The sequence below is a fragment of the Flavobacterium aquidurense genome (assembly GCF_002217195.1).
Taxonomy (GTDB): domain Bacteria; phylum Bacteroidota; class Bacteroidia; order Flavobacteriales; family Flavobacteriaceae; genus Flavobacterium; species Flavobacterium frigidimaris.
On record NZ_MUGR01000001.1, the window covers coordinates 97,402 to 212,744 of the forward strand.

Consider the following 115,343-nt stretch of genomic DNA (forward strand, 5'->3'; position numbering starts at 1 on the left):
TGATGTCTATTCCTATTGCTCCATGGTCATCAAAAATGTATAAATCAGATGTTAAAGCAATGCAATATAATGTACAGGCAATGGAGAAAGAGAAATCCGCCATGCTGCAGGAAACCCAGGGTATGTTATATGGTATGCAATATGAAATACTGACCATGCAAAAAAGAATCCAGGGACTCGAAACAAAAATAATCCCTTCAATGCAAAAATCGCTGGATGTAAACTTTCTGAACTATCAGGAAAACAAACTGCAAATTCCTGTAGTAATTGACTCCTGGGAAGCTTTAAATATGCTGCAGAATAACTTATTAGATGAAAAATTAAAACTATATCAAATGATTGTCGATTATGAAAAAGAACTCTATCGCTAAGTTAGTCGGATTGTTATTCGTTTCGATATTAGTATTGACAGCCTGTAACAAGAAAACAGAGCATAACAGTAAGCCCGCACATCAGCATAGTACAAATCAGGAATATACTTGTCCAATGCATCCCGAAGTTATTCAGGATAAGCCCGGCAGCTGCCCAATATGCGGGATGGAATTGGTTGCAAGACACACTCCTGGAACGGAAACAGCTATAGACAGCAGCCTGAAACACCTTTTAAAACCAGTTAACGAACAAGTTGTTTCAAACATATCTGTCATAAAACCTGACGAGGGTACTAAAATATTCTCTATGCAGGTACAGGGAATTATTACCTACGATACCCGCGAGCAGACCAGTATCTCCAGCAGGGTAAGCGGAAGGATTGAGCGTCTGCTGATTAAGTACAATTATCAGCCCGTAAAAAAAGGACAGTTAATCATGGAAATCTATTCCCCTGATCTGGCTGCCGCGCAAAGAGAGTTGTTATTTATTTATCAATCTGACCCAAACAATCCGATGCTTCAAAAAGCAAAAGACAGACTCTCTCTGCTGGGTATGCAACAGGGGCAAATTCAACAGGTATTAAAAACAGGTAAAATCTCCTATCGCATTCCTGTTTACAGTAATGCCACCGGGTACATCTTAGACAACACGGGAGCGGCAAATGCTTCTGCAACAGCTCCTGCGGCTTCGCCTCAAAGCGCACCGTCAGATGATGGTATGGGCGCAATGGGTTCAAGTAGCAGTGCAGCATCAAATAGCAGCGCATCTGCCCCTGCTTCCTCTGCTATTATGCTAAGAGAAGGACAATATGTTGGTGCAGGACAATCTCTTTTTACAATATATACCAACAAAAACCTTATCGCTGAGTTTGCTTTTGATCCATCGGTATCATCCCAGATTAAAAAAGGACAAAAGTTGGTGTTTTATGAACCCTCAGATAAGCAAACCGTGTATACTGGTACTATCGGACTCATTCAACCCGTCTTTAAAGAGGGAAGCAACTTTACCATAGCCCGAATTTATTTGCAGGATAATAAATTTCAGACCGGAAAATTAGTAACTGCAGCCATTCCTATTGTCAGTAAAGGCTGGTGGCTTCCACAAAGCGCCGTTCTTAATTTAGGAAATAAATCCATCGTTTTCAAAAAAGAGCAGGACGTGTTTGTTCCCAGAGAAGTTAAAACGAAAAATAATGGTGATGGAATGGTGCTAATAGACCAAGACATCAATAATTGGAATATCGCCAGTAATGCGGCTTATATGATAGACAGTGAGAGTTTTATCAAGACAGCTTCAGAAAATAAATTAAAAAATTAAGCCATGAACAATAAACTAATAATTCGTACTATTTTGCTCATTGCAATGGTTTTTCCACTTCTATTTACAGCATGTGCCCAAAAAGAAGAAAAAAAAACCAGTCAGGAAAAAGCTCAAACCTATACCTGCCCCATGCATCCGCAAATTGTAAAAGATGGCCCCGGCTCATGCCCGATCTGTGGAATGGATTTAGTGCCTTTCGAAAAAAACAACGCACAGGACTTTCTAACCTTGGGACCCAGCCAGCAGGCACTAGCTAATCTGACTACAATAACTGCTGGGGAAAATGAATTTTCAAATTCTTCTCATCTTAACGGACGTTTGGTTACTGACCCTGAGCAAACTATTTACATTTCAAGTCGTGTGGCAGGAAGGATTGAAGAGTTGTATGTAAAAGAAACTGGTGTTCCCGTTCGAAAAGGCCAGCCTTTGTACAAAATATATTCAGAGCAGCTTTCAGCCCTGCAGCAGGAGTACCTTCTAGCTACGGCACAGGCTGCAAGCTTTACTGAGGATAAACGATTTGCCCAAATAAAAAATGCTGCAAAACAAAAACTATTATTATATGGACAATCTGAAGCACAGCTTAATGAATTATTAAAAAAACAAAAAGCTTCTCCTTATGTTGTTTATTATGCCCCGGATTCAGGAATAGTTGCAGAACTTTCCATAACAGAAGGCCAATATGTAGCAGAAGGAGGCTCTATTATGAAACTGGAAGATTATACCCGTTTATGGGTCGAAGCTGATGTCTATCCCGCAGATGCTGGTAAAGTTAAAATAGGCCAAAAAGTAAAAGTTATAGTCTCGGGTTATGAAGATCAGCCCCAAACAATGACAGTAGATTTTATAAATCCTGCCCTGCAGACAAGCAAACAGCTCATACAGCTGCGAGGTGCTATTGCCAATCCAAACAAGCAATGGCAGGCAGGTCAACAGGCAATTGTTTTACTGCCTTCATCAGAACAAAAAATGAAATTAACCATACCTGTAGATGCCGTAATAAGAGACGGCAGCGGTACACATGTGTGGATTGAAATTGAAAAAGGCAAATATCAGCCTAGAATGGTGGCTATTGGTTCTGAAACCTTCGATGAAGTCGAAATTACCAGTGGCTTAACAAAAGGTGATATTGTGGTTGCAACTGGCGCCTATCTCTTGTACAGTGAATTTATATTAAAAAAAGGCAAAAACCCAATGTCAGGAATGAAAATGTAATAATTAATCAAGCAAATAATGAAAGAATTAATCAAATCAGGAATCTCCATATTATCAATCTTGTTGCTTATTGCCTGTGGTAATAATGAAAACAAAAAGAAAGAGATTCCACAGAATAAGAAAACGTCAGTCGCAATTACTAAGGAATCCGAAGTAAAGATAAATGATGATCTTTTAAACGCAATTTACAGCCAGTATACTCATTTAACAGTTGCCCTTACTCAAGGTAATATCGCAGAGGCAAAACTGGCAGCTAATGCGATTGAGGCGGGAGCGCAAAAAATCAGCGCCAACAGTAATCTTGTTACAAGTGCTGGGGCAATCGTTTCAGCTCCGGATATTGAAAAGCAGCGAGTAGCTTATTCTCAACTAAGTAATGAAATGGTTGGCTTGCTGAAGAAAGCAGGAATGGCTGACGCTGAGCTGTATGTTCACTATTGTCCAATGGCTTTTGATAATAAAGGGGCAGTATGGATTAGTACTACCAAAGAAGTGCGTAACCCTTACTTTGGAGAAAAAATGCTTAAATGTGGTGAGGTGAAAGAAACAATTAAATAATCAGAATCTAAGATTGAAGACGGTTTGTAATTATTTTTTAGTGTTAAACAATTGGTTGAAACAGCTGATGAGAAACAAGCCATTTGAAACAAGTTTAAAATACATATTAGCTTCAAAAAAAAACACTAACTTTCTATATACTAAACAAATAACACATCGTATCTAAAAAAACAACCTTATGACACATACCTATACAATATCAGGAATGACTTGCGATGGATGCCGCACCAAAGTAGAAAAAACATTAAATGCAGTCGAAGGAATAAAGGCAAATGTCACATTAGATCCACCGATGGCAACCATTACGATGGAAAAACATATTGCCACCGAAGAACTTCAAGCCGCATTAACTGCCGTTGGAAAGTACACCATTGAAATGACTCATGCTACTCATTCCCACGAAAAAACAGCTGAGAAATCATGCTGTAGTACTGCTAATGATCATCAACACAACAAGGATCATAAAAAAATAGCGGTACCTCATAATCATGCCGGTGGAAAATACTATTGCCCAATGCATTGTGAAGGTGATAAAATGTATGATAAAGCCGGAGATTGTCCTGTGTGCGGAATGGATTTGATACAAGAGCCAGCAGCTATTCAAGTACAGCAATATACCTGTCCGATGCATTCGGAAGTTATTACCAATGCGCCTGGTTCATGCCCAATTTGTGGAATGGACTTAGTGCCTATGGAGCCAACGGATACAGAGGAGAACAAAGTATATAAGGAGTTGCTGCAAAAAATGAAAATAGCAATACTCTTTACGGTGCCTATCTTTTTTATTGCTATGATAGAGATGATGCATGACAATCCATTATTGAAAATAATGGACGTTCAAAAATGGAATTGGGTTCAGCTGATTTTCTCACTCCCCGTGATGTTTTATGCCGGTTGGATGTTTTTCGTTCGCGGATGGAAATCAATTGTAACTTGGAATTTAAATATGTTTACCCTTATCGCAATTGGTACTGGGGTAGCATTTTTGTTTAGTATTGTTGGAATGTTTTTTCCGGATGTATTTCCGGAGGAGTTTAAATCGGAACACGGAACAATTCATCTTTATTTTGAAGCGGCAACGGTAATTCTTACACTGGTATTACTAGGACAATTGCTTGAAGCAAGAGCGCACAGTCAAACCAGTGGTGCCATAAAAGAATTATTGAAATTAGCACCTACCGAAGCTACTTTGGTTCTTGAAGGAGTCGATAAAATAATCTCAATCCATGATATCAAAAAAGGTGATTTATTACGGGTAAAACCCGGAGACAAAATTCCTGTGGATGGGAAGATAACCGATGGTGAAAGCACAATAGACGAATCGATGATTACCGGCGAACCAATTCCTGTGGATAAAAAAATGGGAGATGCGGTATCATCAGGAACCATCAATGGAAACAGATCATTTGTTATGATTGCCGAAAAAGTAGGTTCGGAAACTTTGCTTTCGCAAATTATACAAATGGTCAATAATGCAAGCCGTTCCAGAGCACCAATACAGAAACTAGCAGATAGTATCGCCAAATATTTTGTGCCGATTGTTGTTGTTATCTCTGTTCTTACTTTTTTCATTTGGGCAAAATTTGGCCCGGAACCGGCAATGGTTTACGGATTTATCAACGCCATTGCCGTATTGATAATTGCTTGTCCATGTGCACTGGGTTTAGCAACACCGATGTCTGTAATGGTAGGGGTTGGTAAAGGAGCACAATCGGGAATTCTCATAAAAAATGCCGAAGCCTTAGAAAATATGAACAAAGTAAATGTTCTGATTACTGATAAAACGGGGACAATTACCGAAGGAAAACCTTCTGTAGAGAAAATTGTTGCTTTCGAGTATTCAGAAGAGGAACTGTTACAATTTATTGCTTCTTTAAATCAATATAGCGAACACCCTTTGGCACAGGCCGTAGTGAAATTTGCAAAAGCGAAAAATGTCTCTTTGACAAAAGTCAATGATTTTGAAAACATCGCAGGTAAAGGAGTGATTGGAACTGCTATTGGTAAGAAGACGGCATTAGGCAATAAAAAATTAATGGAGCAAGCAGGGGCAATTGTTTCTGCTGTCATAGAAGAGAAAATTATTGCCGAGCAAAAATTAGGAAAGACGGTTTCTTACATCGCTGTAGATAAAAACGTGGTGGGATTTGTAACGATAACCGATGCCATAAAAGAAACCAGTGCTGCTGCTATAAAAGAATTAATGCGTCAAGGAGTTGAAGTAATCATGCTTACGGGAGATAATATAAATACTGCCAAGGCTGTTGCCGACGAATTGCATTTGACTTCTTTTCAAGCAGGCTGTTTACCAGAGGATAAATTAAAAGTAATCGAGAAATTACAAGCTGAAGGAAAAATTGTTGCTATGGCGGGTGACGGTATAAATGATGCGCCGGCTTTGGCACAATCGGATATCGGAATTGCGATGGGAACAGGAACAGATGTTGCAATAGAAAGTGCCAAGATTACATTGGTAAAAGGAGATTTGCAAGGAATTGTAAAAGCTAAAAACCTGAGCCATGCTGTAATGAGCAATATAAAACAAAATCTCTTCTTTGCTTTTATATACAACGTATTAGGGGTTCCTGTTGCAGCTGGAGTTTTATATCCGTTTTTCGGAATATTACTTTCTCCTATGATTGCTGCCCTGGCAATGAGCTTTAGTTCTGTATCTGTTATTGTCAATGCATTGCGATTAAGAAGTTTAAAACTCTAAAGAATAAATAATTTACTATACAAACAAAGATGACCAATCTAGGACAAATTATTCTGCAGTATAAAATTGATAACGAAAGTGTCTACAATACCTGGTTTATATATAACGATCAACGATTAAAGGCATTTCGCACTATAAGACGCGGTGTTCTGCAAGTCATTGAGGATATTAAAAGCAAAACCTTTCCTAATGATTTCAAAGAAAGCAGCCTAGAATTTGTACTGAGCTGCATTGCTGAACAAAAACAAGTCTTTGCCGGAGTTTCACATCCGTTTTACTGGAAACCCAAATTACGCATTCCAGATATCTATGAAAATCAAAACAATAAATTGGCTTTTGGTCAGTTTCTTGAAAATTGTATCAATGCCAAGTCTGAAGAACAGGTTGTAAAAGAAATCATAAGACTCGATGAATTAAAAATTAAAGGCTTAGGGCCAGCGGTTGCCAGTATTCTATATTTCATACACCCAACCTGGTTCCCACCATTCAACACTGCTATTCTAAATGGTTTTAATTTTCTTTTTAAAGACAAAAAAAAATTGGGAAGCTGGACAGAATATCTTAAAATAAGAGAAGTTTTAATGGAAACTAACAGTTTGCATAAATCTCAGCTCTCAAATGATTTGGGTGCCATCGCTGGATTGTGTTTTGAAATTGGAACTCAGAAAATGCTAATAGGCAATGATGAATATTTAAGCGAAGTAGAACGTGCAAGATTCGAAAAAAACGTACACAAACGTCAGAAAGAAATACTTGACGAAAAACTAGAAGAAAATCTGCATAGTGAAATGCAGTACCATTTATTAAAAATTGGAGTTTCATTGGGTTTCGATGTTACTCCGGCAAGCAATGATAAAAGCAAATCGTTTGATGGGCAGAATTTCTCCTTTATTTCACTTGGAAAATTCCCTGAGCTGCCTACTGACAAGGACACTCAAAATACCATCAAGTTAATTGATGTGTTGTGGTTCGAAAAAGGCACAAACAAAATTATAGGAGCCTTTGAAGTAGAAAAGAGCACTAGTATCTATTCGGGCATACTACGGTTGTCTGACCTATACTTTACTATTTCAAACGGACAGGAAGTTTTTTATATTATAATTCCAAATAATCGGGAAAAGGATTTAGTCCTTCAACTCAATAGACCTGTTATAAAAAACTCTAAAATGAATATTAAGTATATCCTGTTTTCTGAACTAAGAGCCAATTGTGATGCTATATGCAAATTTGGCAGCGACCATTCGATAATGGAAAAAATATCAAAATCAATTTAAAATTAAAAACTATGAAAAAAATAATTCTGCTAAGCTTCATTATTATGCAATCGTTATCAATTTCTGCACAAGAAAAAATTCAAATTAAACTTACCCCTGCAAGTCCCTCTGCATCATTTCAACAAGAAATCGGAAGTTCTACAGTCAAAATATCCTATAGCAGACCCTTAGTAAGAGGGCGAAAAATATTTGGCGAATTAGTGCCTTTTGGTAAACTCTGGCGAACAGGCGCCAGCGATTGTACGACCATAAGTACTAATGAAGATATTGCTTTTGGAAACAATATTTTAAGAGAAGGAACTTATTCTGTATTCTCAATTCCTTCAGAAAATGAGTGGACTATAATTATCAATAGTGATATTACTTTACATGGCGAAACTGGTTATGATGAGAAAAAAGATGTTATGCGTTTTACCGTTCCCACAGAAAAAACGATTGGTTTTTATGAAACTTTTACCATTGAATTAAATGACATCAACAGTAAAGGAGAAGGCTTCCTTAAAATAGAATGGGAAAACACAATGGTTAAAATACCTATGAAAAGCAAAGCTGACAAAGAAATTTTAGCCCTAATTGACAAATATATTATTAAAGAAAAAAGTCAAAATGCTACTTTATTGTTTCAGGCAGCAAATTATTATTCAGCCACGTGCAGAGCAAACAACCAAGCAGTATCGTGGTTAGCTGAAGCTGAAAAATTAGATCCTGAAAATTTTTATTATCCGACTTTAAGACAGAAAATCTCAGTAGAACTCAAGGATTATCCCAATGCCATCGAGGCTGCAAAAAAAGCCCTTGCAATTGCAGAACAGAAAAAAATGAAAGGCACGGAAAAATTAAAAAACCAGCTTGAAGAGTTACAATTATTACTTAAAAGCAAATAAATATTAAGCTATTACAATATCACATTGAAAAATACAAGCGCAGAAAAAATCCCCGCCACTTAAGCTAATGCTGTATTATATTATAGTGCCATTAGATTTGTTTTGGAGGAAAATTTATTAATCTAAATAACTTTTAAAGGAAAAAAATCATGAAAATGGAACACACAACACAGCAGCATTCAAAAGAGAAAAACCCAAAAATGTACAAAAAATTAGCATTTATGATCGTATTGTCATTTATTGCTATGTACATCCTAATGTACTCGATGGTAGATGTTTTTGCTAATGTCATTCCCAATGTAAATCAATTTTACATGGCAGGACTAATGACTATGCCGATGCTCATAATTGAGATTATTGTAATGGGCAGTATGTATATGAATAAAAAGTGGAACATGGCATTACTTGCCATAGGCGGCCTTGCTGCAATTATTTTTTTTTCCTGCATCAGACTGCAAGCGGCTGTTGACGATAAAGAGTTCTTAAAATCAATGATTCCACACCATGCAGCGGCAATCCTCATGGCCAAAGAGGCTTCCCTTCAAGATCCAGAAATAAGTCAGCTTGCACAAGACATTATAAAAGCACAAGAAGCTGAAATTGCGCAGATGAAAGCCAAGTTGGGTGAAATGAAAAAAAAATAACAGAACAATATTCTATAAAAATAGCAATATGAAAAATATACTTACAATACTAGTTTTTATCATGCTTCCTGTCCTAATTTATGCTCAGGATATGAAAACAATGGAAATGGATAAAAAGCCTTCGAAAGAAGAGTCAAATCCCACTACGTATACTTGTCCAATGCATCCCGAAATTCATGAAGCCAAACCAGGAAACTGCCCCAAGTGCGGTATGAAACTAGTTCCGGAAAAGTCAGACAAGCAAACAAAAACAGCAGAAAATAAAGCCACCAAGCAAACTGACCAAGGTAATAAGACACTTCAGGACGGCAATAGTAGTTCTATTTCTCAGAAAAGAGCTGAAGAAAATACTTCGCCACCGCGTGTAGTCCGATATGACCTGTATATAAGAGACACAATTGTAAATTTTACAGGAAAAGCAAAAAGGGCCATTGCCGTTAACGGACAAATACCTATGCCTACTTTGACCTTTACAGAAGGAGATACTGCGGAAATCTATGTTCACAATGAGCTGGATGAAGATACTTCCTTGCATTGGCATGGCTTATTCTTACCCAATCAATATGATGGTGTGCCAAATCTAACTCAAATGCCAATTAAACCCCATACGACGCATCTGTATACTTTTCCCATTATTCAGCATGGCACACACTGGTATCATAGCCATACGGAACTTCAGGAACAGATAGGCATGTACGGTTCGTTCATTATGAATAAAAGGACAGATGATCCGACCTTTCGCAAGGAAATCGATGATTTGCCTTCCGTTCCCATAATACTAAGTGAATGGACAGATATGAAACCTGAAAATGTACATCGATTACTGCACAATGCATCAGACTGGTTTGCTATTAAAAAGGGCACTACACAAAGTTATGCAGAAGCTATAAAACAGGGGTATTTCAGCGACAAAATAAAAAATGAATGGAAGCGAATGAATGCCATGGATGTCAGTGATGTTTATTACGACAAATTTTTAATCAATGGGAAAAATGAAAATCAGCTTTCCCAATTTAAAGCAGGTGATAAGGTCCGATTACGGGTTTCCAATGGAGGTGCATCAACCTACTTTTGGTTAACCTATGCCGGTGGGAAAATTACGGTTGTGGCAAATGATGGGAATGACGTAGAACCCGTTGAGGTTGATCGACTAATTATTGCAGTTTCTGAAACCTATGACATAGTTGTTACTATTCCAGCTGATAAAACAGCTTATGAATTTTTAGCAACACCCGAAGACCGAACAAAATCTACGTCCCTTTACATCGGAAGCGGAATTAAGCAATTAGTAGCTCCTTTGCCAAAACTTAAATATTTCGAAGGAATGAAAATGATGAACGGCATGATGAAAATGAATGGCGATCTGGATGACATGGGAATGAGCATGAGCCTTAATAAGATGGATATGAATGTAGTAATGTATCCTGAGATTACAGGTGAAACAAAGCCTAAAACCAGTACAAAGATGGAAGGAATGAAAATGGATGCTGAGCAATATAATGCCAATGCACTTTCGGATATTACAACACTAAATTATGCAATGCTTAAATCACCTACAAAAACTACGCTTCCCGAAAATGCCCCTGTTAAAGAACTAAAATTTGAACTTACGGGGAATATGAATCGATATGTATGGAGTCTGGACAATAAGGTGGTTTCAGAAGCTGATAAAATATTAATTAAAAAAGGTGAAAATGTACGTATAATTTTGCATAATAATTCTATGATGCGCCATCCAATGCACTTGCATGGACATGATTTCAGGGTTCTTAATGGACAAGGAGAATATGCACCATTAAAAAATGTGATTGATATAATGCCTATGGAAACCGATACTTTGGAATTTAATGCCAATGTTGATGGAGACTGGTTTTTTCACTGCCATATTTTATATCATATGATGAGCGGAATGGGCAGGGTTTTTACTTATGAAAATCAGCCGGCCAATCCTGAAATACCAAACCCAAAACTAGCACAGCGAAAACTTTTTGCCGACGACAGAAAATTCCACTTTATGGCAGAAAATGATTTTGCCACCAATGGAAATGACGGTGAAGCAATGTATCAAAGTACACGCTGGAGCATTGGAACCGAATGGAGGTTAGGATACAATGACATGCATGGTTATGAAACAGAAACACATATTGGTCGATATATTGGAAAAATGCAATGGTTAATGCCTTTTATAGGATTTGACTGGAGATATAGAAGAATGGGAGAAGATATACAAGAAAATAATCTTTTTGGACAAACCAATACTAAGGATAAACGTGCAGTGGTAAGTCTAGGGGTTAACTACATCCTACCTATGTTAATAGTAGCACAAGCTGAAGTTTTTACCGATGGTAAAGTCAGATTACAATTTGAACGTAAAGACATTCCCGTTTCTAAACGGCTTAGAATGAATTTGATGTGGAATACAGACAAGGAATATATGGCAGGACTACGCTATATAATTACCAGATGGGGTTCTTTGTCTTCACACTATGACAGTGATATGGGCTTTGGTGCAGGATTTATTTTAAATTACTAGCTTATAAGTACAATAGTAAATTATTGTAAGACCAAATTCTAGAATTAAGATTAATCGGTTAATATTGAAGGATATCAATTTTTTTAAATTGTCTTTCATTTGAACGGTGTGGAAGTCCATTCAAATTAATGATCGAAATTGAACCAGTATGAAAATCTAATAATACCAATTTTAAATTTAAAATTGGTATTATTAATAACAAATAACTGCAAATGCTGAACATCTTTCTAATTATGGGTTGTTCAGTTTGTATTGTATTTATATAATATCAGCTAACGATAAACCATGTAATTATTGCTTTATACATTGGTTTGATAAAACTAGCATTCGGGTAACAAACAATATTATAAAACCATATGCATCGAATCTTTTTCTTAGCCGATGCCTTCATCTTCATAAAAATAAATCTTTATATTTTTTTTTATTTAAATTTATTATCGTAATATTGCAATATAAATATAAAACGATGGGAGCAACAAAAACAGATCACTTTACAGAAAGCCAGAATGAGCTGGCTGTTTTAGCCAAAGCGCTGGGCCATCCTGCGCGTATTGCTATTATGGAATATTTATTAAAAGTGGATGCCTGCATCTGCGGAGATATCGTAAACGAACTTCCCCTTTCACAGCCGACAGTTTCACAGCATTTGAAAGAATTAAAGAATGCTGGTTTGATTAAAGGAAGCATTGAAGGAAACTCGATCTGCTACTGCATCAATGAACCTGGTCTGGAAAAGATAAAAGGCTTCTTTGAGCACATATCAGATCATTTGGCAAAAAAGCGAAGCGAATGCTGTTAATCTATAAAAATATGGAAATCAGAAAACTTTCAGCCAAACATTGGGATCAGGTAAAAATAATTTACCAAAAAGGGATAGATACCGGCAATGCCACTTTCCAGACCAGCGCCCCTTCATGGGAAGATTGGGACCAGTCCCATCTAGCATCCTGCAGAATTACAATGCAGGAAGATGGTAAAGTGATTGGATGGGCTGCCCTTACCCCTGTTTCTTCACGCTGCGTTTATGCAGGAGTTGCAGAAGTAAGCGTATACGTGGATCCCGCGCATTCAGGAAAAGGAATCGGGCTGACCCTTTTAAATGAACTTGTCCGGCAGAGCGAAGCAGAAGGAATCTGGACGCTTCAGGCAGGGATCTTTCCTGAGAACACGGCAAGTATCCGCATCCATGAAAAAGCAGGTTTCAGGATACTTGGTACAAGGGAGAAAATCGGAAAACAGAATGGTATCTGGAGAGATACTGCGCTTCTTGAAAGAAGAAGCTTCCTTATTATTTAATAAAAAATATAGTCTAGCTAAATATAAAAAATTATGAAACTTTCAGAAATTAAAGAAGTGCTTAAAACAGTGGAAGCTGTAAATTTTGAACTGCCGGACGGCACATTTGTACCGGAATATTTTCACGTAACTGAAGTAGGCTTGGTTACCAAAAACTTCATCGACTGCGGCGGGGTAGTAAGAAAAGAAACTGTTGTAAATTTCCAGCTTTGGGATGCCAACGACTACGAGCACAGGCTTAAACCTCAGAAACTGATCCACATCATTGAGCTTTCAGAAAAAGTATTGGGAATTGAAGACAATGAAATTGAAGTGGAGTACCAGAACACTACTATCGGTAAATACGATTTGGATTTTAACGGTAAAAACTTCACATTGCTTAACAAGCAGACAGCCTGCCTTGCTCAGCAGCAGTGCGGTATTGCGTCTGATAAGCCTAAAGTAAAATTATCTCAGCTAAATACTGATAATGGTGCTTCATGCACTCCGGGCGCAGGATGCTGCTAATCATTAAACAGATAATCAATAAACCATAACGTCCAAAAAACTATGTTATATCCACAAATTGAGAATACCGTTAAATCATTTGATTTTAAACAGATCTCTGAAGATCGCAAAGCAGTCCTGCAGTCCTTAATAGACTTCATTCAGATTAAAGTGGACAGTAAGCTGGAGACCAGACTAAACTTAATCTGCACGCACAATTCCAGAAGAAGCCACTTATCGCAGGTTTGGGCGCAGACTGCGGCCGCCTATTACGGCGTCAAAAACGTTTCATGTTATTCAGGAGGAACCCAGGCTACTGCCCTTTTCCCAATGGCAGCGGAGACTTTGAAGGATTCAGGATTCAACATCAAAACTCTTTCAGAGGGATCAAACCCTGTTTATTCAATAAAATATTCAGCTGACGAACTTCCTGTCATCGGTTTTTCCAAAACCTATGATGATGATTTCAATCCTGAAAGCGGATTCGCCGCCGTAATGACCTGCTCGCAGGCTGACGGCGGGTGCCCGTTTATAGCAGGCGCTGAGAAAAGAATCCCGATTACCTTTGAAGATCCAAAAATCTCTGACGGAACGCCTCAGCAGAAGGAAACTTATCTGGAGCGAAGCCTGCAGATAGGAACTGAAATGTTTTACGTATTCTCACAAATAAAAAAATAAAATGTCAGCAAATAACTGTGCACCAGCCGCCCCACGCAAAAAGTTAAGCTTCCTTGACCGCTTCTTAACCCTTTGGATTTTCCTTGCTATGGCTGTAGGGGTGGCCATAGGATACTTTATTCCATCCAGCGGAGATTTCATTAATTCTTTCTCCAGCGGAACAACAAACATTCCATTGGCAATAGGGCTTATCCTGATGATGTATCCGCCTCTGGCAAAAGTAAAATACGAACAGATGGGGCAGGTTTTCAAAAACACAAAAGTCTTAGGCGCCTCTTTACTGCTGAACTGGATTGTAGGTCCTGTCTTGATGTTTTTATTGGCGCTGCTTTTTTTGAACGGATATCCTGAATACATGATTGGAGTCATCCTGATAGGTCTGGCGCGCTGTATCGCAATGGTTGTGGTATGGAACGATCTGGCAGATGGAAACCGCGAATATGCAGCAGGACTTATAGCCCTTAACAGTATTTTTCAGGTGCTGCTTTACAGTGTATACGCTTACATCTTTATAACCATTCTCCCTCCCTATTTTGGATATGATGGTTTTGAAGTGAACATCAGTATTGCACAGATTGCCCAGAGCGTCGGTATCTATCTAGGTATTCCATTTGCCTTGGGAATCATAAGCCGTTATTCTTTGATAGCCTTAAAAGGTTCTGAATGTTTTGAAAATAAGTACGTGCCGTTTATCTCGCCAATTACACTTATTTCACTGCTCTTTACGATCATTGTAATGTTCAGCCTGAAAGGGGAACTTATTGTTCAGATCCCTATGGACGCTGTGCGCATTGCTATACCGCTTGTGATTTACTTTACTTTGATGTTTGTCATCAGCTTTTTCACCGGTAAATATTTCGGGGCTGACTATTCAAAGGCAACCTCTATTGCATTTACTGCAACAGGGAATAATTTCGAGCTTGCCATTGCCGTGGCAATCGGGGTATTCGGCATAAACAGCGGACAGGCTTTTGCAGGTGTTATTGGCCCTTTGGTAGAAGTGCCTGCTCTTATAGCACTGGTAAACCTTGCATTCTGGTTCAGAAAAAAGTTTTTTACAAAACAGGCAGCTGCAGAAACTGCTTAAAAGAAATATGAGAATTGCAATAATATCGGATATACATGCGAACTTCCCCGCACTCAAGCAGACTTTAAAAAGTATTGAAGAGCAGAATATTGACGCTGTTTACTGCTTAGGTGATTTAGTAGGCTACAATTTATGCCCCAATGCCGTGATCAACGAGATCCGTAAAAAGCATATTCCTACCCTTGCAGGAAATCACGATGTCAAAGCTGTCGAGATACATAATGACGGTTCAAGTGACATTCAAAGCTACGCATATCAGATTGTGGGTAAAGAGCAGATCAAATATCTTTCTGCTCTTCCTGCCCATATTAAACTTGAATACCAGACGGCCAGCAGACTTATAAAAATTTTGATGGTCCATGGGAGTCCTTACAGCAACAGGGAATATTTGCTTGAGGATAAAAATGAGAAAGATTTTACCGACATCTTTCTTGATTCCAATACGGACATTCTTATCTGCGGACATTCTCATCTGCCGTATCATCGCATATTGGAAAATCCCAATAAAAAAGGCAGTTATTTTCATGCCATTAATGCAGGGTCGGTCGGAAAACCAAAAGATAGAAATCCAGACTGCTGTTATGCGGTGATAACCATTGAAAAAAGCAGTAATCTTTCCAAAAAAGACGGTATAAAAGTAGAATTCATTAGAGTGCCGTATGATATTGAAAAAACAGCCCGCGCTATTGAAGAAAGCCCTCTTCCGGACATTTACGCATTTATGCTTAGAAAAGCATATTAAAATCTTGAAATAAAACCTATTATGGAAAGTTTTAAATTATTTTTAAAAAGCATCGTGCCTCTAAGCGATCAGGAATTTGAAAAGTACAGTCAGTATTTCAAAACAAGGACATTAGCCCGAAACAGTTATTTTGCAGAGATCGGCAAAACCTCTCATGAAGCGGCTTTTATTAAAAAAGGTTTGCTAAGGACATATTACATAAATGAAAAATCCGAAGAAGTGACTTCCTGCTTCTGTGCAGAAAATAATCTGACAGCTTCATATAAAAGCTTTATTTCGCAGCAGCATTCGGAACTTTCCATTCAGGCAGTGGAAGATACGGAACTTATAACAATCAGTTACAATGACCTGCAGAATCTCTATCAAAAGAGCCCTCTCTGGCAGAATATCGGAAGGACAATTGCCGAACGGCAGTATATGGTAATGGAACAGTATGCCAGTGTTTTGTGCAATGAAACTGCAAAGGAAAAATACATGCGCATGCTTAAGGAACAGCCTGCTGTTGTAAACAAGGCTTCAGTAAATGATATTGCAAGCTATCTTGGAATAACACGCAGGACGCTGAGCAGGATCAGAAAAGAAATTAGTCTGTAAATTCGAGGACATTTGTCCTTTTTGCTAATTATACTTTCCAATAGTTTTGCTTTTATAATCAATCAAAAATAAAATGGAAACAGCAATTATCATTTCATCCTTCTTTCTTGTCCTATTTGCGGTCTTGGCCTTATATGACGGCTTTTATCTGCATATTTTCAAATACCAGCTTCACGATCGAGAAGAAAGTAAAACCGAGCACATTACCCATACTTTGAGAGCTGTCTTCTTTCCGGCAATCCTTTATTTTCTGTTCTTGAAACAGGATAATCATACTAGTTTTGTAATAGGCTTGACCATTGTCATTCTGGATATACTGGTTCTCGGTTACGATGCTTTTATAGAAAAAGACAGCAGGCAGTTTATGGGAGGGCTTCCCCGCTGGGAATACATTGTCCATTTATTTGTAAATGGTTTTCATTTTGCGTCAATTGCAGTTTATCTCTCCATCAGGTTTACTTTTCAAAATGGGGAAATTATGATTTACAATATAAATCAATCTCCAGGATTCTTTAATCTGTTAATTGTAAATCTTTTGCCGGGAGCTATCCTAATGGCAATTCTTCATCTTTTCTTATGCATTCCAAAAACGGCCAACTTATGGAATAATTTCAGAAGTAAAATCAATTGTTGTTAATCCATCTTATTGCATAAGCAGAAGATAAATTTTATGAATTTGGAAATAAATACTATTCACAATCAGTTTTATATCATCTTGGGCAGATATATAAAGGCTCGTATAAATGATACCGACGATGCATCCGATGTTTTGCAGGAAGTTTTTATAAAGATAAACGAGAATTTAGGATCACTTACCGACGAAGGCAAACTAAAAAGCTGGATTTTCACAATCACAAGAAATTCCATTATTGATTATTACCGAAAAGATTCCAATCATAAGAAATCAGAGCTGACCGAATGTATGATGCAAAAGATTATGCATGAAACAGATTTTGATACTTCGGAAAGTCTGGACTGCTGTTTAATAAAATTCATTGAGCGGCTGCCGGAAGACTATCGGGACATTATCATGGATAGCGAAATACATGGAATTAAACAGAAAGACTTAACAGAAAAATACAGCCTTGCCTACCCTTCCATCCGTTCTAGAGTGCAAAGAGGCAGATCCAAATTAAAGGAAATGCTTCTGGATTGCTGCAGTATTGAATTAGACCGCCGTGGAAATATTATGAACGTTACCTCTAAAAAATCATGCAGCGGAGGAAAATGCTGATAACACCGAATCATTTTTGAAAACTTCATATATAGAAAATTCAGGCTGTTAAAAAAAAAAAATCAGCAAAGCCTGCATCATTTTTAGATTAGTGCGTCTTAAGTAGTATTAATCATTAAAATTAAAATTATGAAAAACAAAATGTACATTACTCTTGCAGCATTGGTATTGTCTGCTGGAAGTATCTTCGCTTATGCGAACTTATCAAAAACTGATGCAAAGAAAAACTGCACTGAAAAATGTTCTACGCATTGCTGTAGTGACGATTCGGGAACTTGTGCTCCGAAAGATTGCAAAAAGTAATATTTCGCTTTACTGTTTAAAAGACAACTCAAAAAGTTGTCTTTTTTTATGGGCAGGAATCATTCAAAATTTTAATTCAATTATTTTGTATTTTAGCATTTGCTTAAATAAGCAAAAAGTATAAATTTGCATTATGGAAGATATAATTTGTATACGACAGCAAGCAGATATTAAACAAATAATCCGCTGTAAAGACAGAGTATCAGAACTCAATACCTCATTTGACTATTTATCAAGTGGGCTTGAATTGGCTGGCAATAATGTGAGATTAAGAATTCTCTTTTTACTTTATGAAGAAAAACAGCTCTGTGTCTGTGACATAAGTGATATTCTTGAAATGAGTATTTCTGCAATTTCACAGCACTTACGGAAACTAAAAGACAGAAAACTTATTGAAACTAAACGGGAAGCGCAGACCATTTTCTATTCATTGACAAAGGAATATGAAAAAATGCTGAAACCTTTCTTCGAAATTTTAGCACAAAATGAAATTTTAGAAAAAATATGAAAACAGAGAATAAAATGATCGGAGCCGGATTTTTCACAGCATTAGCTGCTTCATTGTGCTGCATTACTCCCATATTAGCATTAGTTGCCGGAACAAGCGGGATTGCTTCTGCTTTTTCATGGCTTGAACCAATGAGGCCTTATTTCATCGGCCTGACTGTTATAATTATTGGTTTATCTTGGTATCAAAAGCTGAAAACTAAAAAGCTGATAGACTGTAACTGCGATAGAGAAGAAAATCCGAAATTCGTTAATTCAAAAATGTTTTTAGGAATAATTACAGTAATTGCAGCCCTCATGCTTTCGTTTCCTTACTACTCAAGCATTTTTTATCCAAATACAGAAAAGAAAGTCTTGGTCGTGAAAAAGACCAGCACTCAAAAAGCTGAGTTTAGAATAAGCGGAATGACTTGTGCCAGCTGTGAAAAACACGTGAATCACGAAGTGAATAAATTGATTGGAATAATAAATTCAAATGTAAATTATACTAATGGTAACGCAATTGTAGAATTTGATAATTCCAAAACTACTATTAATGAAATTGAAAAAGCAATAAATTCAACAGGCTATACAGTAACTAACAAAAAATTAAAATGAAAATCGTTCTACAATCAATAATAACCTGCCCCCTTTGCTCCCACAGTAAAGAAGAAACTATGCCAACTGATGCATGCCAATTTTTTTACGAATGTGAGAACTGCAAACAAACTCTTAAACCAAATCAAGGTGATTGCTGTGTATATTGCAGTTATGGAACTGTGCCATGTCCACCAATTCAGCAAGATAAAAAATGTTGCTAAATTGAATAATTTCTAATGGACAATAGATTATCATATACAAATTTTGATTATAAAATTTTAAGAATAATAATTTAAATTTACTGATGACATTTTTTTTCGCTCTCTTCAACTTAAATCTATAAGTTATTATGACAGAAATCACATCTATTACTGAATTAACGATTTTTAACATTTAACCCTTACGATACATACAAACCGCTTATCAACAAACTTTTAAAATAATTATCTTACAAATTCACTTGAAAAATAAGCTAATTTCTTTAAATCGTTCATAAAATGATTTGTAAATTGTGAACTAAACGTCACTTCTTAAAAAAACGTTAATTCCGAGGAATTAGCGTTTTTTTTATGCTTTTAAATTGTATTTAACCAGACTTTTACCTATAAATATATATGGTTTGAATATTTTAAAAGGTGACTTGACAGAATACAAACCACTTTAATCCTTGTTATATAAGACTAGCACAATAATTTTATATTTATATTAACAAAAAAACAGAAAACTTAGCCGAAAGAAAAACAATTACATGAAATTACTAAGTAAAATATTTATAATTTTGACGCGTGAAAATATGGGTAACAATATTATCGTTCATTGTACTGTTTCTTTCGACAGTACCTTGCTCTGCGTTTGCTAAACACTCTGAGTGTAGAGTGGAAAAAAACTGCAAGGGTGAGTCTCATGACTGCGGTGATGAATGCAATGGAAAATGTTCGCCATTTTATTCCTGTGGAACCTGTATTGGTTTTACAATAAACTTTAATTCTTCAATTATTACCGAAAAATTAGAATTCACAATTGAAGAAGCTTCACAGACACTATCATACTATAAATTTGTCGATTCTTCTTTCATCTGCAAAATCTGGCAGCCTCCTAAAATTTCTTAATAAAATACCGCTTTTACCTGCTTAACTTCAATTAAGCGGGCTTATCACCTTTATTAACATTAAGAAATCACAAATGTTTAAATATATTTTATTGATTGTGGCAATAGCATCTATTGGCACTGTACAGGCACAGAATAAAATCACATTCCATATAAAAAATACATCAACCAATGAACCTGTAAAAGGTGCTTCAGCTAAAATTGAAGAAACCAATGAAGTTTTGTCATCAGATAATAATGGTAACATCATTATCGAAAACCTTAAAAATGGAGACTACACATTATCGATCTCAATAGAGGGTTATGCTCCCAATAAAACACTTTTTAAAGTGCCTGCAGCTGTCAATTTTATAGAAATTGCATTGCAAAGTGAAATGGAAGAAGAAGCCGAAGAAATGAAAGAAATAGTGGTAACTTCTACAAGAGGTACAAGAACAATCAGCAATATTCCAACCAGAGTTGAGTTTATAGCAGGAGAAGAACTTGAAGAAAAAGCAAATATGAAACCGGGGGATATCCGTATGATGCTTAATGAAAGTACCGGAATCCAGACCCAGCAGACTTCAGCTACTTCTGGAAATTCTTCAATCAGAATTCAGGGACTAGACGGACGATATACACAAATCTTAAAAGATGGTTTTCCTGTATACTCAGGTGCATCAAGCGGACTGGGATTGCTGCAGACTCCTCCGTTAGATTTAAAACAGGTTGAGATAATTAAAGGTTCTGCCTCTACCCTTTACGGAGGTGGTGCAATTGCAGGTTTGGTTAATCTTGTATCTAAAACCCCTACCGAAGAAAGAGAATTGCGATTTCTAATTAATGGGACTTCCGCTCTTGGTTTGAATATTAATGGTTTTTATTCCCAGCAGTTTGATAAAATTGGATTGACTGTTTTTGCATCTCATGACCGAAACGCTCCTTATGACCCTGCTGATATACAGCTTACTGCGATTCCAAAATTCGAACGCTTTAATTTTAATCCAAAACTTTTTGTCAATTTTAATGAAAACACTAAACTAAATTTTGGCATTAATACAGTTTTTGAAAATCGTATCGGCGGGAATATTGACTATATAAAAGACGAAAATAAATACCCTGACAGTTATTTCGAAAAAAATAAAACGCAGAGAATAAGCACTCAGTTCACCCTTACTCATAAATTTAATGATCAGGAATCTATTACCATTAAAAACAGTTTTAATAATTTCAGCCGCATTATAACTATTCCTGACTATATTTTTGATGGCCTGCAGAACAGTACTTTCTCAGAAATCAGCTATTCTAAAAATGGAGAAATTGCAGAATGGGTTGCTGGTGGAAATTTATATACTGACAAGTTTACTGAAAACAGCCAGACAGCTTTTCCATTAAGAAACTATAATCAGATCACTTATGGTGCTTTTGTTCAGAATACCGTCAAAGCTAAAGAATGGCTGGATATCGAGACTGGTCTTCGAGGTGATTATGTTGTTGATTACGGATTCTCATTATTACCTAGAATCTCAGCTTTATTTAAAATTAATTCCAAACTTACTTCACGACTTGGTGGCGGTTTAGGCTACAAAACACCAACTATTTTTACCGAAGAAAGCGAGCGTATTCAATATCAAAATGTACTCCCTATTAATAGTGATTTCAATAAACTTGAAAAAAGTTACGGACTTAACTTTGATGTGAATTATAAAACTAAAATTACCGAAGATATTTCATTATCATTGAATCAATTATTCTTTTATACAAATGTTGATAATCCACTGATTTTAACTTCGCTTCCTAATGACCTTTACCAATTTGTAAATATTAATGGATATTTAGATACAAAAGGAACAGAAACAAATGTGAAATTAGGCTATAAAGATTTTAAACTATTTGTTGGGTACACTTTTGCTGATGCTTCGATAGACAACAATGGCATAAAATCTCAAAATCCTTTAACTGCTAAACACAGATTAAATAATGTTTTGATGTATGAAGTCGAAGATAAATGGAAAGCTGGTTTAGAAGCTTATTATTACAGTCCTCAAAAGTTAAGTGATGGTACAACTGGAAGGGAATATTGGATTTTCGGCTTCATGGTAGAAAAGCTTTGGGAAAATTTTTCAATTTTTGCCAATTTTGAAAATTTTACTGATACCAGACAGACAAAATTTGGAAGTATCTACACAGGACCAATTTCAAATCCTGTTTTCAAAGATATTTATGCACCGTTAGACGGATTTGTTGTAAATGCAGGTATTAAGATTAAAATATAGTCTTATGAAAAAAAGTATATATAATATAAGAAAAATGGATTGTCCCAGTGAGGAACAATTAATACGAATGAAGCTCGCTGGTTTAGAACAAATCAAACAGCTTGATTTTGACATTGCAAACAGAAGATTAAAGATCTATCATACGGACGACGACACTCTTATAACAAATGCAATTGATACTCTTAATCTGGACAGCACTCTGCTGGCATCAGAACATACATCAGAACATGTAGAGACAAACAGTGACTCACAGCAAAGTAAGTTATTATGGCAGGTTCTCATTGTAAACTTTTCATTCTTTCTAATAGAGATAATTACAGGTTTTATATCCAATTCGATGGGATTGGTTGCCGACAGTTTGGATATGTTCGCCGATAGCATTGTATATGGTTTAGCTCTGTTTGCTGTCGGGAGCACAGCTTCAAGAAAAGGAAGTGTAGCAAAAATAAGTGGTTATTTTCAGATTGGTCTTGCAGTTTTGGGACTTATTGAAGTTTTAAGAAGATTTGTAGACTCAGACCATATTCCTGCATACGGAACTATGATAATAGTTTCATTATTTGCACTTGTAGGTAATTCGTTATGCCTTTACCTGCTTCAAAAATCTAAAAGTAAAGAGGCACATATGGAAGCTAGTATGATTTTTACTTCGAATGATATTGTAATTAATATGGGAGTCATAATTGCTGGTATATTAGTATACTTTACTAATTCAATGGTACCCGATCTTATTATTGGTGTTTGTGTGTTTTTCATAGTCGCTAGAGGAGCATTAAAAATATTACAGTTATGATATTTGGTAATTTAAAAGTATAGAATGTTCTTCAAAATTATTTTTTTTATCGCTGCACCAATAGAGAAACCAAAAAAAATCTGTTTCACACAAATTGTGAGACAGATTTTGATCTTCTTTAACAGCGACGGGCAGTATTTTCCAGCTTAACATTGCTGCATGCATGGAGTATTGGTAATAATCATCGTTCAGGCTTTTGCATTTGTCATAGATTCTTTGGTAGAAGTGCCGGCTCTAATCGCATTACTGATTTAACAGAACAAATTATAAATGCGGATTATCAAACGTAATTATAATATTGTAAATATGAATACTATTATTACTTTTATACACTAATTCTATAGGATATTAGAAGTATGATAGTCAAAATACTTGCGAGTAAAAAAATCTTATTACTTTTTATTAATTTATGTGTATTTCAATTATACGCACAGCAAAAAAATAGCTTATCCCAACAGTTTCTAATGAATATTGAAATCAGACCAAGAGTCGAATATACTTCAAATTATTTTCTTCCTCCCAACGATTCAATTGATCCTTATTTTATTATTACCCAGAGAAACAGAATTTCTATGCAGTATGCTAGAGAAAAATGGCTTATTAAATCCGATTTACAGGAAATTCATCTTTGGGATGAAAACAGCAAAGCTTCCAAAGTTGGAAGCATTAATTTTTATCAATTGTATTTTGAGACTAAGATTAAATCTCTAAATGTACGATTGGGAAGGCAAAGTGTTTTATTAGATAATGGCAGATTATTTTCTGATGCTCCTTGGGCACAGCAAGGGAGAGCCCATGAAGGAATACGGATAATGAAATACTCAAAATATTTCTCTAATGATTTTTTCTTTTTGTTTACCAGAAACTACAGCACTGAATTTGAGTCAGCCTACTCTCCTGTTGCATCAAATAGGTATAAATACCTGTTGGTAAATAGTCTCAATTACAATAACAATCATGGATTTTCATTTAATTCATTGAATGCTGTTGATTTTTTAGAAAACTCAAGTTCAGGGAAATTGTATACTCGTGCAACAGCAGGCGGAAGAATAGAATTTAAAACGAAACAATGGTATTATACTTTAAATTCATATTGGCAGTTTGGACGTAATTCAAAAGGTCAAAAATTATTTGCTTACTATTTTCAACCTGAAGTTAAATTATCTCTATTGAAATCTACTTGGCGTTTAGGTGCAGAAATAATTAGTGGCAGCAGTCCTAATCTATCAGATAATAGTTCGGGAGATTTTGATGTCTTATATGGCGTGACATGGAAGTTCAATGGAAATATGAATGTCTTTACCCGTTTTCCCTCCGACGTTAACGGAAAAGGTTTAGTAAATCCTTATCTATTTACCGTAATTCCCTTAAATAGTAAACTATCTCTTCGTTCTGATTTTCACCTTTTTTATACTCGATACCCGCTTTTAAATAATTTGGGTCAAAAAATGACAAAGTTTCTTGGATATGAAAATGATTTTTCTTTGAAGTACTTACCTGTCAAAGAACTGGAAATTAATTATGCCTTTTCTTTTTATAAATCAACAAACGCAATGCAATATCTGCCAAAAATACAAGATGAAAATAAACTTGCTATTTGGAGCTACTTAATGATTTCATATTCTTTTAACGCGATCAATTTAAAGCATTGTAAAAATTAAATAAAATAATATCCTGTATTAAATCTTACACAATTAAAAAATCTAAAGTTTGTTTTATCTGAAAGGTTGAATTATATCATCAACAAATTTTGATATTCATTTTCTTAAATAAATATTTTATTTTTAATCACTATATTTTATCTGGATATGCAAGTATCTACCCAACAAATAATTATTACAGCTAAAAGATAAAAGCATAAAGTTATTTAACGTTTTTCAATACATACCCTAACGATACATGCAAACCGCTTCAAAACAAAAAATCAAAAAATTATCTTACAAATTCACTTGAAAATAAGCCAATTTCTTTAAATCGTTCATAAAATGGTTTGTAAATTGTTCAGTAAGGGTCACAAAATTAAAATCCCATTTCTTACGAAATGGGATTTTTTTATGCCTTTTCTATTATTTAATAGCCCATTATCGGATCAACACGAAAACCTGTGGACTAGTAAAAATTAAGCATAAGTATTCCACATTCCTAACTACATACTTAAATCCACAAACTATAAAAAGATTCATAGTTTAGTTTCTAACTAGGATATATTCAATGGAGCTATTGATAATCCGATATTCAAAAACTTAAATTAATTAAGGAATTTGTTGGTATATTCAAGTATATACAAGCGTTAAATATTTATGTACCTTAGCAAGGTTAAAAAATACTTCTCAAGCATTTTTTGCATACTGTCATATGAAAGCACTTTTAAAACAAAATATTGCTAAACATATTTCTCTTTCAGAAAATGAAATAGAAGATTTTTGCAATTTATTTGAGCAAAAGTTAATCTGTAAAAAAAACTTCTTACTCAGAGAAGGCGAGATTTGCAAATTTGAAGGCTTCGTTACCAAAGGACTTTTTCGGATTTATCATATTGATAAAAATGGTTTTGAACAAATACTCTATTTTGCTATTGAAAATTGGTGGATTACTGATATTGATAGTTTTACTACTGAAACCCCTTCACAACTTTTCATAGAAGCGCTCGAAGACAGCGAAGTGCTTGTGATTTCTAAAAAAGATAAGGAGTTTGCTTATGCCAACTTACCTAAAATCGAAAAGCTATTTCGGGTAATGACACAAAAAACGCACGTTGCCCTTCAACGAAGAATGATAGATAACCTTAGCAAAACAGCAGAATCCCGTTATATTGAATTTATAGAAAAATACCCGCAGCTCATTCAACGACTTTCTAACATACAAATAGCTGCCTATTTGGGTATTACCAATGTTTTTTTGAGTAATATTCGAAAGAAAATTGCTGTCAAAAAATAAGATTTCCCTTTATTTATTAAACTAGTTTAATGTTTTAAGATCGTATTTCGTTTCATCTTTGCAGTGTTAATTTAAACCAACACAAGAAATGAAATCGAAGATTCACGAACACGGAAAAACAAATATTAAAACCGTGAGTAAACACACTATCTCGACAGTATTTATAACAATTTTAATTTTATTGAATATGGAATCACAAGCACAAAGTTTCAAAACAATTCAAACTAAAGATTTAAAACTTCAGGTTTACAACGCATCAGAAAACAGCTTTGGTGTAGCATCGGTAATTGTATCTGGAAAAACAGACGCAGTTTTGATTGATGCGCAATTTACTTTGGCGGATGCCGAAAAAGTAGCGCAGGAGATTAAAGCAAGCGGTAAAAAATTAACCGCCATTTTTGTTTCTCACGCGGACCCTGATTACTATTTTGGATTGGAGGTATTTAAAAAATATTTCCCGGATGTAGTTGCTTATGCATCGCCTGCTTCTGTAGAAGCAATTAAGGCTACCGCACAAAAAAAATTAGACGTTTGGGGCGAACGATTAGGTAAAGCAATTACATCAAATGTTGTTTTACCGCAGGTTTTAAAAGGAAACAGCATTGAACTGGAAGGTCAGAAATTAGAAATCATTGGTTTGGAAGAATTTCCAAATAAAACTTTTGTATGGATTCCATCTGTCAAAGCAGTTGTAGGCGGAATCAATGTTTTTGGAACTACTTTTCATCTTTGGATGGCGGATGCTCAAACTACAGAAGCCCGTAAAAACTGGATTGCCGTTTTAGATAACATCTCGGCTTTGAAACCTGAAATTATAATTCCGGCTCATGCAAATTCAAATTCTCCATTTGATATCACTGCTGTAAATCACACCAAAAGTTACATTCAATTCTACGAAGAGGCTTTGAAAACCAGTAAAACATCAGAAGCTTTAATTACGGCTTTGAAAACAAAATATCCAACACTTACTTTTGAAACTGCCTTAATGATTGGTGCAAAAGTGAATACTGGAGAAATGAAATGGTAAAATCAATCATTTACAGCCTGATAATACTCTTTGTGTTGTCAGGCTGTTCTTTAAATAAAAAGACAATGACAAATCTTGAAATAGTTAAAAGTACTTACGAAGGAAAAGCTTCGGAAGAAAATGGTCAAAATTTGGCTAAATATGTTGCCGAAGATATTTCGTGGACAGAAGCTAAAGGTTTTCCGTATGCAGGAACTTATATTGGTTTAGAAAATATAACCAAAAATGTCTTTAGCCGATTAGGAAATGAATGGATTGATTACAAATTTACGCCTGAAGATTATGTTGCCCGCGATGATAAAGTTGTTGCATACGGAACTTACACAGGAACTTATAAAATTACAGGCAAATCAATCACAGCAAGAGTCGCTCACATTTGGAAATTGAAAGACAGCAAAATTATCAGTTTCGAACAATTTGTAGATAGCCAAACTGTAAATGATGCTGTCAAATAAAGCCCTGTTTTTAGTTTTAAATATAGTAGCCGTTGATGAATGTCAACGGTTTTTTTTTGATCTGGCTTCTATTTCAAATATTTTTAAAAAAAATCATATAATTTATTAAACGGAATTACATCTACTTTGTTATACAAATCGACGTGAACTACAGATTAGTTTATTTTTTGTTTTCGCTCCCACACATTGGCCTTTTGTACATTCTTCATGCAGAAAACTCCCAGAGATAGTCAAAAATATAATACAATATTTACTATATTAGTACTTTTTAATTTTAACAAACCATCATAAATATGCCCTCCACAAAATTAAAATTAGTGACAATTGTTATTCTTCTGAGTTCATTTTATGCAACCGCTCAAAAAATAATCCTCATCAATAACGCCCAGATTTTTAACGGCAAAGACCAGAAAACAATTACTGGCAATATTTTGATTGTCAATAATCTGATCAGCAAAATTTCCACGGCACCAATCCCAACTGATAAAAGTGCAAATACAACCATTATCGATGGTAAAGGAAAATTTTTGATGCCGGGACTTATTGATGCCCATACCCATATCATGATGGAATCCATGAGCGTCACAGAACTGATGAATAGCGATATACAATACATTACTGCCATTGCTATGAAGTCCGCGGAAAAAGACCTGATGCAGGGCTTTACCACTTTCAGGGACCTTGCCGGTCCAGCAGTCGGCCTGCAAAAAGCAATAGACAGGGGTTTGATTATAGGTCCGCGTATTTATCCCTCCGGTGCGATGATTTCCCAAACCGGAGGCCACGGCGACTTCCTTAGTCCAAACGCTGTTCCAAAAGATATGGCGGCAAACCTTGACTTTACTGAACGTTATAATTTTGGCATAATCGCTGATGGAGCCGATCAGGTATTGAAACGTGTACGTGAGCAGTTGCGCCTTGGTGCTACTCAAATAAAACTGGCCGCCGGCGGTGGTGTTTCTTCAACATATGACCCTTTAGATGTCTCTCAGTTTACAGAAGCAGAAATGAAAGCTGCTGTTGACGCAGCCGAAAACTGGGGTACCTATGTTACCGTACACGCTTACACGCCAAGAGCTATACAAACTGCATTGCGAGCCGGGGTGCGCTGTATAGATCATGCGCAGCTTATTGATGATGAAACAGCAAAAATGCTGGCCGATAAAAAAGCATGGCTAAGTCTACAGCCTTTTATAGACGAAGGTAAGAGCCTTTATGCTGATGGTTCACCTAACCGCATAAAACAGCAAACTATGATGAGCGGTACTGAGAAAGCCTATAATTTTGCGAAAAAATATAACATTAAAACTGCATTTGGAACGGATTGCCTTTTCGAGCCTGAACATTCGGTAAAAAGAGCAGGTGATCTTGTAAAGTTATTGCGTTTCTATACCCCTTATGAAATATTAAAAATGGCTACCTCTACAAATGCGGAATTGCTGACAATGAGCGGCCCACGTAATCCCTATCCCAAAAAGCTGGGTGTTATAGAAGAAGGTGCTTATGCCGATGTTTTATTGGTAGACGGTAATCCGCTTATTAATTTGAATATACTGGAAGACTATGAAAAAACTTTACTTCTGATTATAAAAGATGGAGTTATTTATAAAAATTTACTTACCAAATAGTTTTTTTTTGCAATCGATTACTAAAAGACTAAAGATTGGTTTTGAAATATACTAAAAAAAATCCATCAATCCCTAACAAAACATCCAAACCAAATTCATAGAGACAATGAAAGACAGATACTAAATATAATAAGCCAATTTCTTCAAATCGTCCATAAATTTTATAGAAATTTGTCCCGTCGAGGTCACAACAGCCAAAAGGCGCCAATTGAAGCCAATTGGCGCCTTTTTTTATGTCTTTATTAATTAAAAGCTACTAGTTTTGGAGCTTAAGGTTCAATCTTTCAGGAACGGATAATCTGTGTATCCGTGCTCACTTCCACCGTACATTGTCGCGTGATCAAGCTGATTGAACTCTGCATTCAATTCGAATCTTCTTGGAAGATCAGGATTGGCAAGAAACAAAGAGCCGTAAGCAATTATTTTTGCAATTCCTTTTTCGAGTTCCGCCTCTCCGGTTTCTTTATTGAACCCTGCATTTGCAATTACCAGATGTTTGCTTATACTTCCAAAAGTTTCCACTGCGTTTTTAGGATAGTTTGGATGATTATCCAGGGGTAACATCCCATTCATAAGATGAATATATGACAACGGTAATTCATTCAAAGCCTGTATTAATGGCTTGAATTGTGCCTCAGGATCGCTATTCTCAATATTATTGTAATAGACAGTTGGCGATAGCTTTACACCAACTTTATCGCTTCCGATAGCAGTAACCAATTCCTGCATTACTTCAAGCACGAAGCGGTTCCTGTTCTCTACGCTCCCGCCATACTCATCAGTTCTAAGGTTTGCACTTTCAGATAAAAATTGATTAGGCAGATATCCAAATGCGGCATGCAGTTCAACACCATCAAAACCGGCTTCAATTGCATTTTTGGCAGCCTGACCGTAATCTTTTACGATCTGCCTGATCTCTACTATAGTCAACTCCTGAGGAGTTTCATAATCTTTTATTCCCTGAGATGTGAAATGTTGCTGCCCTTTTATTCCAATCGCCGATGGTGCTACAGGAAGTTTTCCGTCTCTATCCACAGAATGACCGACACGACCGGTATGCCAAAGCTGCGCATAGATTGCTCCTCCGTTATCATGAACTGACTTGGTTACTTTCTTCCAGGCATCAATTTGCTCCTGATTATAGAGGCTTGGTGTCAGTGGACTGCCCAAAGCCTGCTCCGAAATATTTATAGCCTCGGTCAGCAACAGTCCGGCGCTCGCACGCTGTGTGTAATACAATACAGTCAGATCTGATACTACACCTGCCCTGTTAGCTCTGCTGCGAGTCATAGGCGCCATCGCCATTGCATTTTTTAATGTTTGTTTTCCTAATGTTACCTTTTCCAGTAATTTCATAGTATTTTATTTTAATTGTTTGACGTATTGTGTATTTTACATGTTGAAAATATCTTTCTTTAGATCAATCCTTTGTCACGGCAATATTCTCTCACGCTTTGCTCAGGAGTTGGCAGCTCGCCGAAAAGTTCTTTTTGCTTTTGCGGATTTGTGCTTATGTAAATACCTTTATCGATCCACTTTATCATTTCAACCATATCTTTAATGTTGTCATTAAAACGTGCTACTAACGGAAGAACAAATTTCAGTACGAATGCTGGGATAACCGGCTCAGTTTTAATATCTTTTTTAAGAACACTTGAAAAGGCTGCTGCCAATATCTGCTCGTTTACTGGTCTGTCCCAGCCAACATCTATGGAAGTGTTCAATTCTGAATTAGGTAAAGCAACTGCAGCCAAAGCTGTATATCTGGCCAATTGTGGTGTGTAAATAATCCCATAGCTTCCGCTTAGGAAAGTTGGCAGTATTCCTTTTTTGATTTTCTTGATTATAAAATCAGGTGTCTGATCAAGGAACGCACCTGGCCTGAGCGCTATAAAAGGCTGATTTTTCTTTTTAAGATATTGCTCGATCAGGTATTTATTGTGAAAGTGAGGTACCGATCTTGCCTTATCAGATTCGAGAATAGAGATTAACACAAAACGGGGAATGCCTGCTTCCTTGGTTGCATCAACCAAATTTTGATAACCAATTGTATCTGTTGCTGCACTGTCACTTTTTTTTCGACGTGTATAACCTGCTGCACTGGCAACTATTACATCAAAACCATGTTGAGGGGAAAGAGCCTGCCTTAGCGAAGCCGCATCCATCATATCTCCCACAACAAAATTTTTAACTCCCATTTTTGTAAGTTCACTTTTATTACTGCTGGCTCTAACCATAGCAGTAACTTCTGCTCCCTGCTGCAATAGCTCTTTTACAATCTGACTGCCCAGAAATCCTGTTGCCCCGGCAACGATAACTTTTTTTGTATTCATTATTATTTCTTTAAATTATTATTTTACTGTTATTCAACTAAAAGAACAACTTTACCATTCACACCTCCGGCCGCTAAAAAATCCTGTGCTATTGCTGCATACTCGAGTTTAAATGTTTTGGAAACTATCGGTACAAATTTACCTGCCTTTATAAGGTCAATCCCATGCTTTAAATTTTCCGGCGATACATTCGAAGCTACAAAATAGGCTATCACATTATACTGCGCCGCTAGATCCTGTGATGGCTGTGTAGCAATAGTCAACAGCTTACCTCCTGGCTTTAAAACCTGAAAAAGCTTTGCCTGAGCATCACCTCCGGCTGTATCTGCTACCAGATCAATATCTTTAGCAATAGTGGCTATATCATTTAATTTATAATCGATCACTTCGTCAGCACCTAGTTTTTTTGCCAAAGCCACACCTTCACCTGACGCTGTAGCAATAACATAGGCACCAGCAGCTTTTGCCATCTGAACCATGGCACCGCCAACAGCACCGCCACCGCCCTGAATTAAAACTTTTTGACCTTTTTCTAATTTTCCTTCTAGAAACAGAACAGTTTGTGCCGTGCCTATATTGACACCTATTGAAGCTGCTTCTTCAAAAGACAAATCCTTAGGTTTGAGCAAAACGGAATTCTCGTTCGCAGTTAAATATTGCGCATAAGAATGTTTCTTTGTAAGGGCGATCACCTGGTCACCTAACTTAAATTTTGTAACGCCCGCGCCAACTGCAGCAATTATTCCTGAAGCTTCGCCGCCAGGTATAAAGGGCATTTCAACGGGACGGATTTTCTTCATAAATCCCATGCGTATTTTCATGTCTATTGGATTTATGCCTGCCGCCTTAACCTTGATTAAAACGTCATTTTCACTTTGGATCGAAGGAATTGGAACTTCAACCTGTTCGATCACATCTGAACTTCCATAAGTTCTGTACTGGATTGCTTTCATTATTTTAATTATAAATTGAATAATTAGTGTAGTCTTCTTTTTTTAAAGAATACAATGTGCAGCAGTCAAAATGGTCGAATAGATTTTTTTTGATAAGGTCAACAAAGCTTCTTTCTGGTTATGAGTGCCATCACCAAATGCTCTATTAATTTTATGAAGCCTTATTCGAATTAGAGATATAACTTCTTATTTTGCCGTGCTTAATCACATGGACAAATTTAAAAGCTATTTATTGGGTAAAATAATCGAAAAAGACACAATAATAGTCTTATCCGACAATTAAAAACTTATAGAAAAGATTTTTTATGAAGTGTATGAGAACTTTTTAGGCGTGATGCCATACTGCTTCTCGAATAGTCTGCTGAAATGGCTAAGGTTAGAAAATCCTAATTCGTAGCCAACTTCTGAAACGGAATGTTTTGCCTGTTTTAGTAAAAAAGCAGCTTCTTCCATTCTTGCCTTTTGGTAATAATTATAGATTGTATCTCCAAAGGTCTGCTTAAAGAGTTGTTTAAGTTTAGTTTCGCTCATTGAAGCAATAACAGCTAATTCATTCAAAACCGGCGGTGTGCTGAGGTCTTTCAATATTTCGTTGCGAATATTCAGTAGCTTCTCTGCATCATTACTATTGATACTTTTAAAAGTTGTATTCTCTCTAAGTGACAGCTTACTGAAAAGCAGGTACATTAATTCCTGAACCTTAATTTGTACATAGAAATTATTCATAGAGTTATTCATATCAACAGATACAATATTTTTTAGAAGCAATTGCATTTCAGTATCCAGACTTTCGAAAAAAAGAAAGGAAGCATTTTCAGCTGTGATCGTTTTTATTGTACTATTGGGATTTTCAATAGACAGAATTGCACGCAGTCTATCAGCAGCAATAGCAACTACTACATATTGGATACTAATGTTGGCCGGAAAACGGATTTCTGTCCTTAAGTCATTTGTAGATAATAGTATGGAAGCATCATTTTTTTGTAAAAATGGTATGTTTTCCTCATTCTCATATTTTACTTCAAGATCCTGTTTGGTATTATAAAAGAAAAAAGTGCGCACACTGCTGGTCTCCGGGGAAGGATTGCGTTTAATAATTAAATCTTCCTTCAATGTATAACGATGTATCGTTAATTTAAAATCACTTCCAAATCCAATTTTACGCACATAGCCTTCTCCCAATGAATTTGGGATTTCCATGAAATTATCTCTTACAGTACCATTAATATGTTTTGCAAAAAATGTAATAAAATCAAAACCGAAAGCTGTTGTAAATTCGAAGATCATTTCTGTAAAATATATTTAAATCACTAAATTACTTCAAAACTCGAATAAAAAGATTTCATAGATCTGTTTTTTATACAATAAATTGAAAAAATACCGATACTAATGGGACTGACGTGGTAATGAAAATGTTACCGATCTTTCTTAGCTATTGATTTTGCAACCAAATCATAAGAGTTTTTAACCATTAACTTTATTTCATTATCTGAAATATCCTCATTAAACTTAACACTGACCCAATACTTATGGCTCAGATTGAACGGTTTACTAATGGCAGTGTAGTTTTCCTTTAATTCTTCAATTTTCGAACTATCACATTTGATCGTGATACTATCAAATGAATCAATATCTAAAAGACAGAAAATTTTGTTTTTTACATAGAATACAAGAATGGATTTTGAATTCCTAAAAAATCCTGCAAAGGGCATTTTTTCGGATGTCTGTTCAAACGATAGACAATAGTCACGAAATTGTTCAATATTCATCTTAATTTACTATTTTAACTCTATAATAGAATACTTGTGTTTAATATAATTCCTAAGCTATTTCTGCAAAGTCATAAATGAAATCTGTACTATGATCACTATACAATTTCTTTCTCAGGATCAAATACAATAACCATCGGACGCATAAACGCCTAGTGGGAGTGCATTATTTTCCAATTATTTTGCGAAGTTAGTTGAAAAACCTCAGTCGAATTCCATTTGTTTATATCATATTATAATCTGAAACAGATTAGTTTAAATTGGAACGAAAAATTCAAATTATCAATTTCAAATTCTGTAGAAAATTACAATGTAGATCATATAAATAATACTAGAGGCTTTGTGGCAAAATTTTTGAAAAAAGAAATCAATTGAGAAATAAGGTTTGCTGAATTAAGGTTCGAATCTGCATATCTTATATAAAAAATACTAGATGCAAATTCACATCCATCCCCAACAGGACATCCAAACCAAATTCATAGAGACAATGAAAGAAAGATAGACACTAAATATAATAAGCCAATCTCTTCAAATCTTCCATAAAATTTATAGAAATTTGTCCCGTAGAGGTCACTTAAGGAGACAACTATATCATAGTTGTCTCTTTTTTTATACACAAATATGCAGATTTTTCAAGCCTTGACAACCTAAAATTTATTGTTAGATTTTTTCAAAAGGAATTCTTAGTCTATTTGATAAACAGTCTTAAAGTGACTTCATTAAAGATTTAACCGAAGCTAAACGATGATTCGAAGTCCCGTTAAGGATATAGAGTTTTTTTTATCTTTTGGCTTACGCAGTTTTTCGATGTTAAATATAAAATAATTCCAAAATGGACTTAATACATTTTCTGTCACAAAAGCTAAGGCGAATTTCAAATAAATAAACCATCGCGGAACTATCCGTAGAGATTTTTTATCTCTGACATAACAAAGGTACTTTGAGTACTCCCTATACTTTCAACTGATCCCAATTTATTAAACACAAAATCCTGATAATGCTTCATGTCTTTAGCAGAAACTTTCATTAAAAAATCGTAATCACCAGAGATATTGTAACATTCTACAACTTCTTCTATTTTCATAATATCACTAACAAACTGATTGCCAATATTGCGATCGTGCTGTTTAAGTTTGATATTACAGAAAACAATAAACCCTCTGTTTAGTTTTTCTGCATCTAACAAGGCTATATATTTTTTAATATAACCATTGTTTTCCAATCTTTTAATTCGCTCAAAAACAGGCGATGCAGAAAGATTTACCATCTTAGCAAGCTCTTTTACAGTGTATTTAGAATTATCGTGAAGTATATTTAATAATTGAAGATCAATATCGTCTATCTGCTCCATAGAATATTACTTTAACAGGTTTAATTTATTTTTAAATCAGAATAAAATTCTTCAAATATAACCAAAAACAATACAAAAATCTTATTTTGTACAAGTTAAAAAAATAACATACTGCAGCGTTGATCTTCACAGTATAAAAATCTAAAAGGCATTATTTTATAGCAGAACGCTTTATCCTTGGTGCCCTTTATCGAAAAAAGATAAAGGGCCACCTCATAAATAAAATTATACTTCTTTTCGTCGAGCCATACCCTGAGCAATGATACTGGCAGCAATCAATTGCAAGGCATGATAAAGCATGAGCGGCAGCAATACGATGCCGGTGATGGTACTGTGCTGAAAAAGTACTTTTGACATAACGGTGCCATGTACCAATGACTTTTTAGACCCGCAGAATAAGACAGTAATGCGGTCTTCATCTGAAAAACCAAGCAGGCGGCTGAGTAGTCCGACACAAAAGAATACGGCAAAAAACAACGCCATCATCCCTGCAGCGAGTCCGGCAAGTTCAAGAGCGGTGAAGCCTTCAAAAAGATGTTCGGAAAATGACTTGCAAAATGACGTGTAAATAATCGTTAGAATAACTGCCTGATCAAAATATTTGAGCTGTTTCTTGTATTTTTCGGCAATGGCGCCGAAACGGGAATTGAGACTTATGCCAATGATTACAGGCAGTAAGACTTGCAGAATCAACTTTAAGCCGATTTGAGTGACATCAAAATCGCCTGTTGCAGAAGCTATAAACAGCCCAACCCAGAGCGGCGTAACCACTACTCCGATCAAACTAGAAATGCTCGCATTGAAAATGGCTGCAGGAATGTTTCCCTTAGCGATGGAAACCATGACCACCGAAGATGAAACTGTGGACGGTAATGCTGCCAGAAAAAATACACCCAGCCAAAGCAACTCGAAGCCGTTATTGACAAACAACGGTCGAAATGCCAAAACAATGAGCGGAAAAAATAAAAAGGTTGTCAACTGGACGACAATGTGCATTTTCCAATTGAAAAGTCCGGCTTTTAGTTTCTCAACACTTAGCCGTAAGCCATAAAACAAGAAAATCAACGAAACGCCTGCATTGGCAATCTCCTCCAGCGAAACAGGTTCTTTGACCATACCTGGCTTTGGCAAAAAATAAGCCATCAGAATCATGGTGGCTATCATTAACAGGAAACCGTCGAAACCTGCTTTTTTTAATACTTCTAATAATTTCTTCAATGTGTTTTAAATATATTGCTCCGTGGAGGCACGGACTCCATTATTACTGTATTGGGACTAAATCCCAAGTTCTTTGCGTATAATTGCTGCTCCTGCGCTTAAAGCACTTAACTTGCCTCTGGCTACATCTCTAGATAACGGTGCCATACCGCAGTTTGTAGAAGGGTAAAGATTTTCGGCATCTACAAACTCAAGAGCTTTACGCAGGGTAGCAGCGACTTCTTCTGGTGTTTCGATAGTGTTTGTTGCCACATCAATGGCACCTACCATTACTTTTTTACCGCGAACAAGTTCCATTAAATTTAAAGGCACATTAGAGTTATGACATTCTAAAGACACCACATCAATTTTAGATTTTTGAATTTTCGGAAAAATTTCTTCATATTGTCGCCACTCTGAACCTAATGTCTTTTTCCAATCAGTATTTGCCTGTATTCCATAACCATAGCAAATATGAACCGCAGTTTGACAATGTAAACCCTCAATGGCTCTTTCTAATGCTGCCATTCCCCAATCGTTTACTTCATCAAAGAACACATTAAATGCAGGTTCATCAAACTGGATAATATCTACCCCTGCGTCCTGAAGTTCTCTTGCTTCTTCATTGAGTGCTATCGCAAATTCCCACGCCAATTTTTCACGGCTTTTATAATGGTCGTCGTACAAGGTATCTACCATTGTCAGCGGGCCTGGCAATGCCCATTTTATAGGCTTATTAGTCTGTTTACGTAAAAATTTAGCATCTTCAACAAAAACTGCTTTTTGACGTGCAACCTCACCTACCACCACTGGAACACTCGCGTCATAACGGTTACGGATTTTTACTGTTTTACGATTTTCAAAATCCACACCGCTTAAATGCTCGATAAAAGTCGTTACAAAATGCTGGCGTGTCTGCTCGCCGTCACAAATTATATCCAGATCTGCCAATTGCTGTTCCTGCAGGGAAATGCGTAAAGCATCTTGTTTCCCTTCAAGTAGCTGATCCCCTTCTAATTTCCATGGTGACCAAAGTTTTTCGGGTGGTGCAAGCCAGGCAGGTTTGGGTAAACTTCCAACAATAGAGGTGGGTAATAATAATTTCTTCATAATAGTATAATTTTAATGCGTTGTAATCAATTAAAGGGTAAAATTAGCAGACCATTGTTCCAGGAGACTTTTGTAAGGCTTAATAAAATGCTCTTCTGCATATTTACCCTGTTCAACAGCCAGTCGGCTGCGCTCTTCGCGGTCATAAGCCACGCGAGTCAGTGAATAATCTTCGTGTTTAATACTAGGTTGATAGATTTTACCAGCCACTGAATTTGCATTGTAAATTTCAGGGCGATAAATCTTCTGGAAAGTCTCCATTGTGCTTATTGAGCTGATTAGTCCAAGATCAGTATAGTCAGCAAGCAGATCTCCGGAATGATAAAAAGCCATCGGTGCCACACTATTCGGAGGCATGAAAAAACGAACTTTTAAGCCCATTTTAGAGAAATATTCATCAGTGATAGAATACTGATCCTGCAGATACTCAAAACCCAGAACCGGATGCTGATACTCAGTGCGGGTGTAAGTTTTGTTGCTCGATACACTTAGGCAAATAATCGGTGACATCTTAAAGTGTTCTTTATAAGTGGCTGAATTGACAAAACACTTATAAAGTTTTCCGTGCAAATCACCAAAATTTTCAGGAATACAAAAATTAGATTTATTTTTATTGTGCCCGATCAATAAAATACTGAAATCATAATCACGAACATAAGATGAAAAATTATTACCGGCAATACCTTCGATACGCTGGCTAGTCTTGTGGTCAAAAATATTCGTTTTTAAAACTTCAATCAACGGCAGATTGTTAACACCATTCTTATCATCAATACTCATCGTTACTGTGATGATTTCAAGTTCTACAAGGTAGCGATCCCCTTTTGGGTTATCTAAATGAGCCAATGCATTGAATCGATTGTTAATCATATTTAATGCATTACGTAAGTTTTGTTGACGATTAGATCCTCTGGCCAAATTCGCAAAATTGGTTGTCAAACGCGTTTCACTTGAGGGGTGATAGTTTTCATCTAAACAAGTGCTCTTTAGTGTGAATGCAAAATCATTCTGGATTGTATTCTGGGTGTTTACACTATTCTGCTTTTCGTTTATTCCCCTATCTTCTTGTATGTTTGCTTTCATCTGATGATAATGTTTAGTTTTTTTACCCTGCAAATTTGAATATAAAAGATTAAATATTTTTATTTATACATAAATTCAGTTAATTATTCTTTTTGCGTATATTTTTAAAGATTATTAATCTATAAACAAATATAATAATGGATGAAAACAGATAAATATTCTTTAATGACCTAAGATGATTGATTTGGAGTTTCCCAGAGCATTTTAAAAACTCGAAAAAGAAAACAATATCATTTATATTTGCCAAAAATTAAGATAGACATAGCAATGAATTTGATAGAAAATTTAAAATGGCGCTACGCCACAAAAGCTTACAATAACACTAAAGTAACAGAAGAGAAGGTCGATCAGATCTTAGAAGCAATAAATCTTTCAGCATCTTCTTGCGGTCTGCAAGCTTACCGTATTTTTGTTGTAAGCAACCCGGAAATTCAAAAAAAATTAGGTGCTGATTCGTATAATGGACAGATTAGCTCTTGCTCTCATTTGTTGGTTTTTGCTGCATTCACTGACATGTCTTCGACTTACATTGACGATTACATGGCAATGACAGAAAAACAAAGAGGTCTTGATGTTGGTGCCTTATCAGGATTTAGAAATGGACTGCACTCCTATTTCAGCGCTATCAACGCAGAACAAAAAGCAAATTGGGCGGCCAAACAGGCTTATATTGCACTAGGAACTGCACTTATTGCTGCAGCAGAATTGAAAGTGGACGCCACTCCTATCGAAGGATTTAATGCCGCCACTATCGATGCCGTTTTGGGTTTGAAAGAAAAAGGGCTGCATTCTACAGTTATCCTCGCTTTAGGATATCGGGATTCGGAAAAAGACTATATGGCAACTACGAAAAAAGTTCGTTTGCCTTTAGATGAAATGATAACGAAAGTTTATTAATATTATAATAATCGATATATTTTAACATGTTTTAACATTTAAACTTGACAGGGCATACAAACCATTTACATATAAAAAATTAAGACAATTATCTTACAAATCAACTTAAAAGTAAGCCAGTTTCTTCAAATCCTCCATAAAATTTATAGAAATTTGTCTTGTTGCTGTAACAAAACTAAAATCACATTTCTTACGAAATGGGATTTTTTTATTTTTAAAATACAGGGTTTTAATTCAAAAAATGGTTTTATCTATAAGGTTTAAATTAGTTTTTACTCAAGCAATATACCTATAATTTGCTCCCACAATACCAGTAACTGTTCCTCTTTTATAGTATCGGTAAGCGTTCCCGCGTTTGTACACAGGACGACGCTGGTATTTTTAGAAGGAAAATAAAAAGCATAGGCACCGGCACCGGCTCCACTACCCTCGTGGCCGATTGCCTGCAGGCCACCATTGGATTTATAAAAATGCAGCCCTAAGCCATATATGGGTGTACCCTGATAATTAACGGCAGCCTTCATTTCTTCCAGCGATATGGGTGACAGGACCGTTTTGTCATGGAGCAGCTTGTAGTAAAACCCAGCGATATCCTGAACAGAAGCAACAATACCGTCATCACCAATGAAGGTAAGTACTGTACCAAACTGCAATTCGCTCACATCGGTAAAAGCGCCATCTATTTCTAGATAGTTAGCCGTTGTGCCTTGTGGAGCAGCAGTGTTTGCCGAGCCCGCTATATAATAGGTGTTGGAAAGTCCAATGGCATTAATTATTTTGTCGGTAATATACCTTCGATGTCCGTTTGGAGTGACACTATCAATAATAATTGCCAGCAAATGATAATTTATATTACAATAACCAAATGACGCGCCGGGTACAAATTTTGCGGGTTGATCATATAGATAGCTCAATACCTGTTCGCTCGTCATAGGCAGTGGCCCTGCAACAAGATCATTTAAAAACGCTTCGCTATCTAAATAATCGGGAAGGCCCGATGTCATATTAAGCAATTGCCTTACCGTAATGATATTTCCGTTTGGCAGCTTATTACAAATATCAGGAAGATAGGTATTTACTTTGGCATCGAGATTGATTTTGCCCTCCTCTTTCAGTTTCAGTACAGCAACTGCCGTAAAGGTTTTTGAAATACTCTGCATATAGTGAAGAGCAGAAGTAGCCATCGGCTTTTCATTAATTACCGCGTTTCCTGCAACTAGGGTATAATTCTCGGAAGCTGTTTTTACACTAAGGCTTAGGCCGGGGAAGTTGGACAAAGCTGCTTCAAGTTTTTGCTGTGCCAGCACTTTTTTATCAGGTGAGGGTTTGGAATCGTCATTGCTACATGAGGTGATAAAAGTAACAACAGCTAGTAATAAAAACTTTTTCATAAAATGTGATCTTAATTATTTGAATGCAAACTTCAGATAAGAAAAACTAGAAAAGGTTTCAAAAGCTTAATACTGTATAAATTGGTACTTATTTACTGGTATTCTTGTATTCATTTGGTATCTGATCATGAACTTTTTTGAAGTATGGAAACCAACATACAACTTACATAATTTACAGTCTATTGAACTATAAGTTACATGAACCCGATAGCGCGGATTTGTAATCCGTGCCCGCAAAATACATTTAACAGATAAAAAAAAACAGTTTCTATTAATATAGGAACGGGCACAAAAAGAATTCCCGTTCTACAAAGTGTTCGAGCTTGCTGTGCGAAGTCTCCCGACTTCATACCCGTTGATAAATTCCGTTCCCATTTATTTTCATTCTTTTTGTGGATTACTGGAGTGGGTAAAAGTATGGAGACTTCCCGCAGTGATCAGTATATTTTATGAATAAAGAACACTTCTCAGAGCTGGGTATAAAATTCCTATAGATTGGAACTGTATTTTCAGGGTTCGATTTACCAAAAACCAGCATCCTCGCTCTAACCGCTTTTACATGATAGGCATATTATTTATCATGCTTTCTATTTTCAATAAAAGTTAATAAATTCGTTACTGAGCAGGGAGAGAAAAACTTCTTATTTGAATCTGGATCAACTGTCCCATTTGAGACAATTCCAACAAGTAAACCATTTTCATCTACTAATGGAGCCCCGCTAAGTCCTCCGAATTTCTCTGGTACAAGAATATCTTTTAATAAAATGCGATTTGCAATTGTTTTATAATATTCAAATTCATATACCCTTTGAGGTCCATTTTCCATCGTTCTGGTCCAGCCCACAACATATAATTTTTCTCCCTGAATTAAAGGAGTATTTCTTATTTCGAGAGGTATAATACTGGAAGAGTTTTGCTTTATGGAAAAGACTAGCCAGTCATTGTCATAAGTTGACTTGTTTTCCAACAACTCAGACTTGTCTTCATTTAATAATTTATCACAAATTACACTTTCAGACTTATTGTTTAATGGGTATAATATCCAATTTTTAATATCACTCTCCAACGACAGGGTTGTCATACTTTCGGGCTTAATAATCTTAAGTATATGTTTTGCTGTTACAGCAAATGTTTCATTGTTATATTTTATAAGAAAGCCACAACTGAATTTTGGCTGATCATATTTCGCATTTATAAATTCTATCCTGTTCACCAGAGCTATTTCCTTAAATACTTTTTTTGAAGAAAACTCCTGTCCGAAACAACCTGTCGTCAACAAAATAGAAATAGCAAAAAAAAAGTTAAATTTCATAATATCACCAAATTTACAGTACACTATAGGCCAATGCAAAAACTTCCCTTTCATTTATGATCAGTTTCAAATATAGTAAAAACAAGTGTGAAAAAAAATGGAAAAAATCTACACTTAATATACACGTTTAAAAAAATAAAGCAGAGAGCTAACGTCTAAATCAAATTCATTAAACTAATGAAAGACAGACACTAAATTCATCCATAAAAAATGTTAAAATTTGTCCCGTTGGGGTCACAACAGCCAAATGGCGTCAATTGAAGACAATTGACGCCATTTTTATACCTAATCACATAACTAAAATTTACGTTTATGCGATGGGGCTCCCCCTTTCCAATTCCTAACAGAAAATTTAAACCCTGCCTGTACAGCTATTAATGTCGTTATGAGCAGCAGGGTATAATAATAAGTAATTCCCATAACTGAGCAAGAGTCTTCTATTTGCCAATCAATACAATACTGGTTTTAGCATACTGGTTAATTGCAATTTTCACTTCATCAAAATTAGGTGCTGAGAGTTTTGGTCTGTAATTTTTAGAAAATCCAAATCCTTCTGTTGGATAACCAATCATATTTCGATCACATTTTCCGTTATTATTCAGGTCTTGATAAACAGCAATAGCATAATCGCCATCCGGTAGGTTTTTGAACGTGTAGACCACTTTATTTTCTGAAGCTTTTACTTTTCCGGTGGCAATCTGTGACTCATTATCAAGAAAGCCTTTCTCTTTATCGTACAATCCAAAAAAAACAGATCCTTTGCCGGGTTCTACGCCCGATACTTCAACGCTGAAATTATGTTGTGCAAACAGTGCTGAATTAACTGTTACAAGTACTATCAAGCTTATCATTTTAATTTTCATAAGTAATTTTTTTTAGGATTTATAATAGAACCTTTTCCAGCTTCTCTTTCTCTAATTGGTTAAAAAAGTGATTCATTTTTTTTACATTCCCTTTTTTAAACGCCTGGTAGGGTTCTGATTGTGAGAGCAGCCATTTTTTTATAATACTTTTAAAAATGAAGGTGATTTTTTTTTGGAGAGGATGAATGTTCTGGCGGACCATCTCGAAATAATCGTTCAAATTTTGCTGTCTAAAACCCAGAATATTATCTAAATCTTCACCATCTTTTAAAATCCCGCAGTGAAAATTTTTCTCTGCAAACGCCTTTTGTGGAAAATCAGCTTTGCCTAAGCCAAATTCAGCAAACATTTTGTCAAGAAAAGATCCGTAAGTAATAACACAATCCTCTCCCCCTCCCAAGTTGAATATTTGCTTCTCTAGTTTTTTTTGGTTTTCAATTGCTTTAGCAAAAGCTCTACCCGTATCTTTTGGAGTGCAGATTTCCATTGGTGTATTCAGCGGCATATGAAACATCAATTTGGATATCTTATGGTTACCCATAATTGCAGCCAGACGAAAAATACTCCATGATAGTTTGGATTTCCCAATCAACGCCTCACATAACACCTTTGTTTCTCCATACTGATCACCGGGACTGGGCTGCAAAGTATCAGTGATACTTATCTGGGGATTCTTTATCCGGTCACCATAAACTGAAATACTGGAACTAAAAATCAAATAACAATCCGGTGAATTCTGCTCTAAAGCATAAATGAGATTTTCGGTCCCTCTCACATTCACACTGTAAGCCATCTCCGGATCTATATCTGCAAGAGGTGGAATAACCGCTGCCAAATGAATAGCTACATCCTTATTTTGGGCAACTTTTAGCACTTCTTCTCTATTGCTGATGTCGCCATACACAATCTCTGCACGAGATCGAAAGGGAGCGAGTTTTTTTACCGAATTTTGGGTTTTTAAATCAAATACCGTTATTTCATAATCCGTATGCTGAACCAGATGCTGCAAGGTTTCAAATCCTACAGTTCCAGATGCACCGGTCAGCAGTATTTTTTTTCGTGATATCTTATTTTCCATTTTTTTAATTTAACATTTGTCCTTTTCAATCCGCTTAAATTTTGATCAAAAAGCTATATTTGTTATACAATATGTTCAATATGTAACTTTGTGTTCTCTTTGATTACTACGTAAAACTATTACAGAAGAATGTATTTGCTGTTTCAAAAAAGGACGCTACTGTACATTAGCGAACAAAGACTAATGCTTTTGTAGCGTATATAAAATAATTTGTGATGGATTTAAGAAAAGACAGAAGGGTTCAGTATAGTAAAAAAATATTGCGTGAGGCATTATTTATTTTACTGAACGAGAATGAATTAAGCGAAATCACCATAACCGAACTGTGCAAAACAGCCGATGTTAACCGCAATACATTTTATCGGCATTATAATATTCCGCTGGATATACTGCTTGAAATAGAAGATGATGTTTTTGAAAAACTCTCAGCAGTTTTGCGTAAAAGCACCAATATGGATGATGTGATACTGCTCAGCTGCCAGTTACTGGAAAGCGATAAGCAGATGAGTAAAATTGTGTTTACCAAAGCGGATGGAAGCGGAATTCTGTCGCGAATCCTGAGAAGTGTCCGGAGTAATTTTCCAGTTGAAAATCAAATAGAACTTACTGCCGAAGCAAAGCCTTTTGCTGAAATGGCATACCAATTTGGCGAAAAAGGAAGTATTGCTGTCATCAAAAACTGGATCGAAAATGATTTCTCTATTCCTGCTGAAAGTATTGCACAAATGATAAGTTATCTGGTAAATAAACTCAATAAAATATAGCAATTTTTATAAGCCATCAATTCCTAATCGAATCTCAAATAAACAAGTATCATCGATTTTAAAAACGAATTGGTTGATCTTCCTTTAAAGAATAACTGAAGTTACTAACCTGGAATGGAAGCTTTTTTGCTACATTTGGGTTAACAATAAATTAAAGGATTGTTTTGCCAATTCTAAAAGCATAATCACCCAAATCCGTCAGGTTTGTATTTGATAGTATAATAATACTCAAATCCTTATTTAAATAGTGAAACCAAACAGCATTTGCACCTGCGATTCTTCCATAACGCTCCATTCTTTTATATTTTTCAGCACCCCTTATCCATACGCTATAGCCATAATCATCTAGCCCAGGTGTTAAAAGCTCGTCCAGGGTTTCCTTTTTTAGCAGTTTAAAATCAAACAATGCATTATTAAATTTTATAAGATCAGATGTTGTGGAATACATTGCGCCGGCAGCAGAAAAATCTTCTACATAGATTGGTATGTTTGGAATTAAGTGATCAAGACTTTTATCTTTATAATATGGCGTTGCCAGGCCTTTAATTAATTTATAATGCGAAAGCAGGCCTGAATTATGCATCCCTAACGGAACAAGAATTTCCTTGTTTAATATTTCCTCAAATGACTTCTCGTAAATAACTTCTAAAATCCGACCTAAAATCATATACTCTCCATTATTATAATCGAATTTTGTTCCTGGTTCATTAATCAAATCATTTGAACAAAATTTATTTACAATATCTTTTAATGGATAGGGAAAATGATAAAATCCAATGCCATGTTTTAAAAAATTTGCATCTTTGACTGTATCCGTATTTTTCATTCCGGACGTATGATTTAATAACTGGCGAATATTTACTTTATCACCGCCTCTACCTTTGTAATCCGTTAAATAGTCGCGAATTTTACTATTGAGGTTGATTTTTCCTTTCTCAACAAGCTGAAGGATAAGAACAGCTGTAAATGTTTTTGTGATCGAGCAGACCTGATATTTCGTTTCATTAGTGACTTTCGAATTAAATGAACGCTCAGCAACCCCAAAACTTTTGTGATAAATGATTTTATGATTATTCTGAACCAGCACCGTTCCATTAAATTGGTTTTTAACAGCATATTCATCCACCATTTTACTGATATTGCTTTTTTGTGCAAAACAATTGGTGCCTATAAAAAGTATAAAGATTAAATTGAAAACATTTTTCATTATTATTATTATTATTAATTTTATTGAAATTCTTGATGTTTTTTTTGAAAAAATTATCCAAATTAACGTTTAAAACTGCTTTTATATATTGTAATGAAGGACTTTTTTATTACAACCGAAACTAATCGCTCAACTTTACCTGAAAGTAAAAATATTCAATTGTCAAATCAATAAATTGTAAAAATGCGAATGGTATATTTTTTTAAAAAAAACTAGAACAACTTTCTAATGAAGTCAACTTGAGGTTAATCTGTGTACGCAAAGTATATCTAAACAGATCTAAAAAAAGAAAATCTAGTTTTACTACTACCAGGAACAGGTACGGAAAGAATTTATGTGCTATCGCTGCGCATAACTAAGCGATCGGGATGTTCTTATCAGACCACCTCTATTTTATTACTATTTAACATTATCCAGCACATCTACTGGTTTCGGCCCTTGTGGCGTTTGGACCCACTTTGCAAGTCTTACAAAACATTTTATCCCTTTTAGCTCATAGTGGTAATAGGATAATAAAATTTCATTTTTCGTAAGTTTTTCGATTTTAAAAATCCCCTTATCCCATACAAAGGTAGAATCATTTTTTAAAGACCAGGTACCAGCGTCATTTTTCAGATCACCGTCACTATTGGCTATCCTAAACTCTGCATTAGACCTCACAAATCTATCACAGCTTCCATTTTCATTGAACCGAAAACAATTGCCTCCCGTATTATAACAATAATCGTGATGAACCCAGTATTCCTTTTTCCCGGCAATAAATACAGATTTGATTTCCTCTTTTTTACTACATGAGATACTCAATATCAGCACAAGTATTATAATTATTTTTTTCATTAGTTATTTTTTAATGATCAATACATTTTTATAACTTCTCAAATTTTCCCATCGATTACTAACTTCAGCTATAACTATCGTTTTTATTAACTTTCTGTCAAGTATGACAATTTGCAAAATTATAATAAATATAACATAACTATTCCATTTAGCGAATTCAGTTTTTTAATATTAAAAAAAAAAAATTGAGTTTTTGATTCCAGATAAGTATTTTATAACTAATCGGTTAACTGTTCCTAAATTAAAAGTAATAATGCCAGGGCACTTAATAATTTTGACATTTTGATATATAGGCATGTTACTTCAATAACATTCTTTCCGTAATTGTCTTATTTGAAGAAGCATCAATTCCGGTAACTTCGGCATATTTTACATTTGGTAACCAAAAAGAACCGCCTTCAATGCGTACAAATATTTTTTCTACCTGTATTCTTTTTTGATTTACACTTACAAAAACATGATATTTTTGATCTGAACCTATCTTTTTTAAGGTTAAGGGCAACTTTTTATACGATACAAATTGAAACTCAAACTCCTCATTATCTAAGGATTTACTTTCTATTCCGTAAGCAAATTTGCGTTGTATATAACTAAAATCTTTTTTTTCTCCTTTCTCAGCATATCGAACCCAATAGGCTTTTATAGGATTGCTTTTGTCTATTTTCCCATTTTCCTGATAGTTTATAGCATATATAGCAGTGTTTACATTTGGATCTCGCTGAATGTAAAATAACATATTATCTATATTTTTAGGCGTTGGAAAATGTAATGGTGACGGATTTTTGGATTGTGCCATTAGATTGTTAGAAAATATACACAGCAATAAGATCGTTATGACGATTAGTGATTTTGCGAAATATTTAAATGTTAGTTTGTTCATAAACGAAATTTATATGAAGTGTTGGGGACTACTGCTTTAACACATAGAAACATAGATAATTAGGACGTTTAAAAAAGGCGTTTCACTTGTTTAAAACAAACATAGCTATGTGTAAAGAAATTAGTTTCTTTTGTTATATTCTTTTTACGCATCTATAACCTATGTTTCTATGTGTTAAATTTACGTCCAGCGGATTAATTTGATTCGATTACATTCTGTTTTTCATTTACCTTAAAAACCCAATATTTAATCAGTGGGTAATTAAAACCATAAGAAACAAAACTATCCGTGATTAATCTCCCGATTCTGTAATCGATTTGAAATACTTTTTGCAAAATAAGCGTACCGGATGATTTTAAGGAAATGCTTCCCAAAACTACCAGCGCAAATCTTAAAAGCTGACTATTGATGTGACTGCTATAACCGGATTGATTTTTAAATACCCAAAATCTATTGATGCTGAAATTGACAACTGCGCCAACGATTCCGGAGATTAGAATAGAAAAGGCAAAATGCAATTTGAATACTTCTGTTAGTAAAATCATTAAACCATAATCGGTAATACCGCCTAAAAATGCCGCAACTTGTGCTTGTAGAAAAGTAAAAATGGATTTTTTACTGAACATATCAGTCTTGGTTTTTATCTTTGAAATCGCCCAACTTTAAAAGCTTCAAGCTATCTATAATGTTAATTACAAACAAAATAACGGTGATTAAACCGGCCAAATAGGCAATTGATCCCTCAAATAAAACTTCTGTAATTAAAATGAAAGCAATAATAAAACGGAGTTCTGTTGGGCCAACAAAGCCGGAATCTATACTGTATTCATTGGTGATTTTGTAGCGTAACTGACTGATAATGACTGACCATCCATACAATGCGACAAAAGCAAAGGCTACTATTTGTGTATCATTTTGTGCATAAATGTAGTAGCCAAAGCCTATCAGTACAATACCGATCCAATCAGCAATAATATCGAGTGCAAAACCATACCAACGGCGCGGAATATTTCTATAATAAGCCAATCTTCCGTCTAAAGAATCGCCTAACCAATTTATAGCTAAACCAATAATACCTAAAAGCAAATACCAGTTGGCTAAATAAGTACCTAAAACAAAAGCTAAGGAAACCAATCCTGAACCAAATGTACCCAGTAAAGTGAGTAAGTTGGGCGGAATGAATTCAGGCACTTTCGGGAGCAAAAATACAATTGTTGACTGTTCTGCCCTTTTTAAAATATTGGTTCGTTTACGGTCTGAAAATGTTCTTTGTACAATTGTACTATAATCTTCTAGCAGTGTTTCTTTTCCCATTAATAGCGCAGTATTTGCAAGCCTGATAGTATAGCCAATTCTACTTTAATATAATTTAGTTTTACTTTTCTTTGCGTATTTTTAAAAAAATCGGCCGTTCTTTTTAGTTTACCTGATCTGACCAGATAACTAAATGCGATAATAATCAGCATATTATTTAACAATTCCCGCAAAGCGTTGATAGAAAACCGTTGGACTGTTCTCGTTTTTAGGAGCGTATTTTCCTGCTATAATCGGAATATAAATCACCCTCCTTCTACTCTCTTCGCCACGGATAGATGATTCCGCCACTCTGTGCCACAAACGGCCATCGTGAATGGTTAAATCTCCGGCTTCCGGATTGATGGAAACTTCCTGAGCATCAGCTTTATTGTCTAAAAAGTACTTTTTACGAAAAAGCATTTGATAAACACTTTGCTTGTGCGTACCGGGAATGATTTTAAGTCCACCGTTTTCAGGTTGTAAAGTGCTTAAGTGAATACCCACATTGAGCATTGGGTTTAATTTTCCACCATAAAAAATATCTCTCAAGCCATCTGTATGCCAGCCCATTTTGGTAAACTTACTTTCCGGGCCATTAATATAATGATTGAAAACCATTCCGTCTTTTTCTTCCGTACCCAATCTCGAGCCCTCGCCTGCCAATGGTAATAAATTATTGAATCTTGGATCAAGTAAAAGACCGCTTAATGTTTGATGATGTTGATTGATAAAAGCAAAACGTTGTACAATTGGGGAGCCGTCTAAATCTTTTCCGTATTTGATTGGAACGCCGTTTACTTTTTGAAGATCATTGTCGATCCATTTTTGCTCTACTTGTTTTGAAGCATCAATGATGGATGAAACCGTTTCCGGATTTATAAATTTTTTGAAATGGATGAATCCATGTTCGTTAAAAAACGCAATTTGCTCATTAGTTAATTGCTCAGTAAGGGTAAAGGTTTTATAAGAAGATACCATGATAATATAGATTTAATAAATGAAATAATATACTTTGTAATTTTATCTAAAACAGAATAACAACAACAGCAACAACAAAACATTAGCATGTTGGCGTGCATTCGGTTTTCAGATAAATTAAACATATTTTTTCTATTATTTGACATACTCTATAGAATTAGTAGAATTTAATACAAACTTAATATAATTTTTTATTTTACAAAGAATATTTTTTTTATTTTTTTGAAAAAATTAAATTTTATAAATTCCGGCTGCCGTTTTTTCGATAAATGCCTTTGGTAATATACGGTTGGCATAAACCGAAATGATATTGGTAAAACCCGGAATAACTTCTGATTTTTTGCTGAACATGGCTTTTACGGCCATTTTTGCAACTTCATCAGGCTGCATATTAAACTTTTCGGCCATTTTGCTAAAAGCGTTTAAGCCAGCTCTTGCAGCAAAACCAGTATCAACGGGGCCCGGACTAAAACAAGTTACTGAAATTGAAGTTGGGGCAAGTTCGAAACGCAGGGCGCGCGTAAACGATAAAACAAAAGCCTTTGTAGCCGAATAAACAGCCAGCGTAGGTACAGCCTGGTAGGCAGCAGTACTGGATATATTTAGAATGTAAGATTGTTTTTCCCGCGAAAGTATGGGCACTAATAAATGTGAAAGTTCTACCACTACATTCATGTTAAGCTGCATCATACCAAGCTGATCGGTTAAAGAAGACTGACTAAAATCACCCCAGACACCATAACCGGCATTGTTAACTAAAAAGCCAACCGGATAATTATTCATTTTTATCCAATCGGTTACTTTTTGCGATGCGCCAGTTGTCGAAAGATCAATCGATAAAAAAGCAGCATTAATGCCGTATTTAACTTGCAGATCATCAGATAGCGCTTTTAATTCGGTTTCACTTCGTGCAACAAGCAATAGTGGATAACCTTGTTTGGCCAATTCATAAGCAATAGATTTTCCAATGCCTTTGCTGGCTCCGGTTATTAAGGCAAACGGTGTCGTTTTTTCGCTCATTTTATCAATTTAATCATCCAAATATAAAGATTAATTATAAACCGTTGGGTATGCGACATCCATAATGGTTAGCCCTGTCTCCTATTCTCTCGTTGTTTTATTCACGATTTAAAGAAACCTGCAAAATATTAAAAACTGCTACGGCACTATTTTAAAAGCATGCTTATTATAGTATTTATTCAATCATTTTTTTAAACAACATTTTCATAGATTCTGGATCTATTGTATTCATATCTAACAACTTTAATGATTTAACCATTTTAATTGTAGTTGTTTTATATTTTTGAAAATGAGGTGTTTTTAAATGTGATTGATAAGCATTGTTATCGTTATAGATTTCTAATATTCGTATTTGAGTCGAATCAGTTTTTTGATACATCGGAAATATTGCCAGTACACCGGGTTCCAGTTTTACTGACGCTGAAGCCTCCTCTTTTAAAATGGCTTTATATTCGGATAAATGTTCAGGGTGAATTTGAATTTCCGAAATACGAACTATAATATCTTTGTTTGGCCTGACATATCGCTGAAAGTTAAAAACAGTGTTGCCAATAGTAATTGTAAAAATAAACTATTTCGAAAACTGCCCTGAAGATTATGGATTAAATTTTTCATTTACAAGGCTTTAATATAACAATAAAAATTCTTTAAGGTCGAGAGGATAATTTTTCTAAAGATACCAAAATATCACGGTCTTCAAAAACATCAAAACAATTATAATACGGAAAAATAGCAACACCACAAAAACAAGAATGCTCTCTTTTCGAGAGCGTTCTTGTTCATCATTACATCTTTACTATAAATTATCATTAAAGAAACTTCCTAATTTATCAAAAGGAATCACATCTACTTTATCATACAAATCAACGTGAACTGCATTTGGGATAATTATCAATTCTTTTGGTTCATTTGCCGCTTTAAAAATATCTTCACTAAAATATCTTGAGTGCGCATTTTCTCCCGCGATTAAAAGCATTGGACGTGGTGAAATTTCTTTTACATAAGTTAGTATTGGCATATTCATAAACGAGATGGAATTGGTTACCAGCCACGCTCCGTTTGAATTCACAGAATTGACTTGAAAACCACGCGGCGTTCTGTAATAATCAAAATATTCTTTTACAAATTGTGGCTCATTGCCTTTCAATGCTTCCGGTAAATTTCTTGGTCCGGCTGCCGGTTTTCCTTTTTCGGCATCTTTCCAACGCTGCTCACCCAAAGTTTCCAATGTTTTGGTTCTTTGTTCCGGAGTTACAGAATCATTATAGCCTTTTGACATTACTCTGGTCATATCATACAAACTTGTCGTCGCAACGGCTTTTACCCGCTTATCAATAGCAGTTGCATTTAAGGCAAAACCGCCAAAACCACAAATACCGATGATTCCAATTTTATTTCTATCGACTTTTTTTTGTAATCCTAAAAAATCAACCACGGCGCTAAAATCTTCAGTATTGATTTCCGGAGAGGCAAGATTTCGTGGTTCGCCCCCACTTTCTCCTGTATAAGATGGGTCGAAAGCCAAAGCTATAAAACCGCGTTCTGCCATTTGATTGGCATATAATCCGGATGACTGCTGTTTCACTGCTCCAAAGGGTCCGCTGATGGCTAATGCAGACAATTTTTCGTTTCCTGCATTTTTCGGAAGGTATAAATCACCGCTTAAAGTAATGCCGTAGCGATTTTTGAAACTCACTTTTTGACGGGTTACTTTGTCACTAAGCTGAAATGTATAATGTTCTTTTGATGTATTCATTTTTTCTAAATTTGATTGTGCTTTTTGTGAAAATATTTGCCCTGTTATCAGGAATACTAATGCAATTGCGAATGTTTTTTTCATTTTATTTTTTGATTTTATAGTTTTCATAATGATTTGATTTTTAATTATTTTCAAATTTTACGACTTCATTTCAATTTCATAACCATCACTTTTAAGGTTGAATATTTTTAATGAATTTTGCGGGAATTCCGCCAACGACAGTATTATCTGGAACATCTTTAGAGACTACTGCTCCTGCTGCAACAACTGCATTTTCTCCAATTGTTACGCCAGGCAAAATTGTAGCATTGGCACCAATCCATGCATTTTTTTTGATGAGAATTGGTTTACCTGCTAATCCTTTTCTTTCCTGTGGATTTAATGGATGATTTTCGGTAATGAGACTGACTTTCGGGCCAATTAAAACATCGTCCTCAATGGTAATTCCGCCCAATGCCAAAAACGTGCAGTCAAAATTGATGAATACGTTTTTACCAATTGTAATGTGTTTTCCACAATTGATATAGAGAGGTGTAAATACGGCAACATCCTGTAGTTCTTTATCTAAAATCCTGCTTAGTATCTGCGTGATTTCTTCAGGATTTACAGCATTGTTCATCTGAATCAGTAATGCTTTCACTGCAAATGCTTCTTCCCTCAATCTGCCCATTTGCGAATCGTTAGGAAGTATGATTTCACCGGCTAAAAGTCGCTCAAAAATATCTTTTTGAAATGGTGCGGCATCGGAAATAAGGTTTGAATCTGACATACTATTTGAATTAAATAATCAGATACAAAGGTAAGACTGCCTTAAAGCAAGGAAGTAACGATTATCAAACCAAAGATTAAGAAATTCAAACTTCGGACAAACGAAATGCAGAAGGATTAGTGCCGGTATTCTTTTTGAAGAAATTATTGAAGTAAGTGGGATAATCAAACCCAAGTGCGTAACCAATTTCAGAAACACTCCAATCAGTATGTTGTAAGAGCGCTTTGGCTTCTGTTATAATTCGCTCAGTAATATGGGTTGTTGTCGATTTTCCGGTAACTTCTTTTATGGCTCGATTCAAGTAATTGACATGCACATTCAAATGTTGTGCGTAATGTTGCGCTGTTCTCAATTGAAGTGGACTGGAAGTAGTTTCAATTGGAAACTGTCTTTCTAGTAATTCCAAAAACACAGATGACAATCTGGAAGATGCATTGCTATTTTGTTCGAAATTTTCAGCAGGTTCCATCTTTAAAGATTCATGTATAATAAGACTGATATAATTGCGAATCAGCTCATCTTTAAAAACATAATCACTTTTTTGTTCTTCAATCATTTTCTGAAAAATAGTATTGAGAAAACCTCTTTGTTCTTCGGTAATTTTTAAAACGGGTGTTCCGCCAATTTTAAAAAAAGAAGATTGCTGCAGGCTTTCAGAACGTTCGGAGTTTTTAAAAAACTCTTCTGAAAATAAAATCGTATAACCAATATAAGTGGTAGAAATGGTTTCCCAGGAATATGGAATGTGCGGATTTCCAAAAAAGAGAATCGTACCTTCCTGCTCATAGGTTTTATCAGAATAATGAATCTTGCTTTTCCCGGTAGTCAGACAGATTTTATAAAATTCTTTTCTGCTGTACATTCTGGTTTCGGCACCGTCATCTTCTATCTGAAATGCTTTAAACCCCTGCAGTTTCAGTTCGTTATTAAACTTGGACACTTCTCTTATTACCTTCTCTTTCATTTTACAAAGTTAAGAAATTCAAACTTGTTCAAAACATTATAATCTTAATTCTTATTCTTTTTGAAAGCAAATAATTAAATTATTTAGAAGAAAACGAGAAACAAAAAGGATCAAAAGTAAGCTAATTTAAAATTATCATTAAAAAATGAACACTGTTCAAAAAATATACATACCTTTGCGGCATGAGTACAGCAGAAAGAAAAGCACGTGAAAAAGAAGCCTTAAAAATGCTGATCCTGAAAGGAGCTAAAAAACTCTTTTTAGAGAGAGGTATTGAACAGACTACGATTCGAAATATCGCTGATGAGATTGACTACAGCGTTGGAACTGTGTATGTTTACTTTAAAGATAAAAATGCTATTCTTCATGACCTGCACTCTATTGGTTTTCAGGAGCTAGGCGGGTATTTCACCGAATTGTTCGCTATTAAAGATCCAATGGAACGCCTTCGAAAAATGGGGTTTACCTATTTGAAATTTGCCATGGAAAATTCCGAAATGTATGATCTCATGTTCATCGTTAAAGCACCGATGGAATTTATTGAAAGTACTGAAAAAGAAGCATGGAATGAAGGAGCTGACACTTTTGGCGCTCTAAAGAAAACCGTGAAAGAATGTATGGACAACGGGCATTTTGAAGGACATTCATTAGAAGCATTATCCTTTATGATTTGGAGTTTAGTACACGGAATGTGCTGTCTGGAAATACGCCAGAGAACAAAAGGGGTGAAATTTTCTAACCCGGATACTATCCTCTCTGATGGATACAATGAATATTTAAAAATAATAAAGAAACTTTAAACCTTTTTTTGATCAAAAAAATGAACAACGTTCAATTTAAAAACAATGTACAATAAAATGAAAAAAGCAATTACATTAACCATTCTTTGTTTTGGATTTATAGGATATTCCCAAAGCAAACTCGATAATTACATCCAGACTGGATTAAAAAGCAACGAGGTAATCAAACAGCATAATTTTGATATTAATAAAAGTCTGTACGCCCTGCAGGAAGCCCGTTCCCTGTTCTACCCTACTGTTTCGTTGAATGCCAATTATACTAAGGCCGATGGCGGAAGAACAATTGATATCCCGATTGGGGATATACTGAATCCTGTATACAGCACACTCAATCAGATAACCAATTCAAATGCTTTCCCTTCTCTGCAGAACCAGTCAGTTTTGATTAATCCGGATAATTTTTATGATGCTAAAATTCACACCACAATGCCGTTGCTGAACTATGAAATTATTTATAACAAGAGAATCAAAAGCCAGCAGACTTCTTTACAGAAAATAGAGCTTGAAATCTACCAAAGGGAACTGGTTAAAGAAATAAAAACCGCATACTATAAATACCTGCAGTCCATTGAAGGAATTAATATTTATCAGGATGCTTTGGCATTGGTAAAAGAAAATCAAAGGGTTAACCAGTCTTTGTTTAAAAATGACAAGATAAACCGTACGGCAGTCCTTAGAAGTGATAATGAAGTAATTCGTATCGGGGCAAATCTGGAAACAGCCAAACAAGTCAGTAATAATGCGAAAACATATTTTAATTTTCTAATTAATCAAAAGCTTGACAGCGAAATTGAGGTTGATTCTGATAAAGAAAGCCTGCCTAGTGCATTGGTACAGGAAAACACCTCAGGCAGAGAAGAACTTTCAAAGCTTACCATGGCAAAAGATATAAATGACAATGTCAGTAAGCTCACCCAATCGTATTGGTACCCAAAATTGAGCGGTTTTGCAGATTTCGGATTTCAGGACTTTGATTTCGAAGTGAATAAACAATCCCGATACTATTTTGCCGGTGCCGCTTTAGAATGGACTATTTTCTCAGGCAACAAAAACAAATACAGGCTCAAGCAGGTTCAGGAAGAAACCAATAAAATAAACTCACAGACTGATAATGTAAAACAGCAGCTGTTGCTTCAGTTTCAGGTTACCCGAAATAATTTAATATCTGCTTTGGAACAATTTAATGCTGATAAAAATCAAAAAGCAGCGGCCAAAAAATATAATGAGGACATAACCAAATTATATAAAGAAGGACAAGCCATCTACATTGAACTTCTGGATGCGCAGAACCAATGGGTAAATGCACAGCTTAATACGAATATATCTCTTTATAATTCCTGGATTGCCTATGCAGAATTAGAAAGAGCCAATGCCACTTTTACTTTAAAATAATCCAAAAACAACACTTATGAAATCGAAGATTAATTCATCCGTTCGCCTTTCAGACGCGGGGCACGAACACAAAAAAAAATATTTTACGCTTGTGAGTAAAAAATCAATAGTAATATGTCTTTTTGCTTTTCCTCTTCTTTATGCTTGTAAAGAAGAAAAGAAAGAGCGTAACCAATTTGAAACTGCAGATATTGTATCCATTAAAACAGCACCGGCCGGATCCTTAGCACTTACCAGTAACATCACTGCTTCCGGTTTAGTCACAACAGAAAACACAGCCAATTACAGCTTTAAAATTGGTGGTATCGTAAAACACATTTATGTCGAAGAAGGGCATTTCTTTAAAAAAGGACAGCTTTTAGCCGCATTGGATGAAACCGAAATCAGTGCGGGTTTGAACCAGACTGATTTAAATGTAAAAAAATACGAGAGGGATTATACCCGAGCCAAAAATCTCTACCAGGACAGCGTATATACTTTAGAACAGCTTCAAAATACAAAAACAGGTCTTGACATTGCCCGAAAACAAAAAGATGCTATTGCTTTTAATGCCCGTTATGCCAAAATATATGCGGCAGCAGATGGTTTTGTATCTCAAAAAATAGCCAATGAAGGCGAAGTTACAGGGCCCGGCTCCCCTATTTTAGCCATAAATGAAACATCCCATAACAATAATTACCTGTTAAAAATTGGACTGACAGATAAAGAATGGGCAACGGTTAAAATTGGCCAGAAAGCATCCGTTACTCTCGATGGTTATCCTGATCAAAACTTTGATGCTGTGGTTTTTAGAAAATCGCAGTCTGCTGATGCGGCCCTGGGTTCTTTTCAGGTGGAATTAAAACTGGACCTGAAAAACAGTAAACCTGCAGTGGGTATGTTTGGCAAAGCCGAAATACGTGCCGATACTGCTCAGGATTTAATCACGATCCCTTACGACGCACTTATTGAAGCAGACGGTAATAAGGCTTTTGTTTTTTTAGTTGAAAATAACAAAGTGAGAAGACGGCCTGTGACCATTTACAAATTTGAAAACAAAATTGTGTACATCAAAGACGGACTTGAGAAAACAGATCAGATAGTGATCTCAAACAGCGCTTATCTGAACGAAGAATCAAAGATTAAGATCATTAAATAATACGCACCATGAAGATTACAAACTTTGCCGTTAAAAACTATCAGTTCACACTGATTATATTTCTTCTCGTGTCTGTTGTAGGGTATCTGACCCTGTTTTCAATGCCACGATCAGAAGATCCTTCTACTCATCCGCCCCAATATCTCATTACGGTTATTTATCCCGGAACCAGTCCAAAGGATATGGAGGAACAGGTAGTAAAACCTATTGAAAATAAAATTTACGGACTCGAAAATATCGATAAAATCCTGACCACTGTTGAAGACGGCGTAGCTGCCTTTCAGGTAAAATTTAAGTATGGGGTTGATGTAGATAATAAATACCAGGAAATTTCTACAGAAATGAATGCGCTGCAAAACAGCGAACTTCCTAAGGATATTTACCTGATAAAAACCGAAAAAATTGCCTCTTCAGATGTAAAAATTCTTCAGGTGGCCTTAATTTCAGAAAATGCATCAGATAAAAAACTGCGTGATGCGGCGGATGAATTGAAGACAAAACTGGAGAAAATCACCAACCTTAAAGACGTAAAATATGCCGGAATACCGGAACAGGAAATTAGAATTGACCTGCAGCTGGATAAACTTGCTCAGTTAAAAATTCCATTAAACCTTGTAATAGGAAGTCTTCAGAGTGAAGCTGCCGATATTCCCGGAGGAAGCGTCAATCTTGGCAGTAAAGTGTTTAATGTAAAGACAAGCGGTAAATTTAAAAATGCCGATGATGTTGCCAATACGGTTATTTACAATGCAAATGGTAAAATAATCTATATGAAGGATGTTGCCGAAGTAGGTTATAAATCTGAAACAGTAGATCATATTACCCGTATAAATGGTCATCGTTGTGTTCTGGTTACCGTAGGTATGAAAGACAACGTAAATATAACTGATGTTCAAAAAGAATTTTTACCAATAGTAGAGGAATTCTCTAAAGACCTGCCTCAAAATATAAAACTGATTAAAAACTTTGATCAGGCCAATATGGTGTCGCAGCGTCTGGGACATCTGGGCTTTGATTTTACCCTTGCGATTGTGCTGGTGATCATTACGCTTTTGCCATTAGGATCAAGAGCTTCATTGATTGTAATGATCTCCATACCGCTCTCACTGGCTTTAGGGCTTATTGTCATGAATGCCTTCGGTTATTCCTTAAATCAGTTAAGCATTGTAGGTTTGGTGGTGGCTTTAGGACTTCTGGTAGATGACAGTATTGTGGTGGTCGAAAACATCGAACGCTGGCTTCGTGAAGGTCATTCTAAAATGGATGCTGTTCTAAAAGGTACCAAACAAATAGGTCTTGCTGTTGTAGGCTGTACCGCTACTCTTGTTATTGCTTTTTTACCACTGGCTTTTCTTCCTGATGTTTCAGGTGAATTTATAAGAAGTCTTCCTATGGCAATTATTACGAGTGTTCTGGCCTCAATGATTGTGGCAATGACATTGGTTCCGTTTTTGGGAAGCCGATTTTTAAAAACGCACGAACATGGCGAAGGGAATGTTTTTCTTCAATACCTGCAAAAATTCCTGACACGATCTTACAGCAGGATTATGCCTAAAGCATTGCAGTTTCCAAAAACAACAATTGCTATATCCATAGCATTGAGCATAACCGCCTTTGGACTTTTTAAGGCTACCGGATTTAAGTTATTCCCAACTTCAGAGAAACCAATGTTTCTTATTAACATAAAAATGCCGCTGCAGGCCAATCTGACCGAAAGCGACAGGGTAACAAAACTGGTCGAAGCCGAACTGAAAAACCATAAAGAAATTGTCTTTTATACCGCCAATGTTGGCAAGGGAAACCCACAGATTTATTACAATGTACACCCGCAGGACAGAAAACCTGATTTTGCACAGATTTTTGTGCAGTTGGAAGATGAAGCAAAACCTACCGAAAAAACAGCTTTGATTGAAAGACTCCGAGAAAAATTCAAGACAATGCCTTATGCCAAAATCGAAGTGAAAGATTTTGAGCAGGGAACGCCTCTGGAAGCTAATATTGTAGTGAGGCTCTTTGGAGAAGATCCGGCCCTTCTGCGTAAGCTTTCTTCTGAAGTGGAAACGATATTGCGAAATCAGAAAGGGACAGTTTATATTAACAATGAACTCAACACGTACAAAACAGATGTCAAAGTAAAAATTAATAAAGAAAAAGCAAGAACATTAGGCGTGATGACCAGTGAGGCAGATAAAGTAGTACGTCTTGCTGTAGCCGGATTAACTGTTGGCGATTATATCGATAACAGAGGCGATGCCAGAAATGTTACTCTCACACTGCCCAGGGATAAATTTTCTGATCTGGACGCTTTAAAAAATCTGTATGTCAATAATATTCAGGGAACCCCAATTGCATTGAACCAAATTGCAGACATCTCTTTTGAAACTTCGCCAACAACGATTAATCATTTCAATAAATCCCGTTTTGCAAAGGTTACAGCATTATCAGACAAAGGATACTATGCCAATGATTTATTAACAGAGATCGTACCTAAACTTGATCAACTAAAAATGCCAAAAGGGTATTATTATAAATTGTCAGGTGAAAAAGAGTCCGAAGGAGATGCGCTGGGAGGAAATTTCCTTTCGGTAATTATTTTGAGCACATTCCTTTTCGTTGCTGTACTCCTATTGCAGTTCAAAACGTTTAAAGGAATCATCATTGTACTTTCCATTATTCCATTGGGAATTTTAGGCGGGGTCGTATTATTACTTATTAACGGAAGTCCTATGTCACTGGTTGCTATTATTGGTTTTATTGGTCTGTCGGGTATTCAGGTTAAAAATTCACTGCTGCTGGTAGATTTCACCAATCAGCTCAGACAGGAAGGATACTCCATAGATGACGCAATTGCGGTTGCCGGAGAAACCCGATTTTTGCCTGTAGTATTGACGTCTATAACGGCAATCTGCGGTCTTATTCCTCTGGCTTTGAATTCGAATCCTTTAATTGCACCGCTGGCCATTGTGCTTATCGGCGGACTGATAAGCTCTACTATTCTGTCGAGAATTGTAACGCCTGTGATGTACAAGCTGATGCCTCCGAGTATCGAAATTGAGACTAAAGAACCGAATTAATTAATTCAGGAAACCCAATCTCTTTAAATCTTATATAAAGTTTATAGAAATTTGTCTGTAGAGATCACAAAATCAAAATCCCCTTTCATAACGAAAGGGGATTTTTTTTATGTTTTTTTCCTATTATTTAATATCAGAATCAATTCTAAAATCTGTGGAGAGAAAAAAAATTGATTTTTTGTTTGATTTAAAAATTTAATCGAATCTTAAGCCAATAAAAAAATTAAGATCCCTAACAATTCGTTATTTTGTATATACCGTTTGAAAGCAGTTTCTTTGGAAGGGGAATAAAAAAAAAAAAACAATCAACAGATAATCAGCACCTTATAAGAAATTAAAAATTTAAGGCACGTTTCTTGTTTTATTCTAAAAATAACCATTAAAAATTGACATTATGAAAACTTTAAAATATTTTTTGATCGGAGTGCTGTTCCTTTCTTTTAGCTACTCTCATGCCCAGGTATCTGTAAATGTTAATATAGGTACACCACCGGCATGGGGACCGGTTGGCTATACAGATGTTCGATATTATTACCTGCCGGATCTTGAAACCTATTATGATGTAAACACATCAAATTATGTTTATTTGAATAATGGAAGATGGGTCAGAACGAGATCACTTCCTTCTGCTTACAGAAATTATGACCTTTACAGCGAATACAAAGTAGTCTTAACTGATTACAGAGGAGACAGACCTTATGACAATTTTAAAACCCATAAAGTAAAATATGGAAAAGGTTATAAAGGCCAGCCTCAAAAAACAATTGGTCAAAAACCCGGTAAAGGAAATAATAAACAGGGAAAAGACAATGGAAAGCACGATAATGGAAACCATAATGGAAACGGGAAAGGAAATGGTAAACATTAATTCAAAAATGCCCGAAACAACTTTTTTTTAAGCCCAACAGTACATTAAACTGCTCAAAATAGTTTGAAACGTACCTCTGGGATCACAAAATTAAAGTCTCATTTCATTAGAAATGGGACTTTTTTTATGCCTTTTTCCCATTATATACTATTGTATTCTAAAATATTATATAAGTAATATCTTATCCAGTTATAACATCGATCTGATCCGTTTTCCTGATTTTCTTTACTCCCCTTTCTCTTATTAGTGCTACTGCATCGAGCATTTTGATTAAATGAATATAGGGCGTCATCAGGTCAGAGCCAGCATCTCCGGGACAGACAGACAATGAAAGCTCTATGATTTGAGACAGAAATAATTCAAATTCTTTCAGTGTTACTTTATTAAATGCTTTTCGAAAGACAATAATTACTGAACATAATACGGAATACTATATAAACATCTTACTGGATTTCCATCTTTGATTGCCGGAATCCAGTTTGGGGATAATTTTATCACCCTTCCTAATTCTTTACCTGAACCATAACCAAAATCACGAAGAACTTTTATTGCAGATAAGCTTCCATCCTTTTCAATTATCATATTTACAAAAATCCCTCCTCTAGAAGCTTCATCATCCATTAATTCTTGTGGTATAACATAATTTTTCTTTATAAAAGCATAAAACTTGTTTATACCACCTGGATATTTTGGAAAAATTTCTACCACAGATGTACTATAAACTTCAGTATCTTCTGGCTTACTATCGTGAAGCTTTTCCAATTTTATTGCTTGTTGTGGCAAAGTCTTTTCGATATTTTTAGAAGCCGGCTCCGCCATTGCCGTCACAGTAGTATTTTGACAGCCCACAAGCAATAAAAAACTAATGGCTATTAAAAAATGTCTTTTATATTGTATTGTTTTCATCTTTCTTTACTGCTAATTCTTTTTGCTCCTTAGCTACTTCTTCGACCCAATCTTGCTTATTTGAATCGTTAATTGCTACATCATAATATTTTATTGCTTCATCAAAATTTCCAATTCTTCTTTCCATTTCAGCAACTAAATAATTAATGTTTGCAATTACTGATTTGTCTTCATATTCATTTTTATCTAAAGCAGAAATCAAATGACCCGATCGCGCTGATTTGTAATCCGTGCCCGCAAAGTATATCTTAACAAATCTAAAAAAAAAAATCCAGTTTTTGACTATAGACTTAACATTAGTATTTATTAATATAGAAACGGGGAGGGAAAGAATTTCCGTGCTATCGTTGCGCATAGGAATTATTGGTTCTATAAAGTTACCTAACTAACCTTTTTAAGCTGATTACAGTAAAAGCATAAAAAAATCCCATTTTAAAATGGGATTTTTTTGTCTTTTTAATCGATTTTAAATCTCAAAATACAATTTACATGTACAGTAAAATTTAGTGGTTGTCAAATTCCCTGCGGTTGTAAAAAGCGTCATCGTCACTATAATAGTTGGGATCATTTTCAGGATAATACGACTTCATTACTCTTCTTTCATATTCCCTGTCAAAATTTTGCTCCATATTATACCTGCTTGTTCTTCTAAAGGTGTCATATCCTATAGCGTTCGCCATGACAATTTTGGTGTCTGTATTTATGTTTACAGATCCAATGGGTATGATAATATGACTGTCTCCTTCTTTATAAACAAACTCTTTTCCGCTGTCGTTTGCTATAACATCACGAACCTCATTACGGTTGTCCTCTATTAACTTTTTATCTAGTTTTACATCCAGATAGACCACGCGCTGCATGTCTTTATTAACCCAAAGGTTATCAATTTTGCCTATTGTACGGTTTTCAGCATCTACGATCGTCCATCCTCTTACATCAGAATAATTTGAAGCAATTTTATAATTAGATAGTTCGTCGAGTCTGTATAAGTTTTTGTCTTTATTTTCCATAATTTTTTTATAAATAATATTATCTACTTTCCAGTTATTGTGCACTTGTACTATTTTCGATTTCTATGCTGCTTTCACTGTTAGCTTCATGATCTTTTACAAAAATGTAGTATATAAGTCCTCCAATTATCAGCAATACTGCAATCCATGGCCATATTGGTTTTTTCTTCTCAATTTTAATTTCTGCCATAACTTATTTTTTTAGATTAAATAATAGTTTTTAAAATACTAATTAAAGATACAAATGAGAATATGTTCTAAAGTATTTAATTTCAGCAGGATGTTACACAATTCCCAGTAGATTGATTTGAGGAATCGTTTATTTTTTTGACACACAATTAAAAAAAAACTTCTTCAACTGCATTGTCCGGACAATTGCCTTTAGCAAATCAGCAACAACCGATATTCCCCTTCATTTTCTTCCGGAGCTCTATGAATACAAGGCAATACTTGTTGTTTTGGGTGATCTACGGCAAGTCGCCAAAGATGTCCTAACCCTAAATTAACAGGCTTTGCATCTGCATGCACCTGATAATGCAAGTCGAAATAATTTTCTTTCAGAAAGTCTTCGAATTCTTCTTCTGGTCCGTCGTGCAGCTCTTTTAGTTTGGCCCGAATTTCCGGAATCAGGATTTTTTGTTCTGCCTGTGTATTAGCAATAATATCGCTTACCGCTCCGTGATAGGTACATAAAAAAGTATCTGTTGCAATGGGCGAACGATCAACATGAAATGAATACACATCTGTCGATATAAAATCGAATTCGTCATCACGTTCGTAACACTTGAGTAAATTAAGAGAAGGCGAAGCGCCAAAATCAGTTAATAATTGCAGATCGTTCAAGATTATTTCCCTTGCTATATTTCCCTTTGGGGAGAGTTGTAGTGCAATTAGGTCTTCAGGATCAACTTCGGTTATATTTTCTTTTAGAGATAATTGGGCTACAATTTCGTTAAAATCGCCGTCCAAATTTCTGTACCAGCACAGCGCATTCATTTCTCCCCTGAAATTGTTATGTACAAGATCAGAGAAAGTAGGCACTACTCCTATTTGGCTGTTGTCAGAAAATATATTGCTCATCGTATAATTAAGAATCCGGTTACTTCATGCATTACAAAATTATGCAATAACCCCCGTTGCATGTCATTATTTTTAAACACATAGATTTAACACTTTTAAAAAAGGCGTTTCACTTATTTAAAATACACCTAGACCGCTATGTGTTAAATCTTTTTTTCATTAATTTATTCACGTTCTAACTTAACAATCTAAGAATCTGCAGATTAAAAATAAATCAGTTGTGTTTCACGCAGATTTTAAAAGATTCTGGCAGATTTACATGGATTTATTTATAACTAAAATTAAATATGCTTTAACCAGCAAAATATGAGTTAAAAAATCATTTTCTCCACAACATTTTCCCTTGATTCAAAAAAACCAGCAACTTTAATGAATTATATGCAGAGAATTACAATCTGGAATGGTATAATAAATACTATTTATTTTTTTGTGTTTAAAACTTTATAACATACATAAAGAATACCCAGCCAAATAGGAATCAATTCTACGGATAACTTCATATTCGTGATCCACATGATGGATAAAATACCCAATAAAAACACGAAACAAATATAATTACTAACCGGATAAAACAATGATGCAAACTTCGTTTTTGTACCTTCCTTGTCTTTCGAACGCCTGAATTTGAGATGTGTATACGAAATCATCACCCAGTTAATAATTAAAGAAGACACCACTAAAGACATTAAAATACTAAAAGCCTCTTCTGGAATTATTTTATTTATTAAAATACAAATAGCGGCAAAACATGAAGAAATTAAAATCGCATTTATTGGTACTGATTGTTTGTTGAGCTTCATTAAAAACTTAGGCGCATTGCCCTGATCTGCCAAACCGTACAACATGCGGGAGTTGCTGTATACACTGCTATTATATACTGACAAAGCTGCTGTTAATACAATAAGATTAAGCGCATTAGCAATAAGTCGTGTAAAAAATATTTTGTTGCCAAACAACTCAAATTCCATTCCGTTTAAATTCTGAAAAACCATTACAAACGGGCTGCTGTCTGTCGTAATTTGCTGCCACGGCGACAAAGCAAATAAAATTACCAATGCACCAACATAAAATATAAGGATTCTATAGATAACCTGATTGGTTGCTTTTGGAATGTTTTTTTTCGGATTTTCTGCCTCAGCAGCCGTAATCCCGATCAGTTCTAAACCACCAAACGAGAACATAATCAGCGCCATTGCCGCTAATAAACCCTGAAAGCTGCCAGAAGCCGTTTTTTCGAAGAAACCTTTTGGAAAAAATCCTCCATCGTTATATAAATTATGAATCGAAGCATGCTCTCCTCCTGTACCACTTATTAGCAAGTAAGTACCAAAGAGGATCATGGCAATAATTGCAACTACTTTTATGATCGAAAACCAAAATTCAGTTTCTCCGTACACTTTTACGGAAGCAAAATTTAAGGCATTAATAATCAGGAAGAAAAATAAACTAGATGCCCAGAGCGGAATTTCAGGCCACCAAAACTGTACATAAACACCAATGGCTGTAAGTTCAGCCATACTCACTAAGATATATAAAATCCAATAATTCCAACCGGATGCAAAACCTGCAAAAGAGCCCCAATATTTATAGGCAAAGTGGCTAAAACTTCCTGATACCGGTTCTTCGACAACCATTTCGCCAAGTTGTCTCATAATAAAAAAAGCGATAATTCCGGCAACAGCATATCCTAAAATAACAGATGGTCCTGCAAGAACAGCCGCGGGACCAATACCAAGAAAAAGACCTGTTCCTATTGATCCGCCTAATGCAATTAACTGAATGTGGCGGTTCGTCAGCCCGCGTTTAAGCTGATTGTCCTTTTCGTCTTCGTGTTTTTGTTTCACAAATTAAATTTTTAAATGAGTTTAGTGTACTCACAAATGTATAAACGGCGAAGATAAGTTAAAAAAGGAATCGTACAAAGCATGCAATATGCCAAAACCTGTGGAAACAGAAAAAAATACCACAAAGAATGCCAAGTTGTTTTACTCTGAACTTCTATAAAAAGGCATCTTTATTATACCTTTAATGTCCTTAATTCCGCTATTTCTGATGGTTTATTTTTAGAAAAAATGTTTTTCTTGTAATATAAAAATACTAAAACGGATAGAATACCTATACCTCCCTCAATGGCTACAGCCTCTTTTGGACCTGATATTTCTGCCAGAAGCCCTATTGATAAACTTCCAACGGGCATAACGCCCTGATAAGCCATTATATAATAACTAATCGCTCTTCCTCTCATATGCGGTGCGGCATTGGCCTGAATGTAAGTATTAATTGCTGCTGACTGCGCCATCATGCCTATTCCGCTCATTGTCATAAAAAACAATGCCACAGGCAAAGCATTTGAAAGCGATAAAAATAAAACGCTTCCTCCGAAAAGAAAACTTGAAATCACAATCGTCTTGATTAAATATTTATTCGACTTTAAATTAGCCAGGTATACAGCACTTAATACAGAACCAAAACCCATAGCGCTTTCAAAAAGACTAAATGTTTTTGCCGTACCATTGAAGAGATCTTTTGCAAAAATGGGCATTAGCGTATTAAAAGGAAGTACTGCCAAACTGCTAACTGCGAGAAGAAGAATGAGGCTCATTAAATCTTTCTCACCGGAAATATACTGAAAACCTTCTTTTAATTCTCCCCACAAACTGTTTTGTGGCTTTATATTAACCGTAATTTTCATTCGCATCATATAAAGACAGATCAAAACCGGTATATAACTAACAAAATTGCTGATAAAACAAAAGTCCTCACCAAGGGTACTCAATACAATTCCGGCTAAAGCCGGGCCTACTACTCTGGCTAAATTTGTCATAATCGAATTTAAGGCGATCGCATTAGGCAAATCTTCGGCATTATCTACCATGTCGATCATCAGCGTCTGACGGCAGATCACATCAAAAGAATTTATAATTCCCTGCACCAGACTCAACAGTATAATTCCTGTTATACTATAGCATTTAAAATAAAGCATCGCTGCCAAAGCTCCCGCCTGAACCATCGAAATAATCTGACTGTTGATCATCACCTTAAATCGGTTATGCCTATCGATATAACTCCCGGCGTAAGGCGATAAAACCAAAGAAGGAATCAAGCTTACAAAAGTAACTATGCCCAATAATAATGCTGAACCTGTTAATCGATAAACCAACCAGCTCACTGCCGTTTTCTGCATCCAGGTTCCCATAAGAGAGACGGATTGCCCGTAGAAAAAGAGCTTAAAATTTCTGTATTTTAAAGATCTGAAAATATTCATAATAACTGAAGTAAAATGTTTCAATGATTTTATCACTGCAAATTTCACTATTATTTCTACATTTGTAAAACGTTATTATTCTATCACATCAATCGACAAAACCGATTTAGAAATGGAACTCAGACAACTCAAATATTTTCTAAAAGCAAAAGAACTGCTTAACTTTACTGAAGCTGCCAACAGTTTACATATAAGTCAAAGTACGCTTTCGCAACAAATAAAACAGCTTGAAGACGAATTAAAAATTCCACTCTTTAACCGCATAGGCAAACGAATTACCATCACAGAAGCTGGCGAATTATTCTCGATATACGCCTTACAGAGTGTCAACAAGTCGAAAGAGGGACTGCAGCTGCTTAAAGACCTAAACGATCTTGAAACCGGAAAAATTACAATTGGAGTAACGTATGCCCTGCGATACGTTCTGACAAAATCTCTGGTTGAATTTACTTCGAGATTTCCAAAAATCAAATTTGAGATTGTATTTGGAACTTCAAAAGAACTGATACATAAACTAAGTCATTTTGAATTGGATTTTATCCTTACTTTTGAAGAAATCCCATCAGAAAACCATTTCAAGTACCAGGAATTGTTTTCCTCTCCAATGGCTTTGGTTACATCTTCTAAATCTGTATTAAAAGGTAAAACCAGTATAGGTTTAGCTGAAATCAGCAAGCTTCCGTTGATACTTCCTGCAAGAGGTTACAGCACTACACAATTTATAAATGATGCCTTTCTTAAAAATAAACTAGACATCGATGTTACGATAGAAATAAATGACATCCCCACTTTACTGGAACTGGTAAAAACGGGAAATTGGTATACGATCCTTACCCAGACAACGGTTGCCAGCGAAAAAGACCTGTTTACTATTCCAATTACTGGAAAAGATATGACAAGAACCGCCATGATTATCTCGCTTAAAGAAGTCTACGAAAAAAAAGCCGTGAGTATTTTTTTAAGTATCCTTAAATCACTGGTCTAATAATTATGCCACAGCTTTAGATTTCCTTTATAGCACTAAATAAAATATCTCAATACTAAAATCCACCAAAATCAAACACTTCAAAAAAAGCGGTTTGGTAGTAGCACTATATCTAATGAACATGAAAAGGTCCGAGCTTAAAAAAATTCTTCAGAAAACAGAAGACAAAAATTTATCATTCCGTGTTTTTGATTTAGAAAAAGAACATTTAGAAAGCTATCAGCAGCCACGCAAAAATGATCACTTTTTTATTGTCGTTGTAGCAACAGGAAAAGTTGAAATACAGATCGAAGACAAAATTCATTTTCTTAAAGCAGGGAAAATTTCTATTGTGTTTCCGGAACAAATTTGCTTTATATCTAATTTCAGCGATGATTTAACCGGTAAAATAATTTTATTTGAAGAAGTATTATTTTGTTCCGATATATTAAAAAACGAGTTAAGTCCTTATAACGTAAATCTTTCTGCCAATCTTAATTGTACAGCGCTTCCCAATCCGGAATTCGAAGAAGCCATTACGCTTGTCAAAAACATTCAGAATATTTATAATAAACCAAGCCTTGTCAAAAAAGAACAAGCCCGTTTTTACATCAAAGTGTTTTTATTGGGACTTATAGAATCGGTACATGGTCAGCATCCTGTATTGCATCAAAAAACAAATCAGCATATTTATATTGGTTTCAAAAAACTATTAAATCAACAATATCGAAGTGAGCGCACGGTGCAATACTACGCGTCGCAGCTTTCTATTACTCCTAAAAAACTCAATGAAATAACCAAAAAACATTGTGGTGAAACGGCGATAAATGCGATTCATAATCGAATTCTGACTGAAATCAAACGTCAATTATTGTTTTCTGATCTCTCACACAAAGAAATTGCTTTTGAGCTGGGATTTAGTTCTCCGTCAGCCCTTAATAAATTTGTACGCGCAAAACTCAAAGAAACACCTACCGAACTTCAGCAGGAACTGGCGCAAATTTATACCGCATAGTCATGTTTGTATAACATCCTGCCCTGCCCTCACATCTAACTTTGCATCAATAATTAAATACTATTAAAGATGAGCAAATTATTTGTTGCAGGAGAAGTTTTCCATGGTCCGGGAAGCCTTGAAGAATTAAAAAATATAAAAGGTAAAAAAGCATTTGTCGTAACCGGAGGAAGTTCGATGAAAAAAAGCGGAACGCTTGACAAAGCTGTGGCATATTTAAACGAAGCAGGAATCGAAACTTTTGTTTTTGATGGTGTCGAAGAAGATCCGTCATCAGCAACCAGTTTTAAAGGTGCAGAAGCTATGCGTGAGTTTCAGCCGGACTGGATCGTAGGTATTGGCGGATGTTCTGCAATTGATGCCGCTAAAACAATGTGGATTTTTTACGAACACCCAAATACGGAATTTGATTCACTTATTAAACCGTTTAGCGTACCGGTACTTAGAAATAAAGCGAGATTTATAGCCATTCCGTCTACTAGCGGAACAGGAACTGAAACGACAGGTTTAGCCGTAATCACAGATCGCGAAAAAGGAGTAAAATATCCAATTGTTTCATATGAATTAACTCCGGATATTGCCATAATCGATGGAGAAATTTGTGCTTCGATGCCCGCACACGTAACGTCAAATACAGGATTAGATGCCTTAACACATTGCGTTGAAGCGTATGTTTCTAATATTGATGATAATTTTGCTGACGTATTAGCAAAAGGCGGTTTACAAATTGTTTTTGACAATCTGGAAGAAGCGGTAAAAAACCCTTCGAATATTACTGCACGTCAAAACATGCATGATGCTTCATTTATGGGAGGTTTGGCTTTCAATAATGCATGGTTAGGTATTGTTCACTCCTTGTCTCATCAGGTTGGTGCTTTGTATGGCATTCCACACGGATGTGCAAATGCGATCTTCTTACCTAACGTTATCCGATATAATAATTCGGCCACTACTAAATTTCCGTCACTTGCAAAAGTAATTGGACTTGAAACAGCTGAAGAATTGGCTCAGGCAATTGAAGGACTAAGAAAAAAAGTCAACAATATTTCTTCTCTAAAAGAATTTGGAATTTCAAAAGAAGACTGGGACAAAAATCTGGATTATATTGCAAATAATGCATTAATCGATCCATGTACCGGTTTTAATCCTAGAGTAACAAACCTTGAGGATCTGAAAGACATTTATAATGCCTGCTACGAAGGTATTGTTTATGCTAATGAGACATTAGTTACAAACTAGTTATAAAAAACAGAATAAAAAAGCAAACCAGACATTTTTTGAATGTCTGGCTTGTTTGTTTTAGTAGTATTCTAAAGTATTAAAGTTCTGACTTTAAATTTATCTTTCCTTTCTGAAGTCCTTTACCTGTTACTTCCAATTGAATTGCTCCTGCAGTTTTAATTGCTTTAACCAAAACTACCAATTTACCGCTGAAAAGCTTCATTTTATTGTCATGAAATATTTCTAATGATGTAGCATCGCCATTACATGCCGCTCTGTAAGTTGCAGCGCCCGTTACTTTAAAATTTAGTTCATTGATTGCTGTCGGGCATGGAATTCCGTTTTTATCTACCACCGAAACTGTTACAAAAGAGATATCATCACCATCGGCTTTGATCACTTTGCGATCTGCTTCTAGAACAATTTTGTATGCCTCTGCGGCAGTTTTAACCTCACTTTCAGCAGCTATTTTGCCATTCGAATCAAATGCTACAACTTTTACAGTTCCAGGCTCGTATTTCACATCATTCCACATTAAACGATAGCGGTTTTGCGGAGTTGAATTGTTCTTTTTCTGCACGCCCATGCTTTTTCCGTTTACGAAAAGTTCTGCGCTATCGTAGTTTGTGTAAACAAAAACGGGAGTTATTTCGCCTTCTCTTCCTTTCCAGTTCCAGTGTGGCAATATATGAAGCGTTTTATCCTGCTTATTCCATCTGCTTCTGTACAGATAAAAACGATCTTTAGGAAGTCCTGCCAAATCTGAAATACCGAAATAAGAACTTCTTGATGGCCATTTTTCATCATAAGGCGTTGGTTCTCCCAAGTAATCAAAACCGGTCCAGACAAATTCGCCAATAACCCACGGTTTATCGTCCTGCAATACAAAATCTTCATCCGGAACATTCGACCAGCTGCACGCTTCGAGATCATAAGAAGAAGATTGAAGATCGTCATATTGTTTCTCTTTTTGCTGTACAACAGGAAATTTGTAAATTCCTCTTGAACTCACCGTCGACGCTGTTTCTGATCCTAATATAAATCCTTGCGGGAACGATTTATAAGCTTCTTCGTAAAGCTGAACTCTGTAATTCAGTCCCGGTATATCTAATAAAGAACCAAAACCGGATGCCATAGTTTGTTTTACCTGATCCATTCCCACCGTTACCAGACGCGTAGGATCTTCTCTATGAAAAACATCCTGCAAAAATTTAGCCCTTGTTAAACCTTCGGCTCCATATTGATCCGGAACTTCATTTCCTGAACTCCACATGACAATACAAGGATGATTTCGTGTGGCTCTCACTAAATTTACAATGTCTTTTTCTGCATATTCTTCAAAAAAACGATGATATCCGTTTTTTACTTTTGGCTTTGCCCATTCATCAAAACTTTCAGCCAGAAACATAAATCCCATTTCGTCAGCCAATTCAAGCTGTTCAAAAGAAGGCATATTATGAGAACTTCGAATCGCATTACATCCCATATCTTTTAGAATTGTAAGCTGTCTTCTTAGCGCCGCTTTATTTACTGCAGCTCCAAGAGGCCCAAGGTCATGATGAAGACAAACGCCTTTAAACTTTGTTACTTTTCCGTTAAGGCTAAAGCCAATATGAGGTTCATACTTAATTGATCTGATATCAAATTTTATACTTTGTTCGTCTTTTAAAGTTCCGTCAGCTGCGTATAATTTGGTAATCGCGGTATATAAATAAGGCGTTTCAGGACTCCATAAATGAGATTTTGCAACATCAATAGTTTGATGAAACTTTCCGTCTTTTATTTCTGTAATTTTTTGCGTTGCTACAATAGTATTAGATGCATCTTTTATTTGCGTTACCATCGACAAATTATTGCCATTCACTTCAGCTTTTAGATCAACAACAGCGGTATTTTCATTGATGTCCGGAGTGGTAATAAAAGTGCCCCATTGCACAAAGCTTTCCTCCTCTTTTACCACAATACTTACTTTTCTGTATAAACCGGCTCCGGGATACCATCTTGACGAAAATGGTTCGTTGGTCAATTTTACTGCCAGCAGGTTTTCTGCTCCCGGAATGAGATCTTTGCTAATATCAATATAAAAATAGCTGTAGCCGTAACCCCATTCTCCTATTTTTTTTCCGTTCAAAAAAACCTGAGGTTCGCTCATCGCGCCTTCAAAAATAAGAAGCGCTTTTTTACCTTTTTTAAACTCCGGAATCGAAAACGCATTACGATACCAACCTGTACCAATATGCGGCAATGCTCCGGTACGACCTGTTTTTTCGGTGGGCACTTTTTCTCCGTTTTGTTCAATTGCCGAAACTTGCTTGTCCCATTCTTTATCAAAAGGTCCGTAAATGGCCCAATCGTGCGGGACACTGACTTTTTCCCATTTCGAAGCATTAAAATCTACAGAAAAAGCATCTCCTTTTATTTCTTTAGAAAAGAGCCAATTCTCTTTTAAAACAGTAGTCGATTGTGACATCATTTCTACAGAAGAAAAAATCAGCAGAAATAACGATAATATTGATCTAAAAATTAAATTCATGTTTTGTTTTATTTTTTCTCCACTAATATATTAAGATAATTTAGCTTTATGAAAATTAATAACTTAATGGTAAAATTTAATTTTTATTTTTTATTAAATGAACCAAATCCTGAAAAGCATGAACGGTTCGAATACAACTCACTAAAATTAAACTCTTATAATATTATCCTTCGATAAAACTGTTATAAGCCAATTTTCGTATATGCAGGTAAAAGCAGTTGTCATGGAAACATTACCAATCTTTCTTGTAAAAGTTCTGCAAGTTCTTGCTGACAGATACGGCATGAATTGTACTTTAGAGGAGTTAACAAGTCTTTTGACTCCAATTTTTAATGCTGCCACACTATTTAAAGACAGTATATCTAATGAAAAGGAAAACCAGGCTAGAGTACTTGATGCTTTACTTTTTTTGAATCACCACGGATATATCTTTTTAGATAGAAATTCTGACGAAAGTACGATCAGTATAAAAGGCCTGATTGCAGTAAATAGTAAGATCTTTTGCAATTAGGTCTGCGAATGTAAATGTATTGAAGTCGTTGCTATTACTTTCCTTATTAATAGCAAGGAGCAGCTTACCTGCTAATCATTACTATGAAGATAAAAGTTTCTGAAATCCAACGGTGAAATATTGGTGTGTTTTTTAAAATATTTCACGAAGTAAGAATCATCATTAAAACCAAGATTGTATCCAATTTTATTTATACTAAAATTAGTATTCAGCAGCATTTTTTGTGCTTCATCAATTATTCTTTCGTGTATCAGCTGAGAAGGACTTTTATCCAGCAACTGGCTGGTTAAATCTGACAATGTTCTGGATGATATCTGCATAATCCTGGCGTATTCTGACACGTTGAGCTCTTTTTTGAAATTGTCTTCTATCAGATTAAGAAATTTTGCCAATTTCAATTGTTTTTTGTCACCCGGAAGAATATGATGTCCCATACTTGTATTCAATTTATTCCATTTGTGCTGCAGCTGAATGAGGAAGACTTTGAGGTAGTTCCTGACAAGTTCTGCCTGATAAGGCTTGTTTTTGTTGTTTAATTCATTTTTAATTAAATTCAAATATTCATCTAACACAAAGAGATCATCCCTATCTAAATTAATATAGGGCGGCGTAAGTTTTTTGAATAAATCATATTTTAAAAGAAAATCAGCATCATTGTTATTCTGAATTAAAAACTGCTCATTAAACTGAATTAAAACACCGCTATAATGCGTGTTTTTATCAAAATAATGAACCTGTTCTTTCGTCACGAAAAAAAGCGTGTTTTCGATGACATCAAATCCTTTATAATCAACAAAATATCTGCCATTTCCGTTTTTAAACCATATGATCTGATAGTAATTCTTACTATGTGCCTTTCTCCTTTTTTTATCGTATTTTTTCAGGTAGTTTTCAATTTCATAAACAGAAAACCTTGGCATATTAGGTTGATACTGATTCAGATGTTGTTCATCAGTTTTATCTGGATTATTAGTAAAATTTTGCATTTGGCGCAATTAAAATTAAAAATTTAGAAGAAGAAAGAAAACATCCAATACCATAGATGTCTAATCTTTCATTTACTTTTTACTTTCAGGATGTAAGGATATTGTCTCTAACGAGTTATTGAAAATCCAGTTAAATGCAACAGCCTGTTTATTTTATTTTGATCACTACTTTTCCTTTCGCACGTCCGCTTTCTACATATTCCAAAGCATTTTTTGCTTGTTCAAAAGGAAATACTTTATCTACAATTGGTTTAATGATACCGGCTTCAATCAGGTTCGTAATTTCCTGCAGCTGGCTTCCATCAGCTCTCATAAAAAGAAATTTAAAATACACATGCTTTTTTTTGGCTTTCTTTCTTATGCCAAAACTAATTAGTGCTAAAACAATCTTCAAATACCAAGGCAATCTTAATTCATCGGCAAATTCAGGTGTTGGCGGACCTGAAATGGAGATGACATTTCCACCGGACTTTAAGACTTTCAGGGATTTTTCGAGTGTTTTTATATCCTGACTGTTAAGTACTGCGTCATACTCTTTAAGAACACTTTCGAAATCCTGCGTTTTATAATCGATCAGTACATCTGCCCCCAGACTTTTGAGTAATTCGAAGCTATTACTGCTGGCTGTGGTAGCAACGGTGGCTCCCAAATGTTTCGCCAGCTGAATTGCTACTGTTCCCACTCCTCCGGAACCTGCCTGAATAAAGACTTTCTGTCCTTTTTTTAAATTAGCACTTTCAACCAGTGCCTGCCAGGCGGTAAGGGCTACCAGTGGCAGAGATGCTGCTTCCTCCATACTGAAGTTTCCGGGTTTAAACGCTACGTCTTTTTCATTGATGGCAATATACTCGGCAAACGTTCCTATATGATAATCTGATGGTCGGGAATATACGTGATCGCCAATTTTAAATTTGGTTACATCTTTGCCCACTTCGGTGATAATTCCAGCTACATCGTGTCCAAGTATTAAGGGAAATTTATAGGGAAGCATCAATTTAAATTCACCAGTTTTAATCTTGGAATCAAGAAGATTAACACCCGCTGCGTGCACCTCAATCAAAACCTCATTTTTACCCACAAACGGAATTGAAACATCTGCCAACTGAAGAGGTCCTTTTGCGTATTTGTTTATTATAAATGCTTTCATATTAGTTTTTTAAAAGTTGATGATTTTTCTTTGGATTAACTAACTCATAGGCGATCTTCGGGAAAAATCTTTGAATCAGATGAAGTAGTCTGGAGTCGCCCACACGAATAATATACCGGTCTTTTTGCAATCCCACAATAAGTCCCTTTACCATTGCTTCAACAGAGATTTTTTTATCGTTCCTGTCTGCAGTCATTTCAGTAGCAACAAGCGGCGGGATTAGTTCGAATATTTTTACGTTACTGCCAATTATATTTAGATGTTCACGAAGTGACACCGTGTAGAATGCCAGCGCAGTTTTAGACGATGCATAAGTCGCTTCAATTAGCGAAGGAACCCTGCTCAGTATCGATGTTGTGTTGATTATAGCGCCTTCTTTTCTTGATTGAAGCATGTCAAGAAAAAGATTGTTTAGTCTTATAACGCCCAGATAATTTACCTCCATTTCATAAGCAGCACCCTCTGCATGTTTATCATTTGCCACACCCAGGTTTAATGGCGGAACCAGTACAGCTGCATTATTATATAAGATATCAATACCTCCTAATTCTTTTATTTTTTTTAAAAGAGAATCTCCATCTTCCTTATTTGCTATATCACTTTGTATCGCAATAAGAGCAGGATATTTTTTTTTAGCTGTATCCAGTTTGGCTTGATTTCTTCCGGTAACGATTACTTTAGCACCCATTGCCAAAAACTGTTTGGCGGCTTCCAGCCCTATTCCGGATGCTCCCCCGGTTATTAATATTGTTTTGCCTTGTATGTTCATGATGAATTATTTAAAGATTTATTTTTTTATAAATTCCGCGTATTTTAGACTTTTTAGTCTATTTTGTAATATACTTTTTAGTCTATTTTAAACCAAAAAAAATTATATGCTGTATTGCTCTAATTCAGACTTTAGACTTTTGATAAGTCCCTGCATTGGTTTTGCTGTCCCCATAACTCTGCACATAACAATACCACCTTCTACAGATGCTACCAATTTAAACGCAAAAACAACGGGATCCAGTTTACCGGAAAACTCGCCAATATTAATTCCTTCCTGAAGTAATCCTGCTAATTCCTGCTGACCACTTCTAAATACTTTCGCCACTTTCTCTTTTATAAGCGGATAATTATCATCTGCTTCTACTGCAGTATTAAGTATCGGGCAACCGCCGGAAATATAAGTTTCAATTGGATCTTTGTAAAAATCCAAAAATGCAAAAACTTTGCCTTTAATTGTTTTTGCCTGATAAACGGCTGCTCTGATTCTGTCTGAAATCATTTTCAATGACAAATCAATAACCTGCTCTGATAAATCTTCTTTATTTTCAAAATGACCATAAAGACAGCCTTTTGTCAGTTTTGTGGCCGCCAGAATATCATCAATATTAACCCCCGAGATACCTTTTTCATTATAAAGCGGTACAGCAGTTTCCAGTATAAATTGTTTTGTTCTTTCGGCCTTACTAAGCATTATAAATTAATTTAGAGGACAAATATACTAAAAAGTATATTATGTGTGATTTTTTTTGAATTTTATTAACTTTTAAATTTACCTGCTACAAGTTAAGTCTGTACAATTCGTTGCTATACAGTATCAATTTTGTTTTATCATAAGATCTACGTTATTTATTTTTTTCTGCAATATAAACTCCTGTAATAATACATAAGGCGCCCATAAGTGAGATAAAAGTAAAGGTTTCTCCAAGAAAGATTGTAGAAGTTAGAATCGTAGAAAATGGTACCATATAAATATAGTTTGCCGTTTGGGATGCTCCCAGTTGCTTGACAGCATAATTCCACATGATATAGCAAAGCATCGATGCAATCAGTCCAAGAAAAAGCAAGTTACCCCAAACTACAGGTTGACACATTAAATCAGGTTTCATTTGCAATGGAGAGAACGGGAAATAAAAACATAAGGACACGATTCCATAAAAGAAAACTTTCCGGGTTATAAACAAAGTATCGTACTTTGACGTTAGCTTTTTCAACACAAGACAATAAACTGCCCATAATATTGAAGCGAAAATAGTCAGAGCATCTCCTACGGGATTGATATCGAAGGCCATGCTCCCATTAAAAACCACTAACCCTACTCCCAACAAAGCAATCAAAGAACCATAGATTACTTTTTTCCGGAAAGCAGTTTTGTACAATAAAAAGGATAGTACAACAGTAAATAACGGTGAAGTACAAATAAGCAGCGAAACATTTGATGCTAATGTATAGCTCAATGCCTTGTTTTCTGCCAGAAAGAATAGAGAGCCTCCGGATAAACCACATACAAACAGCCAAAATTCGTCTTTATAATTGTTTGCCCATTTCTTATCGTGAGAAATAAGAATTGTGCATAAATAGGCAAGCAAAAACCGGTAAAAGAATATTTCAACAGAAGAAAGACCTTTATTTATCAGTATTTTAGTTGAGACATAAGTAGTTCCCCAAATAATTATGGTTACTGTTGCCAGAAAATGGTAGAATAATGTTTTATTTTTTAGCATATTACCTGATCAAGCTTAAATTTCCCGTAGCCTTATTTATTACTTTCTTGTCACCATAAATCGCTATACCGATATAACAAATATCATTTTCGTCTGTTGTGAGCATCGTGGCTTCATAGTGGTCATAGGTTTTGGATTTTTGGGCGATGTTGGTAAAACCTACAATCATCAGGTTTTCGAGATCAAGTGATACCAGTTGCTGGCGTATCTCCTTTATTTTTTCAGATGATGTACCAAGTATAGGAATTGGCATTTGTGTAATGCCAAGATGTTCCCCTCCTCTCTTGTCATAGATATGCTTGCCAACAATACTATTTATATTCCTGCCCAATGTTATAGACAAAACACTTGCTGTATTCGCTATAATGCCTACTGGTTGGGTATTATCAATTATTAATACACATTTTTTTACATCGTTAATTGTTTGTATGTCTTCCATTTTTTTAGTATTTAATTTTCTACAAATCTACAAACTGAAGACTATTTTACTACAACAAACACATAAATCGGGAAATTTTCCTAATTTTGAATTATATCCCGCAAAAAATACTTATCCCAACTATTCAAGATATTAAAAACAGGAAAAAAGACTATGACTAAATTAGATAAAACAGATATTGGTATCTTAAGTGCCTTGCAAAAAGATGCAAAACTAAACGTGAAAGAACTCTCAGATTTATTACACATATCCAAAACGCCTATTTATGAACGTATAAAGCGCCTGGAAAACGAGGGATATATCAAACAGTATGTCGCTTTAGTCGACAATAAAAAAGTGGGATTGCCATTGATTGTATTTTGTAATATTTCACTAGCTGTACATGATAATGAGCACATTAAACGCTTTCAGGAAGAAATCAAAGAGATTGAAGAGATCATGGAGTGCTATTCTACAGGCGGGATGTACGATTTTTTGATAAAAGTTGTTCTAAAAGACCTGGAACATTACAACGTCTTTGCGTTTGAAAAGTTGACAAAAGTTCAAGGCATTGTTAAAATGCAAAGTTCATTTGTACTTGGTGAGATAAAAAATATTACTACTCTAAATATACCATCTTAATAAAAGACTTTTGTTTTGCAAAACCAAACGAGCAAATTAGCGCTGGCAGCACAAGCTTTTGAACCATTAACCAGGAGGGAATTAGAAGTTTATTATACAGGCAGCGTAACTGTAAATGTGGTTCCTTTCCCTACAACAGAAGTAACCTCTATCATACCGTTATGAAGGCTTATAATTTGTTTCACAACAGACAAACCAATGCCGTAACCATTTTCATAGTTTTTGTTTTTCCCCCTGTAAAACAAATTGTATATCTGTTCCAGATCTCCTTCGGGGATGCCAATTCCGTTATCAGAAAAGGTTAGTATAATTCTGTCCGCAAAAGCATTTATGTCTACGTGACAGGAATGATCCTCAGAATACTTGCAGGCATTTTCCATAATATTCGAAAAGGCGATCTGCAATAAGTAAGGATTGCCGGAGTAATTATAAAAATTGACATCTGTTTCCTCTAAGTTCGTGTAACTTATCCCTATTCTGTATTTTACATCCTTTTTATTCAGCAGATTTAATTTGGCATCGACCAGAACCTCATCAATTCGGATATTAGACATTTTTATTTGTGATCTGTCGTAATTGGCGCGGGCAAAGTCAAGAAGTGCAGTCGAAAGCTGAGAAACATGATTGGCTTCTTCGAGAGCATTGTCGAGTGATACCTTATAATCATCAATGGTTTGGTTTAATTCTTTTCCAAGTTCAATTTCAGCAATCAAAATGGAGAGCGGCGTACGAAATTCGTGCGATATTGTGGTGACAAAATTTCGATGGTTATTAAAGGATTTCTCTAATCTGTTGAATGTATCATTAAAAGTCTGAGTGAGTTCATAAAGCTCGTCTTTTGCTTTTGGAACTATTATGCGTTTATTGAGATTATGTTCTGATATGTCCCTGATTTGAAAGATAATATCCTTTAGAGGTTTTAATGTGTAATAAGAAAATCCAAAACCAATTATAAATATCAATACAATAGAAATAAAATATACATACACTACATTCTCCTTAAAAGCACTGATATGATTGAGACCGGTTACATCTATTGCCCTTCCTACAATATAATATTCCTTGTTATTGTCTGTATATAAAATACCGCGATACTGGTATTTATTATCTGACCAATTTAGAGATTTGTTCTTTTTTATAGCCTGCAATATTTTTTTGCTCCCAAGTGGCGGCATATTGTCAGAAAAATAAAGATCAAAGTTGTGATCATAAACGCTTATGTCTGCCTCGTTTAGTACTTTCTTGTTTTTGGTGTGAAGAAATTTTATAAGTTCTTTATTGATCTGAGCATCAAATATAAACTCGGCACGCCAGGTTATTTTATAATCAAGACGGTCAAAAAATTCATCTCTTCGGTTTTTTTCAGATACAAAATAGACCGTATACGCAAAAACAAAAAGGATAAAAGCAGTTAATATAGCATAAGCGAGCGCTGTTCTGGTTACTAATTTCATATTTTACTGCTTAAAATAAACCCCATTCCTACTTTAGTATGAATTAGTTTCTGGTCAAAACCCTTATCAATTTTTTTTCTGAGATAAGCGATATAGACATCAATATAATTGGTTCCGGTATCAAAATTATTGCCCCAGACATTATCCGCTATTTCATCCCGTGTCAGTAATCTTTCGGGATTTTGCATCATAAAATGCAGCAGGTTAAACTCTTTTGGTGTCAGATTAATGGTTACTCCTTCTCTGTAGACAACCTTGGTTCGTTTGTCTAAAACAAGATTATTATAAACAATTTGAGCACCTTCTTCAGCAGCATTGATTGTGTCATTTTTGCGCTGGAGCAAAGCCTTTACCCTGGCATAAAGTTCGCGTATTTCAAAAGGTTTTACAAGATAATCATCTGCACCGGCATCAAAACCTTCAATTTTTTCATCGATAGTTCCCAATGCGGTCAGCATAATTATGGGGATTTTTTTTCCGGAATGGCGGATTTTTTTACAGAAAGTAATTCCATCCATTCCACCCAGCATAATATCCGTTATAATCAGTTCAAAGTCAATTTTTTCTAAAAGCACAAGTCCTTCCTCTGCTTCTTCTGCAATATATACCTGATATCCCTGACTTTCTAATCCCCGTTTAAGCAATGCAGAAACACGGCTGTTATCTTCCACTATCAACATCTTCATCTGTAGGCCTTCATTTTTAAATTCAATTCAAATTTACGATAATATTTCTCTTTCTAAAAGGCTGGTATAAACCCGGCAATTGGCAAATCTTCAAAACAAAACTGATTATCAATCATTTAAACTCAAAACAAAGCTTTTTCTAATAACATTCTATAGCCTTTCTAATACTTTTCTAATACCCGTAAAGCCATGCTGAATCTACCTTTGTCCTGTCAAAAACAAGTAGTAATTGCTACTAAACAAAATGTAAATTTTAACTCAACATGAAAACAGGTTATTTAAAAATTGGGATATGCACCGCGTTGTTAACCGGAGCAATACATACCGTAAGTGCCCAAAAAAAGAACGATTTTGGAAACCCTACATTAACGCATTATCTCAACGACGAAAAAACGCGCTCAATCTCTTTTAGCGGTTATGCCGAATTATGGGCACGTTATGCAGAACTTAATCCGGGAAGTCTTGTAAACGGTGAACAGGTGAATAGTATTTCGGATTTATCTTTACGAAGAGTCCGCGTAAAAATGGCCTATCAGCCTACAGAGAATTTTACGTTTGTATTGCAGGGTGGTTTAACAAATGTAAACGTAGCTTCTAAAACAACACCTACATTTGAACTTTTAGATGCTTACGCCGAATATAAATTTAATGATATCATTTCAGCCGGTGCAGGACGATCTACATGGAGAGGATTATCGAGATTTACTACAGGGCCTTTGAACACATTATTATACGATTTGCCGTCTTATGCCACGGGAAATGCAGGTATATCTGACGAAACTGTACGGGAACTGAGTGTTTATGCAAAAGGGCAAATAGGCAAGTTAGATTATCGTTTGGTGATTGCAGATCCTTATACCAATGTCAGCACTGATCCGCAGTATAATGTGGCGACATTTAGTAAAACGCATCCGAACAAAGATTATTCAGGTTATTTTAAATATGAGTTTTTTGAATCCGAAAATAATTCATCTCCATTTCATTCCGGAACGTATAGCGGTAAAAAGAAAGTACTTGCTTTAGGAGCGGGATTCGAATACATGCACAATGCATTATGGCACTTAGACGAAACAAAGACTACCATTAATGACGATGAGAAAAGCTTTGCTGTTGACGTTTTCTATGATACGCCAATCAACAAAGAACGCGGTACCTCTTTTAGTGCTTATGCCATGGCTATGAATAATAATTATGGTCCTAACTATGTGCGTTATTCCGGTGTGAGCAATCCTGCAAGTGGCGTAAATACTTCTCAAAGCAGTCTTAACGGTGCCGGTAATAACTCACCTGTGATAGGAACCGGTAATACGTATTATGTACAAATTGGCGGTACGCTACCCTACTTCAACAAAGACAAAAGCAATGTGCAGTTACAGCCGGCGGCAAGTGTCATGCTTTCTGATCTCGACGGACTTCACGATAAGGCTTTGACTTATGACGCGGGTGTATCATTATTAATGAACGGTATGTCATCAAGGCTGACGGTTGATGCTCAGAATCGTCCAATCTATGCTTTAAATAATGTTGGTCAGGCCGATGTATCAGACCGAAAATGGCAGTTTGTTCTAAAATACAGAATCGACTTTAATTAAAATCTATTATTATGAAACGAAGAAATTTTATTATTACATCAGCCAGTGCAGGAGCACTTGCGCTTGTGGGGGAAAATGTATTGGCAAAACCTGTAAATGAAACAGCCTCGAAAACTAAAACAGTTTATTTTCACTATCTGTTATTTTGGCTTAAGCCTGAACTTACACTGGCTCAGGTAAAGGATTTTCAGAACTTTTTTGAAGGCCTTAAAAAACTGCCTTACGTAAAAAATGTACGTTATGGCGGGCCTGCAAATTCTACTCCAAGGCCGGTCATGGACAATTCTTTTACTTATAATGCTTCGATGGAATTTGATTCTCTTGAAGATTTAGAAACCTACGGAAAGCTTGACGGACATCTTGCTTTAGTCGCAAAATACAAACCATTTTTTAATAAAATGATGGTTCACGATTCAGTATACAATCAATAAAAAAATAGTACTTTTAAATTAATATCAAAAATGAAAAATTTAGTAAAAGGATTTATCCTAATTTTGGCTATCATGTCAGTAAACAGCAATAACGCACAAGAACACAAAAAAGTTTCGGTAAAAGTTATGGAAAAAGAACCTGAAATTACTGCTTACCGTCTTATCAATAATCCTGACGGTACCTGTGCATTCGAAAAAGGTACTATTCCGTCCTTAAAACACATGAATACTGCCACATTCTGGTACAGCAATAAAACAGAAGAATGGGAAAAAAATGCACATCCGGCGCCAAGAAAACAATATGTAATAACCGTAAAAGGCAAAATCAGATTTAAAGTTTCTGACGGAAGCACTTTTATTATAGAGCCAGGTGTAGTATTACTTGCCGAAGATCTTAAAGGAAAAGGACATAGCTGGGATATGGTAGACAGCGATGTTTGGGAAAGACTATACATTCCGATTACTGAAAATTCAGATGATCTTTTTGTACCTGAATCGAAATAAGCTTAGATACTAATTTTAGTGTATCGATTTACGGATCCAACTAAAAATAGGTAGATCTAATAAAGGTTACAAAACCAAAATCCCATTTCGTTTATCTACACGAAATGGGATTTTTTTATGAATTTTACTTGTCTTAAATTGTTATTAAAACCCTGTAAGGTTTATGTTTAATGGCATACTGAAATGCTTTTCCTGTCTCTTGCAATGGGAATTCTTTCTCAACAAAAGTACCAAAAGGATAATCGGTAAAATGATCTTCAAAGAAATTTACTGCGTTGATAAAATCTTCATAATTATAATTGTGCATTCCTTTAATACTTAACAATTTCCGAATCATTACTTCCGGATTTATTTCGATATTTTCAGTTGGCGTTACGGCACCTATCCAGATATGCTGTGCTCCAGTTGCACTAAACTGCAAACCTGTTTTTATGGCATCAACAGAACCGCTCATGTCTATGACAACATCAAATCCATTTTTATAAAATTTAGAAGTTATCGCGCTAAGTTCTTCAATAGGATTTAAACTATTGTAAACAGTATCAGCACCAAAAGATTTACTTTTTTCCAATCGTGTGTCATCAATATCGAGTATTGTAACAGTTGCCGCTTTTTTCTGTTTGGCAATCGCAGAAGCAATCAAACCCAAAACTCCGGCACCCAAAATCAACACATTTTTATTTTCGATCTGGTCAATTAAGCGATGAGCGGCCATTGCTGTAGCTCCCGCACAATTGATTATGGGAGCAAATTTCTCATCGACTGATAATGGCACTTTTAAAATTCCCGTTCCTTTTTTTAAAACACAATGCGTACCTAATCCTCCGTTGAATTTTTCTTTCTCCGTAAACTGAACATGACCGTATTTAAATAAACTTGCCGACTTTTGAGGCATTTTATCTTTTACGAATTCATCACTTTCTGTTGCTGCAAATATGGTCCAGGTAATCAGATCGCCCGCTTTTAAGATATTTCCGTTTAAATCATAAAAAAGTTCGTTTTGTGCCAATTCCAGAATTTCTCCCACAATTTCATGCCCCAAAACAATTGGCGAAGGTTCTTTTCGCCTTCCTGTAAAGGTGTGCAGATCGCTGCCGCACAAAGTCGTATATTTATTTTTTACTAAAATTTCGCCTTTTTGTAAGGTTGGCAAAGCCGTATATTCGGGAAGAATGCTGCCGTTTTTTTCATTAAACAGCATAACGCATGAACTACACATTTTTCTTTAATTTATTTGAGTTATCGATGATAAAATCGGGTCCTTGTCTTTCTTTACTGTCTCTCAACAGTATATCTTCATTAAACTTGTAACTAATGCTGATTTGTTTTTTAGTCACATTTAAAATAAAATATCCGTGAGCTGCAACATCATTATATACCATATGCGGATTAAGCTTGTACAACAATTTGCTCTTTTTTGCGATTTGCTCGCTGGTAAGACGATCATCATTTTTTGATGTTATAGACGGAGTCAAAAATTCCCAGGCAACAAGCTTATTCTTAGTTGATGCATCCGGTGAATTCAATTCTAAAACATGACTCTGGTGATGATCTCCGGTTAAGATAATAGGTGGATTTTTTAAACCTTCAAAAACTTCAATCAATTGATCTCTCTGATACGGATATCCTGTCCACCAGTCTTCTTCTTTTATACTTTCCTCTTTTTTGCTTTTATATCCGGTAAACATGACCTGATTGACAAGGAAATTCCATCTGGCATCACTCTCTTTTAATTCCTCTGATAAATGATCAAACTGCTTTTTTGAAATCATTTTTCTCTGCGTACTCAATTTCTGAGGATCATTACTCAAAAGCTGTTTGTCTCTTCCGTCCAGTCGTTCTTCGAGGAAAAAGAAATTTGCATCTTTTCCTATTTTTATCGAACGGATCATTTCGCTGGTCGACTTGGCTCTTACCGGCATCCATTCAAAATAAGCCTGTACTGCCGCCGCACTTCTGTCACTCCAGCTTCCTTCGTTGCTCTGATGATTTTTAGCTCCGCCGAAATAAGCATTATTGGCCAGTTCGTGATCGTCCCAAATACAAATAAAAGATTTGGTTCTGTGCGCCTTTTGAAGCTCTTTGTCTTTACGATAAAGCGCATATCTTTTTCTGTAATCGGTTAAGGAAATAAGTTCATGAAGCGGATCGTTCAGTCGGTTGCTTTCTTCCAGAAATTCTTTGTTGCAATATTGTCCTGTACCGTATTCATAAATATAATCGCCTAAATGAAATACATAATCAATCTCGGGATTGTCAGCAATATGGCGGAACGATGTAAAATAACCGTCTTCGTAATTGTTACAGCTGATCACCGCAATCTTCAGCGCATTTAAAAGCGAAATTGGCAAGGTTTTACAAATTCCAATATCAGAAATTGTTTCCTTGTATATAAACCTGTAAAAGTAAACCGCATTACTTTCAAGTCCTGCTACATCAACTTTTACCGTATAATCTCTTTCCTGAGATGTTGTGATTAAGCCTCTCTTAATTATATTTTTAAAAGCTGCATCATTGGCAACCTGCCATTCGACATTGCATTCTCCCGAGTTTACCACATTAATATGAGTCCATATTATTACAGCATCAATTGTTGGGTCTCCTGAAGCCACACCATGAATAAAATATTTGTTTTCATGATGCGCAAATATTGAAAATACTTTTACAGGAAATAGCAGCGGAATCATCCCGAGCATGGATCTTTTTACAAAGTTTCTTCTGTTCATCTTATTTTATATAAAGCACAATAGTACTACTTGAATGTTAACTGTATGTTTACTAATTATTAAAAACAACCCGTTGGATGATGTCATTAAGTTAAAGCTTAGAAAAAAAATAATCTCGCAAAGGCGCTAAGACGCAAAGTTCAAACACAATATTATCATTACGGTCCCGAAGCCCCGAAGAGAAATCCTCACGAGAAGCTCGACAAAGATTGGATTTGCGTAGCAAAGCTATGTTCCTATGTGTTTAATTAAATTTTTATGGGTTGTAATAAACAAGTTAAAATCTGTAGCTCGCTCCCACTTTTCCTCGGATTCCATAATACTCAACTTGTTCAGGCCTTGAAGATATACCGTGATAATAGCGCAATTCCTGATTGTTAAGGTTATTTAGATCTATGAAAAAAGTAATATTTTTAGATGTTGTATAAGATAAATTCATATCCAGATGAAAATCCTTATCCTGATACCTGTCAGCTCCTTTGTTATCGCGTACTTCTACTAAAAAAGCTTCACGGTAATTAGCGGCTAATCTCGCTGCAAAACCTTTGTACTCATATATAAGTGAGGCATTAAAAATATTGGGTGACTGGTTCATTAATCCAATTTTCTCGTCTCCTCTATCAGATAAAGTAGTCTCCGATTTTGTAAAAGTATAATTGGCTTTCAAACTAAAATCACTCAAGAAACCAGGCAGTTCAGTAAATTTCTTATTGAAACCAATTTCAATTCCGTATAAAAATGCATTATCAGAATTTAAAGGTCTCGACACTTTATACAAATCTGTTGCTCCGCCTACGGTTCTCATTTCGTCATTTGTCGATGTATAAATTAAATCTTTCAGGTCTTTATAAAAAACACTTCCGGTTACATAATCGTTTTTGTTCAGGTAATAGGAACCCACCAAATCATAGTTCCACGAAAATGTTGGTTTCAAATCAATGTTTCCTTCTACAACCGTAAGATTATCAGGGTTAACCCTTGTACTCGGACTCAGTTCATTAAAAGCCGGACGGGCAAAAGTTCTGGTAATTGCCGCTCTCAAATCCAGCTTTTTTGATGGTTTGTAAATAAGATGCGCCATGGGCAAAAATGCACCGTAATTCTTGTTGCCGTAAACTGCTGTAACAACTTTAGTAATATCATTAAACTCGTAACTTTTTGCATTTACAACTGTGTTTTCGTAACGAATTCCTCCCACAAAACGCAAATCGTCGCTAATATCCCATTCTGCGGATCCGTAACCTGCCCACACTTTTTCTGTAGCATCATAGTTACCGGTTGCATAACTCGAGTTCGTCGCATCCTGATAATTGTATTTAAGATATTGTGCGATCTTCGGATTCCCCATCGGATCGATAAAAGAACGTTCTGTTGGATAATTGAACTTTAAATTGTCATAGGTATTATTCAATTCCGGAAACCAATTGTTGGAAGGAAAAGCTTCGCGCTCCCAATTGTTTAAATATGCTTTTGGTGCTTTTGTATCGTAAATCCAGGTAATATAACGGTAATCGTAGGTACTGGTTTTATTTCTAAATTTCCCTCCAAATTTGAATTTCAGGTTTTCTTTAGCAGCATAATTAAAGTCTACAGCTGCCACCTGATCTTTTTCTTCGACATTACGAATAGAAGTTACATATCGGTCTAAATAATAATTATCAGCATTATAAGGTGTTGTACTATTGAAATGAGGCTGAATATTATTAGCCGGATCCCCAACATAACCTTGTGGTCCGTCGCCTTGTAAAAATTTATAATTCGTTCCGTCTACTTTTACCAGATTATCATATTTTACGGTTTGTATCCAGTTACCGTAATAATACCCCCTGTCGTTTTTCGTTGCAGATGACGGGCCATTGTATCCTGCCCATGAAGTATAAGCCGCAACCTTGGCATTCATCTTCAATTTATCGGTTATCTTGCTTTCATAACCAAATTCTCCACCGTAGTTTTTAAACAAATAATCTACTGTACTCCAACGCAATACGGCATTACTTGTCGTTTTATTAAAGTAGTGCATAGTCTTACGATTTTGTTCTTCATCTAAAAACTGACTGTAATATCCGCGTGCATAAATTTTGTTTCTGTCATTAAAACGAAAATCTGTTGCGGCATTCACTCCCGTATTGGTTCGTACTCCCTGATAATTTCGAACATCTAGCGTGTTTACATTGTGCAGTGCATTTCCGTAAACTACCTCATAATCATCTGTTGAATAACTGCGTGAATTATAATTGCTCATCACTAAAAAGCCGAATTTTTTATTAAAAAATCGATTCCCATATAAAACAGTACTATTGTATTTGAATTTATCTTCGGCACGAAGATTAAACGGAATGGCCATAGTTACCCTAAAAGTTTCTTTTTTAGGCGAAAATTTCGGAATATAATTGATCGTTCCTCCAATAGCATCTCCTTCATATTCAGGAGTAATCGCTTTAATTACCTGAATATATTCTAAAAATTCCGTTGGCAGCAAATCCATAGGTACAGTACGATTACCCAACAAATCACCGGAGGTCTTGGCAGATGGCATACGGTCGCCGTTGATAGTCGCTGAACTCCATTGCGAAGGCGTTCCTCTTACTGTTACATATCTTCCTTCACCCTGATCCCTGTCGATACTCACACCCGGAATTCTCTGTACCGCTTCGGCAGCACTGATATCGGGCATTTTTCCCATGGCATCTGCGCTTATAACATCCATAATCGCGTTAGCTTTTTGGCGCATGTCCATTGCTTTTCTTTCACCACTACTATAATATTCTAAAACTACTTCGTCCAGTTTCTCTTCCTGACCTGCCAGAACAATAGTTCCTAAATCAATATCCTTGTTCGAAACAGTAACTACAATAGTATTTGAAGTATAATTATGACTTGAAATTTCTAAATGATATTGTCCCGCTTTTAGTCTAAAAGAGAAATTACCATTTTTATCTGTGTTAATTGTTTTAGATTGTTCTATAACTAAAATAGAAGCCGGATGTAAAGGTCCGGATTCACTTGTAATTTTACCTTTTACCTCTTGGGCGTAAGATGCAGTAAAAAATAATGCTGCGACGATGTAGAGTAATGATTTCATCAATTTGTTATTATAATTTATTTTTTGTTTCAGAAAATTTGTGCCTATTTAATTTTTGTTACCGTTTTTAGTTTTCGCCTTATGTTAAGCCAACATTATTTTTAGTGTTGTCCTGCACGCCAGATCTGCCAAATAGAAGTAATTCCATTTTTTTATCTATTTTTACAGCGCAATATTACTACACAATTGTTTACTATATGTAAACATAATGTGAAGTAATGTTTATTATTAAACATTGTATACAAATACTAAACATGGAAGGAGCCATTTTACTCGAAATCAGTAAAAGAATAAAACAATACCGTCTGGAAAAGAGCTTTACTGTTCAGGAACTTGCTGATTTAAGTGACGTGAGCAAAGGGATGATTTCGCAGATAGAAAACGGACGAAGTATTCCTTCCTTAAGTGTACTATTAGGAATCGTGTCGGCATTACAGGTTAATCTGAGTGACTTTTTTAAGGATATCAGCCCTGAAGAAGAAATGATTTTGATTAAAAGAAAAGGTGATTACGAGTACTTCCAGAAAGAAGGATCAAATGGTTTTTCGTATGAAAGGTTTTTAACCCGAAGCATTAAGAATTCAACTGTTGACATCGTTTTTTTAACGCTGGAACCTAACAGTTTCAGAGAACAGGTAAGTACTGATGCGTTTGAGTATAAATATATTCTTTCAGGAGAAGTTGATTATATAATAGGAAATGAAACGTATACCCTCAAAGAAGGTGACTCTCTTTTTTTTGACGGAAGAATAATGCATGTTCCCATTAATAAAGGCAAAAAACCAGCCAGAATGCTGATTATTTATTTCTTTGACAATTAGCATTATACATTTTAACTCGTGCATTTTACTGCAAAAATGATTATTTTGAATTGTAAAGTAATTTTAGGACTTTTACAATTGTTTTACTTATAGTAAATTTTATGGAAGATTATCTTATTGGCTTAGGAAAAAGAATTAAGGAGATTCGTAAAAAGAATAACCTCACTATAAACACTGTTGCTACAGATGCCGATGTGAGTAATGGCCTTATTTCGCGAATCGAAAACGGACGAACGATACCTTCGCTTCCTGTTCTTTTGCACATTATACAAGCGCTTGGAATTGAAGTTTCTGATTTTTTTAACGGTTTGCCTAAATCCGATAAAAGTAATTTTATAATTTCCAGAAAAGAAGACAATGCAGTAATTGAAAAAGAAGATGAAGCAAAGGGGTTTGCTTATCAGTCTATTTTTGGTAAACAATTATCGTCTGTTGCTTTTGAAGCTGTTTTACTGGAAGTCCAGCCAGGTTCTGAGCGAGGAAAAGTAGAAACGGATGCTTATGAGTTTAAATATATTTTAAGCGGCGAATGCTGGTATATCATCGGGCAGGAAGAAGTTTTACTAAAAGAAGGAGATTCTATATTTTTTGACGGAAGGATTCCGCACGTTCCGGTAAATAAAGGAAATGTACCATCAAAAATGCTGGTTCTTTATTTCTTTCTGGCTAAAAATGAATAAACCCGCCATTTTTCGGACGGGTTCTACAACTGCTGTTTTCTACTGAAATAAAATACTTTCAATCTCCATTACATTATTCAAAATATAATCCGGATTGGCGACCTGAAGCTGCTCTCTGTTCTGGGCTCCGCTAAGAACTCCGACAGTTATGGCGCATCCTGAATTTTTACCTTCCATAATATCAATTTCAGAATCACCGGCTTTCAAAACCTGAGCAGGATCTGTAATCCCAAACCTCGCCATTGCCATCTGAATCATATCAGGATTAGGTCTTCCGTTTACAACATCATCAGAGGTAATCAAAGCATCTATTTGGTTACCCACTTTCCAGTTTAATTTTTCAAGTAACTTATTGGCCGTTTTAGAATCATAACCTGTATTGAGTACGATTTTAATATCATGCTTTCTTAAGGTATCAAAAAAGCCCTGCATTCCGTCAAACGTCGATATTTGAGCTTCGTCATAGGCCGTTTCTAAAGTAATTTTAAAATTACCAAAGGCTTTGTCTGCAATCGTTGCAATGTCAATATCAGTTGTACAGGCTGTCAAAACATCTGTTATGGCTTTATGCTTTTCCTTACCCGCACCATGTTGTAATACTTCATCAAGGGAAATCGAAAATCCTTCCTGATTAATCACCTTCTGAACGGTTTTATACACAAGATTGTTCTCGTTTACGGTAGTTCCCGCCATATCAAAAACTACTAGTTTAATATCTGTCATCTATTTTAAATTAAATATATTTTTAATGTTTTCTTTTGAAAATCCTGCACTTCCTGTCATTCCTTTCCCTCCTATTCCTGTTATGATGTGAATGTTTTCATCAACAGTATGCTGAAAAATATCATTTTCTTTGCATTGCGAATACATGCCGTACCAACGATTTTGAATTTCGAATGTTGGGAGATTAAATATCTTTTTAGCTTCGGCAATCATAAAATCATCCACTTCCATTTTCAGATCAAATCCCAGATCGTCTATATTCACTGCATCTGCATATTCGTGCGAATCGCCTATAATAACAGAACCGTCTGTTGCCTGCTTGAATAAAATATGAACACCCCATTTTTTTTCGAAACTATTTGGATCTTCTTTTGCTTTAATTGCTGTAAAAGACGGGCATTCATAAAAAGCCTCATAACGTCTTATCGATAATCCCGTTAATATAGAACCTTTGAGTTCATAACCTGGCTGTGGTTTGGTTTGAAGCATTTGCAGCTTTGTAACTTCAAGATCACTTTTTGCAAAGATATCGGGATACAATGTTTTGAATTCTGAACCACAGCACAAGATCACTTTTGAAGCTTTATAAATCTCTCCGCTCGCTGTTACCACTGTGGTTTCTTCTGAAGATGCATCACAATTAAGCACTTTTGTATTGCCAAAATAATCTAAACCCTTCTCCTTTATCAAAAAATCCAATAAGCGGTTGATCATTATTCGTGGCTCCACTGTTACTTCATCAGGAAAAAATAGTCCGGCTTTGACATAATCATTTCTAAGTCCAGGATATTTTTCAAGACACTGCTCTTTTGTAAGCAAATGAGATTCGTAACTATTGTGTTTATTTATAATACTCAGCTCTTCTATAAGCTGTACTTCTTCATCATTTGAAGCAAAATAAACGGAACCATTTTTTCGCACAGAAATATCAAACCGACTCTGGATATCATCATAAATTCTAAGGCTCTCGCGTCCGTAATTCTGCCATTTGGTATCCATTCCGGAGGGAACTACCTGACCAAAATTACGTACCGTTGCACTTATAGGCTGCTTGTCTTTTTCTATTACAGCTACCTTCAATCCTGCTTCAAGTGCATGATAAGCGTGGAAAGCACCCAACGCGCCTCCGCCAATAACAATTAAATCGTATTTAATATTCATTATTATTTTAATATAAGATTATGAACAAAGTATCACTTCTGCTTTAAGTTTTTTTTGAGCAAAACGTCGGTTAAAATACCACATAGAAAAAAGTGCCAGCATCCCTATTACAACAGCAGACGTTATGTTTAAGGATATAAAAAAGTCACTCCAGCTTTGGTTAAAACCTGTAATTTCTTTAAGTACAAGAACCACAACACTACCTAAATAACCAAACGCATCTGCAATGTAAAATAAGAAACCAACATTGCCCTTAAAGCTCAACAGCGCCACCAAACGCTCAAAAATCAGGCAGTGAAATAAAATATAAGGCAGATAAACACCAATACCGCTGGCAATCATCCAGTACACCGGAGACATTAAATGATTTTTGAACATAACCGTTGAAATCAAAACCATAACAGATCCTAAAACCGTTAGTCCCATGCCAATATTATAAGCTTTTTTGTTTTTACGTATTAAAGTACCTGCTGCGGCTATCAGCAAAACAGCTATTGCAACGGGAATTTCTGTTAAGGTGATAATTTTTGGAGTTCCTGAATATCCCTGGTCCGCCCAAAATTCAACAATAAAATTATCCCTAAAATCACGCACAATCGTTAGTACTACATAAACAGCTACCAATCCGAAATAACCTACCCAGTTTGCTTTTATAAAATCTTTTCGTTCATTTTTATACATGGGCTGTCTTTCAGAACGTTCTATAATATCACTTTCGCTGGGACCTTTAGAATAATTGAGCACCACTACAGAAAGTAAAAAAAGAGGAAAGAAAATCAGACCGGTAAAAAACGGCATATTATATTCGCTCACATTAAAATCACGCATTAACAAAAGTCCCACTGTTTTTACCAATCCTGTAGAGAATATAAAAGTGGCGCTAAGGGCGGCAGCAAGAAGTTCTGTGTTTTTTCTTCCTTCGATATAAGAGAAAACAATTCCGAAAACCATTCCAAGCGGCAATCCATTAAAGAAAAGCGCAACAACTTTCAATTTTGGCGGTACAATGGCAAACAATCCCAGCATAACCAAACTAAAAGTAATAAAACAGACCAGCCACAAAGCTCGCTTTTCTTTTTTCATTTCAGAAATCACTTTGATTCCCACAAATTTCGAAACCATATATCCCAATACCTGACTTATAACCAAGATGATTTTTGCATTCAGTCCAAAACCCAAAGAAAGATCATTGTACTGTCCCGCCAAAAATGACTTACGAATGGCATACATTCCTGTATAACATAAAAAGACAGCTGCAATAATTAAGGCGGTTGACATTTTTTTACTATTTGTAAATTTATTTACTTTTTCTCGCATGATTAATCCGTTTTTACAAGTACAAAAGTAGCATTCAAAACAGTGATTAATATTAAGCAAAAGTAAACTAATTATTAAATTATTTACAAATAGTAAACATTTTATTTTCTCCAAAGCTCTGACTTGGCGTATTAAAACACTATTTCAATAGCTTAAACTACCATAATACAAGAACCTAAGCATTCAGCTTATAAGCAACAAATAATTTTGAAGAAAGTAAAATAAAGGATGTTTCATCAGAATATACAAATGTTACAAATAGTAAAATTTTAACATTAATAGTAAAAACGAATTATCCGTTAATAAAGAAAGCCGGCATAAAGCCGGCTCCCAATAAAAAAACAATAAACACAATTCTATAAGCTCCATTTGATTCCCATTTGGCCTCTTATTCCATAAAACTCAACTTGTTTTGGTCGGCTGTCATCACCATAATAATATTCCAATTTGTCATTAAGAAGATTATTCGCTTCGGCAAAAATGGTAAAGTGATCCGATATTTTAAAGGTAAGGTTGGCATCCAGCGCAGAGTACGCACCATAATATACATCATCTCTCTTTAGTCCGCTTGTACCATGCTCTGTAATATATTTTGATTTGAAGTTGTAAGCAGCTCTCACATTTACTCTTCCTTTTTCATAATACAACTGAAGGTTCGCCAAATGATCACCTTGTCTTGGAAGACTTGTAGTTCCTGCTCTTCCCGGAATAGTCATTTTAGATTTTGTAAAAGTATAGTTGGCCTGAAATCCAAAACCACTAAGAAAACCCGGAAGGAAATCAAATTTCTTGTTTCCGCTTACTTCAGCTCCAAAAAGCCATGCATTATCACCATTCATAGGCTGTGAAATCTCTACTCCGGTATGTCCGTTGATATCACCTTGTTTGGTATCCATAAAAATGGGATCGGTAATCACCTTATAAAACAATCCTGCAGATACTACATCAAGTCTTCCAAAATAATGTTCTCCCATTACATCGAAATTATAAGAATAGGTAGGATTTACGTTTGGATTTCCACCATCATACTCATTATCTGCCGCCAAATAGGTTCCTCCCGGTGCCAGATATCCAAAATCAGGTCTTGTAAAAGTTCTTGTAGCCGCCAGTCGAAGATTTGTATTTTCTTCCGGAGTATATTTTAAATGCAGCATTGGCAAAAGAGAAAGGTAACTTTTTGTCTTTGTAACTTTCGAAAGTACTCCATCAGGGTTTTCAGGTGTTACATCAAATTGATAACCGCTTACTTTTGTATTGGTGTTCGTTGCTCTCAAACCTCCAAGAAACGTTAGTTTATCACTAATTTTATAAGTTGCCATTCCGTAAGCAGAGGCATGAGTTTCATCTACATTAAAATTACGCCCTAATCCTCCTCCGTTTTCAAGTATTTCAGAATCAGATTCAGAAAGTGTCAGATTTCCGTTAGAGAAATTGTCCTTATAAAACTGATTCATTCCGGTTGGCGAAAGTACCGCTCCAAAACTATTTCCAATATTGGTGTTCAGCTCTTTTAAATAATCAGTACGCCCCGGCTGTAATATATTGTACTGACCGTAATCTGATAATTTTGGCACTGCAGCGGCTCCCGTCCAATTGTAAAATTCATCAGAAAAAGTAGCGATTCTGTCTTTGTCTAAAAATTTACCTCCTACTTTTAATTTCAGATTTTCATTTACATCAAATTCATAATTTACTGCAGCCACAATATTGTCTCTTTCCTTTACGCCTACTTTATAAAGTTCCAGCGTCGTAAAGTTCATCAAATTAGCACTGTCCTGGAAATTAGAATTAGACAAATAACCAAACATATTATCCGGATTCATATATCCTCCGTCAGAATCCCAATAGGCTCTTGGCCCATTTCCTTTATTCTGAATATACGCCGGATCGAATCCAACGCCATCTTGTTTAAAAAATACTGAATAGTAACTGTTATTTTGTTTATCAGGAACATTGCCATAATAAAACTGAGTACTGTAAGTGGCCAGACTCCAGGTAAAAACACCTTTATTCCCAATGTGTTTTCCTCCCACTTCTCCACCGTAAAAATCAAAATTCAATTCATTGTAAATATTCTGAAGTTCGATTCTTCCTGTATTTGTTGCAGTATTAAATTTATCAAATCGTATACGGTGTTTAAAATGAGTTTCCTCATCAAGGAGTTTTCCGTAGTTTAATTTTACATAAAACTTATTTCTTTCATTCGGATTAAATTCAAATCCACCATTAAAACCCGTTGTTTTTCTTACTCCTGTATAATCTCTTAATTCTAAACGATACACACCTTCGTCTCCAGATCTTCTTGCTTCAAAATTGTCCGAAGCCCAGTTTCTGTTCCACTGAGAGAAATTCACGATATAACCAAATTTTCCGTTTTTAGACTTATCACCCACTAAAACCGATCCGCTGTAAACGCCTTTGTCAGATTTTGCATTGTATCCCAATCCAAGAGAGGCATCTACAGTAAATTTAGACGGAGCCGTTTTAGTTACAAAGTTCACACTTCCGCCCAAAGCATCACCGTCAATATCCGGCGTAAGCGCTTTTGAAACCTCCACATAACCAATCATTTCAGTAGGAAAAAAATCAAAAGCCGTAGCTCTGCTCGCTCCTTCATCAGCCGCAGTTGGAATTCTGTTTCCATTCATAGTGGTAGAACTCCATTCAGCAGGCAAACCTCTAACCGCTACATAACGGCCTTCTCCCTGATCTCTTTCGATAGAAACACCCGGAACACGCTGTACTGCCTCTGCAGCATTTCTGTCCGGAAGTTTTCCAATACCATCCGCTGCAATAACATTCACTAAATTAATTGCATTTTTCTGGATATTTAATGCTTTTGCTTCACTTAGTCTTCTTGAATTTTCTTTTACCACTACTTCATCCAGGTCATTTGATGAAGCTGATAATAATATAGCCGGAATAACCGTAACTTTCCCCGGCTCTATTGTTATCCTCTGCGTATTTTTTTGATACCCCACATAAGTAACACTTATTTCATAAGTACCGCCGTCGACTCCGGTAAAATTATAACTTCCTTCAAAATCTGTCGATGCACTTTTTTGAGTCCCATTCAACTGTACAATCGCTCCCGGAAGCGGAAATGCACCATCAAAAACCTTCCCTTTAATAGCGCCTTTTTGTCCTGCTGCTGTCAGCGAAACCAATAAGAAAACCACATAAATCAAAAACCTATTTTTTTCCATTTCAGTTAAATTATTAATATTAGTAAATATTTCAGTGCAAAAATGAACATAAATTGACATATAGTAAACTTTTAGATTTTAAGAAATTCTTAACAGACGATTATTGTTACGTAAGTTTAATGTTAACAACCAACGGAATCACCAGCAAAAGCCGGTAATTTTAGAATTTGTCAAAAAAAGGCAATAGTTACAAATAGTAATAATTTCTGCTTGAAGTAAAAGACCATTTTTGATTCTATCGAAATTTTATAATATAAAAAGTAAATCTTCTGCTCTTTCAAATTCAACAATTGAAAACTTTCAAATCACAATTCCATATCTGCATCAAAATTGATTTATAGCCAGTTTAAGCCTTAAAAAAATGACTTTACACAAATTCAAAACATTTATGATAGAATTTGAAAGACCATTTTAGACCTCCCGTTTAACTTCGCTTTATAAATATTCGAAAAACAAAAAGAATACAGATATAAACGAATTAACTATGAAAAAAACCTTCAATCTATTTCTAGTCCTCTCCACTATTACTTATAACACTTTTGCAAAGCCTGTTCAAAATGATGATCCGTCTTTGCTTTGGTTTAAAAAAACCACAGAGGTTATTCAATTTCAACTCAACAAAGCAGCGCAAACTTATAAGCCCGGTAAAAATCCGCGTTCTGTAAATCCCGACGGAACAGTAAGATTAGCTGGTTTAACAGATTGGACAACGGGTTTCTTTCCCGGAAGTCTTTGGTACGGTTACGAACTTACAGGTGACAAAGTACTGGCTGATGAAGCTAAAAAATTCACGCTTGCACTGGATTCTATCAGAAATATAAAAAACACTCACGATGTAGGTTTTATGTTGTATTGTTCTTACGGAAATGCGTACAGAATCACCGGCGATAAAATCTATCTTCCGGTACTGGCGGATGGTGCTGCAAACCTTTATGCGCGTTTTAGCCCAACTGTTGGTGCAATTCGCTCCTGGGACTTTGCCTGGCTGCATTATCCGGTAATTATAGACAATATGATGAATCTGGAATATTTATATTGGAGTGCCAATCAGTTTAATAAACCTGAATATACAAATGCTGCGAGTACTCATGCATTTACTACGATGAAGAATCATTTTAGAAAAGATTATAGTTCTTACCACTTAGTAGATTATGATGCAAAAACAGGTAAAGTATTGAGTAAAAAAACACATCAGGGCGTTACAGATGAATCGGCTTGGGCGCGCGGACAAGCCTGGGGATTGTACGGATATACGATGTGTTATGCCAATACCAAAAACCCAAAGTTTTTACAGCAGGCAGAACATATTGCTTCTTTTATCATGAACCATCCCCGTATGCCAAAAGATAAAGTACCGGTTTGGGACTTTGATGTACACAATGCAATGGATACTGCAGAGCTTGCCCCAAGAGACGCTTCGGCTGCTGCTGTTATAGCATCTGCTCTGCTCGATTTAAGCACGCAGGTAAAAGATGGAAAAAAATATGCAGATTATGCAGAGGATATTTTAAAATCATTATCATCAGATGCTTATTTGGCGAAACCGGGCGAAAATAGTTATTTCTTATTAAAACACAGCGTTGGAGCATTTTTATACAATTCAGAAATTGATACACCGCTGGATTATGCTGATTATTATTATCTGGAAGCACTGAAAAGATATGCTGCAATCAAAAAAATTCAGATATAAAGACCCTTTTTAATCAATTGAAAAATTAACGCACTAATAAACAACGTAAGAAGTTATTTTTGATCTCTAAAAGATCCTCTGGACAGCTTCTTATTTATTAAATAAAACCAATGATAAACTTAAAAAAAACCACCGCGCTATTTTTTATGCTGCTAAATATTTGTTTTAGCAATGCACAGAAAACTGCAATAAATAAAGAAAGTTTTGATGCTGTAAACCTTAATTATCCGGGTTTAGAAAAAGTACATCAGCTTTTTAACGAAGCCAAATACAATGATGCGGCAAAAGAACTGCTGACTTATTACCGCAATCGCAAAACCGTAAGGCATCCTGATTTTAATATAGGCGACGAAGCACGATCTAGAGGAAAAGAGATAGGAAAAGCCAATCAGGAAAAAGCAGACAATGCCCTATTGCATAAATTTCAACCACATAAAGGATATGGCTTTTTTGATTATGGAGCCGACATCAACTGGGATCTCTGGCCGATAAAAGACAATGAAATCCGATGGCAGCTTCACCGTGTAACGTGGTGGCATTCTATGGCATTAGCCTATAGAAGCAGCGGTGATGAAAAATATGCTAAAGAGTGGGTGCTGCAGTTTAGAGACTGGGAAAAGAAAAACTACTTAGGACGTTCTGCTGAAAATGATGGTATCGCCTGGCGTCCGCTGGAAGTATCAGAACGTATACAAAGTTATCCGGCTATATTTAATTTGTTTGTAGTATCGCCCAACTTTACACCAGCATTTTTGATGGAATTTTTAAACAGTTTCAACAAACAAACCGATTATATTCCGCAGCATTACAGTAAAGAAGGCAATCATTTATTATTTGAAGCACAACGTGTTTTGGGTGCAGGAGCCTTTTTTCCGGAATTTAAACAAGCTGAACAATGGCGCAAAAGCGGTATCGAAATCCTTAACCGTGAAATCAAACTACAGGTATTTGCCGACGGAGTACAGTGGGAATTATCACCAACCTATCATGTAGGCTGTATCGAAATCTTTACTAAAGCATATAATGCTGCAAAGATGGCGGGATTAGAAAAGGAATTTCCAGAATCCTATATCAAAACCATTGAAAAAATGGTTTTAGTTACCGCCAATATCTCTTTTCCTAACTATAACTATCCTATGTTTGGTGATACCTGGGTTGTTGATAAAGCAGTAAGGATAAAACAATTTTCAAGCTGGTCAAAGATGTTTCCTAATGATGGGCTTATAGAATATTATGCTACAGAGGGAGCCACAGGAAAATTACCTGACTATCTTTCCAATGCATTTCCTAATGGAGGCTTATATACCTTTAGAAACGGATGGGAGAATAAGTCAACAATAATGGTTTTAAAAGCTGGTCCGCCTGCAGAGTTTCATGCACAGCCGGATAACGGAACTTTTGAACTTTGGGTAAAAGGGCGCAATTTTACACCAGATACAGGCTGTTATATATATAGTGGTGATGCCGAAGTGACCAAAATGAGAAACTGGTTTCGCCAGACAAGAGTACACAGCACATTGACACTGGATAATAAAGATATGGTTATTACCGAAGCCCGTCAAAACAAATGGAAAACCAGTAAAAACCTTGATGTTTTAACGTACACAAATCCTAGCTATAGCAATTTGAACCATCAAAGAAGCGTACTTTTTATCAACGGAAAATACTTTTTAATTATTGATAAAGCAATTGGTACAGCTACAGGAAACTTAGGCGTACATTTTCAGTTAAAAGAAGACAGCAAACCGGTTTTTGATAAAGCAAATAACAGTGTTTACACCACATACGAAGATGGAAATAATCTTTTGATTCAATCCTTAAACAGCGACAAAGTGGTATTAAACGAAGAAGAAGGAAAAGTTTCGTATTCTTATGCAAAAGAAATATCCAGACCGGCATTTGTGTTCGAAAAACCAAAAAACGACAACGCATCACAACAATTTATCAGTATCGTTTATCCGTATGATGGAAATAAGGCTCCGAAAATTACCATCAAACCAAACCCCGGCAATGATTTTGAGAAAGGAAATATTAGTTTAAACATCACAATTGACGGTAAAACTAATGCTGTTAAAACAACACTAGAACAATAAAAATCAAAATTTTAGCTGCGTTTTCTTTTCTTAATGAATATTAAGAGAAGAAAACGCAGTCATTAAAAATCCATTCGTTATTTATTTTTTTAATGTAAAACAATTATGAAAAAAAAAATCATACTTAAACTAACCTTAGTCGGTTTGGTAGTAACAGCAGGGATAGCATGTAGTAAGGAACAAAATGACAAGTTAGATCCAATTATAAAACCAGCTGTAAACGATACCATTCTCAACATAAATTACGAATCCGGAGAAGTTACCTCAGGAATTACAGGTATAACCGGCACTCATGCCACAGCAGCCGATGCCGTTTATATGACTTCACCCGGCCATACTGGCAAATACGCTATTGCACATAAAGTTACCCTTGGCGACAGCGGTTATTTTTCAAACGATGCTTACCGCAGTGAATCTGATGCTGTTTCTTTAGCAAAATATCATTATAACCCTGGAGACGAACATCGATACGAAGTCAGCATATTATTGAAAGACTGGCAGTCATGGAATAGTGCTAACCCTGCTTATGGCGATAATGTTTTTCAGTTAAAAATGTCTGATAATCAGTTGCTGCCTTTAAGAATTCTGACTAAACGTAATGCAATCGTTGCCAGAAATTATCAGTATCAGGATAATCTGGTTACTGATTTTCGTCCCTACATCAATCAATGGATTAAATTTCGTGTCGAAGTAAAATGGATGACGGATACTACGGGATATATGAAAATTTACGTTAAGCTTCCTGATCAGTCAGACTATAAACTAGTATTAGAACGCAATAACTTCGTGACATTCACAGGTAATCCCGCTAACGGTAATGTTGGTTATCTAAAATGGGGCGTGTATCGCGAAGCCGGAAAAGATGACAATGGCAATATAATTACCAGCGATAATGTTCTAACCCGTATTGCCTATCATGATGATATTCGAATCATCAGACTTCCATTAAAATAACTGTAAATAAGTTTACAAAACCATAAAAGCTTTATTCTGAGAACTTTGTAAAAGTTTCCAGGATAAAGCTTTCTGCATTCTTGTTGTTTCTTCTGTGTCGAAAAAACTTTGACAAAGTTCTACCCAAATAAAAAATCCGTTTAAATCAGTATTATCCGCGTTATCCGTGAGCCATTACGCCCAGCTTAACGCTTTACTCCATTTCTCTAAACAACTTACTATTACGCTCAAAAACTTAGTATCTTGCTTTCTTAGTGGCCAAACATACATTATTTTCTTTATCAATTCTGAACCATTTTTTCAAAATAAAAACCAATTTCAAAATTTAATTCCCATTACTTCAGGAATAAATCATCAACTCAATTTTAAAATTATAAGTTTTATCTGAATCTTAAAAAGAAATGGGTAAATCAGATTATTAAATCATATCAGAACCAAAGTATTTCAGTTAACATTTTGCTTCATTTCGCTTAATTCTTAATCAACGCACTATATTTTAAAATTGATTAGTAATTACAGGACTTCATCTGGAAAAATATTTTACAAAAACAACTCACAACCCTTATTTTTCCAGTGTTCATGGGATACGAAAACGTTGTATTAATCAAAATCAATAGCATTTTGGACGTATTCAAAACTGTCGTATATGCCCGATTTCTATATTTGTTTTAATTAAAACCAAAAAAAACATGACCAGACTAAAAGAAAAAAACCGACTCGAACAAAATCTATTATTATTTACCAGACGCAAAATTCCCCAGCCTCTTTCTCAAGTTAATTAATTGTTATAATTTTCTCCACGAACAGCAATTGAGTGATTGGCAAAATGAAACTAGTAAGTACATTCATCATAAGTACATTCATCATTTTATTCCGAAAGCAATTTCGAAATATCATTCAAATCCCTGCCGGAATCATTTGATAGACATCACCTGACCTTGCAGTAAAATAGTGGCTGATTTATTTGGCAAGACGAAAACTCAACTTAAATAACATCAATAGGAATTAAATCTCAAAGCTTATTCCGATTAAAAAAAAAATTATGAAAAGGACTCTATTTTTATTTTTGTTGCTGGCAACTTGTAAAGTGATGTACGGGCAGGATATTATTACCGTAAAAGGTGTAGTGACTGATGCCCAAAGCATGCCGCTGCCGGGAGCCACCGTTTCTGAAAAAGGAACCAAAAACAGCACCGTAACTTCTATAGACGGTGATTACCAAATCAAGGTAAAGCCTAATGCTACTTTGGTTTTCTCTTTTATGGGAACAAAATCAAGTGAACAAAAGGTCAATAACAAAACCCTTATCAATACAAAATTGCTTGATGACACGAATAATCTTAATGAGGTAGTTGTAGTAGGTTACGGTACCAAAACCAGAAAAGATCTTACCGGTGCAATATCTTCAGTAAAAGGTCAGGAATTATCGAAAATTCCGGTGCAAAACGTTGCTCAGGCTTTGCAAGGACGTATTGCAGGTATGCAGGTAACAATGTCTGACGGAACACCGGGAGCCCAGCCTTCACTTAGAATTCGAGGCGGAACTTCAATCACTCAAAGCAACGAACCTTTGTATGTGGTTGACGGTGTGGCGCAAACAGGCGGACTGGCTTTCCTGGATCCTATGGATATTGAATCTATAGATGTTCTAAAAGATGCAGCATCTACTTCTATTTATGGTGCCCAAGGTGCAAACGGAGTGGTTTTGGTAACTACCAAGCAAGCCAAAGGCGGGAAATTAACCATTAGCTATGATGCCTATGGCGGAATTAAAACACTGGCCAAAAAACTTCCGGTTTTGAATCCTTACCAATACACCCAATTATTATATGAATCGGCAACTGATGCTGCAAGACTGCAAAAATTCACCAATGTTTTTGGCGAGTACAGCGAACTTGAAGGGCTTTATAAAGACAGAAAAGGTATCGACTGGCAAGAGGAAGTTTTTGGAGATGCGGTAGAAAGTCAATATCATAAAATTAGTATTAGCGGAGGCGAAAATGACACTAAATACAATGCTTTTTATTCGGTCAATAATGATCAGGGAATTATGTTAGGAAGTGCTTCTGTAAAGAATATTGCAAAACTAAATGTCACTAATACAATCAGTAAAAAGTTTTCGGTTAATGCTATTGTCAATTACTCCAATCAAAAAGTAACAGGTTTGTCTACAGGCGATGGTGGAAATGCAAGATTAAGCATGCTGCAAAATGTATTGCAATACCGACCAACAATTGGAAAATTTGGATCTGATGAAGATCTTAAAACCTTATTTTTAGACCCATTAGACAATCTGGATTCACCAACATTACAAAGTCCGCTGGTTACAATCGACAGTCAAAAAAGAGAGGCTGTTACCAGAGCTATCAATCTAAGCTTACAGTTACAGTACAATATTACTCCTAATTTAGTCTATCGAGGTTTAATCAGTTACAACGACAATAGTGTAAAAAGCAAATTTTTTAACGACTTTAGAGGTATTCAGGCCATCAGAAACGGCGGGCCAAATGCCGGAGTTACACATAATCTTTCTACTCGTTTAAACTACAATAACGTTTTAACGTATACAAAAACATTCAAAAAAAATCACAAATTCGATGCAACGGTAGGACAGGAATACATTTATAATTATGCCGAAGGACTTACAGCAACTGCAACTGCTTTTCCGGATGTAAATTTAGGCTGGGACAAATTACAATTAGGAACCATAGCGGGAATGCCTACTACTTTTGCCGAAGATGATAAATTGCTTTCTTTCTTTGGAAAAACAAACTACTCCTACAAAAACAGGTATTTATTTGCAGCCAGTTTAAGAGCAGACGGTTCCTCTAAATTTGGAACTGAAAATCAATGGGGCTATTTTCCATCAGTATCTGTAGCCTGGAGAGTGATCGAAGAAAATTTCATGAAAAAACTTCCTGTTTTTTCTGACATGAAATTGCGTTTAAGTTATGGTGAAGCCGGAAATAACAGGATTGCTAATTATGCCGCTTTAGGGATTTTTGATTCAGGATCTTATCCGTTAAACAATCAAACCAATATCACGGCATTTCAAAGTAATTTACCAAATCCTTACCTGAAATGGGAAGCTACAAAATCGACCAACATTGGTTTTGATTTAGGTTTCTTTAATCAAAGAATCTCACTTACAACAGAGATGTATGACAATCGTTCTAAAGATTTATTATACAATACACGTGTTCCTGCGAGTTCAGGATTTAAAAAACAGTTTCAGAACATAGGGGCAACTTCAAACAAAGGAATCGAGTTTACATTGAATACAATAAATGTTAGAAATGATAATTTTAACTGGAGTACCACTTTTAATATCGCTTTTAATAAAACAAAAGTACTGGCTTTAAGCGAAGGCGAAAATTATTTGATTACCAATAGTTATACAGATAAAAACGATTATATCCTACAAGTAGGAAAATCAGTTGGTACCATGTACGGCTACGTGAGAGATGGTTTGTATCAGGTAAATGATTTTGATTATAATCCTGCGACAAGTGCCTATACTTTAAAAACTGGCGTGGTAAGCGATAATATTGTTGTACAGCCGGGATTCATTAAATTTAAAGACATTAGCGGTCCAAATGGAACTCCTGACGGTGTAATCAATGATTTGGACAGAACTGCTATTGGCGATGCAAATCCTAAATATACAGGAGGTCTTAATAATACTTTTAGCTATAAAGGAATTGACCTAAGTATATTTCTTGATTTTACCGTTGGAAATGATATTTACAACGCTAACGTATTAAACAATTCAAGATTAAATTTGGACAATCTAAACACCTTTGCTATTTATGCCGACAGATGGACTACTATTAATGCAGCAGGACAACGCGTAACAGATCCTACAGAACTGGCAGCGCTGAATATAGGCAAAACCAATCCGGCTTTTAACGGTAACACTACCGGACGTTTGTACAGCGATATCATAGAAGACGGTTCGTTTTTAAGAATTAACAATATAAGCCTTGGTTACACTTTACCAAAAGAATGGTTGAAAAAATCGAAAATTTCTAATTTAAGAATCTATTTTACTGCCTATAACCTATATGTATTTACAAAATATTCAGGATATGATCCCGAAGTAAGCGTGATTAATAATGCCATAACAAGAGGAGTCGATTTTAGCGCTTATCCGCGAAGCAAATCCTTTATTACAGGTTTAAATATTTCACTATAATTTAAAGTTTAAAAAAGATGAAAAAATATATATTTTCCCGCAGAATGATACTAGCAGCAGGTATTACCTGTCTCCTATTGCCTCTTAATTCCTGTGATAAAGAACTGGAAGTTACCCCTTACTCCTACTTTACAACGGCTAACTTTTTCTCTGATGTTAATGAAGCCAACATGGCAACTTTAGGAGTTTACGAATCGATGTCGTCCCTGGATAGTTATGGATGGAATATTTCGCTAATTTTTGATGCCGATACAGATGTAATGCAAATGACAGGAATTGGTGCAGATGACTGGCGTACAATAGCCCATTATCAGGGAATTTCGCAAACTACCACTTTCTATACCGCATGGAGTAAATTGTATGAAGGTATAGACAGAGCAAATGTAGTCATCGAAAGAATCCCACAAATGGATTTATTTACTAACGGAACTAATATAGAAAAAGCACAACTGTACATCATGCTTGGTGAAGCTAAATTCCTGCGTGGTTTCTATTACTCTGAGCTAGTTCGTTTATGGGGCGATGTTCCTTTTAAAACAAAAAGCTCACAATCAGGAGATAACCTAAAAGTGGGTTTGGTTGATCGTTATGAGATTTATACGCAAATTATAAAAGACATGACAGAAGCTTCATTATTATTACCGGAACAAAACCCAACAACTGAGCGTATTAATAAATGGGCTGCAAAAGCAATGTTGGCAAGAGTAGCTTTGTTTGCCGGCGGATATTCTTTAGCAGCAGACGGAACTTCAAAACGTCCTTCTAATTATAAAGAATATTACCAATTAGCGCAAAAACAGATTAATGATGTAATGGCTCAAAATCCGTACAAATTAAATCCGTCTTATTCTAAAGTTTTCAAAAACCAGTGCCAGCATGTTTTAGAACCTACAGAAAATATTTTTCAGGTTGCTTTTTACAATCCTTCCGGAAATTTAGGAAATGCATCGTGGGTAGGCAATTTTAATGGTCCTGCAACTGCAAACGGACTTTATCCGTCGAATATATCAAGATGTCTGGTGCCAAAACCATTTTACAATAGCTTTAATGCAGCTGATCAGCGCAGGGATTTTTCTATTGCCACCTATTCTATAAATAGTTTAGGAAATAAATTACCGCTTTTAACCACCAATCAGGACGAAAGATGGACTATAGGAAAATGGAGCAGAGAATATCAGACCAATGCAACTGCCGAAAGAGTTTACACGCACATCAATTGGGTAATCATGCGATATTCTGATTTACTTTTAATGCGTGCCGAGGTAGAAAATGAACTAAACGAAGGTCCAAATGCCATTGCTTACGATGCCGTAAATCAGGTGCGAAAAAGAGCTTTTGGAGCCGATATTCAGGGAAGCGGAATTGCTGTTGATATTAAAACCAAAGGAACAGGATATACAAATGCAGCCAATGTTGTCATTCAGATCAATGGCGGTGGCGGCTCTGATGCTTCGGCAGCTGTGGTTACACTTGCCAGTGGAGGTATAAACACTATTGGTATGTTACGCTCGGGAGATGGTTATACTTCTGTGCCAACCGTAACAATTACAAGTACAGACGGAAAAGGAACCGGAGCAACAGCAACAGCAAGACTATTAACAAAACCAACAACTGACCAAATAAATTTGCCAACGGGCCTTAGCAAAGAGAACTTTCTTAAAGCCCTGCAACAAGAAAGAGCCTGGGAACTTTCCGGCGAAGGAATGCGAAGAGCTGATTTAATCAGATGGGGGATTTTGGGCGATAAACTAGCTGAAACAAGTGCCGCAGTAAAAGCAATCCGTGCTACTTACTTCTTTCCTTCGATTACTAATTTTGTAGCAGGAAAGCATGAATTGTATCCGTTTCCGCAAAATGAAACCGATGTGAATAAGAACATTACACGTCAAAATCCAAAGTATTAAATCTCTTAGTTTCTATGTGTTTAATAAAAATATTCATTTTATAAATTTAAAGTAATTATGAAAAAGATAGTATTAACATTCAGTTTCATCCTTATAGTTTCGGTTACGTTTGCACAAAACAAACCTAAAGACATGAAAGTATTAAGAGATTCTGTTTTTACAGTCATGAAACTGAGCAAAGTAAACAGGCAAAAAATGCACGATTTAATTGCAGAAAACGGAAAAGGTCAAAAAGCAATTAAAGACGATCCTGCACTTTTTTATGACCAGAGACAAGAAAAACTGGAAGTCTGGAAAAAAGACATAACCACAAAAGAAAAAGAAATTTTAACTCCGGAACAATTTCAGATTTGGAGGGACTTTGCGAAATCTGTAAATAAACCTAAATCATAATAGGGATACTCTTAAAATACGCCCTCATTTTTTTTAGAAAATTAATCGATTTTTGGACATTAATGCAGAACTTGCCGTTCTGCATTAATTGTTTACAGGAGAAGATAAAATAATAATAAAATTAGCATTATGAATATCATAAACGATACACCACAATCATACGCAATAGGGATAGATATAGGTGGTACTTCACTTAAATGTGGTGTTGTAAATGAACTTGGAGAAATCCTTTTTTCGTTTTTAGTTTCCCTTAGCGAAGCAAAAACAGAAGAAGAAATTATAAACCTGATTGTCAATGCCATTACACAATGTACGGATCAATTGGGTGAACCTATAACAGGTATCGGAATTGGTTTTCCCGGTCTGATAGAAAATGACGTAATTGTGGGAGGCGGAGTTAACTTACCCGGTTTTGAACAATTGCCTTTAGGGAAAATTCTAAATGACTTAACCGGTCACAATATCGTAATTGACAATGACGCCAACTTAATGGGACTTGCCGAAGTAATGTATGGTGCAGCAAAAGACAGCGATGATGCTATTTTTCTCACCATTGGTACCGGAATTGGCGGTGCTATCATGATCGATAAAAAACTTTTTGGAGGTTACAAAAACCGTGGAGCAGAATTAGGGCACACCGTGATTCAGCAAAACGGAATACAATGTGCCTGTGGCGGACGCGGCTGTTTAGAATCCTATGCTTCTGTCACTGCTCTAATCAAGTATTATAAATCTCAAAATACATCAGCAGAAGACAATATAGACGGCAAAACGATCATCGAAAAATATCTTGCCGGCGAAGATCACGCCATCAAAACCATGCAGCACCATTTTGATTATCTGGCTGGCGGAATCGTGAATTGTGTAAACATATTCAGTCCCCAAAAAGTAATCATTGGCGGCGGAATCAGCGAAGCAGGTCAGTTTTATATTGATGAATTAACCCAAAGAGTAAAAGAGACTGCAATTCCGGTTTCTTTCTCCAATACAGAAATCGTAGCCGCCACGCTAGGCAATAAAGCCGGTTTATTAGGCGCTTGTGCTAATGCTTTCCAGAAATTCAAGAAAACGGAATACGCAGTATAATAAAGGCTTTCTTCAAATGTAATATTGCAAAGACGCAAGGTTTAATTTCAGAAAAGGCTTTAGCTAAACTATTCGGTTTGGCAAAAGTCTTTTTCTATTTAAATCTAAATTCCCTCGGTTAAAGCTACAGGTATGCAAAATAAAACTTTGCGCCTTTGCATCTTTGCGTGATTATTCTTTTTTTTTCCCCACAAATTTCACAAATCTAAACGAATTATAAATTTGCTGCTTTGAAAAAATCTGCAAAATCTGCAGGAAACTAACTTTGCGCCTTCGCGTCTTTGCGAGATTAAAAAAAACTTTGCGAACTTTGCGTAAACCTTTGCGGACTTTGCGGTTAAGCCCGTTACGAATTTCAAGAACACCTTATTTTTAAAGCTTTTAGCTAAAATTAATATCATTTTACACAAATTCAAAACCTTATTAGAACATAGATTACTACATTCGTTTTGCATTTAACAGTGTAAAAACCAAAAAACAATCTATTAAACCAGGTCGATATGATGTTTCAAAAAAACATATTTTTTATATGGCTTTTCATGGTATTGAATATTCCATTTTTAAGTAATGCCCAAACCGCTGAACGCCCCAATATTCTGATTATCATGACCGACCAGCAAACTGCTGATGCCATGAGTATTGCCGGAAACAAATATTTGCATACACCCGCAATGGATAAATTGGCGCAAAACGGAGTTCGGTTTACCAAAGCCTACTGCGCACAGCCCTTATGTTCCCCATCACGTTCTGCTATAATGAGCGGGAAAATGCCTTTTGAAAATGGCTTTATCGGAAACGCTCCCGAGAAAGACGGCCAATGGCCGGATGATTTATTAATGATGGGGAAAATTTTCCAGAACGGAGGTTACAAAACCGGTTATGTCGGCAAATGGCACTTACCTGTTCCTACTTCCAAAAAAAGCCAGCATGGTTTTGATTATATCGAAAACACCAATTTCCAGGATTACAATGATGCGGCAACACCTTCGTTCTGTGCCCGTTTTATCAAAGAGAATAAAAACACACCATTTTTATTGGTTGCTTCATTTTTAAATCCGCATGACATTTGTGAATGGGCACGCGGAGAAGATCTGAAAATGGATGTTCTGGAAAATGCACCACCGGCAGATCAATGTCCGCCTTTGCCAGCCAACTGGAAAATACCGGAAAACGAACCCAAAATTGTCCGTGATCAGCAAAAAGTAAGTTTCAGAACCTATCCCACTGTCAATTGGACTCCCGATCAATGGCGTCAATACCGTTGGGCGTACAATCGTCTGGTAGAAAAAGCAGACAGTTATATCGAAATGGTTTTGGCTTCTTTAAAAAAATACAATATCGAAAAGAATACCATCATTATTTTTACGGCCGATCACGGTGACGGATATGCAGGTCACAGCTGGAACCAGAAACAGATTTTATACGAAGAATCAGCTAAAATACCTTTCATCATTTCGAAAATAGGCCAATGGAAACCACGTACAGATGATCAGTTAGTTTGCAATGGAATAGATATTATGCCAACAATCTGCGGATTTACCGGAATTACAAAACCAGCTTACTTAAAAGGAATTGACATCAGTAAAAAAATAGAAAATCCAGCCCTTAAACTACGTGATACTTTAGTCATCGAAACTGATTTTGCAGATAACGAAGAGCTTCTAAACATTAGCGGACGAGCTGTAATTACTAAAGATTATAAATATATTGTGTACAACAAAGGCGATCTGAAAGAACAGCTTTTCAATCTCTCGACAGATCCGGGCGAAATCACCAATCTGGCAGTAAATAAAACCTATAAAAAAGAACTCATTGCCATGCGCCGTTATTTAAAACAATGGTGCAAAACAAATGGAGATTCTTTTGTGTCAGGATTATAATTTTATTAAAAAATAACTTTTATGAAAAAAACATATACAGTACTACTATCCTTTTTGGTACTTTCTGTCTTCGCTCAGCAGCAACCTGCAATGATAAAGTTAACGGCAGAAAAACTGCATTCAAGAGTACGTGAATGGCCCTATCCGGTAAACGGAATCACAGTTCCTACCAACGCTCCTGCCCTGCTTTGGCCTGCAACCAACGGCAAAGAAATGGTGAAACCAATGGAAAGCGGCAGTGACATTCCCGAAGATCCAAATATTGGCAATATACGCTACAAAGTAATGTTGTCCAGCGATAAAAACTTCAACAAAGATTTGCTTACTAGTTCTGAACAGCGTTGGGCCGTTTATCCTCTGCATCAGGCATTAAAATCCGGAAAATGGTACTGGAAATATGGTTATGCTTTAAAAGGCAGCAACCAATGGACATGGTCGCCTGTTTACGATTTTGTAATTGATGCAAAATACGCTGATCAAAAAGTATCTCCCCCAATAAGTACAGTTCTGAAACGAAACGAAGGCTCGCATCCGCTTTTATGGGATATGAACCGAATCGGTGAGGATTTCTATAAAAACAATCTGGAAAATCCCGAAGCTAAAAAGTTCATCGCTTTCGCGGAAAAACTAATGCTGGCACCACTTCCAACAGAAAAACCACAAAGAGTAATTGATACAACAGGCAAAACCAAATTAGAGAAAAAGATTATTGTAGAAAGAATGTACCACGGCTTTGGTGATGCTGTTGGGAATCCGGTTCGTAATTTATGCATTGCTTATCAACTGACTAAAGACAAACGTTTTATTCTTGATGCAAAGAGAAGAGCCCTGAATATCGCCAACATGAATCCTGACGGATTAGCAACAGGCGATGATTTTACAAGCGGTGCAGTACTGGAAGCACTAGGATGGTTCTACGATACAGGATATGATTTTTTAACGCCAGCGGAAAAAGAAACATTCAAAAACATCATTACTATAAGAGCAAGAAGAGTTTACAATCATTTGCCTAACCGTTTTGAGCTGCATGTAAGTGACAATCACGTTTGGCAAATTACCTTACGCAATTTAGCCATTGCCACGGTTGCCGTAATCAATGATGTTCCTGAAGCCAAAGAATGGCTTACCTATATGTATGAAGTCTGGTCAGCACGTTTTCCGGTACTGGGTACTACAGATGGCGGCTGGCACGAAGGAAATGGTTATTTCAGAGTCAACTTTAAGTCGATTATTTACTTATCTCAAATGTTCGGAGATTTTAGCGGTGTTGATTATTTTAAATTACCATGGATGGAAAATCTTCCGTATTATATGTTATATACACATCCAAATGGCGCTGCAAGTACAGCAATTGGCGACATGTGGGAAAACATTCCTTATATCGTAAAAGGCGAAGCCTGGTTTGCAGATGCCTTAACTTATAAAATGAATAATCCGTATTTAAACTGGTATGTTGGCGAAATAAAAAGAGATTATCCAAGCTATTATCACGGTACAGATGATTTCTTATTCTTTAGATTATTAAGCTATAAGCCTAACAGAAATTTACCGGCAGCTTCCCCTGCTGACCTGCCTAAAACACGCAAATTTGGCGATGTTGGTGTCGTTGCCATGCATGAAGATTTAGCTCATGCCAATAAAACATTAAGCAGTTATTTGTTTAGCAGTCCGTTTGGTTCTTCGGGACACGGACACGCTTCTCAGAATGCTTTTACCATCAATTACAAAGGAAAAGTAATCTTTGGCGGAACTGGGTATTACAGTAATTTTAGCGACAAACACAACCTTTTGTATTACAGAACTTCAAAAGCCTACAATACCATTTTGGCAGATAGTCTGAATCAGAAACTGGGTGAAGAAGGTTACGGATGGATTCCGAGAGCTATTTCAGGAAAACACATTCAATATGCTTTGGGCGATGCCAGTAATGCTTACGGCGAAATAAAAAGTGATTTTTGGCTCGGCAGATTCAAACAAATCAATGTGGTACCAGGCAAAGCTAACGGTTACGGGGAATCAGGCGTAACTTTGTACCGCAGACATATGCTGCAATTACAAGGCGGATATATTGTATTGTACGACGAATTAGAAGCCAAAAGTCCTGTAAAATGGACCACGCAGTTTCACTGTCCGTACTATACCATCGAAGGAGAAAATTCGGCGAATGCCAAACAGCAAAACTTCATTGTAAAAACAGATTTAGGAAATGTCAATGCAAGTGTATTTGCAAATTCTCCTTTAAAAATGGCAGTACATAACAAATTTTA

Annotated in this window: 103 protein-coding genes (2 of these 103 only partly in view); 56 read left to right on the forward strand and 47 right to left on the reverse strand. The window is 35.7% G+C overall.

Annotated features, from left to right (window positions below; translation table 11 throughout):
* From B0A67_RS00415 to B0A67_RS00560, 30 genes are all read left to right on the forward strand, one after another.
* Positions 1 to 371: the 3' portion of a TolC family protein gene (locus B0A67_RS00415; protein WP_240475519.1), read on the forward strand. It extends 880 nt beyond the left edge of the window; the window shows 371 of its 1,251 coding nt (coding positions 881-1,251); its start codon lies off the left edge, out of view; the stop codon is at positions 369 to 371.
* Positions 349 to 1,689: an efflux RND transporter periplasmic adaptor subunit gene (locus tag B0A67_RS00420; protein WP_041515713.1), complete on the forward strand. Its 1,341-nt coding sequence runs from the start codon at positions 349 to 351 to the stop codon at positions 1,687 to 1,689. The genes B0A67_RS00415 and B0A67_RS00420 overlap by 23 nt, the downstream gene beginning before the upstream one ends.
* A 3-nt stretch (positions 1,690 to 1,692) precedes the next feature.
* Complete coding sequence (locus B0A67_RS00425; RefSeq protein WP_041515712.1) at positions 1,693 to 2,907, forward strand: efflux RND transporter periplasmic adaptor subunit; 1,215 nt, start codon at positions 1,693 to 1,695, stop codon at positions 2,905 to 2,907.
* 18 nt (positions 2,908 to 2,925) lie between these two features.
* Entirely contained in the window at positions 2,926 to 3,465 is a 540-nt protein-coding gene (locus B0A67_RS00430; RefSeq protein WP_072953512.1) for a DUF3347 domain-containing protein, read from the forward strand.
* A 178-nt stretch (positions 3,466 to 3,643) separates the two neighbouring features.
* Positions 3,644 to 6,181, forward strand: coding sequence for a heavy metal translocating P-type ATPase (locus B0A67_RS00435; RefSeq protein WP_041515710.1), 2,538 nt, complete (start codon positions 3,644 to 3,646; stop codon positions 6,179 to 6,181).
* Between the two features lie 29 nt (positions 6,182 to 6,210).
* A complete protein-coding gene (locus B0A67_RS00440) occupies positions 6,211 to 7,455 on the forward strand; it encodes a hypothetical protein (protein ID WP_041515709.1) in 1,245 nt (414 codons plus the stop codon).
* Between the two features lie 11 nt (positions 7,456 to 7,466).
* Complete coding sequence (locus tag B0A67_RS00445) at positions 7,467 to 8,339, forward strand: DUF2911 domain-containing protein (protein ID WP_041515901.1); 873 nt, start codon at positions 7,467 to 7,469, stop codon at positions 8,337 to 8,339.
* 155 nt (positions 8,340 to 8,494) lie between these two features.
* Entirely contained in the window at positions 8,495 to 8,983 is a 489-nt protein-coding gene (locus tag B0A67_RS00450; protein WP_241687386.1) for a DUF305 domain-containing protein, read from the forward strand.
* 28 nt (positions 8,984 to 9,011) lie between these two features.
* Complete coding sequence (locus B0A67_RS00455) at positions 9,012 to 11,516, forward strand: multicopper oxidase domain-containing protein (protein WP_072953516.1); 2,505 nt, start codon at positions 9,012 to 9,014, stop codon at positions 11,514 to 11,516.
* A 466-nt stretch (positions 11,517 to 11,982) separates the two neighbouring features.
* Entirely contained in the window at positions 11,983 to 12,315 is a 333-nt protein-coding gene (locus B0A67_RS00460; RefSeq protein WP_041515706.1) for an ArsR/SmtB family transcription factor, read from the forward strand.
* Positions 12,306 to 12,812, forward strand: coding sequence for a GNAT family N-acetyltransferase (locus B0A67_RS00465; protein WP_072953518.1), 507 nt, complete (start codon positions 12,306 to 12,308; stop codon positions 12,810 to 12,812). The genes B0A67_RS00460 and B0A67_RS00465 overlap by 10 nt, the downstream gene beginning before the upstream one ends.
* A gap of 33 nt (positions 12,813 to 12,845) precedes the next feature.
* Positions 12,846 to 13,319 (forward strand): DUF6428 family protein, encoded by a 474-nt coding sequence (locus B0A67_RS00470; protein ID WP_072953520.1) that lies wholly within the window; start codon positions 12,846 to 12,848, stop codon positions 13,317 to 13,319.
* Positions 13,320 to 13,361: 42 nt separating this feature from the next.
* Positions 13,362 to 13,976, forward strand: a complete 615-nt coding sequence (locus B0A67_RS00475) for an arsenate-mycothiol transferase ArsC (protein ID WP_072953522.1) — start codon at positions 13,362 to 13,364, stop codon at positions 13,974 to 13,976.
* A gap of 1 nt (position 13,977) precedes the next feature.
* Positions 13,978 to 15,063, forward strand: coding sequence for an ACR3 family arsenite efflux transporter (gene arsB / locus B0A67_RS00480; RefSeq protein WP_072953524.1), 1,086 nt, complete (start codon positions 13,978 to 13,980; stop codon positions 15,061 to 15,063).
* 7 nt (positions 15,064 to 15,070) lie between these two features.
* On the forward strand, positions 15,071 to 15,805 hold the full coding sequence (locus tag B0A67_RS00485; RefSeq protein WP_072953526.1) for a metallophosphoesterase family protein: 735 nt from the start codon (positions 15,071 to 15,073) through the stop codon (positions 15,803 to 15,805).
* A gap of 21 nt (positions 15,806 to 15,826) precedes the next feature.
* Entirely contained in the window at positions 15,827 to 16,399 is a 573-nt protein-coding gene (locus tag B0A67_RS00490; protein WP_072953528.1) for a Crp/Fnr family transcriptional regulator, read from the forward strand.
* Between the two features lie 73 nt (positions 16,400 to 16,472).
* Entirely contained in the window at positions 16,473 to 17,036 is a 564-nt protein-coding gene (locus B0A67_RS00495; RefSeq protein WP_072953530.1) for a hypothetical protein, read from the forward strand.
* A 33-nt stretch (positions 17,037 to 17,069) separates the two neighbouring features.
* Positions 17,070 to 17,633 carry an RNA polymerase sigma factor SigZ gene (gene sigZ / locus B0A67_RS00500; RefSeq protein WP_072953532.1) on the forward strand — a complete coding sequence of 188 codons (564 nt, stop codon included), beginning with the start codon at positions 17,070 to 17,072 and terminating at the stop codon, positions 17,631 to 17,633.
* Between the two features lie 129 nt (positions 17,634 to 17,762).
* Positions 17,763 to 17,936 (forward strand): hypothetical protein, encoded by a 174-nt coding sequence (locus B0A67_RS24855; protein WP_157498527.1) that lies wholly within the window; start codon positions 17,763 to 17,765, stop codon positions 17,934 to 17,936.
* Between the two features lie 133 nt (positions 17,937 to 18,069).
* Positions 18,070 to 18,444 (forward strand): ArsR/SmtB family transcription factor, encoded by a 375-nt coding sequence (locus B0A67_RS00510; RefSeq protein WP_008463711.1) that lies wholly within the window; start codon positions 18,070 to 18,072, stop codon positions 18,442 to 18,444.
* Positions 18,441 to 19,040, forward strand: coding sequence for a mercuric transport protein MerTP (gene merTP / locus B0A67_RS00515; protein ID WP_072953533.1), 600 nt, complete (start codon positions 18,441 to 18,443; stop codon positions 19,038 to 19,040). Before B0A67_RS00510 ends, merTP begins: the two co-directional genes overlap by 4 nt.
* Positions 19,037 to 19,243 carry a GDCCVxC domain-containing (seleno)protein gene (locus B0A67_RS25125; RefSeq protein WP_012025078.1) on the forward strand — a complete coding sequence of 69 codons (207 nt, stop codon included), beginning with the start codon at positions 19,037 to 19,039 and terminating at the stop codon, positions 19,241 to 19,243. Before merTP ends, B0A67_RS25125 begins: the two co-directional genes overlap by 4 nt.
* Positions 19,244 to 19,807: 564 nt before the next feature.
* Complete coding sequence (locus tag B0A67_RS25375; protein ID WP_012025079.1) at positions 19,808 to 20,131, forward strand: DUF6660 family protein; 324 nt, start codon at positions 19,808 to 19,810, stop codon at positions 20,129 to 20,131.
* Positions 20,132 to 20,204: 73 nt separating this feature from the next.
* On the forward strand, positions 20,205 to 22,385 hold the full coding sequence (locus tag B0A67_RS00530) for a TonB-dependent receptor (protein ID WP_072953535.1): 2,181 nt from the start codon (positions 20,205 to 20,207) through the stop codon (positions 22,383 to 22,385).
* A 4-nt stretch (positions 22,386 to 22,389) separates the two neighbouring features.
* A complete protein-coding gene (locus tag B0A67_RS00535; protein ID WP_035691042.1) occupies positions 22,390 to 23,178 on the forward strand; it encodes a cation transporter in 789 nt (262 codons plus the stop codon).
* 464 nt (positions 23,179 to 23,642) lie between these two features.
* Positions 23,643 to 24,839 (forward strand): alginate export family protein, encoded by a 1,197-nt coding sequence (locus B0A67_RS00540; RefSeq protein WP_072954204.1) that lies wholly within the window; start codon positions 23,643 to 23,645, stop codon positions 24,837 to 24,839.
* A 694-nt stretch (positions 24,840 to 25,533) separates the two neighbouring features.
* Positions 25,534 to 26,115 (forward strand): Crp/Fnr family transcriptional regulator, encoded by a 582-nt coding sequence (locus B0A67_RS00545; RefSeq protein ID WP_072953537.1) that lies wholly within the window; start codon positions 25,534 to 25,536, stop codon positions 26,113 to 26,115.
* Between the two features lie 88 nt (positions 26,116 to 26,203).
* Complete coding sequence (locus tag B0A67_RS00550; protein ID WP_242670895.1) at positions 26,204 to 27,142, forward strand: MBL fold metallo-hydrolase; 939 nt, start codon at positions 26,204 to 26,206, stop codon at positions 27,140 to 27,142.
* A 65-nt stretch (positions 27,143 to 27,207) separates the two neighbouring features.
* On the forward strand, positions 27,208 to 27,597 hold the full coding sequence (locus B0A67_RS00555) for a nuclear transport factor 2 family protein (protein ID WP_072953539.1): 390 nt from the start codon (positions 27,208 to 27,210) through the stop codon (positions 27,595 to 27,597).
* A gap of 293 nt (positions 27,598 to 27,890) precedes the next feature.
* Entirely contained in the window at positions 27,891 to 29,225 is a 1,335-nt protein-coding gene (locus B0A67_RS00560) for a metal-dependent hydrolase family protein (RefSeq protein ID WP_072953541.1), read from the forward strand.
* A gap of 276 nt (positions 29,226 to 29,501) precedes the next feature.
* Here B0A67_RS00560 and B0A67_RS00565 read toward each other — a convergent pair whose 3' ends face one another.
* The 9 genes from B0A67_RS00565 to B0A67_RS00605 form a co-directional block, all read right to left on the reverse strand.
* Complete coding sequence (locus tag B0A67_RS00565) at positions 29,502 to 30,581, reverse strand: alkene reductase (protein ID WP_072953544.1); 1,080 nt, start codon at positions 30,579 to 30,581, stop codon at positions 29,502 to 29,504.
* 59 nt (positions 30,582 to 30,640) lie between these two features.
* Positions 30,641 to 31,558: an NAD(P)H-binding protein gene (locus B0A67_RS00570; RefSeq protein WP_072953546.1), complete on the reverse strand. Its 918-nt coding sequence runs from the start codon at positions 31,556 to 31,558 to the stop codon at positions 30,641 to 30,643.
* Positions 31,559 to 31,587: 29 nt separating this feature from the next.
* Entirely contained in the window at positions 31,588 to 32,511 is a 924-nt protein-coding gene (locus B0A67_RS00575; protein ID WP_072953548.1) for an NADP-dependent oxidoreductase, read from the reverse strand.
* A 303-nt stretch (positions 32,512 to 32,814) separates the two neighbouring features.
* Complete coding sequence (locus tag B0A67_RS00580; RefSeq protein ID WP_072953550.1) at positions 32,815 to 33,798, reverse strand: helix-turn-helix domain-containing protein; 984 nt, start codon at positions 33,796 to 33,798, stop codon at positions 32,815 to 32,817.
* Positions 33,799 to 33,926: 128 nt separating this feature from the next.
* Positions 33,927 to 34,280 (reverse strand): MmcQ/YjbR family DNA-binding protein, encoded by a 354-nt coding sequence (locus B0A67_RS00585; RefSeq protein ID WP_072953552.1) that lies wholly within the window; start codon positions 34,278 to 34,280, stop codon positions 33,927 to 33,929.
* An 898-nt stretch (positions 34,281 to 35,178) separates the two neighbouring features.
* A complete protein-coding gene (locus B0A67_RS00590) occupies positions 35,179 to 35,631 on the reverse strand; it encodes an Lrp/AsnC family transcriptional regulator (RefSeq protein ID WP_035644147.1) in 453 nt (150 codons plus the stop codon).
* Positions 35,632 to 35,856: 225 nt separating this feature from the next.
* Positions 35,857 to 36,849, reverse strand: coding sequence for a bile acid:sodium symporter family protein (locus B0A67_RS00595; RefSeq protein ID WP_072953554.1), 993 nt, complete (start codon positions 36,847 to 36,849; stop codon positions 35,857 to 35,859).
* A 57-nt stretch (positions 36,850 to 36,906) separates the two neighbouring features.
* Complete coding sequence (locus tag B0A67_RS00600; RefSeq protein ID WP_072953556.1) at positions 36,907 to 37,938, reverse strand: methionine synthase; 1,032 nt, start codon at positions 37,936 to 37,938, stop codon at positions 36,907 to 36,909.
* Positions 37,939 to 37,968: 30 nt separating this feature from the next.
* Complete coding sequence (locus tag B0A67_RS00605) at positions 37,969 to 39,021, reverse strand: DUF1852 domain-containing protein (protein ID WP_207557285.1); 1,053 nt, start codon at positions 39,019 to 39,021, stop codon at positions 37,969 to 37,971.
* Between the two features lie 267 nt (positions 39,022 to 39,288).
* On the opposite strand from B0A67_RS00605, the gene B0A67_RS00610 reads away from it, so the two are divergent.
* Entirely contained in the window at positions 39,289 to 39,918 is a 630-nt protein-coding gene (locus B0A67_RS00610; protein ID WP_072953558.1) for a nitroreductase family protein, read from the forward strand.
* 272 nt (positions 39,919 to 40,190) lie between these two features.
* Here B0A67_RS00610 and B0A67_RS00615 read toward each other — a convergent pair whose 3' ends face one another.
* The 4 genes from B0A67_RS00615 to B0A67_RS00630 all read right to left on the reverse strand — a co-directional run bounded on the left by B0A67_RS00615 (position 40,191) and on the right by B0A67_RS00630 (position 44,562).
* Complete coding sequence (locus B0A67_RS00615; protein WP_072953560.1) at positions 40,191 to 41,309, reverse strand: serine hydrolase domain-containing protein; 1,119 nt, start codon at positions 41,307 to 41,309, stop codon at positions 40,191 to 40,193.
* Positions 41,310 to 41,880: 571 nt separating this feature from the next.
* A complete protein-coding gene (locus B0A67_RS00620; RefSeq protein WP_072953562.1) occupies positions 41,881 to 42,675 on the reverse strand; it encodes a trypsin-like serine protease in 795 nt (264 codons plus the stop codon).
* A gap of 383 nt (positions 42,676 to 43,058) precedes the next feature.
* On the reverse strand, positions 43,059 to 43,484 hold the full coding sequence (locus B0A67_RS00625) for a DUF2141 domain-containing protein (RefSeq protein WP_084074397.1): 426 nt from the start codon (positions 43,482 to 43,484) through the stop codon (positions 43,059 to 43,061).
* Positions 43,485 to 43,503: 19 nt separating this feature from the next.
* The gene (locus B0A67_RS00630) at positions 43,504 to 44,562 is read right to left on the reverse strand and encodes an NAD-dependent epimerase/dehydratase family protein (RefSeq protein WP_072953564.1); all 1,059 of its coding nucleotides are present in this window, start codon (positions 44,560 to 44,562) and stop codon (positions 43,504 to 43,506) included.
* Positions 44,563 to 44,777: 215 nt separating this feature from the next.
* On the opposite strand from B0A67_RS00630, the gene B0A67_RS00635 reads away from it, so the two are divergent.
* Positions 44,778 to 45,326 carry a TetR/AcrR family transcriptional regulator gene (locus B0A67_RS00635; RefSeq protein ID WP_072953566.1) on the forward strand — a complete coding sequence of 183 codons (549 nt, stop codon included), beginning with the start codon at positions 44,778 to 44,780 and terminating at the stop codon, positions 45,324 to 45,326.
* A 151-nt stretch (positions 45,327 to 45,477) separates the two neighbouring features.
* Here the strand turns inward: B0A67_RS00635 and B0A67_RS00640 are convergent, their stop codons facing one another.
* The 11 genes from B0A67_RS00640 to B0A67_RS00690 form a co-directional block, all read right to left on the reverse strand.
* On the reverse strand, positions 45,478 to 46,455 hold the full coding sequence (locus tag B0A67_RS00640; protein ID WP_207557286.1) for a serine hydrolase domain-containing protein: 978 nt from the start codon (positions 46,453 to 46,455) through the stop codon (positions 45,478 to 45,480).
* Positions 46,456 to 46,932: 477 nt separating this feature from the next.
* The gene (locus tag B0A67_RS00645; protein WP_072953571.1) at positions 46,933 to 47,370 is read right to left on the reverse strand and encodes a hypothetical protein; all 438 of its coding nucleotides are present in this window, start codon (positions 47,368 to 47,370) and stop codon (positions 46,933 to 46,935) included.
* A gap of 298 nt (positions 47,371 to 47,668) precedes the next feature.
* The gene (locus tag B0A67_RS00650) at positions 47,669 to 48,250 is read right to left on the reverse strand and encodes a DUF4833 domain-containing protein (RefSeq protein ID WP_072953573.1); all 582 of its coding nucleotides are present in this window, start codon (positions 48,248 to 48,250) and stop codon (positions 47,669 to 47,671) included.
* 194 nt (positions 48,251 to 48,444) lie between these two features.
* Positions 48,445 to 48,876, reverse strand: coding sequence for a GtrA family protein (locus B0A67_RS00655; RefSeq protein WP_072953575.1), 432 nt, complete (start codon positions 48,874 to 48,876; stop codon positions 48,445 to 48,447).
* A 1-nt stretch (position 48,877) separates the two neighbouring features.
* Positions 48,878 to 49,564 (reverse strand): CDP-alcohol phosphatidyltransferase family protein, encoded by a 687-nt coding sequence (locus B0A67_RS00660; RefSeq protein ID WP_072953577.1) that lies wholly within the window; start codon positions 49,562 to 49,564, stop codon positions 48,878 to 48,880.
* Between the two features lie 153 nt (positions 49,565 to 49,717).
* Positions 49,718 to 50,524: a phytanoyl-CoA dioxygenase family protein gene (locus B0A67_RS00665; protein ID WP_072953579.1), complete on the reverse strand. Its 807-nt coding sequence runs from the start codon at positions 50,522 to 50,524 to the stop codon at positions 49,718 to 49,720.
* Between the two features lie 231 nt (positions 50,525 to 50,755).
* The gene (locus B0A67_RS00670) at positions 50,756 to 51,544 is read right to left on the reverse strand and encodes an SDR family NAD(P)-dependent oxidoreductase (RefSeq protein WP_072953581.1); all 789 of its coding nucleotides are present in this window, start codon (positions 51,542 to 51,544) and stop codon (positions 50,756 to 50,758) included.
* A gap of 175 nt (positions 51,545 to 51,719) precedes the next feature.
* Positions 51,720 to 52,112, reverse strand: coding sequence for a putative quinol monooxygenase (locus B0A67_RS00675; RefSeq protein ID WP_317044060.1), 393 nt, complete (start codon positions 52,110 to 52,112; stop codon positions 51,720 to 51,722).
* A gap of 228 nt (positions 52,113 to 52,340) precedes the next feature.
* On the reverse strand, positions 52,341 to 53,384 hold the full coding sequence (locus B0A67_RS00680) for an alpha/beta hydrolase (RefSeq protein ID WP_072954212.1): 1,044 nt from the start codon (positions 53,382 to 53,384) through the stop codon (positions 52,341 to 52,343).
* Positions 53,385 to 53,475: 91 nt separating this feature from the next.
* The gene (locus B0A67_RS00685; protein WP_072953585.1) at positions 53,476 to 54,072 is read right to left on the reverse strand and encodes a DapH/DapD/GlmU-related protein; all 597 of its coding nucleotides are present in this window, start codon (positions 54,070 to 54,072) and stop codon (positions 53,476 to 53,478) included.
* 85 nt (positions 54,073 to 54,157) lie between these two features.
* Positions 54,158 to 55,036 carry a helix-turn-helix domain-containing protein gene (locus B0A67_RS00690; RefSeq protein WP_072953587.1) on the reverse strand — a complete coding sequence of 293 codons (879 nt, stop codon included), beginning with the start codon at positions 55,034 to 55,036 and terminating at the stop codon, positions 54,158 to 54,160.
* Between the two features lie 182 nt (positions 55,037 to 55,218).
* Between B0A67_RS00690 and B0A67_RS00695 the strand changes: the two genes are divergently transcribed.
* From B0A67_RS00695 to B0A67_RS00715, 5 genes are all read left to right on the forward strand, one after another.
* The gene (locus B0A67_RS00695) at positions 55,219 to 55,836 is read left to right on the forward strand and encodes a TetR/AcrR family transcriptional regulator (protein WP_072953589.1); all 618 of its coding nucleotides are present in this window, start codon (positions 55,219 to 55,221) and stop codon (positions 55,834 to 55,836) included.
* A 57-nt stretch (positions 55,837 to 55,893) separates the two neighbouring features.
* The gene (locus tag B0A67_RS00700; protein ID WP_072953591.1) at positions 55,894 to 57,228 is read left to right on the forward strand and encodes a TolC family protein; all 1,335 of its coding nucleotides are present in this window, start codon (positions 55,894 to 55,896) and stop codon (positions 57,226 to 57,228) included.
* A 16-nt stretch (positions 57,229 to 57,244) separates the two neighbouring features.
* Positions 57,245 to 58,366: an efflux RND transporter periplasmic adaptor subunit gene (locus tag B0A67_RS00705; protein ID WP_072953593.1), complete on the forward strand. Its 1,122-nt coding sequence runs from the start codon at positions 57,245 to 57,247 to the stop codon at positions 58,364 to 58,366.
* An 8-nt stretch (positions 58,367 to 58,374) separates the two neighbouring features.
* Positions 58,375 to 61,440, forward strand: a complete 3,066-nt coding sequence (locus B0A67_RS00710; RefSeq protein ID WP_072953595.1) for an efflux RND transporter permease subunit — start codon at positions 58,375 to 58,377, stop codon at positions 61,438 to 61,440.
* Positions 61,441 to 61,834: 394 nt separating this feature from the next.
* Positions 61,835 to 62,308, forward strand: coding sequence for a hypothetical protein (locus B0A67_RS00715; protein WP_072953597.1), 474 nt, complete (start codon positions 61,835 to 61,837; stop codon positions 62,306 to 62,308).
* Between the two features lie 408 nt (positions 62,309 to 62,716).
* Here B0A67_RS00715 and B0A67_RS00720 read toward each other — a convergent pair whose 3' ends face one another.
* The 7 genes from B0A67_RS00720 to B0A67_RS00745 form a co-directional block, all read right to left on the reverse strand.
* Positions 62,717 to 63,214 carry an energy transducer TonB gene (locus B0A67_RS00720; RefSeq protein ID WP_072953599.1) on the reverse strand — a complete coding sequence of 166 codons (498 nt, stop codon included), beginning with the start codon at positions 63,212 to 63,214 and terminating at the stop codon, positions 62,717 to 62,719.
* Complete coding sequence (locus B0A67_RS24760) at positions 63,195 to 63,569, reverse strand: DUF2225 domain-containing protein (RefSeq protein ID WP_123887309.1); 375 nt, start codon at positions 63,567 to 63,569, stop codon at positions 63,195 to 63,197. Before B0A67_RS24760 ends, B0A67_RS00720 begins: the two co-directional genes overlap by 20 nt.
* 148 nt (positions 63,570 to 63,717) lie before the next feature.
* A complete protein-coding gene (locus tag B0A67_RS00730) occupies positions 63,718 to 64,224 on the reverse strand; it encodes a PRC-barrel domain-containing protein (RefSeq protein WP_072954215.1) in 507 nt (168 codons plus the stop codon).
* Positions 64,225 to 64,258: 34 nt separating this feature from the next.
* Entirely contained in the window at positions 64,259 to 64,414 is a 156-nt protein-coding gene (locus B0A67_RS24860) for a hypothetical protein (RefSeq protein WP_207557287.1), read from the reverse strand.
* A gap of 191 nt (positions 64,415 to 64,605) precedes the next feature.
* Positions 64,606 to 65,304, reverse strand: coding sequence for a DUF1826 domain-containing protein (locus tag B0A67_RS00735; protein WP_072953603.1), 699 nt, complete (start codon positions 65,302 to 65,304; stop codon positions 64,606 to 64,608).
* Between the two features lie 419 nt (positions 65,305 to 65,723).
* On the reverse strand, positions 65,724 to 67,148 hold the full coding sequence (locus B0A67_RS00740) for an amino acid permease (protein ID WP_072953605.1): 1,425 nt from the start codon (positions 67,146 to 67,148) through the stop codon (positions 65,724 to 65,726).
* Positions 67,149 to 67,321: 173 nt separating this feature from the next.
* Positions 67,322 to 68,569, reverse strand: a complete 1,248-nt coding sequence (locus B0A67_RS00745) for an MFS transporter (protein WP_072954218.1) — start codon at positions 68,567 to 68,569, stop codon at positions 67,322 to 67,324.
* 112 nt (positions 68,570 to 68,681) lie between these two features.
* On the opposite strand from B0A67_RS00745, the gene B0A67_RS00750 reads away from it, so the two are divergent.
* The 3 genes from B0A67_RS00750 (at position 68,682) to B0A67_RS00760 (ending at position 71,787) form a co-directional block, all read left to right on the forward strand.
* Positions 68,682 to 69,554 (forward strand): LysR family transcriptional regulator, encoded by an 873-nt coding sequence (locus B0A67_RS00750; RefSeq protein WP_072953607.1) that lies wholly within the window; start codon positions 68,682 to 68,684, stop codon positions 69,552 to 69,554.
* 121 nt (positions 69,555 to 69,675) lie between these two features.
* Complete coding sequence (locus B0A67_RS00755) at positions 69,676 to 70,548, forward strand: helix-turn-helix domain-containing protein (protein ID WP_242670896.1); 873 nt, start codon at positions 69,676 to 69,678, stop codon at positions 70,546 to 70,548.
* 69 nt (positions 70,549 to 70,617) lie between these two features.
* Positions 70,618 to 71,787 (forward strand): iron-containing alcohol dehydrogenase, encoded by a 1,170-nt coding sequence (locus tag B0A67_RS00760; protein WP_072953612.1) that lies wholly within the window; start codon positions 70,618 to 70,620, stop codon positions 71,785 to 71,787.
* Between the two features lie 79 nt (positions 71,788 to 71,866).
* Here B0A67_RS00760 and B0A67_RS00765 read toward each other — a convergent pair whose 3' ends face one another.
* Complete coding sequence (locus B0A67_RS00765) at positions 71,867 to 74,302, reverse strand: DUF4982 domain-containing protein (RefSeq protein WP_072953614.1); 2,436 nt, start codon at positions 74,300 to 74,302, stop codon at positions 71,867 to 71,869.
* 223 nt (positions 74,303 to 74,525) lie between these two features.
* Here B0A67_RS00765 and B0A67_RS00770 point away from each other — a divergent pair, with 223 nt between their 5' ends.
* Entirely contained in the window at positions 74,526 to 74,813 is a 288-nt protein-coding gene (locus B0A67_RS00770) for a hypothetical protein (RefSeq protein WP_123887311.1), read from the forward strand.
* A 71-nt stretch (positions 74,814 to 74,884) separates the two neighbouring features.
* On the opposite strand, the gene B0A67_RS00775 is transcribed toward B0A67_RS00770, so the two are convergent.
* The 6 genes from B0A67_RS00775 to B0A67_RS00800 all read right to left on the reverse strand — a co-directional run bounded on the left by B0A67_RS00775 (position 74,885) and on the right by B0A67_RS00800 (position 79,877).
* A complete protein-coding gene (locus B0A67_RS00775; RefSeq protein ID WP_072953617.1) occupies positions 74,885 to 75,799 on the reverse strand; it encodes an AraC family transcriptional regulator in 915 nt (304 codons plus the stop codon).
* Between the two features lie 148 nt (positions 75,800 to 75,947).
* The gene (locus B0A67_RS00780; RefSeq protein WP_072953619.1) at positions 75,948 to 76,946 is read right to left on the reverse strand and encodes an NADP-dependent oxidoreductase; all 999 of its coding nucleotides are present in this window, start codon (positions 76,944 to 76,946) and stop codon (positions 75,948 to 75,950) included.
* 1 nt (position 76,947) lies between these two features.
* The gene (locus tag B0A67_RS00785) at positions 76,948 to 77,715 is read right to left on the reverse strand and encodes an SDR family oxidoreductase (protein WP_072953621.1); all 768 of its coding nucleotides are present in this window, start codon (positions 77,713 to 77,715) and stop codon (positions 76,948 to 76,950) included.
* Positions 77,716 to 77,817: 102 nt separating this feature from the next.
* Entirely contained in the window at positions 77,818 to 78,408 is a 591-nt protein-coding gene (locus tag B0A67_RS00790; protein WP_072953623.1) for a TetR/AcrR family transcriptional regulator, read from the reverse strand.
* A gap of 151 nt (positions 78,409 to 78,559) precedes the next feature.
* Complete coding sequence (locus B0A67_RS00795; RefSeq protein ID WP_072953625.1) at positions 78,560 to 79,438, reverse strand: DMT family transporter; 879 nt, start codon at positions 79,436 to 79,438, stop codon at positions 78,560 to 78,562.
* A 1-nt stretch (position 79,439) separates the two neighbouring features.
* The gene (locus tag B0A67_RS00800; protein WP_072953627.1) at positions 79,440 to 79,877 is read right to left on the reverse strand and encodes a DUF2000 domain-containing protein; all 438 of its coding nucleotides are present in this window, start codon (positions 79,875 to 79,877) and stop codon (positions 79,440 to 79,442) included.
* A 153-nt stretch (positions 79,878 to 80,030) separates the two neighbouring features.
* On the opposite strand from B0A67_RS00800, the gene B0A67_RS00805 reads away from it, so the two are divergent.
* Positions 80,031 to 80,498, forward strand: coding sequence for an Lrp/AsnC family transcriptional regulator (locus tag B0A67_RS00805; RefSeq protein WP_072953629.1), 468 nt, complete (start codon positions 80,031 to 80,033; stop codon positions 80,496 to 80,498).
* A gap of 92 nt (positions 80,499 to 80,590) precedes the next feature.
* Here the strand turns inward: B0A67_RS00805 and B0A67_RS00810 are convergent, their stop codons facing one another.
* Positions 80,591 to 81,952 (reverse strand): HAMP domain-containing sensor histidine kinase, encoded by a 1,362-nt coding sequence (locus B0A67_RS00810; protein ID WP_072953631.1) that lies wholly within the window; start codon positions 81,950 to 81,952, stop codon positions 80,591 to 80,593.
* The gene (locus tag B0A67_RS00815) at positions 81,949 to 82,638 is read right to left on the reverse strand and encodes a response regulator transcription factor (protein ID WP_072953633.1); all 690 of its coding nucleotides are present in this window, start codon (positions 82,636 to 82,638) and stop codon (positions 81,949 to 81,951) included. The genes B0A67_RS00810 and B0A67_RS00815 overlap by 4 nt, the downstream gene beginning before the upstream one ends.
* 263 nt (positions 82,639 to 82,901) lie before the next feature.
* Between B0A67_RS00815 and B0A67_RS00820 the strand changes: the two genes are divergently transcribed.
* The 3 genes from B0A67_RS00820 to B0A67_RS00830 are packed head-to-tail and all read left to right on the forward strand — an operon-like array spanning position 82,902 to position 85,165.
* Complete coding sequence (locus tag B0A67_RS00820) at positions 82,902 to 84,230, forward strand: hypothetical protein (RefSeq protein WP_072953635.1); 1,329 nt, start codon at positions 82,902 to 82,904, stop codon at positions 84,228 to 84,230.
* An 11-nt stretch (positions 84,231 to 84,241) separates the two neighbouring features.
* A complete protein-coding gene (locus B0A67_RS00825; protein ID WP_072953637.1) occupies positions 84,242 to 84,661 on the forward strand; it encodes a Dabb family protein in 420 nt (139 codons plus the stop codon).
* Between the two features lie 30 nt (positions 84,662 to 84,691).
* Entirely contained in the window at positions 84,692 to 85,165 is a 474-nt protein-coding gene (locus tag B0A67_RS00830; RefSeq protein ID WP_072953639.1) for a cupin domain-containing protein, read from the forward strand.
* Positions 85,166 to 85,298: 133 nt separating this feature from the next.
* Here B0A67_RS00830 and B0A67_RS00835 read toward each other — a convergent pair whose 3' ends face one another.
* The 3 genes from B0A67_RS00835 to B0A67_RS00845 form a co-directional block, all read right to left on the reverse strand.
* On the reverse strand, positions 85,299 to 86,384 hold the full coding sequence (locus tag B0A67_RS00835) for a zinc-binding dehydrogenase (RefSeq protein WP_072953641.1): 1,086 nt from the start codon (positions 86,382 to 86,384) through the stop codon (positions 85,299 to 85,301).
* Positions 86,377 to 87,891: an alkaline phosphatase D family protein gene (locus tag B0A67_RS00840; protein WP_084074398.1), complete on the reverse strand. Its 1,515-nt coding sequence runs from the start codon at positions 87,889 to 87,891 to the stop codon at positions 86,377 to 86,379. Before B0A67_RS00840 ends, B0A67_RS00835 begins: the two co-directional genes overlap by 8 nt.
* Positions 87,892 to 88,168: 277 nt before the next feature.
* A complete protein-coding gene (locus tag B0A67_RS00845) occupies positions 88,169 to 90,973 on the reverse strand; it encodes a TonB-dependent receptor (RefSeq protein ID WP_072953645.1) in 2,805 nt (934 codons plus the stop codon).
* Between the two features lie 254 nt (positions 90,974 to 91,227).
* Here B0A67_RS00845 and B0A67_RS00850 point away from each other — a divergent pair, with 254 nt between their 5' ends.
* Together B0A67_RS00850 and B0A67_RS00855 are read left to right on the forward strand one after the other, a co-directional pair.
* Complete coding sequence (locus B0A67_RS00850) at positions 91,228 to 91,794, forward strand: helix-turn-helix domain-containing protein (RefSeq protein ID WP_072953647.1); 567 nt, start codon at positions 91,228 to 91,230, stop codon at positions 91,792 to 91,794.
* 101 nt (positions 91,795 to 91,895) lie between these two features.
* On the forward strand, positions 91,896 to 92,474 hold the full coding sequence (locus B0A67_RS00855; RefSeq protein WP_084074400.1) for a helix-turn-helix domain-containing protein: 579 nt from the start codon (positions 91,896 to 91,898) through the stop codon (positions 92,472 to 92,474).
* A gap of 39 nt (positions 92,475 to 92,513) precedes the next feature.
* Here the strand turns inward: B0A67_RS00855 and B0A67_RS00860 are convergent, their stop codons facing one another.
* The 4 genes from B0A67_RS00860 to B0A67_RS00875 all read right to left on the reverse strand — a co-directional run bounded on the left by B0A67_RS00860 (position 92,514) and on the right by B0A67_RS00875 (position 98,881).
* The gene (locus B0A67_RS00860; protein ID WP_072953651.1) at positions 92,514 to 93,197 is read right to left on the reverse strand and encodes a phosphonatase-like hydrolase; all 684 of its coding nucleotides are present in this window, start codon (positions 93,195 to 93,197) and stop codon (positions 92,514 to 92,516) included.
* On the reverse strand, positions 93,198 to 94,358 hold the full coding sequence (locus B0A67_RS00865; RefSeq protein ID WP_072953653.1) for a TIGR03364 family FAD-dependent oxidoreductase: 1,161 nt from the start codon (positions 94,356 to 94,358) through the stop codon (positions 93,198 to 93,200).
* 18 nt (positions 94,359 to 94,376) lie between these two features.
* On the reverse strand, positions 94,377 to 95,675 hold the full coding sequence (locus B0A67_RS00870) for a DUF5690 family protein (protein ID WP_072953655.1): 1,299 nt from the start codon (positions 95,673 to 95,675) through the stop codon (positions 94,377 to 94,379).
* 356 nt (positions 95,676 to 96,031) lie between these two features.
* Positions 96,032 to 98,881: a TonB-dependent receptor gene (locus B0A67_RS00875; protein ID WP_072954221.1), complete on the reverse strand. Its 2,850-nt coding sequence runs from the start codon at positions 98,879 to 98,881 to the stop codon at positions 96,032 to 96,034.
* Positions 98,882 to 99,365: 484 nt separating this feature from the next.
* Here B0A67_RS00875 and B0A67_RS00880 point away from each other — a divergent pair, with 484 nt between their 5' ends.
* The 9 genes from B0A67_RS00880 to B0A67_RS00920 all read left to right on the forward strand — a co-directional run.
* Positions 99,366 to 100,571 carry a glycoside hydrolase family 88 protein gene (locus B0A67_RS00880; protein WP_072953657.1) on the forward strand — a complete coding sequence of 402 codons (1,206 nt, stop codon included), beginning with the start codon at positions 99,366 to 99,368 and terminating at the stop codon, positions 100,569 to 100,571.
* Between the two features lie 110 nt (positions 100,572 to 100,681).
* Positions 100,682 to 102,664: a heparin-sulfate lyase HepC gene (gene hepC / locus B0A67_RS00885; RefSeq protein WP_072953660.1), complete on the forward strand. Its 1,983-nt coding sequence runs from the start codon at positions 100,682 to 100,684 to the stop codon at positions 102,662 to 102,664.
* Positions 102,665 to 102,769: 105 nt separating this feature from the next.
* Positions 102,770 to 103,618, forward strand: a complete 849-nt coding sequence (locus B0A67_RS00890; RefSeq protein ID WP_072953662.1) for a heparin lyase I family protein — start codon at positions 102,770 to 102,772, stop codon at positions 103,616 to 103,618.
* Positions 103,619 to 104,660: 1,042 nt separating this feature from the next.
* Entirely contained in the window at positions 104,661 to 107,813 is a 3,153-nt protein-coding gene (locus B0A67_RS00895; RefSeq protein WP_072953664.1) for a SusC/RagA family TonB-linked outer membrane protein, read from the forward strand.
* Between the two features lie 17 nt (positions 107,814 to 107,830).
* Positions 107,831 to 109,717 (forward strand): RagB/SusD family nutrient uptake outer membrane protein, encoded by a 1,887-nt coding sequence (locus B0A67_RS00900; RefSeq protein ID WP_072953666.1) that lies wholly within the window; start codon positions 107,831 to 107,833, stop codon positions 109,715 to 109,717.
* Positions 109,718 to 109,774: 57 nt separating this feature from the next.
* Positions 109,775 to 110,110 (forward strand): hypothetical protein, encoded by a 336-nt coding sequence (locus tag B0A67_RS00905; protein ID WP_072953668.1) that lies wholly within the window; start codon positions 109,775 to 109,777, stop codon positions 110,108 to 110,110.
* Between the two features lie 129 nt (positions 110,111 to 110,239).
* A complete protein-coding gene (locus B0A67_RS00910; protein ID WP_072953670.1) occupies positions 110,240 to 111,196 on the forward strand; it encodes an ROK family protein in 957 nt (318 codons plus the stop codon).
* Positions 111,197 to 111,696: 500 nt separating this feature from the next.
* A complete protein-coding gene (locus B0A67_RS00915) occupies positions 111,697 to 113,076 on the forward strand; it encodes a sulfatase family protein (protein ID WP_072953672.1) in 1,380 nt (459 codons plus the stop codon).
* 21 nt (positions 113,077 to 113,097) lie between these two features.
* Positions 113,098 to 115,343, forward strand: the 5' portion of a protein-coding gene (locus B0A67_RS00920; protein WP_072953674.1) for a DUF4962 domain-containing protein. Its footprint extends 433 nt past the window's final position; only the first 2,246 of its 2,679 coding nucleotides appear in the window; it begins with the start codon at positions 113,098 to 113,100; its stop codon lies beyond the right edge, outside the window.

Excerpts from the sequence above, each read along its gene's own strand:
- B0A67_RS00800 (WP_072953627.1), bottom strand. The coding sequence starts at position 79,877 with ATGGAAGACATACAAACAATTAACGATGTAAAAAAATGTGTATTAATA.
- B0A67_RS00620 (WP_072953562.1), bottom strand. The coding sequence starts at position 42,675 with ATGAAAGGGAAGTTTTTGCATTGGCCTATAGTGTACTGTAAATTTGGT.
- B0A67_RS00810 (WP_072953631.1), bottom strand. The coding sequence starts at position 81,952 with ATGAAATTAGTAACCAGAACAGCGCTCGCTTATGCTATATTAACTGCT.
- B0A67_RS00730 (WP_072954215.1), bottom strand. The coding sequence starts at position 64,224 with ATGGAAAATAAAGACAAAAACTTATACAGACTCGACGAACTATCTAAT.
- B0A67_RS00575 (WP_072953548.1), bottom strand. The coding sequence starts at position 32,511 with ATGAAAGCAATCCAGTACAGAACTTATGGAAGTTCAGATGTGATCGAA.
- B0A67_RS00660 (WP_072953577.1), bottom strand. The coding sequence starts at position 49,564 with ATGGGAAAAGAAACACTGCTAGAAGATTATAGTACAATTGTACAAAGA.
- B0A67_RS00445 (WP_041515901.1), top strand. The coding sequence starts at position 7,467 with ATGAAAAAAATAATTCTGCTAAGCTTCATTATTATGCAATCGTTATCA.
- B0A67_RS00865 (WP_072953653.1), bottom strand. The coding sequence starts at position 94,358 with ATGAATATTAAATACGATTTAATTGTTATTGGCGGAGGCGCGTTGGGT.
- B0A67_RS00615 (WP_072953560.1), bottom strand. The coding sequence starts at position 41,309 with ATGAAAAAGTTTTTATTACTAGCTGTTGTTACTTTTATCACCTCATGT.
- B0A67_RS00510 (WP_008463711.1), top strand. The coding sequence starts at position 18,070 with ATGGAAGATATAATTTGTATACGACAGCAAGCAGATATTAAACAAATA.
- B0A67_RS00745 (WP_072954218.1), bottom strand. The coding sequence starts at position 68,569 with ATGAATATTTTCAGATCTTTAAAATACAGAAATTTTAAGCTCTTTTTC.
- B0A67_RS00485 (WP_072953526.1), top strand. The coding sequence starts at position 15,071 with ATGAGAATTGCAATAATATCGGATATACATGCGAACTTCCCCGCACTC.
- B0A67_RS00710 (WP_072953595.1), top strand. The coding sequence starts at position 58,375 with ATGAAGATTACAAACTTTGCCGTTAAAAACTATCAGTTCACACTGATT.
- B0A67_RS00815 (WP_072953633.1), bottom strand. The coding sequence starts at position 82,638 with ATGAAGATGTTGATAGTGGAAGATAACAGCCGTGTTTCTGCATTGCTT.
- B0A67_RS00915 (WP_072953672.1), top strand. The coding sequence starts at position 111,697 with ATGATGTTTCAAAAAAACATATTTTTTATATGGCTTTTCATGGTATTG.
- B0A67_RS00870 (WP_072953655.1), bottom strand. The coding sequence starts at position 95,675 with ATGCGAGAAAAAGTAAATAAATTTACAAATAGTAAAAAAATGTCAACC.
- sigZ (WP_072953532.1), top strand. The coding sequence starts at position 17,070 with ATGAATTTGGAAATAAATACTATTCACAATCAGTTTTATATCATCTTG.
- B0A67_RS00765 (WP_072953614.1), bottom strand. The coding sequence starts at position 74,302 with ATGAATTTAATTTTTAGATCAATATTATCGTTATTTCTGCTGATTTTT.
- B0A67_RS00435 (WP_041515710.1), top strand. The coding sequence starts at position 3,644 with ATGACACATACCTATACAATATCAGGAATGACTTGCGATGGATGCCGC.
- B0A67_RS00905 (WP_072953668.1), top strand. The coding sequence starts at position 109,775 with ATGAAAAAGATAGTATTAACATTCAGTTTCATCCTTATAGTTTCGGTT.
- B0A67_RS00605 (WP_207557285.1), bottom strand. The coding sequence starts at position 39,021 with ATGAAAGCAAACATACAAGAAGATAGGGGAATAAACGAAAAGCAGAAT.
- B0A67_RS00850 (WP_072953647.1), top strand. The coding sequence starts at position 91,228 with ATGGAAGGAGCCATTTTACTCGAAATCAGTAAAAGAATAAAACAATAC.
- B0A67_RS00785 (WP_072953621.1), bottom strand. The coding sequence starts at position 77,715 with ATGAACATACAAGGCAAAACAATATTAATAACCGGGGGAGCATCCGGA.
- B0A67_RS00880 (WP_072953657.1), top strand. The coding sequence starts at position 99,366 with ATGAAAAAAACCTTCAATCTATTTCTAGTCCTCTCCACTATTACTTAT.
- B0A67_RS00420 (WP_041515713.1), top strand. The coding sequence starts at position 349 with ATGAAAAAGAACTCTATCGCTAAGTTAGTCGGATTGTTATTCGTTTCG.
- B0A67_RS24860 (WP_207557287.1), bottom strand. The coding sequence starts at position 64,414 with ATGGCAGAAATTAAAATTGAGAAGAAAAAACCAATATGGCCATGGATT.
- B0A67_RS00910 (WP_072953670.1), top strand. The coding sequence starts at position 110,240 with ATGAATATCATAAACGATACACCACAATCATACGCAATAGGGATAGAT.
- B0A67_RS00705 (WP_072953593.1), top strand. The coding sequence starts at position 57,245 with ATGAAATCGAAGATTAATTCATCCGTTCGCCTTTCAGACGCGGGGCAC.
- B0A67_RS00735 (WP_072953603.1), bottom strand. The coding sequence starts at position 65,304 with ATGAGCAATATATTTTCTGACAACAGCCAAATAGGAGTAGTGCCTACT.
- B0A67_RS00775 (WP_072953617.1), bottom strand. The coding sequence starts at position 75,799 with ATGCAAAATTTTACTAATAATCCAGATAAAACTGATGAACAACATCTG.
- B0A67_RS00600 (WP_072953556.1), bottom strand. The coding sequence starts at position 37,938 with ATGAAGAAATTATTATTACCCACCTCTATTGTTGGAAGTTTACCCAAA.
- B0A67_RS00685 (WP_072953585.1), bottom strand. The coding sequence starts at position 54,072 with ATGTCAGATTCAAACCTTATTTCCGATGCCGCACCATTTCAAAAAGAT.
- B0A67_RS00855 (WP_084074400.1), top strand. The coding sequence starts at position 91,896 with ATGGAAGATTATCTTATTGGCTTAGGAAAAAGAATTAAGGAGATTCGT.
- B0A67_RS00630 (WP_072953564.1), bottom strand. The coding sequence starts at position 44,562 with ATGGAAAATAAGATATCACGAAAAAAAATACTGCTGACCGGTGCATCT.
- B0A67_RS00820 (WP_072953635.1), top strand. The coding sequence starts at position 82,902 with ATGAAAACAGGTTATTTAAAAATTGGGATATGCACCGCGTTGTTAACC.
- B0A67_RS00700 (WP_072953591.1), top strand. The coding sequence starts at position 55,894 with ATGAAAAAAGCAATTACATTAACCATTCTTTGTTTTGGATTTATAGGA.
- B0A67_RS00545 (WP_072953537.1), top strand. The coding sequence starts at position 25,534 with ATGAAAGCACTTTTAAAACAAAATATTGCTAAACATATTTCTCTTTCA.
- B0A67_RS00760 (WP_072953612.1), top strand. The coding sequence starts at position 70,618 with ATGAGCAAATTATTTGTTGCAGGAGAAGTTTTCCATGGTCCGGGAAGC.
- B0A67_RS00690 (WP_072953587.1), bottom strand. The coding sequence starts at position 55,036 with ATGAAAGAGAAGGTAATAAGAGAAGTGTCCAAGTTTAATAACGAACTG.
- B0A67_RS00450 (WP_241687386.1), top strand. The coding sequence starts at position 8,495 with ATGGAACACACAACACAGCAGCATTCAAAAGAGAAAAACCCAAAAATG.
- B0A67_RS00560 (WP_072953541.1), top strand. The coding sequence starts at position 27,891 with ATGCCCTCCACAAAATTAAAATTAGTGACAATTGTTATTCTTCTGAGT.
- B0A67_RS00430 (WP_072953512.1), top strand. The coding sequence starts at position 2,926 with ATGAAAGAATTAATCAAATCAGGAATCTCCATATTATCAATCTTGTTG.
- B0A67_RS00695 (WP_072953589.1), top strand. The coding sequence starts at position 55,219 with ATGAGTACAGCAGAAAGAAAAGCACGTGAAAAAGAAGCCTTAAAAATG.
- B0A67_RS00555 (WP_072953539.1), top strand. The coding sequence starts at position 27,208 with ATGACAAATCTTGAAATAGTTAAAAGTACTTACGAAGGAAAAGCTTCG.
- B0A67_RS00530 (WP_072953535.1), top strand. The coding sequence starts at position 20,205 with ATGTTTAAATATATTTTATTGATTGTGGCAATAGCATCTATTGGCACT.
- B0A67_RS00570 (WP_072953546.1), bottom strand. The coding sequence starts at position 31,558 with ATGAATACAAAAAAAGTTATCGTTGCCGGGGCAACAGGATTTCTGGGC.
- B0A67_RS00845 (WP_072953645.1), bottom strand. The coding sequence starts at position 90,973 with ATGAAATCATTACTCTACATCGTCGCAGCATTATTTTTTACTGCATCT.
- B0A67_RS00490 (WP_072953528.1), top strand. The coding sequence starts at position 15,827 with ATGGAAAGTTTTAAATTATTTTTAAAAAGCATCGTGCCTCTAAGCGAT.
- B0A67_RS24855 (WP_157498527.1), top strand. The coding sequence starts at position 17,763 with ATGAAAAACAAAATGTACATTACTCTTGCAGCATTGGTATTGTCTGCT.
- B0A67_RS00565 (WP_072953544.1), bottom strand. The coding sequence starts at position 30,581 with ATGAAATTACTGGAAAAGGTAACATTAGGAAAACAAACATTAAAAAAT.
- arsB (WP_072953524.1), top strand. The coding sequence starts at position 13,978 with ATGTCAGCAAATAACTGTGCACCAGCCGCCCCACGCAAAAAGTTAAGC.
- B0A67_RS00825 (WP_072953637.1), top strand. The coding sequence starts at position 84,242 with ATGAAACGAAGAAATTTTATTATTACATCAGCCAGTGCAGGAGCACTT.
- B0A67_RS00610 (WP_072953558.1), top strand. The coding sequence starts at position 39,289 with ATGAATTTGATAGAAAATTTAAAATGGCGCTACGCCACAAAAGCTTAC.
- B0A67_RS00680 (WP_072954212.1), bottom strand. The coding sequence starts at position 53,384 with ATGAAAAAAACATTCGCAATTGCATTAGTATTCCTGATAACAGGGCAA.
- B0A67_RS00550 (WP_242670895.1), top strand. The coding sequence starts at position 26,204 with ATGAAATCGAAGATTCACGAACACGGAAAAACAAATATTAAAACCGTG.
- B0A67_RS00640 (WP_207557286.1), bottom strand. The coding sequence starts at position 46,455 with ATGGTGGATGAATATGCTGTTAAAAACCAATTTAATGGAACGGTGCTG.
- B0A67_RS00440 (WP_041515709.1), top strand. The coding sequence starts at position 6,211 with ATGACCAATCTAGGACAAATTATTCTGCAGTATAAAATTGATAACGAA.
- B0A67_RS00895 (WP_072953664.1), top strand. The coding sequence starts at position 104,661 with ATGAAAAGGACTCTATTTTTATTTTTGTTGCTGGCAACTTGTAAAGTG.
- B0A67_RS00715 (WP_072953597.1), top strand. The coding sequence starts at position 61,835 with ATGAAAACTTTAAAATATTTTTTGATCGGAGTGCTGTTCCTTTCTTTT.
- B0A67_RS00635 (WP_072953566.1), top strand. The coding sequence starts at position 44,778 with ATGGATTTAAGAAAAGACAGAAGGGTTCAGTATAGTAAAAAAATATTG.
- B0A67_RS00790 (WP_072953623.1), bottom strand. The coding sequence starts at position 78,408 with ATGCTTAGTAAGGCCGAAAGAACAAAACAATTTATACTGGAAACTGCT.
- B0A67_RS00890 (WP_072953662.1), top strand. The coding sequence starts at position 102,770 with ATGAAAAAAAAAATCATACTTAAACTAACCTTAGTCGGTTTGGTAGTA.
- B0A67_RS00455 (WP_072953516.1), top strand. The coding sequence starts at position 9,012 with ATGAAAAATATACTTACAATACTAGTTTTTATCATGCTTCCTGTCCTA.
- B0A67_RS24760 (WP_123887309.1), bottom strand. The coding sequence starts at position 63,569 with ATGCGCAACGATAGCACGGAAATTCTTTCCCTCCCCGTTTCTATATTA.
- B0A67_RS00830 (WP_072953639.1), top strand. The coding sequence starts at position 84,692 with ATGAAAAATTTAGTAAAAGGATTTATCCTAATTTTGGCTATCATGTCA.
- B0A67_RS00670 (WP_072953581.1), bottom strand. The coding sequence starts at position 51,544 with ATGAGCGAAAAAACGACACCGTTTGCCTTAATAACCGGAGCCAGCAAA.
- B0A67_RS00750 (WP_072953607.1), top strand. The coding sequence starts at position 68,682 with ATGGAACTCAGACAACTCAAATATTTTCTAAAAGCAAAAGAACTGCTT.
- B0A67_RS00665 (WP_072953579.1), bottom strand. The coding sequence starts at position 50,524 with ATGGTATCTTCTTATAAAACCTTTACCCTTACTGAGCAATTAACTAAT.
- B0A67_RS00840 (WP_084074398.1), bottom strand. The coding sequence starts at position 87,891 with ATGAACAGAAGAAACTTTGTAAAAAGATCCATGCTCGGGATGATTCCG.
- B0A67_RS00425 (WP_041515712.1), top strand. The coding sequence starts at position 1,693 with ATGAACAATAAACTAATAATTCGTACTATTTTGCTCATTGCAATGGTT.
- B0A67_RS00535 (WP_035691042.1), top strand. The coding sequence starts at position 22,390 with ATGAAAAAAAGTATATATAATATAAGAAAAATGGATTGTCCCAGTGAG.
- B0A67_RS00720 (WP_072953599.1), bottom strand. The coding sequence starts at position 63,214 with ATGAAAACAATACAATATAAAAGACATTTTTTAATAGCCATTAGTTTT.
- B0A67_RS00590 (WP_035644147.1), bottom strand. The coding sequence starts at position 35,631 with ATGGAGCAGATAGACGATATTGATCTTCAATTATTAAATATACTTCAC.
- B0A67_RS00580 (WP_072953550.1), bottom strand. The coding sequence starts at position 33,798 with ATGATCTTCGAATTTACAACAGCTTTCGGTTTTGATTTTATTACATTT.
- B0A67_RS00585 (WP_072953552.1), bottom strand. The coding sequence starts at position 34,280 with ATGAATATTGAACAATTTCGTGACTATTGTCTATCGTTTGAACAGACA.
- B0A67_RS00540 (WP_072954204.1), top strand. The coding sequence starts at position 23,643 with ATGAATATTGAAATCAGACCAAGAGTCGAATATACTTCAAATTATTTT.
- B0A67_RS00650 (WP_072953573.1), bottom strand. The coding sequence starts at position 48,250 with ATGAACAAACTAACATTTAAATATTTCGCAAAATCACTAATCGTCATA.
- B0A67_RS00805 (WP_072953629.1), top strand. The coding sequence starts at position 80,031 with ATGACTAAATTAGATAAAACAGATATTGGTATCTTAAGTGCCTTGCAA.
- B0A67_RS00625 (WP_084074397.1), bottom strand. The coding sequence starts at position 43,484 with ATGAAAATTAAAATGATAAGCTTGATAGTACTTGTAACAGTTAATTCA.
- B0A67_RS25125 (WP_012025078.1), top strand. The coding sequence starts at position 19,037 with ATGAAAATCGTTCTACAATCAATAATAACCTGCCCCCTTTGCTCCCAC.
- B0A67_RS00770 (WP_123887311.1), top strand. The coding sequence starts at position 74,526 with ATGGAAACATTACCAATCTTTCTTGTAAAAGTTCTGCAAGTTCTTGCT.
- B0A67_RS00655 (WP_072953575.1), bottom strand. The coding sequence starts at position 48,876 with ATGTTCAGTAAAAAATCCATTTTTACTTTTCTACAAGCACAAGTTGCG.
- B0A67_RS00470 (WP_072953520.1), top strand. The coding sequence starts at position 12,846 with ATGAAACTTTCAGAAATTAAAGAAGTGCTTAAAACAGTGGAAGCTGTA.
- hepC (WP_072953660.1), top strand. The coding sequence starts at position 100,682 with ATGATAAACTTAAAAAAAACCACCGCGCTATTTTTTATGCTGCTAAAT.
- B0A67_RS00835 (WP_072953641.1), bottom strand. The coding sequence starts at position 86,384 with ATGTGTAGTTCATGCGTTATGCTGTTTAATGAAAAAAACGGCAGCATT.
- B0A67_RS00475 (WP_072953522.1), top strand. The coding sequence starts at position 13,362 with ATGTTATATCCACAAATTGAGAATACCGTTAAATCATTTGATTTTAAA.
- B0A67_RS00795 (WP_072953625.1), bottom strand. The coding sequence starts at position 79,438 with ATGCTAAAAAATAAAACATTATTCTACCATTTTCTGGCAACAGTAACC.
- B0A67_RS00495 (WP_072953530.1), top strand. The coding sequence starts at position 16,473 with ATGGAAACAGCAATTATCATTTCATCCTTCTTTCTTGTCCTATTTGCG.
- B0A67_RS00460 (WP_041515706.1), top strand. The coding sequence starts at position 11,983 with ATGGGAGCAACAAAAACAGATCACTTTACAGAAAGCCAGAATGAGCTG.
- B0A67_RS00780 (WP_072953619.1), bottom strand. The coding sequence starts at position 76,946 with ATGAAAGCATTTATAATAAACAAATACGCAAAAGGACCTCTTCAGTTG.
- B0A67_RS00860 (WP_072953651.1), bottom strand. The coding sequence starts at position 93,197 with ATGACAGATATTAAACTAGTAGTTTTTGATATGGCGGGAACTACCGTA.
- B0A67_RS00755 (WP_242670896.1), top strand. The coding sequence starts at position 69,676 with ATGAAAAGGTCCGAGCTTAAAAAAATTCTTCAGAAAACAGAAGACAAA.
- B0A67_RS00875 (WP_072954221.1), bottom strand. The coding sequence starts at position 98,881 with ATGGAAAAAAATAGGTTTTTGATTTATGTGGTTTTCTTATTGGTTTCG.
- B0A67_RS00465 (WP_072953518.1), top strand. The coding sequence starts at position 12,306 with ATGCTGTTAATCTATAAAAATATGGAAATCAGAAAACTTTCAGCCAAA.
- B0A67_RS00900 (WP_072953666.1), top strand. The coding sequence starts at position 107,831 with ATGAAAAAATATATATTTTCCCGCAGAATGATACTAGCAGCAGGTATT.
- B0A67_RS00645 (WP_072953571.1), bottom strand. The coding sequence starts at position 47,370 with ATGAAAAAAATAATTATAATACTTGTGCTGATATTGAGTATCTCATGT.
- merTP (WP_072953533.1), top strand. The coding sequence starts at position 18,441 with ATGAAAACAGAGAATAAAATGATCGGAGCCGGATTTTTCACAGCATTA.